The sequence below is a fragment of the Buttiauxella warmboldiae genome (assembly GCF_003818135.1).
GTDB lineage: Bacteria > Pseudomonadota > Gammaproteobacteria > Enterobacterales > Enterobacteriaceae > Buttiauxella > Buttiauxella warmboldiae.
This window is the reverse complement of record NZ_RPOH01000030.1, coordinates 1-115,343: the sequence shown is the minus strand read 5'-3', so window position 1 is coordinate 115,343 and position 115,343 is coordinate 1. Positions and strand designations below refer to the sequence as shown.

The 115,343-nt window shown below is 53.7% G+C and carries 104 protein-coding genes, 2 tRNA genes, 1 other RNA gene and 4 pseudogenes (1 of these 111 running past the window's edge); 45 read left to right on the top strand and 66 right to left on the bottom strand.

From position 1 onward, the window contains the following. The 3 genes in view from EHN07_RS09090 to EHN07_RS09080 are tightly spaced (each overlapping or abutting the next) and all read left to right on the top strand, a layout consistent with a single transcriptional unit that may run on beyond the window. On the top strand, nucleotides 1-1,075 hold the 3' portion of the coding sequence (locus tag EHN07_RS09090; RefSeq protein WP_124023849.1) for a vWA domain-containing protein. The gene continues 449 nt to the left of window position 1, outside the view; the window shows 1,075 of its 1,524 coding nt (coding positions 450-1,524); the start codon falls outside the window, past its left edge; the stop codon is at nucleotides 1,073-1,075. Beyond that, the gene (locus EHN07_RS09085) at nucleotides 1,072-2,091 is read left to right on the top strand and encodes a BatD family protein (protein ID WP_124023848.1); all 1,020 of its coding nucleotides are present in this window, start codon (nucleotides 1,072-1,074) and stop codon (nucleotides 2,089-2,091) included. The genes EHN07_RS09090 and EHN07_RS09085 overlap by 4 nt, the downstream gene beginning before the upstream one ends. Further along, on the top strand, nucleotides 2,088-3,098 hold the full coding sequence (locus EHN07_RS09080; RefSeq protein ID WP_124023847.1) for an HAD family hydrolase: 1,011 nt from the start codon (nucleotides 2,088-2,090) through the stop codon (nucleotides 3,096-3,098). The genes EHN07_RS09085 and EHN07_RS09080 overlap by 4 nt, the downstream gene beginning before the upstream one ends. 74 nt (nucleotides 3,099-3,172) lie before the next feature. Here the strand turns inward: EHN07_RS09080 and cspE are convergent, their stop codons facing one another. The 4 genes from cspE to EHN07_RS09060 all read right to left on the bottom strand — a co-directional run bounded on the left by cspE (nucleotide 3,173) and on the right by EHN07_RS09060 (nucleotide 7,823). Continuing rightward, the gene (cspE, locus tag EHN07_RS09075; protein WP_034461105.1) at nucleotides 3,173-3,385 is read right to left on the bottom strand and encodes a transcription antiterminator/RNA stability regulator CspE; all 213 of its coding nucleotides are present in this window, start codon (nucleotides 3,383-3,385) and stop codon (nucleotides 3,173-3,175) included. A 295-nt stretch (nucleotides 3,386-3,680) separates the two neighbouring features. Continuing rightward, complete coding sequence (locus EHN07_RS09070; protein WP_124023846.1) at nucleotides 3,681-4,517, bottom strand: shikimate dehydrogenase family protein; 837 nt, start codon at nucleotides 4,515-4,517, stop codon at nucleotides 3,681-3,683. 52 nt (nucleotides 4,518-4,569) lie between these two features. Then, on the bottom strand, nucleotides 4,570-5,886 hold the full coding sequence (locus tag EHN07_RS09065; RefSeq protein WP_124023845.1) for an MFS transporter: 1,317 nt from the start codon (nucleotides 5,884-5,886) through the stop codon (nucleotides 4,570-4,572). Between the two features lie 71 nt (nucleotides 5,887-5,957). Further along, nucleotides 5,958-7,823, bottom strand: coding sequence for a bifunctional sugar phosphate isomerase/epimerase/4-hydroxyphenylpyruvate dioxygenase family protein (locus EHN07_RS09060; RefSeq protein WP_124023844.1), 1,866 nt, complete (start codon nucleotides 7,821-7,823; stop codon nucleotides 5,958-5,960). 321 nt (nucleotides 7,824-8,144) lie between these two features. Between EHN07_RS09060 and yghU the strand changes: the two genes are divergently transcribed. Further along, nucleotides 8,145-9,011 carry a glutathione-dependent disulfide-bond oxidoreductase gene (yghU, locus tag EHN07_RS09055; RefSeq protein ID WP_124023843.1) on the top strand — a complete coding sequence of 289 codons (867 nt, stop codon included), beginning with the start codon at nucleotides 8,145-8,147 and terminating at the stop codon, nucleotides 9,009-9,011. 94 nt (nucleotides 9,012-9,105) lie between these two features. Here yghU and yghX read toward each other — a convergent pair whose 3' ends face one another. Next, entirely contained in the window at nucleotides 9,106-9,993 is an 888-nt protein-coding gene (yghX, locus tag EHN07_RS09050) for a YghX family hydrolase (RefSeq protein ID WP_124023842.1), read from the bottom strand. A 64-nt stretch (nucleotides 9,994-10,057) separates the two neighbouring features. Further along, nucleotides 10,058-10,945 carry a DMT family transporter gene (locus EHN07_RS09045; RefSeq protein WP_124023877.1) on the bottom strand — a complete coding sequence of 296 codons (888 nt, stop codon included), beginning with the start codon at nucleotides 10,943-10,945 and terminating at the stop codon, nucleotides 10,058-10,060. Between the two features lie 450 nt (nucleotides 10,946-11,395). On the opposite strand from EHN07_RS09045, the gene EHN07_RS09040 reads away from it, so the two are divergent. Further along, nucleotides 11,396-12,118 carry an RNA polymerase sigma factor FliA gene (locus EHN07_RS09040; RefSeq protein WP_124023841.1) on the top strand — a complete coding sequence of 241 codons (723 nt, stop codon included), beginning with the start codon at nucleotides 11,396-11,398 and terminating at the stop codon, nucleotides 12,116-12,118. 426 nt (nucleotides 12,119-12,544) lie between these two features. Here EHN07_RS09040 and actP read toward each other — a convergent pair whose 3' ends face one another. From actP to EHN07_RS09010, 6 genes are all read right to left on the bottom strand, one after another. After that, nucleotides 12,545-14,203, bottom strand: a complete 1,659-nt coding sequence (actP, locus tag EHN07_RS09035) for a cation/acetate symporter ActP (protein ID WP_124023840.1) — start codon at nucleotides 14,201-14,203, stop codon at nucleotides 12,545-12,547. Then, nucleotides 14,200-14,517 (bottom strand): DUF485 domain-containing protein, encoded by a 318-nt coding sequence (locus EHN07_RS09030; RefSeq protein WP_124023839.1) that lies wholly within the window; start codon nucleotides 14,515-14,517, stop codon nucleotides 14,200-14,202. Before EHN07_RS09030 ends, actP begins: the two co-directional genes overlap by 4 nt. Nucleotides 14,518-14,586: 69 nt before the next feature. After that, nucleotides 14,587-16,542, bottom strand: a complete 1,956-nt coding sequence (gene acs / locus EHN07_RS09025) for an acetate--CoA ligase (protein ID WP_124023838.1) — start codon at nucleotides 16,540-16,542, stop codon at nucleotides 14,587-14,589. Between the two features lie 206 nt (nucleotides 16,543-16,748). Then, nucleotides 16,749-18,896 (bottom strand): formate dehydrogenase subunit alpha, encoded by a 2,148-nt coding sequence (gene fdhF, locus EHN07_RS09020; RefSeq protein ID WP_124023837.1) that lies wholly within the window; start codon nucleotides 18,894-18,896, stop codon nucleotides 16,749-16,751. A gap of 378 nt (nucleotides 18,897-19,274) precedes the next feature. After that, an RNA gene (gene rnpB / locus EHN07_RS09015) (RNase P RNA component class A) lies at nucleotides 19,275-19,651 on the bottom strand. Between the two features lie 210 nt (nucleotides 19,652-19,861). Further along, nucleotides 19,862-20,791, bottom strand: a complete 930-nt coding sequence (locus EHN07_RS09010) for a LysR family transcriptional regulator (RefSeq protein WP_124023836.1) — start codon at nucleotides 20,789-20,791, stop codon at nucleotides 19,862-19,864. A 121-nt stretch (nucleotides 20,792-20,912) separates the two neighbouring features. On the opposite strand from EHN07_RS09010, the gene EHN07_RS09005 reads away from it, so the two are divergent. Further along, nucleotides 20,913-22,307, top strand: coding sequence for an MFS transporter (locus EHN07_RS09005; protein WP_124023835.1), 1,395 nt, complete (start codon nucleotides 20,913-20,915; stop codon nucleotides 22,305-22,307). Between the two features lie 50 nt (nucleotides 22,308-22,357). Here the strand turns inward: EHN07_RS09005 and EHN07_RS09000 are convergent, their stop codons facing one another. Then, on the bottom strand, nucleotides 22,358-23,170 hold the full coding sequence (locus EHN07_RS09000) for a DeoR family transcriptional regulator (RefSeq protein ID WP_124023834.1): 813 nt from the start codon (nucleotides 23,168-23,170) through the stop codon (nucleotides 22,358-22,360). Between the two features lie 251 nt (nucleotides 23,171-23,421). Here EHN07_RS09000 and kbaZ point away from each other — a divergent pair, with 251 nt between their 5' ends. From kbaZ to EHN07_RS08955, 9 genes are all read left to right on the top strand, one after another. Then, nucleotides 23,422-24,714 carry a tagatose-bisphosphate aldolase subunit KbaZ gene (kbaZ, locus tag EHN07_RS08995; protein WP_124023833.1) on the top strand — a complete coding sequence of 431 codons (1,293 nt, stop codon included), beginning with the start codon at nucleotides 23,422-23,424 and terminating at the stop codon, nucleotides 24,712-24,714. A gap of 26 nt (nucleotides 24,715-24,740) precedes the next feature. After that, nucleotides 24,741-25,214, top strand: coding sequence for a PTS N-acetylgalactosamine transporter subunit IIB (gene agaV / locus EHN07_RS08990; RefSeq protein ID WP_124023832.1), 474 nt, complete (start codon nucleotides 24,741-24,743; stop codon nucleotides 25,212-25,214). A 10-nt stretch (nucleotides 25,215-25,224) separates the two neighbouring features. Further along, nucleotides 25,225-26,007 carry a PTS N-acetylgalactosamine transporter subunit IIC gene (gene agaW / locus EHN07_RS08985; protein WP_124023831.1) on the top strand — a complete coding sequence of 261 codons (783 nt, stop codon included), beginning with the start codon at nucleotides 25,225-25,227 and terminating at the stop codon, nucleotides 26,005-26,007. Continuing rightward, the gene (gene agaE, locus EHN07_RS08980) at nucleotides 25,997-26,866 is read left to right on the top strand and encodes a PTS N-acetylgalactosamine transporter subunit IID (RefSeq protein WP_124023830.1); all 870 of its coding nucleotides are present in this window, start codon (nucleotides 25,997-25,999) and stop codon (nucleotides 26,864-26,866) included. Before agaW ends, agaE begins: the two co-directional genes overlap by 11 nt. 15 nt (nucleotides 26,867-26,881) lie before the next feature. After that, on the top strand, nucleotides 26,882-27,316 hold the full coding sequence (gene agaF / locus EHN07_RS08975; RefSeq protein ID WP_124023829.1) for a PTS galactosamine/N-acetylgalactosamine transporter subunit IIA: 435 nt from the start codon (nucleotides 26,882-26,884) through the stop codon (nucleotides 27,314-27,316). After that, entirely contained in the window at nucleotides 27,313-28,446 is a 1,134-nt protein-coding gene (gene nagA, locus EHN07_RS08970) for an N-acetylglucosamine-6-phosphate deacetylase (RefSeq protein ID WP_124023828.1), read from the top strand. The genes agaF and nagA overlap by 4 nt, the downstream gene beginning before the upstream one ends. A gap of 303 nt (nucleotides 28,447-28,749) precedes the next feature. After that, entirely contained in the window at nucleotides 28,750-29,904 is a 1,155-nt protein-coding gene (locus EHN07_RS08965; protein WP_124023827.1) for an SIS domain-containing protein, read from the top strand. 12 nt (nucleotides 29,905-29,916) lie between these two features. Continuing rightward, nucleotides 29,917-30,795 (top strand): tagatose-bisphosphate aldolase subunit KbaY, encoded by an 879-nt coding sequence (kbaY, locus tag EHN07_RS08960; RefSeq protein ID WP_124023826.1) that lies wholly within the window; start codon nucleotides 29,917-29,919, stop codon nucleotides 30,793-30,795. 75 nt (nucleotides 30,796-30,870) lie between these two features. Continuing rightward, complete coding sequence (locus tag EHN07_RS08955) at nucleotides 30,871-32,769, top strand: alpha-galactosidase (protein ID WP_124023825.1); 1,899 nt, start codon at nucleotides 30,871-30,873, stop codon at nucleotides 32,767-32,769. Nucleotides 32,770-32,868: 99 nt separating this feature from the next. Here EHN07_RS08955 and rsmI read toward each other — a convergent pair whose 3' ends face one another. Next, nucleotides 32,869-33,735 carry a 16S rRNA (cytidine(1402)-2'-O)-methyltransferase gene (gene rsmI / locus EHN07_RS08950; protein ID WP_124023824.1) on the bottom strand — a complete coding sequence of 289 codons (867 nt, stop codon included), beginning with the start codon at nucleotides 33,733-33,735 and terminating at the stop codon, nucleotides 32,869-32,871. A gap of 62 nt (nucleotides 33,736-33,797) precedes the next feature. On the opposite strand from rsmI, the gene EHN07_RS08945 reads away from it, so the two are divergent. The 4 genes from EHN07_RS08945 to dolP are packed head-to-tail and all read left to right on the top strand — an operon-like array spanning nucleotide 33,798 to nucleotide 37,421. Then, entirely contained in the window at nucleotides 33,798-35,873 is a 2,076-nt protein-coding gene (locus EHN07_RS08945; RefSeq protein ID WP_124023823.1) for a penicillin-binding protein activator, read from the top strand. Further along, nucleotides 35,840-36,226, top strand: coding sequence for a YraN family protein (locus EHN07_RS08940; RefSeq protein ID WP_425267175.1), 387 nt, complete (start codon nucleotides 35,840-35,842; stop codon nucleotides 36,224-36,226). The genes EHN07_RS08945 and EHN07_RS08940 overlap by 34 nt, the downstream gene beginning before the upstream one ends. Nucleotides 36,227-36,245: 19 nt before the next feature. After that, on the top strand, nucleotides 36,246-36,836 hold the full coding sequence (gene diaA / locus EHN07_RS08935; RefSeq protein ID WP_124023821.1) for a DnaA initiator-associating protein DiaA: 591 nt from the start codon (nucleotides 36,246-36,248) through the stop codon (nucleotides 36,834-36,836). Nucleotides 36,837-36,845: 9 nt separating this feature from the next. Next, complete coding sequence (gene dolP, locus EHN07_RS08930) at nucleotides 36,846-37,421, top strand: division/outer membrane stress-associated lipid-binding lipoprotein (RefSeq protein ID WP_124023820.1); 576 nt, start codon at nucleotides 36,846-36,848, stop codon at nucleotides 37,419-37,421. Nucleotides 37,422-37,501: 80 nt separating this feature from the next. On the opposite strand, the gene EHN07_RS08925 is transcribed toward dolP, so the two are convergent. The 12 genes from EHN07_RS08925 to EHN07_RS08870 form a co-directional block, all read right to left on the bottom strand. After that, entirely contained in the window at nucleotides 37,502-39,412 is a 1,911-nt protein-coding gene (locus tag EHN07_RS08925; RefSeq protein ID WP_124023819.1) for a BglG family transcription antiterminator, read from the bottom strand. A gap of 249 nt (nucleotides 39,413-39,661) precedes the next feature. Beyond that, complete coding sequence (gene dagF, locus EHN07_RS08920) at nucleotides 39,662-40,402, bottom strand: 2-dehydro-3-deoxy-phosphogluconate aldolase (protein WP_124023818.1); 741 nt, start codon at nucleotides 40,400-40,402, stop codon at nucleotides 39,662-39,664. Beyond that, nucleotides 40,399-41,517: a DgaE family pyridoxal phosphate-dependent ammonia lyase gene (locus tag EHN07_RS08915; protein WP_124023817.1), complete on the bottom strand. Its 1,119-nt coding sequence runs from the start codon at nucleotides 41,515-41,517 to the stop codon at nucleotides 40,399-40,401. The genes dagF and EHN07_RS08915 overlap by 4 nt, the downstream gene beginning before the upstream one ends. Next, the gene (locus tag EHN07_RS08910; RefSeq protein ID WP_124023816.1) at nucleotides 41,501-42,634 is read right to left on the bottom strand and encodes an amidohydrolase/deacetylase family metallohydrolase; all 1,134 of its coding nucleotides are present in this window, start codon (nucleotides 42,632-42,634) and stop codon (nucleotides 41,501-41,503) included. Before EHN07_RS08910 ends, EHN07_RS08915 begins: the two co-directional genes overlap by 17 nt. Before the next feature lie 47 nt (nucleotides 42,635-42,681). Next, nucleotides 42,682-43,323, bottom strand: coding sequence for a DUF4310 family protein (locus tag EHN07_RS08905; protein WP_124023815.1), 642 nt, complete (start codon nucleotides 43,321-43,323; stop codon nucleotides 42,682-42,684). Nucleotides 43,324-43,334: 11 nt separating this feature from the next. Next, a complete protein-coding gene (locus EHN07_RS08900) occupies nucleotides 43,335-44,111 on the bottom strand; it encodes a DUF4311 domain-containing protein (protein ID WP_124023814.1) in 777 nt (258 codons plus the stop codon). Nucleotides 44,112-44,134: 23 nt separating this feature from the next. Further along, entirely contained in the window at nucleotides 44,135-44,431 is a 297-nt protein-coding gene (locus EHN07_RS08895) for a DUF4312 family protein (protein ID WP_124023876.1), read from the bottom strand. A 2-nt stretch (nucleotides 44,432-44,433) separates the two neighbouring features. After that, nucleotides 44,434-44,796: an SFCGS family glycine-rich protein gene (locus tag EHN07_RS08890; RefSeq protein WP_124023813.1), complete on the bottom strand. Its 363-nt coding sequence runs from the start codon at nucleotides 44,794-44,796 to the stop codon at nucleotides 44,434-44,436. A gap of 17 nt (nucleotides 44,797-44,813) precedes the next feature. Next, nucleotides 44,814-45,101, bottom strand: coding sequence for a glycine dehydrogenase (locus tag EHN07_RS08885; RefSeq protein WP_425267174.1), 288 nt, complete (start codon nucleotides 45,099-45,101; stop codon nucleotides 44,814-44,816). Nucleotides 45,102-45,526: 425 nt separating this feature from the next. Next, the gene (locus EHN07_RS08880; protein ID WP_124023812.1) at nucleotides 45,527-46,834 is read right to left on the bottom strand and encodes a TRAP transporter large permease; all 1,308 of its coding nucleotides are present in this window, start codon (nucleotides 46,832-46,834) and stop codon (nucleotides 45,527-45,529) included. 12 nt (nucleotides 46,835-46,846) lie between these two features. Beyond that, nucleotides 46,847-47,389: a TRAP transporter small permease gene (locus tag EHN07_RS08875; protein ID WP_124023811.1), complete on the bottom strand. Its 543-nt coding sequence runs from the start codon at nucleotides 47,387-47,389 to the stop codon at nucleotides 46,847-46,849. Between the two features lie 47 nt (nucleotides 47,390-47,436). Further along, entirely contained in the window at nucleotides 47,437-48,441 is a 1,005-nt protein-coding gene (locus EHN07_RS08870) for a TRAP transporter substrate-binding protein (RefSeq protein WP_208646984.1), read from the bottom strand. 293 nt (nucleotides 48,442-48,734) lie between these two features. Here EHN07_RS08870 and EHN07_RS08865 point away from each other — a divergent pair, with 293 nt between their 5' ends. Beyond that, nucleotides 48,735-49,673 (top strand): LysR family transcriptional regulator, encoded by a 939-nt coding sequence (locus EHN07_RS08865; RefSeq protein WP_124023809.1) that lies wholly within the window; start codon nucleotides 48,735-48,737, stop codon nucleotides 49,671-49,673. Here the strand turns inward: EHN07_RS08865 and mdcH are convergent. The 8 genes from mdcH to mdcA all read right to left on the bottom strand — a co-directional run bounded on the left by mdcH (nucleotide 49,657) and on the right by mdcA (nucleotide 56,750). Beyond that, nucleotides 49,657-50,565 (bottom strand): malonate decarboxylase subunit epsilon, encoded by a 909-nt coding sequence (gene mdcH / locus EHN07_RS08860; protein ID WP_124023808.1) that lies wholly within the window; start codon nucleotides 50,563-50,565, stop codon nucleotides 49,657-49,659. The two genes, EHN07_RS08865 and mdcH, sit on opposite strands and share 17 nt — an antisense overlap. A 2-nt stretch (nucleotides 50,566-50,567) precedes the next feature. Beyond that, nucleotides 50,568-51,185, bottom strand: coding sequence for a malonate decarboxylase holo-ACP synthase (locus EHN07_RS08855; protein ID WP_124023807.1), 618 nt, complete (start codon nucleotides 51,183-51,185; stop codon nucleotides 50,568-50,570). Further along, nucleotides 51,186-52,145 carry an AEC family transporter gene (locus EHN07_RS08850; RefSeq protein ID WP_124023806.1) on the bottom strand — a complete coding sequence of 320 codons (960 nt, stop codon included), beginning with the start codon at nucleotides 52,143-52,145 and terminating at the stop codon, nucleotides 51,186-51,188. Nucleotides 52,146-52,278: 133 nt separating this feature from the next. Then, nucleotides 52,279-53,079 carry a biotin-independent malonate decarboxylase subunit gamma gene (gene mdcE / locus EHN07_RS08845; protein WP_124023805.1) on the bottom strand — a complete coding sequence of 267 codons (801 nt, stop codon included), beginning with the start codon at nucleotides 53,077-53,079 and terminating at the stop codon, nucleotides 52,279-52,281. Then, complete coding sequence (locus tag EHN07_RS08840; protein ID WP_124023804.1) at nucleotides 53,076-53,909, bottom strand: biotin-independent malonate decarboxylase subunit beta; 834 nt, start codon at nucleotides 53,907-53,909, stop codon at nucleotides 53,076-53,078. Before EHN07_RS08840 ends, mdcE begins: the two co-directional genes overlap by 4 nt. After that, nucleotides 53,902-54,201 carry a malonate decarboxylase acyl carrier protein gene (gene mdcC, locus EHN07_RS08835; protein WP_124023803.1) on the bottom strand — a complete coding sequence of 100 codons (300 nt, stop codon included), beginning with the start codon at nucleotides 54,199-54,201 and terminating at the stop codon, nucleotides 53,902-53,904. Before mdcC ends, EHN07_RS08840 begins: the two co-directional genes overlap by 8 nt. A 9-nt stretch (nucleotides 54,202-54,210) precedes the next feature. Beyond that, complete coding sequence (locus EHN07_RS08830) at nucleotides 54,211-55,095, bottom strand: triphosphoribosyl-dephospho-CoA synthase (RefSeq protein WP_124023802.1); 885 nt, start codon at nucleotides 55,093-55,095, stop codon at nucleotides 54,211-54,213. Next, complete coding sequence (gene mdcA / locus EHN07_RS08825; RefSeq protein ID WP_124023801.1) at nucleotides 55,095-56,750, bottom strand: malonate decarboxylase subunit alpha; 1,656 nt, start codon at nucleotides 56,748-56,750, stop codon at nucleotides 55,095-55,097. Before mdcA ends, EHN07_RS08830 begins: the two co-directional genes overlap by 1 nt. A 293-nt stretch (nucleotides 56,751-57,043) precedes the next feature. Between mdcA and EHN07_RS08820 the strand changes: the two are divergent. The 3 pseudogenes from EHN07_RS08820 to EHN07_RS08810 form a co-directional block, all read left to right on the top strand. After that, nucleotides 57,044-57,323, top strand: a pseudogene (locus EHN07_RS08820) (type II toxin-antitoxin system ParD family antitoxin). Then, nucleotides 57,323-57,624: pseudogene (locus EHN07_RS08815) on the top strand (type II toxin-antitoxin system RelE/ParE family toxin). Before EHN07_RS08820 ends, EHN07_RS08815 begins: the two co-directional pseudogenes overlap by 1 nt. Nucleotides 57,625-57,823: 199 nt before the next feature. Beyond that, nucleotides 57,824-57,948: pseudogene (locus tag EHN07_RS08810) on the top strand (IS1 family transposase); the annotation flags it as partial. Between the two features lie 109 nt (nucleotides 57,949-58,057). On the opposite strand, the gene cybC reads toward EHN07_RS08810, so the two are convergent. After that, complete coding sequence (cybC, locus tag EHN07_RS08805; RefSeq protein WP_124023799.1) at nucleotides 58,058-58,444, bottom strand: cytochrome b562; 387 nt, start codon at nucleotides 58,442-58,444, stop codon at nucleotides 58,058-58,060. Nucleotides 58,445-58,503: 59 nt separating this feature from the next. Further along, on the bottom strand, nucleotides 58,504-59,856 hold the full coding sequence (gene pmbA / locus EHN07_RS08800; protein ID WP_124023798.1) for a metalloprotease PmbA: 1,353 nt from the start codon (nucleotides 59,854-59,856) through the stop codon (nucleotides 58,504-58,506). Nucleotides 59,857-59,955: 99 nt separating this feature from the next. On the opposite strand from pmbA, the gene yjgA reads away from it, so the two are divergent. Then, nucleotides 59,956-60,507 carry a ribosome biogenesis factor YjgA gene (yjgA, locus tag EHN07_RS08795; protein WP_124023797.1) on the top strand — a complete coding sequence of 184 codons (552 nt, stop codon included), beginning with the start codon at nucleotides 59,956-59,958 and terminating at the stop codon, nucleotides 60,505-60,507. Between the two features lie 87 nt (nucleotides 60,508-60,594). Here the strand turns inward: yjgA and mpl are convergent, their stop codons facing one another. Further along, complete coding sequence (gene mpl / locus EHN07_RS08790; protein ID WP_124023796.1) at nucleotides 60,595-61,962, bottom strand: UDP-N-acetylmuramate:L-alanyl-gamma-D-glutamyl-meso-diaminopimelate ligase; 1,368 nt, start codon at nucleotides 61,960-61,962, stop codon at nucleotides 60,595-60,597. A gap of 175 nt (nucleotides 61,963-62,137) precedes the next feature. On the opposite strand from mpl, the gene fbp reads away from it, so the two are divergent. After that, complete coding sequence (gene fbp, locus EHN07_RS08785) at nucleotides 62,138-63,136, top strand: class 1 fructose-bisphosphatase (protein ID WP_124023795.1); 999 nt, start codon at nucleotides 62,138-62,140, stop codon at nucleotides 63,134-63,136. 69 nt (nucleotides 63,137-63,205) lie between these two features. Here the strand turns inward: fbp and EHN07_RS08780 are convergent, their stop codons facing one another. Then, nucleotides 63,206-64,096, bottom strand: coding sequence for a LysR family transcriptional regulator (locus EHN07_RS08780; RefSeq protein ID WP_124023794.1), 891 nt, complete (start codon nucleotides 64,094-64,096; stop codon nucleotides 63,206-63,208). A 106-nt stretch (nucleotides 64,097-64,202) separates the two neighbouring features. On the opposite strand from EHN07_RS08780, the gene EHN07_RS08775 reads away from it, so the two are divergent. Together EHN07_RS08775 and EHN07_RS08770 are read left to right on the top strand one after the other, a co-directional pair. Further along, nucleotides 64,203-64,904 carry a pirin family protein gene (locus EHN07_RS08775; protein ID WP_124023793.1) on the top strand — a complete coding sequence of 234 codons (702 nt, stop codon included), beginning with the start codon at nucleotides 64,203-64,205 and terminating at the stop codon, nucleotides 64,902-64,904. A gap of 33 nt (nucleotides 64,905-64,937) precedes the next feature. Further along, on the top strand, nucleotides 64,938-65,117 hold the full coding sequence (locus EHN07_RS08770) for a hypothetical protein (protein WP_244202380.1): 180 nt from the start codon (nucleotides 64,938-64,940) through the stop codon (nucleotides 65,115-65,117). Nucleotides 65,118-65,247: 130 nt separating this feature from the next. On the opposite strand, the gene frdD is transcribed toward EHN07_RS08770, so the two are convergent. The 4 genes from frdD to frdA are packed head-to-tail and all read right to left on the bottom strand — an operon-like array spanning nucleotide 65,248 to nucleotide 68,547. Further along, on the bottom strand, nucleotides 65,248-65,607 hold the full coding sequence (frdD, locus tag EHN07_RS08765; protein ID WP_124023791.1) for a fumarate reductase subunit FrdD: 360 nt from the start codon (nucleotides 65,605-65,607) through the stop codon (nucleotides 65,248-65,250). Nucleotides 65,608-65,617: 10 nt separating this feature from the next. Beyond that, nucleotides 65,618-66,013, bottom strand: a complete 396-nt coding sequence (gene frdC, locus EHN07_RS08760) for a fumarate reductase subunit FrdC (RefSeq protein ID WP_124023790.1) — start codon at nucleotides 66,011-66,013, stop codon at nucleotides 65,618-65,620. Between the two features lie 10 nt (nucleotides 66,014-66,023). Further along, on the bottom strand, nucleotides 66,024-66,761 hold the full coding sequence (locus EHN07_RS08755) for a succinate dehydrogenase/fumarate reductase iron-sulfur subunit (protein WP_124023789.1): 738 nt from the start codon (nucleotides 66,759-66,761) through the stop codon (nucleotides 66,024-66,026). Next, nucleotides 66,754-68,547 carry a fumarate reductase (quinol) flavoprotein subunit gene (frdA, locus tag EHN07_RS08750; protein WP_124023788.1) on the bottom strand — a complete coding sequence of 598 codons (1,794 nt, stop codon included), beginning with the start codon at nucleotides 68,545-68,547 and terminating at the stop codon, nucleotides 66,754-66,756. Before frdA ends, EHN07_RS08755 begins: the two co-directional genes overlap by 8 nt. A 329-nt stretch (nucleotides 68,548-68,876) precedes the next feature. On the opposite strand from frdA, the gene epmA reads away from it, so the two are divergent. Next, nucleotides 68,877-69,854 (top strand): elongation factor P--(R)-beta-lysine ligase, encoded by a 978-nt coding sequence (gene epmA, locus EHN07_RS08745; RefSeq protein ID WP_124023874.1) that lies wholly within the window; start codon nucleotides 68,877-68,879, stop codon nucleotides 69,852-69,854. 252 nt (nucleotides 69,855-70,106) lie between these two features. Then, nucleotides 70,107-70,460, top strand: a complete 354-nt coding sequence (locus EHN07_RS08740) for an MmcQ/YjbR family DNA-binding protein (RefSeq protein ID WP_124023787.1) — start codon at nucleotides 70,107-70,109, stop codon at nucleotides 70,458-70,460. Here the strand turns inward: EHN07_RS08740 and uvrA are convergent. Further along, nucleotides 70,461-73,285 (bottom strand): annotated as a pseudogene (uvrA, locus tag EHN07_RS08735) (excinuclease ABC subunit UvrA). Nucleotides 73,286-73,514: 229 nt separating this feature from the next. Here uvrA and ssb1 point away from each other — a divergent pair. The 9 genes from ssb1 to EHN07_RS08690 all read left to right on the top strand — a co-directional run bounded on the left by ssb1 (nucleotide 73,515) and on the right by EHN07_RS08690 (nucleotide 83,768). Next, nucleotides 73,515-74,051, top strand: coding sequence for a single-stranded DNA-binding protein SSB1 (gene ssb1, locus EHN07_RS08730; RefSeq protein ID WP_124023786.1), 537 nt, complete (start codon nucleotides 73,515-73,517; stop codon nucleotides 74,049-74,051). Between the two features lie 389 nt (nucleotides 74,052-74,440). Then, nucleotides 74,441-76,036: an FGGY-family carbohydrate kinase gene (locus EHN07_RS08725; RefSeq protein ID WP_167467300.1), complete on the top strand. Its 1,596-nt coding sequence runs from the start codon at nucleotides 74,441-74,443 to the stop codon at nucleotides 76,034-76,036. 21 nt (nucleotides 76,037-76,057) lie between these two features. Continuing rightward, nucleotides 76,058-77,704 carry a signal transduction protein gene (locus EHN07_RS08720; RefSeq protein ID WP_124023784.1) on the top strand — a complete coding sequence of 549 codons (1,647 nt, stop codon included), beginning with the start codon at nucleotides 76,058-76,060 and terminating at the stop codon, nucleotides 77,702-77,704. A gap of 12 nt (nucleotides 77,705-77,716) precedes the next feature. Continuing rightward, nucleotides 77,717-78,643, top strand: a complete 927-nt coding sequence (locus tag EHN07_RS08715) for a dihydrodipicolinate synthase family protein (RefSeq protein ID WP_124023783.1) — start codon at nucleotides 77,717-77,719, stop codon at nucleotides 78,641-78,643. Between the two features lie 11 nt (nucleotides 78,644-78,654). Next, entirely contained in the window at nucleotides 78,655-79,704 is a 1,050-nt protein-coding gene (locus EHN07_RS08710) for a sialidase family protein (protein WP_124023782.1), read from the top strand. A gap of 16 nt (nucleotides 79,705-79,720) precedes the next feature. Continuing rightward, entirely contained in the window at nucleotides 79,721-80,692 is a 972-nt protein-coding gene (locus EHN07_RS08705; protein WP_124023781.1) for a tripartite tricarboxylate transporter substrate binding protein, read from the top strand. Nucleotides 80,693-80,750: 58 nt separating this feature from the next. Next, nucleotides 80,751-81,218: a tripartite tricarboxylate transporter TctB family protein gene (locus tag EHN07_RS08700; RefSeq protein ID WP_124023780.1), complete on the top strand. Its 468-nt coding sequence runs from the start codon at nucleotides 80,751-80,753 to the stop codon at nucleotides 81,216-81,218. A 9-nt stretch (nucleotides 81,219-81,227) separates the two neighbouring features. Beyond that, nucleotides 81,228-82,736, top strand: a complete 1,509-nt coding sequence (locus EHN07_RS08695) for a tripartite tricarboxylate transporter permease (protein ID WP_124023779.1) — start codon at nucleotides 81,228-81,230, stop codon at nucleotides 82,734-82,736. A 12-nt stretch (nucleotides 82,737-82,748) separates the two neighbouring features. After that, entirely contained in the window at nucleotides 82,749-83,768 is a 1,020-nt protein-coding gene (locus EHN07_RS08690; RefSeq protein ID WP_124023778.1) for a LacI family DNA-binding transcriptional regulator, read from the top strand. 68 nt (nucleotides 83,769-83,836) lie between these two features. Here the strand turns inward: EHN07_RS08690 and EHN07_RS08685 are convergent, their stop codons facing one another. Then, nucleotides 83,837-84,118, bottom strand: a complete 282-nt coding sequence (locus tag EHN07_RS08685) for a YjcB family protein (protein ID WP_124023777.1) — start codon at nucleotides 84,116-84,118, stop codon at nucleotides 83,837-83,839. A 380-nt stretch (nucleotides 84,119-84,498) separates the two neighbouring features. Further along, complete coding sequence (mdh, locus tag EHN07_RS08680; protein WP_124023776.1) at nucleotides 84,499-85,437, bottom strand: malate dehydrogenase; 939 nt, start codon at nucleotides 85,435-85,437, stop codon at nucleotides 84,499-84,501. A gap of 502 nt (nucleotides 85,438-85,939) precedes the next feature. On the opposite strand from mdh, the gene argR reads away from it, so the two are divergent. After that, nucleotides 85,940-86,410 (top strand): transcriptional regulator ArgR, encoded by a 471-nt coding sequence (gene argR / locus EHN07_RS08675; protein WP_124023775.1) that lies wholly within the window; start codon nucleotides 85,940-85,942, stop codon nucleotides 86,408-86,410. A gap of 53 nt (nucleotides 86,411-86,463) precedes the next feature. On the opposite strand, the gene yjfP is transcribed toward argR, so the two are convergent. After that, nucleotides 86,464-87,189, bottom strand: coding sequence for an esterase (gene yjfP / locus EHN07_RS08670; protein WP_124023774.1), 726 nt, complete (start codon nucleotides 87,187-87,189; stop codon nucleotides 86,464-86,466). Nucleotides 87,190-87,383: 194 nt separating this feature from the next. Here yjfP and bsmA point away from each other — a divergent pair, with 194 nt between their 5' ends. Beyond that, nucleotides 87,384-87,713: a biofilm peroxide resistance protein BsmA gene (bsmA, locus tag EHN07_RS08665; RefSeq protein WP_124023773.1), complete on the top strand. Its 330-nt coding sequence runs from the start codon at nucleotides 87,384-87,386 to the stop codon at nucleotides 87,711-87,713. A gap of 154 nt (nucleotides 87,714-87,867) precedes the next feature. After that, nucleotides 87,868-88,143, top strand: a complete 276-nt coding sequence (locus EHN07_RS08660; RefSeq protein ID WP_124023772.1) for a YdgH/BhsA/McbA family protein — start codon at nucleotides 87,868-87,870, stop codon at nucleotides 88,141-88,143. Between the two features lie 50 nt (nucleotides 88,144-88,193). On the opposite strand, the gene EHN07_RS08655 is transcribed toward EHN07_RS08660, so the two are convergent. The 15 genes from EHN07_RS08655 to nnr all read right to left on the bottom strand — a co-directional run bounded on the left by EHN07_RS08655 (nucleotide 88,194) and on the right by nnr (nucleotide 105,777). After that, nucleotides 88,194-89,828 carry an isovaleryl-CoA dehydrogenase gene (locus tag EHN07_RS08655; RefSeq protein WP_124023771.1) on the bottom strand — a complete coding sequence of 545 codons (1,635 nt, stop codon included), beginning with the start codon at nucleotides 89,826-89,828 and terminating at the stop codon, nucleotides 88,194-88,196. Nucleotides 89,829-89,931: 103 nt separating this feature from the next. Beyond that, nucleotides 89,932-90,663 carry a 23S rRNA (guanosine(2251)-2'-O)-methyltransferase RlmB gene (gene rlmB / locus EHN07_RS08650; RefSeq protein ID WP_124023770.1) on the bottom strand — a complete coding sequence of 244 codons (732 nt, stop codon included), beginning with the start codon at nucleotides 90,661-90,663 and terminating at the stop codon, nucleotides 89,932-89,934. A gap of 100 nt (nucleotides 90,664-90,763) precedes the next feature. Then, nucleotides 90,764-93,232, bottom strand: coding sequence for a ribonuclease R (rnr, locus tag EHN07_RS08645; protein WP_124023769.1), 2,469 nt, complete (start codon nucleotides 93,230-93,232; stop codon nucleotides 90,764-90,766). A 39-nt stretch (nucleotides 93,233-93,271) separates the two neighbouring features. Then, nucleotides 93,272-93,697, bottom strand: coding sequence for a nitric oxide-sensing transcriptional repressor NsrR (gene nsrR / locus EHN07_RS08640; RefSeq protein ID WP_124023768.1), 426 nt, complete (start codon nucleotides 93,695-93,697; stop codon nucleotides 93,272-93,274). Nucleotides 93,698-93,858: 161 nt separating this feature from the next. Then, entirely contained in the window at nucleotides 93,859-95,157 is a 1,299-nt protein-coding gene (locus EHN07_RS08635; protein ID WP_124023767.1) for an adenylosuccinate synthase, read from the bottom strand. A gap of 102 nt (nucleotides 95,158-95,259) precedes the next feature. Continuing rightward, a complete protein-coding gene (locus EHN07_RS08630) occupies nucleotides 95,260-95,457 on the bottom strand; it encodes a DUF2065 domain-containing protein (RefSeq protein ID WP_124023766.1) in 198 nt (65 codons plus the stop codon). 65 nt (nucleotides 95,458-95,522) lie between these two features. Beyond that, nucleotides 95,523-96,527: a protease modulator HflC gene (hflC, locus tag EHN07_RS08625; protein ID WP_034492790.1), complete on the bottom strand. Its 1,005-nt coding sequence runs from the start codon at nucleotides 96,525-96,527 to the stop codon at nucleotides 95,523-95,525. A 2-nt stretch (nucleotides 96,528-96,529) separates the two neighbouring features. Then, complete coding sequence (gene hflK, locus EHN07_RS08620; RefSeq protein ID WP_124023765.1) at nucleotides 96,530-97,786, bottom strand: FtsH protease activity modulator HflK; 1,257 nt, start codon at nucleotides 97,784-97,786, stop codon at nucleotides 96,530-96,532. Between the two features lie 73 nt (nucleotides 97,787-97,859). After that, a complete protein-coding gene (gene hflX, locus EHN07_RS08615) occupies nucleotides 97,860-99,140 on the bottom strand; it encodes a ribosome rescue GTPase HflX (RefSeq protein WP_124023764.1) in 1,281 nt (426 codons plus the stop codon). Nucleotides 99,141-99,216: 76 nt separating this feature from the next. Beyond that, the gene (gene hfq / locus EHN07_RS08610) at nucleotides 99,217-99,525 is read right to left on the bottom strand and encodes an RNA chaperone Hfq (protein WP_034461169.1); all 309 of its coding nucleotides are present in this window, start codon (nucleotides 99,523-99,525) and stop codon (nucleotides 99,217-99,219) included. 102 nt (nucleotides 99,526-99,627) lie between these two features. Beyond that, nucleotides 99,628-100,575 carry a tRNA (adenosine(37)-N6)-dimethylallyltransferase MiaA gene (gene miaA, locus EHN07_RS08605; RefSeq protein WP_124023763.1) on the bottom strand — a complete coding sequence of 316 codons (948 nt, stop codon included), beginning with the start codon at nucleotides 100,573-100,575 and terminating at the stop codon, nucleotides 99,628-99,630. After that, the gene (gene mutL / locus EHN07_RS08600; protein ID WP_124023762.1) at nucleotides 100,568-102,451 is read right to left on the bottom strand and encodes a DNA mismatch repair endonuclease MutL; all 1,884 of its coding nucleotides are present in this window, start codon (nucleotides 102,449-102,451) and stop codon (nucleotides 100,568-100,570) included. The genes miaA and mutL overlap by 8 nt, the downstream gene beginning before the upstream one ends. 9 nt (nucleotides 102,452-102,460) lie before the next feature. Continuing rightward, on the bottom strand, nucleotides 102,461-103,783 hold the full coding sequence (amiB, locus tag EHN07_RS08595) for an N-acetylmuramoyl-L-alanine amidase AmiB (RefSeq protein WP_124023761.1): 1,323 nt from the start codon (nucleotides 103,781-103,783) through the stop codon (nucleotides 102,461-102,463). A gap of 13 nt (nucleotides 103,784-103,796) precedes the next feature. Further along, nucleotides 103,797-104,258, bottom strand: a complete 462-nt coding sequence (gene tsaE, locus EHN07_RS08590) for a tRNA (adenosine(37)-N6)-threonylcarbamoyltransferase complex ATPase subunit type 1 TsaE (RefSeq protein WP_124023760.1) — start codon at nucleotides 104,256-104,258, stop codon at nucleotides 103,797-103,799. Beyond that, nucleotides 104,251-105,777, bottom strand: a complete 1,527-nt coding sequence (gene nnr, locus EHN07_RS08585; RefSeq protein WP_124023759.1) for a bifunctional ADP-dependent NAD(P)H-hydrate dehydratase/NAD(P)H-hydrate epimerase — start codon at nucleotides 105,775-105,777, stop codon at nucleotides 104,251-104,253. The genes tsaE and nnr overlap by 8 nt, the downstream gene beginning before the upstream one ends. Between nnr and queG the strand changes: the two genes are divergently transcribed. Beyond that, a complete protein-coding gene (queG, locus tag EHN07_RS08580; RefSeq protein WP_124023758.1) occupies nucleotides 105,776-106,915 on the top strand; it encodes a tRNA epoxyqueuosine(34) reductase QueG in 1,140 nt (379 codons plus the stop codon). The two genes, nnr and queG, sit on opposite strands and share 2 nt — an antisense overlap. Before the next feature lie 271 nt (nucleotides 106,916-107,186). On the opposite strand, the gene EHN07_RS08575 is transcribed toward queG, so the two are convergent. The 3 genes from EHN07_RS08575 to orn all read right to left on the bottom strand — a co-directional run bounded on the left by EHN07_RS08575 (nucleotide 107,187) and on the right by orn (nucleotide 108,092). Next, nucleotides 107,187-107,262 (bottom strand) — tRNA-Gly (locus tag EHN07_RS08575). Nucleotides 107,263-107,296: 34 nt separating this feature from the next. Then, nucleotides 107,297-107,372, bottom strand: a tRNA-Gly gene (locus tag EHN07_RS08570). A gap of 174 nt (nucleotides 107,373-107,546) precedes the next feature. After that, the gene (gene orn, locus EHN07_RS08565; protein ID WP_124023757.1) at nucleotides 107,547-108,092 is read right to left on the bottom strand and encodes an oligoribonuclease; all 546 of its coding nucleotides are present in this window, start codon (nucleotides 108,090-108,092) and stop codon (nucleotides 107,547-107,549) included. 113 nt (nucleotides 108,093-108,205) lie between these two features. On the opposite strand from orn, the gene rsgA reads away from it, so the two are divergent. The 3 genes from rsgA to mscM all read left to right on the top strand — a co-directional run bounded on the left by rsgA (nucleotide 108,206) and on the right by mscM (nucleotide 113,703). Beyond that, nucleotides 108,206-109,261: a small ribosomal subunit biogenesis GTPase RsgA gene (rsgA, locus tag EHN07_RS08560; protein ID WP_124023756.1), complete on the top strand. Its 1,056-nt coding sequence runs from the start codon at nucleotides 108,206-108,208 to the stop codon at nucleotides 109,259-109,261. 78 nt (nucleotides 109,262-109,339) lie between these two features. Next, entirely contained in the window at nucleotides 109,340-110,305 is a 966-nt protein-coding gene (gene asd, locus EHN07_RS08555) for an archaetidylserine decarboxylase (RefSeq protein WP_124023755.1), read from the top strand. 59 nt (nucleotides 110,306-110,364) lie between these two features. Next, nucleotides 110,365-113,703, top strand: a complete 3,339-nt coding sequence (gene mscM / locus EHN07_RS08550; protein ID WP_124023754.1) for a miniconductance mechanosensitive channel MscM — start codon at nucleotides 110,365-110,367, stop codon at nucleotides 113,701-113,703. An 81-nt stretch (nucleotides 113,704-113,784) separates the two neighbouring features. Here the strand turns inward: mscM and EHN07_RS08545 are convergent, their stop codons facing one another. Next, on the bottom strand, nucleotides 113,785-114,168 hold the full coding sequence (locus tag EHN07_RS08545) for a DUF805 domain-containing protein (protein ID WP_124023753.1): 384 nt from the start codon (nucleotides 114,166-114,168) through the stop codon (nucleotides 113,785-113,787). Nucleotides 114,169-114,269: 101 nt separating this feature from the next. Beyond that, a complete protein-coding gene (locus EHN07_RS08540; protein WP_124023752.1) occupies nucleotides 114,270-115,265 on the bottom strand; it encodes a glutathione S-transferase family protein in 996 nt (331 codons plus the stop codon). Between the last annotated feature and the right edge of the window lie 78 nt (nucleotides 115,266-115,343).

Below are 115,343 nucleotides of genomic sequence, written 5' to 3'. Positions count from 1 at the left end.
TTTAGCTGCGCAGAGTCCGAATTTACTGCCGGAAGGCGAGGGGGCGGGACTGAAGCAAGCTATCGCCCTGGCGTTGAAAAATATGCCGGAAACGCCGAATATGCCGCGTAATATCTTACTGGTCGCCGATAGCATTTCCCCGCAGGACGCGGCCTGGCTTACCCAGCTGCAGGTTCCCATCCAGATTTGGGTACCCGGCACCGCCCGCGGTGGTGAATTACCGCAAAACTACGCCCAGCGCGGCATTGATACCCGCCTTAACGTCGAGCGCTTTAGCAAAATTCGTGATGGCGGTATTCCGGTCACCCTGGTCACCGGTGACGACAGCGATGTAGACGTTATCACCAGCCACATTCAGCAGTCGGTTAACGCGCAAAACAACGCGCGCGGCGATTTACACTGGAAAAACAGCGGCTACCTGCTGGTGATTCCAATGCTTTTATTATTGCTGCTCGGGCGGCGCCAGCTGATTTGCTGGCTGATGGTGCTGGTGCCGCTGCTGTATATGCCACAAAGCCAGGCCGCATGGCAGGATGCCTGGATTAGCCCCGATATGCAGGGACAGATCGCTTTTAAACATGGCGACTACAAAAAAGCGGCTGAACGTTTCCAGGACCCTCTGTGGCAAGGCATCGCCTACTACCGCGCCGAAGATTTTGCCGCCGCCGCTTTCGCATTTCGCCAGGCACCGCAAACCGCTGAATCGCTGTTATGGACGGGCAACAGTTACGCTCAACAAAAGCAGTGGCAGCAGGCCATAAACAGCTATGACCGTGCTTTAAGCCTGCGCCCGGACTGGGATATGGCGCAGAAAAACCGCGCGGCTATCGCAAAAATTATAATGGAATTGCGCCAGAAAGAGCGCGACCGCCAGGCGGCTCAGGGCAAAGAACAGGATTATAAACCGGACGAAATTAAACACGATTTAAAGAAAGATCAGGGCGTCAATCAAAAGGATATCCAGCCCGTTGCCAGCAGCAGCCCACAGGTTAATCAGTGGTTTGAAAACCTTGAGGTTTCCCCTTCCGGTCTGCTGGAAAATCTCTACCGCGCCAACACGGAGGAGACGCCATGAGAGCCTTGCTGATTGTGCTTTTGCTGGCCGTTCTGCCTGCCCGGGCTGCAATGGACATCACCCGTGAACTTGAAGCGCCCGAGCATGTGGCGCCTGGCCAACCGGTGCGCGTTGCCATCACCTTCTGGACCGATAGCTGGTTTAACCCACCGCCTGAATGGCCTGATTTTAAAATTGAAAACGGCTCGTTACTCACCACGCCGCTGCCCAACCAGCTGTTGAGCCGTCAGAAAAATGGCATTAGCTGGAGCGGGATCCGCCTGCAGCGTCAGGTTACGGCCTGGGATCGGGGGCTGCTGCGCATGCCGGCGCTGGACATTACGCTAAGCTCGCCAAACCAGCCGCCGGTCACGGTACAGCTGCCAGAGCTGAAAAAAGAGATCGTCTGGCCAAAGGGTGTGGAACAGCCAGACCGTTTCTTGCCAGCCAGCAGCTTAACCCTGAGCCAGAAAATCACCCAATATCATGCCGGTAAAGAGAACAAACAGCTGCACGCTGGCGATGCTGTAGAACGCACCGTTACCGTCAAAGCCAACGGGATTGTCGCGGCGCAAATTCCACAAATACTGTTCGCCATTCCGGGCACCGACACGCAGCGTCTCCTGCCGGTAAACACGCTGCTGAAATCAGGGCGTGGCGAAATAGAAGGTGCGCAGCGCGAAGAAACGCTGCGTTATCTGCCGTCGCAGGCGGGCACGATTATCCTGCCGCCCGTCAAATTACGCTGGTGGGATACCGTTAATCTGCAATGGAAAATAGCGGAGTTACCCGGCTCAACCCTGCCGGTCGCCAAAGCGCCTGCGGCGGGTAGCGAGTCGGCACTGCGCGGCACCAGCGGGCAAGACAAATGGCAAACCGCACTGCTGGCTGGCTTTCTGGCCCTTGTTGCGCTGATCATCTGGTTTATGCGGCGCCTGCTGTGGCGCAGCTGGCAATATCTGCACCACCGCTGGCAACGCTTCTGGAGCCCTGTTCAACTACCCGACCTGACTCCCACTAAAAGGGGTGAACGATGAAACACAAATTTCTACTCAGCGCCTTGCTGCTCGGCACTATTGGCGCGGCGCAGGCCGCCGACCCGCTATCAGCCTGGAACGATACCTCCGCGAAACGGGCTATCGAGCAGTGGGTGCAAAATGCCACCAATCAAGACCGCTCAACCTATATTCCACCTGAGAAACGCTACGTGGTGTTTGATAACGACGGCACCCTGTGGCCGGAAGCCCCGTTAACCTTCCAGCTTCAGTTTGCGGTTGATGAAGTAAAACGCCTCGCGCCAGAGCACCCGGAATGGAAAAATGACCCCATTGTGAGCGCGGTGCTGAATAACGATTTAAAAACCGTTGCTGCTGCGGGTGAAAAAGGGCTGATGCAGCTTTTAGAGCTGACGCACAGCAACATCACCACCGACGAATTTAACCAGCGCGTCAGCAGCTGGGTGGAGAGCCACCGCGATAACCGCTTTAGCTGCCGTTATGATCAAATGGGTTACCAGCCAATGCGCCAGCTGCTCGACTATCTGCGTAAGAACGGTTTTAAAACGTGGATTGTTTCCGGCGGCGGCATCGATTTTATGCGCGTGGTGGCGGAAAAAATGTATGGCATCCCGCCTGAGCAGGTTATCGGCTCCTTCTCATTGAGCGAGTTTGCGCTAACCGATAACGGCACGCAGCTGCGTAAAACCATGAAAGGGGCTTTCTACGACGATGCGGCCGCCAAGCCCGTTGCCATTCACCTGTTTATGGGCCAGCGCCCGGTGGCGGCGTTTGGTAACAGCGATGGCGATTTAGCGATGATGCAGTACACCGCAGCCAATCCGGACTATAAAACCTTCGGTTTGCTGGTTCACCATACCGATGCCGGGCGTGAATATGCTTACGATAGCCATCCACCTGCCAGCGGTAAACTGGTCGAAGGGCTAAGTATGGCGCAGGAGAAAGGCTGGACGGTGGTGGATATGAAGCAGGACTGGAGAACGGTGTTTGACCCGAAATCCTGTGTTCCGGAATCGCCAAAACAGTAAATCTATAAACCGCAGAAACGAAAAACCCGCCGAAGCGGGTTTTTAAATTCTTTAGAGCTTAGTTAACGCTAACCTTACAGGCTAGTTACGTTACCAGCTGCTGGGCCTTTAGCGCCGTTCTCGATGGTGAAGGAAACTTTCTGGCCTTCATCAAGAGATTTGTAACCGTCGTTCTGGATTGCAGAGAAGTGAACGAACAGATCTTTAGAACCGTCGTCTGGAGTGATGAAGCCGAAGCCTTTATCAGCGTTGAACCATTTTACCAGACCAGTCATTTTGTTAGACATGTGTATTACCTTTTGAATTAAGTGTGCCTTACGGCGATTTGGTATGCTTTACAGATTTTATGAAGCGGTAGAGGAGCACACGACAAAGGGTATCCAGGGATGACTCTTGAAGGACTGCTTTACTAAGTTGCTTTAAAGGTCTGTACGTCAAACCGATGGACGTATTAACTCATGCTTAGGCGATGAATGACAAGGATTATTTTAGCCGTCCACAGCTCCAAAGGTAGATTACGTCTCATTTACCGCTTCGTTTACAGGGCGTTTATCACTGGTAAAAACACCCATTAACCATTTGTTAATAATCGACTTTTGACAGTTTTCGCAACGCTTCCGGCGTCACTTCAGGCAGGCCAAAAAATTCCATATAAGCCGGGATCATCTCAAACAACATATCTGTACCAGGTTGTATCTGACAGTCTCTTTTGATTGCCGCCTGCAAAAATGGCGTGATTTCGCTCTTCATCACCACCTCTCCGACGAAGGTGCCCGGCGTTATCGCATTTACATCCACGGGCAGCTCATCGCCAGGATTCATGCCCAACGGCGTTGCGTTAACCACAATGGAAAACTCTTTGGGGTTGCGCAACCCCGTCTGCACGTTAAGCGTCGGATAGTGGCTACGCAGCCGTCTGGCTAACGCTTCGCTGCTCGCCGCCCGGCTATCATACAGCGCCAGCGTATCGACACCCGCCGCGGCCAGTGACGCAGCAATAGCGCAACCAACGCCACCGCTGCCGACGACTAACGCACGCGCACCGCGTAGCGGAATACCTTTGCGCAACACGCCGCGCACAAAACCATCGCCATCGAACATATCGCCTCGCAGCGTGCCGTCCGGCTCAAGGCGAATAGCGTTACAGGCTCCGGCAATTTGCGCCGTGGGGCTGAGGCTTTGCACCAGGTCGCAAGTCAAAACTTTATGCGGCATCGTCACTAACGCGCCAATAATATTGGTCATACGAAATAAAGAAGGGATCAGTTGCGCATAGTCTTCCGCTTTCACCCCCATTGGTACCACTTTGATATCAATACCCTGATTTTCAAACCACGGGTTGTAGATCAACGGCGCTTTAAAGGTGGTGGTCGGGTAGCCCAGATGAGCGATTAAACGGGTATTACCACTAATTTCCATTGCTTCTACCTCTGTCACGGCGCCGTCCGGCGACGCCGTAATGGATCGTTAATTAATCAGTCAGTTCAATACGTTTGATATCGCCAAGGATGAAAACATAGGCCAATACGCCCAGCAGGGCCGCACCGCCGATATAGACCAGCGCATAGAAGAAGTTGCCGGTCGCCGCCACGATAAAACCCACGATCAGCGGCGTGATAATCGAGGCCAGATTCGAGCAGAAGTTAAATAAACCACCGGTCAGACCCGCCAGGTTTTTCGGGGCCATATCGGAAATCAGCGTCCAGCCCAGCCCCACCATTCCCTGCCCGAAGAACGCAACCGACAGCACCGTAATCACCAGCGCATCCGTCGGCATCCAGTTGGCCAAAATAATCAGGCTTGCCATCAGCAGCCCGGTAATAATCGGCAATTTACGGGCCACGTTGACCGAACCGGTGCGCTTGAGGATTTGGTCAGAGACCCAGCCGCCAAACATCACGCCAACGGCGGCTGCAAGGAACGGCAGAATGGCAAAAAAGCCTACTTTCAGCCACGGCATATGTCGTTCGGTCGCAAGATAGGTTGGGAACCAGGTCAGAAAGAAGACCAGCGTGGTATTACCGGCAAACTGGCCGATGCCCGCGCCGAGGATTTGGCGGCATTTCACCAGCTTGACGACATTCGCCCAGCTAAAGTTCATTTTCGGCTCAGGCTCGGCCGCTTCCATATCGTGGCCGATATATTCAAGCTCAAGCTGGTTAGCGGTCTTAGACTCGTGCGGTTCGTGGTAAAAACGCCACCACACCAGCACAAACAGAATACCCACGACGCCGACGGTGATAAACAGCGTACGCCAGCCGAAGGTTTCCATAATAAAGAACAGCAGCGGGGCAAACGCGGCAAGGCCGATGTACTCCCCAACGGTGTATACCGCCGTGGCGCGCGCACGCTCGTGCTGTGGGAACCACTTGCCGACCACACGGCTATTGACCGGGAAACAGGGCGCTTCACTGATCCCTAATCCTAAACGGCATAGCAGCAGGGTTTTCAACCCCATCGCCAGGCCGTGGAACAGGGTAAAAGCCGACCAGAAGAACAGCGCCAGCGCGTAAGTGACTTTGTTACCGAAGCGGTCAAGAAAAATGCCGCCGGGGATTTGCATCGCCGCATAGGTCCAGGCAAATGCCGAAAACACCACGCCCATGGTTGCCGCACCGATACCAAGATCGGCACTCAGCTGCGGGGCGGCAATTCCTAATACCGTGCGGTCGAGGTAGTTAATCATCGTGCCGATAGCCAGAAGGGTCAGAATAACCAGTCGGGTACGGGAACGTTTTTCAACACCAGTTTTTGGGGCGGCGATGTCGCCCTGGCCATAACTCGCCATTGTTGATTCCTCTGTGTAGGTTGCAGGTGCTTTAATTGAACCTTAAGGTTCATTTATTGTTGTCAATAGAACTACCGTGTTTGCATGGCTGCCAGACGAACCGCGGCATTGGTTGCGCCATACTGTTGATAATCTCCCCGCCGCTCGACCAGCTCAAAGAAGAAACGGTCGGCCCGGAAAGGAGGCGTATAGGCGTGCAGGAACTCCTGTTGATGCGCATCGCGCTCATAAAGAATATTCAGTCGCTCAAGCCCCGTTAGCAGTGCGTTATTTGCTCCGAAACGTGCCAGCAAATCCCCATAATAATTCGCTGGTATAGGCAGCAACTTCAACCCCTTAGATTGCAGGGTTTCCACAGTCGCCGGTAAATCATCACAGGCAAATGCGGCATGTTGCAGGCCGGTGCCCTGATAACTCGCCACCGAGCGGGCGATTTGCGTATCCAGGCTGTGCGACATATTCAGCGGCAGGCGAATGGAGTGACACGGGCTGTGCATCACCTGGCTTCGGACCAGGCCATACGGATCCGGCACGCTCAGCTCGTTATCCAGCTCAAAGCCGAATACCGCACGGAAAAACATAATCCAGTTATCACGGCTGCCTTCCACCAGCCCTAACGCCAGATGATCGATACCGCGCAGCGTGCCCTGGCTGGCCGTTTCTGCAAGGTCGAAATCGGTGTGATAAATATCGCTTTCCCCCTGAAGCGGTGCTTCTATCAGATAGATCAGGCTACCGTCTGGCGCACACACAGCCGCCAGCGCACGCTCATCCGGCCCATGTTTTTCATGCCAGATGGGATAGCCGTAATCCTGTGCCCGTTGCAGAACGTTCGCCGCCCCTTTCACGCGCCACGCCATCGCACACAGCGAAACGCCGTGGCGACGATGAAACTCATCGGCCCAGCTGTGCGGCTGGTGGTTGATGATCACGTTCACTCCACCGTTGCGCCAGAGCGTGACCTCTTTCGAACGGTGTTCTCCCGCCCGTGCAAAACCCAGCGGCCGTAGCGCCTCGCCCAGCGCCACGGCGTCTTTGGCATCGGTGGCAAACTCTAAAAACTCGATGCCCTGATAGCTGGCCTGGGTTGCGCTATGGAATAACGGCGCATCGATTTGCGGATTAGCCGCTCTGGTCTGCTCCTCCAGCCACAGCAGCGAGCGATAGCCGTCTTTGGCCGTTGGCGCGTTAGGAGTCGCACGGAAGCTGTCGTTAAAAATCTCCAGCGACCACGGGCCACGATACCCCTTCTCGGTCAGCAGGCGGGTGAATTCGACCACGGGCAGCTCGCCCTGCCCCGGGAAGCAGCGGAAATGGCGGCTCCACTCCAGCACATCCATTTTCATCAGCGGCGCATCGGCCAGCTGCAGGAAGGTGATTTTATCCACCGGAATATCGTCAAGGTTAATCAGCTGGTCGCCCAGCGAAAGGACATGGAAACTGTCCAGCACCAGCCCCAGCGCCGGACTGTTAACCTGCTTAACGCGTTCCCACGCCTGACGATAACGATTCACATGGGTGCCCCATGCCAGCGCTTCATAGCCGACGGTGATAGCATTACGCTGCGCCAGCTCGGCCAGATGGGCAAGATCGCTGACCTGCAAATCGATATTTGCCGAACAGTCAGGGGCCACGTTGCTGCACAGCAGCATGGTGTTGCATCCAAGTTCGTGCATCAGGGCAAACTTGCGTCGCGCACGTTCCAGGTTGCTGGCAAACTGCGGGCGCGACGCCCCTTCAAAATCGCGGAACGGCTGGAATAAGGTAATGGTCAGCCCCAGGTCTGCCGCCATTTTCCGCACATCGGCAGGCGTTCCCGGGTAGTAAAGCAGATCGTTTTCGAAGATCTCCACGCCGTCAAAACCAGCAGCCGAGATTGCGGCCAGTTTTTCAGGCAACGTGCCAGAGATAGATACGGTTGCAATTGAACGCTGCATGAAGGCTCCTGGTCTGTCGGGATAAGTCGGTTAATGTTGTATCATTTGGTTCATATTGCAAATTTACAGTTAACCAGTTGTTAACCCCGATCACACGCCGGGAAGTTAAAAAAAATAGCGGGCGATTACCGAACAAAACAAAGTGGGGTAACCCGGGCAGCTGACAAAGCTTATGCTTTTCGCTAAACGCCCCAGGAAAATCAATTTATTGATTTTTGCCGATCGTCACAAAGTGTGAAAACATCACGCTTTTTCCTGCTTTGTCAGCAATATTGGTTACACTTTTCACTTACTCCCTTGCAACCCACAGGCAAACGCACTATGTCAGAGAATAACTACCAGCCACCTGAAGTCTGGACGTGGAAAAAAGACGAAGGCGGCACCTTTGCTAATATCAACCGCCCGGTTGCCGGTGCGACTCACGAGCGCTCGCTGCCCATTGGCCAACATCCGTTGCAGCTCTATTCTCTCGGCACGCCGAACGGGCAGAAGGTCACGATTCTGCTTGAAGAGCTGTTAGCGTTAGGCGTAAGCGAGGCGGAATACGACGCACATCTGATTCGTATCGGCGAAGGAGATCAGTTCTCCAGCGGTTTTGTGGCGGTGAACCCGAACTCAAAGATCCCGGCGCTAATGGACCATTCGGCCACACCACCGATTCGCGTTTTCGAATCTGGTGCGATCCTGCTTTATCTGGCGGAGAAATTTGGCCATTTCCTGCCGGTAGAGCGTGCAGCGCGCACAGAAACGCTGAACTGGCTGTTCTGGCTGCAAGGTTCAGCCCCCTACCTTGGCGGCGGTTTTGGCCATTTCTATCATTACGCGCCGATGAAAATGGAGTACGCGATTAACCGCTTTACCATGGAAGCCAAACGCCAGCTGGACGTGCTCGACAGGCAGCTGGCGACGCATCGCTTTATTGCCGGTGATGAATATACGATTGCGGATATCGCCATTTGGCCATGGTATGGCGCGCTGGCAAAAGGTGGACTGTATGATGCGGCGGAATTTCTTGATGTGGCGTCATATAAAAACTTTGCCCGCTGGGCTGATGAAATCGCCAACCGTCCGGCGGTAAAACGCGGACGCATAGTGAACCGCACCTTCGGCGAACCCTCACAGCAACTGCACGAACGCCACGACGCGTCGGATTTTGAGCTGAGAACCGAAGATAAGTTAGCGAAATAATACGCGGCCGGGTTCGCCCGGCCCCTTCTGGTAACTTAGACAAAGGGCACATGACCCAGGCAATAAGCCATGTGCTGTTCCGGATGGGCAGGCGCTAAACCAGATATTTGCGGAACCAGTCAATAGTGCGCGTCCACGCAAGTTCCGCAGCCGCTTTGTCATAGCGCGGTGTCGAATCGTTGTGGAATCCATGATTCACGCCGGGGTAGATATAGCCTTCGTAGACCTTATTATTCGCTTTCAGCGCCGCTTCATAGGCGGGCCAGCCTTCGTTGATGCGCGCATCCAGTTCGCCGTAATGCAGCAGTAGCGGCGCTTTGATACGTGGCACATCCGCAGCTGCAGGCTGGCGGCCATAGAAAGGCACGGCGGCGGCCAATTCCGGGTAAGCGACCGCAGCGGCATTCGCCACTCCCCCGCCATAACAGAAGCCGGTAATGCCCACTTTCCCGCTGACCGCTGCGTGGTGCATCAAAAATTCAATCGCCGCGAAAAAGTCATTCATCAGTTTGGTGGGGTCAACCCGGGCTTGCAGCTCCCGGCCTTTTTCGTCATTGCCGGGATAGCCGCCAACCGAACTTAGTCCGTCCGGGGCCAGCGCAATAAACCCCGCTTTGGCCACGCGCCGCGCCACATCTTCGATATACGGATTTAGCCCACGGTTTTCATGCGCGACCACCACGCCCGGCACCTTACCTGCCGCTTTTGCAGGGCGCACCATATAGCCCCTTACCTGGCCGTGGCCTTGTGGACTAGAGTATTCAATATATTGCGCCACAATTTCCGGGTCGGTAAATTCCACTTGCGTGGCGTAAGCGTAATCTGGCGTCAGCAGCGTTCCGAGAGCCACCGCGGAAAGCCCGCCGACGACAAACTTCCCCGCCAGATCGAGGAACTCACGCTTGCTGATTTTGCCATGGACATAGAAATCGAAGTATTCGAGCAGTTCAGCAGGGAAATCTTTTGCGGTAAGTCTGGTCATTTGCAGGCCCTTTATCGAGAAAAGATGGATAAATAATGGCCTGCATTTGACGATCTTGCCTGCTCTAATTTAAGCGGGACTTGACGACGTTCACCCGCCAGATGCCGAAGCACACCAGTACCAGCGCCAGCGCATAGCGCCACTCGAGAATGCTCTCCTGCAGGAAGATGGCCGATAATACCGCGCCTGAAACCGGGATCAGGAAGTTAAACGGCGCAATCATCCCCACGCGATTGTGCTTGAGCAGCAGGCTCCATAGCGCAAATGCCACCGACGACAACAGCGCCAGATAGCCAAGGATCGCCACCGACTCCCAGCCATGAAACGCAAGCCTGCCGCCGCAGGCATAGCCGCCCGCCGTCAGCACCACGCCGCCGATAGCCAGCTGCCAGCCGGTCATGATCGTGGCGTCCATGGTTTGCGAAATACGTTTGCCGTACAGCGATGCGGCAGAAAGAATCAACGCCGCCAGCACCACGAAACCATCGCCCATCAGGCTAAAGCTAAAGTCCATCAGCTGGCTGTTGAAGTTCACCACCATCACGCCGGCAAAACCGAGCACGCAGCCCACCACTTTGTTGATGCTGAGTTTGTCGTTTTGATAGATAAAATGCGCCAGCAGCACGCTAAAGAAGGTGCCGGTAGCATTCATGATCGAGCCTTTTACGCCCGTGGTATACGCGAGGCCAATATAGAAGAAGATGTATTGCACAGCGGTCTGGGTGATGCCCAACACGGCGAGCTGGGAATACTGTCGGCCGGATAAACGCGCAATGGATTTGCCCTGTAAAGCGGCGAACGCCAGCAACAGCAGGCCAGCAATAACAAAACGGTAACCGGCAAAGACAATTTTGCCTGCCAAATCGTCTGGCGCTATCTGGAAAATTTCGTAGCCGTTTTTAATTGCCGGGTAAGCGCTACCCCATAACAAGCAACAAAAAGCGGCCCCCATCCATGCGAACTTCTTATTCGTAAACAGCGAAACGTTATTGCTCACGCCTCTTCCCTTACCCAAAATAAACTATCGTTTCAGAATCAGCCATTATCCTTTAATCAAGAAAAATAGCGAGGGCACCCGTCACGGCAATGTGCCCGGCCGAATGCGAGAAGTTCAGCGCCTTCCGGCTGCCATCACCCGACGGTTAGCCTCCAGAAGCACTTCGTCTCCACGCCATGGCCTGTAGGCAATGCTCGCTATGTAAGAGCAAACATGTTGCATTATTGATGTTAAAGGAAGAACTCTGTAACCAGATTGATAGCAATATCCTACAAGTTAGTTCTGAATGCTCCATCTTAACTTTAAGTAACGGATTGCTTAATTTTCCGTGGTCTTATCAGACTATTTGATTCAGCAATACTGCTGAATAATTGTTATCTTTTTTATACACCGGATAATGAAATCGTGAATGGTATTTACTCCCATACTGGCGTCGTGCAAAAAGATGAATTGTGGTTGAAATATCGTTTTTTAGTTCGTCGTGAAGCTCTTCGTTTGCAGGTCAGATTACCGCCTTGTGTAGAACTGGACGATCTGATTCAGGCTGGTGCGCTTGGTATGCTCACCGCTATTGACCAATTTGATCCTAAAAAAGGGATTAGCATCAGCACCTACATCACGCAACGTATTCGCTGGGCGATGATTGATGAATTACGCGAACGCGACTGGGTTCCCCGTAGGGTTCGCACAAAAGCACGAGAAATTTCCACTGCAATTCAAAAGGTTGAGCAGGAAACAGGGAGAGCTGCATCTGAAGCAGATGTTGCTGCCAGCATGGGTATTGCCCTGGCTGAGTATCAACAGATGCTGCTGGACACGAATACCAGCCAATTTTCTTCCCTGGAAGAGTTGCAGGAGGAGTTTTTTGCCGACCTTGAAAAGCCTGATCTACAAAATGAGATGCTAAACCCCTTTCATGAGCTGATGAAGGGAAAATTAGTTAAACAAATAAGCAAAGAAATCAAAGCACTACCTGAGAGAGAACAGCTTTTGCTAAATTTATACTACCAACAAGAACTCAATATGAAGGAAGTGGGTATCCTGTTAAACATCACCGAAACTCGCGTAAGCCAGCTGCATAGTCAGGCGATTAAACGCTTGCGCGCAAGATTAGGTGCCGATAAATAATGAGTCGAGGTATCGCCTGGCAGATACGGTTGTTTTTTGTCTAAAAAAAGCAATCAACAACGTTCATTTTGGCAGATATATTTAGGCACGATAAAAGCGCACTAAAAATTATAAGCATGATGCACCAGACGCTTAGAATAGTAATTTTTCATACTACGCTCATAATTTTAAACTGGCAGACATGCAGGCGATTAAAAAGCTATTCATTATAAAAATCTTTCTTTTAAACGACACGACTGTTAATGATGCCGTACAGTCAGCCCATCAATAAATTTGCTGGTTGCAGGTAGCAAAAAAACCGGCTCAAAAAATAATCTTTTACTGATGTTTCACACGGTGTCCTGATGTGGTGATCTACTTAAATAATCAGCAAAGGTAAAAAAATATGCTCCCCGACTCACACGAGCCGGGGAGCGACAGGACTCGTTAGTGTGCACGCCCTTGTTCAATACCAATCCCGGTTTGGGAACGAATGAACTGAGCGCGGAATTTCTCACGTTCCAGATTTCCTTCCGGGCTATTATCGGTTGCAGAGAACACCCAGATACCGACAAACGCTACCAGAATCGAGAACAGCGCCGGGTATTCGTACGGGAAGATAGCCGAGGCATGGCCCAGAACCTGCACCCAAACCGTAGGCCCCAGGATCATCAGAATGACCGCCGTCAGCAGGCCGAGCCAGCCGCCGATCATCGCGCCGCGCGTGGTCAGTTTTGACCAGTACATCGACAGCAGAATAATCGGGAAGTTACAGCTCGCAGCAATCGAGAACGCCAGGCCCACCATAAAGGCGATGTTCTGCTTCTCGAACAAAATCCCCAACAGGATTGCCACCACGCCCAGCACCAGAACGGTGATTTTCGAGACTTTCAGCTCATCACGCTCGGAAGCGCCTTTACGGAAAACGTTGGCATAAAGGTCGTGTGAAACCGCAGACGCACCGGCCAGCGTTAGGCCTGCAACCACCGCAAGAATGGTGGCGAAGGCAACCGCCGAGATAAAGCCTAAGAACAGGCTGCCACCCACCGCATCTGCCAGGTGAACCGCCGCCATATTATTGCCGCCAATCAACGCGCCCGCCGCATCTTTGAAGGCAGGATTTGCCCCCACCAGCATGATGGCGCCAAAGCCGATGATAAAGGTCAGGATGTAGAAATAGCCCATAAACCCGGTGGCAAACAGCACGCTTTTACGCGCTTCACGGGCATCGCTTACGGTGAAGAAACGCATCAGGATATGCGGCAAACCGGCCGTACCAAACATCAGACCTAGCCCCAGCGACAGCGCGGATATCGGGTCTTTTACCAGCCCTCCGGGGCTCATAATCGCCACCCCTTTCGGGTGTACCGCAATCGCTTCGGCGAACAGATTATTGAAGCTAAAGCCGACGTGTTTCATCACCATAAAGGCCATGAAACTTGCGCCAAACAGCAGCAGCACCGCTTTGATTATCTGCACCCAGGTGGTGGCCAGCATGCCGCCGAACAACACGTACATCACCATCAACACGCCGACCAGCACCACCGCAACGTGATAGTTCAGGCCGAACAGCAGCTCGATAAGTTTACCAGCACCCACCATCTGCGCAATCAGGTAAAGCGCGACGACCACCAGAGAACCACAGGCAGACAGAATACGGATGGGGCCCTGTTTTAAACGATAGGAAGCGACGTCGGCAAAAGTATATTTACCGAGGTTGCGCAAGCGTTCAGCAATCAGGAACAGGATTATCGGCCAGCCGACCAGAAAGCCCAGGGAGTAAATCAGGCCGTCATAACCGGAGGTGAACACCAGCGCCGAAATGCCAAGGAAAGAGGCGGCGGACATATAGTCACCCGCGATCGCCAGGCCGTTCTGGAAACCGGTAATATTGCCGCCGGCGGTGTAATAATCGCTACGGGTACGGGTGCGCTTCGAGGCCCAGTAAGTGATACCCAGGGTAAAGGCGACGAACACGATAAACATAATAATCGCCTGCCAGTTGGTCGGCTGGCGCTGAACGGCCCCGGTAATCGCATCCGCAGCAAAAGCTGACGCAGGCAGGGCAATGAGCGGTGCGGCGATAACGCCGAGAAAACGTTTCATGATACCTTCACCTCGCGCACGACTGCATTATTCAGACGGTCAAATTCGCCGTTTGCCCGCCAGACATAGACCCCTGTCAGGAAGAAGGAAATCAGAATCACCCCCACGCCAATGGGGATCCCGCGCGTGACGGTCGTACCTGCATGTAAAGGCGTGCCCAACCAGCCGGGCGCAAAGGCAATCAGCAAAATAAAGCTGACGTAAATCACCAGCATGATAATGGACAAAATGGTGGCAAACCGTTGCCGCTTCTCGACTAGCTCCCTGAAATGCGCACTGCCTTCTATCCGCTGATAAATGGTTGCATCATTCATCACACAGTCTCCAGAGGTAAGGGGTTTTTATTGTTTTGGCTCCTTCCCCGGGGAGAAGGAGCAGAGCGGTTAAGGCATGGTAATAGATTGTTTTTCTTCCAGGAGTTTCTCAACAACGCCCGGGTCGGCAAGCGTTGAAGTATCACCAAGGTTGCTGGTATCACCGGCGGCAATTTTGCGCAGAATACGGCGCATAATTTTGCCGGAACGGGTTTTCGGCAGGGAATCTGTCCAGTGCAGAATATCCGGCGTGGCAAGCGGGCCAATCTCTTTACGTACCCAGTTGCGCACTTCGGTATACAGCTCAGGCGTCGGCTCTTCACCGTGGTTTAGCGTCACATAAGCATAGATAGCCTGGCCCTTAATATTATGGGGAATGCCAACCACTGCGGCTTCGGCAACTTTCGGGTGCGACACCAGCGCCGACTCGATTTCAGCGGTACCTAAACGGTGGCCGGACACGTTCAGCACGTCATCGACACGGCCGGTTATCCAGTAGTAACCGTCTTCGTCACGGCGAGCGCCGTCACCGCTGAAGTACATATTTTTAAAGGTGGAAAAATAGGTCTGCTCGAAACGCTCATGGTCGCCAAACAAGGTGCGCGCCTGGCCTGGCCATGAATCGGTGATCACCAGGTTACCTTCGGTCGCCCCCAGCTGCGGGTTGCCCTCGTTATCCACCAGCGCCGGTTGTACGCCAAAGAAGGGACGGGTGGCGGAACCTGCTTTCAACTCGGTAGCTCCTGGCAACGGGGTGATCATAAAACCGCCGGTTTCGGTCTGCCACCAGGTGTCAACTACCGGGCATTTCTCGTTGCCGATTTTCTTCCAGTACCATTCCCACGCTTCCGGGTTGATAGGCTCCCCCACCGAACCGAGAATGCGCAGCGAAGAACGGTCCGTATCCTCAATCGCTTTGTCGCCTTCTGCCATGAGCGCGCGGATAGCGGTTGGCGCGGTGTAGAGAATATTAACTTTATGTTTATCAACTACCTGTGCCATGCGGTTGGGGGCTGGCCAGTTTGGTACGCCCTCAAACATTAAAGTGATAGCGCCGCACGCCAGCGGGCCATAAAGCAGGTAGCTGTGACCTGTCACCCAACCCACATCAGCGGTGCACCAGTAAACGTCGCCGGGATGATAGTCGAAGACATATTTGAAGGTGGTTGCCGCGTAGACCAGATAGCCGCCGGTGGTGTGCAGCACGCCTTTCGGTTTGCCGGTCGAGCCGGAGGTGTAGAGGATAAACAGCGGATCTTCAGCATTCACTTCTACCGGCTGGTGATGCGCGCTGGCTTTCTCAACCAGCTCGCTCCACCACAGGTCGCGGCCTTCATGCCATTCAATATTGCCGCCGGTACGTTTGAGCACAATCACATGCTCAACAGTTTTGACGCCTGGGTTTTTCAGCGCGTCATCAACGTTTTTCTTCAGCGGAATAGAGCGCCCGGCGCGAATGCCTTCATCGGCGGTAATCACCAGCTTAGAGCTGGAGTCGATGATGCGCCCGGCAACGGCTTCCGGTGAGAAGCCACCGAATATCACGGAATGCACCGCGCCGATTCGGGCGCAGGCCAGCATCGCAACGGCAGCTTCCGGTACCATCGGCATATAAATCGCCACCACATCGCCTTTCTTGATGCCCAGTTCCGCCAGAGTATTGGCGAAACGGCACACTTCACGATGCAGCTCGCGGTAAGTAATGGTTTTGCTCTGAGTAGCGTCGTCGCCTTCCCAGATGATGGCGGTTTGATCGCCCCTTTCTTTCAGGTGTCTGTCCAGGCAGTTGGCGGCGAGGTTTAGCGTGCCGTCTTCATACCATTTGATTGAGACGTTTCCGGGGGCAAAAGAGCTGTTTTTCACCTTCTGGTAGGGTTTGATCCAATCGAGGATCTTACCCTGTTCACCCCAGAATGCGTCGGGATCGTGTACCGAGTGCTGGTACATTGACTGGTACTGCTCCGGAGTTATCAGGCAATGGTCCGCAATATTTGCGGGAATGGCATGTTTATGTATTTGGCTCATGGCTTTTTTTCTCCCTGTGGGATGTTAATAATATGTCACGCAAAGGTTAATTACAGGGGTACGGCGGGCTTTGTTTATTTTTTGGGCGACAGATCACGCATTAATTAAATTGTTGAAAAGGTAATCAATACATCTTGAGAGGAGAGAGGCAAAAGCCAAAAAAAGAGCTGCCGATTGGCAGCTCTCAGGCTTCTTTTTCGCGAGGATTAACCCGCGGCGCTTTCGCGCAAGCTGGCTTTTAGCTTGTTATATTCGTCAATCACATATTGCTCGGCAGCTTTCTGATCGGCAATCGCCTCAACGCGTACGGCGCAGTACTTATACTCAGGCGTTTTAGTAATCGGGCTGAGGTTTTCCGTTACCAGCTCGTTACAGGCGCCAATCCACCACTGGTAGGTCATATAAACGGCGCCCTTGTTTGGACGCTCGCTCACATTCGCACGCGTGATGACTCGGCCTTTGCGTGAATTCACCCAAATCAGCGCTTCATCTTCGATACCTAAACGTGCAGCATCTTCCGCATGAATTTGCGCATAGCCAGGCTCATCAGCCAGGGCGGCCAGTGCCGCACAGTTACCGGTCATTGAACGGCAAGAGTAGTGGCCCACTTCACGCACCGTGGAAAGCACCATCGGGTACTCTGCGGTAACTTTGTCGATTGGCGGCGCCCAGTCGCAGGTAAAGAATTCACCCAGGCCGTTGGCACGGTCAAACTTACCGTTGTACAGGAACGAAGTGCCCTGGTCGCTTTCGGCAACATCGCGGCAAGGCCACTGGATATAACCCAGCTCGCCCATTTTCTCGTATGTTGCGCCGTAGAAATCCGGGCACAGACCGCGCAACTCATCCCAGATTTCCTGGGTGTTGTTGTAGTGCATCGGATAACCCATGCGGGTGGCAATTTCACTGATAATCTGCCAGTCCGTTTTCAGATCCCACTTCGGTTCTACCGCTTTAAAGAAGCGCTGGAAACCACGGTCGGCTGCGGTGTAAACGCCTTCATGTTCACCCCAGGAGGTGGCGGGCAAAATCACATCGGCGGCAGCCGCGGTTTTGGTCATGAAGATGTCTTGCACAATCACCAGCTCGAGCTCTTCAAACGCTTTACGTACGGCGGAAAGTTCCGCATCAGTTTGCAGCGGATCTTCACCCATGATGTACGCAGCGTGTACTTCGCCGTGTGCAACACGGTGTGGCAGCTCGCTGATGCGATAGCCGATATGAGCCGGAAGCGACGGAACCCCCCAGGCTTTAGCAAACTTCTCGCGGCTGGCTTCATCTTTAACGTACTGATAGCCCGGATAAGTATCCGGCAGTGCGCCCATATCACAGGCACCCTGAACATTGTTCTGACCGCGAACCGGGTTAACACCAACGTTCGGTTTACCCAGGTTGCCCGTCATCAGCGCCAGGCTTGTCAACGAGCGAACGGTTTCCACGCCCTGATAGAACTGGGTCACGCCCATGCCCCACAGAATCGTGGCGGTTTTCGCCTTCGCATACATACGTGCTGCGCTGCGAATTTCTGCTGCGCTAACGCCGGTGATTTCTTCAACGGATTCAGGCGGGTAGCCCGCCACAATTTTGCGATACTCGTCAAAACCTTCGGTACGTTCAGCCACGAATGCCTGGTCATACAGATTTTCTTCGATAATCACATGTCCGATGGCGTTCAGCAGGGCGATGTTAGAACCATTTTTTAACTGCAAATGCATATCGGCGATGCGCGCGGTTTCAATTTTACGCGGATCGACAACGATGATTTGCGCCCCTTTTTGCTTCGCGCGGATCACGCGGTTAGCCACGATAGGGTGTGAATCTGCCGGGTTATACCCGAACACAAACACTAAATCGGTATCCTCAATCTCGACGATTGAGTTGCTCATAGCGCCGTTACCGACCGATTGGTGCAGACCTGCAACCGATGGGCCGTGTCAAACGCGTGCGCAGCAATCGACATTATTGGTACCAATAACGGCGCGCGCAAATTTCTGCATAATGTAGTTAGTTTCGTTGCCCGTACCACGGGAAGAACCGGTGGTCATGATGGCATCGTTACCGTACTTCGCTTTGATTTCACTCAGGCGAGTGCTGACATAATCCAGCGCCTCATCCCAGGAAACGTTTTCGAGTTTGCCGCTTTTCTGGCGACGAATCATCGGTGATTTAAGACGCGGGGTGAGGATTTTCGTATCGTTAATAAAATCCCAACCGTAATACCCCTTCAGGCAAAGCTCGCCCTGGTTAGTTTTACCCTGAGCCGCTTCCGCCTTGACGACTTTGCCGTTATCGACCACGAGATTGATTTTGCAACCCGAGGCACAATAGGGACAAACCGTGACGACTTTTTTCATCAGTGTTGCTCCAGTCAATGCTGCTAAATGTGTGTGACACTCAAACAGCCGATCACATCTCCCCGTTCTAATGCATGATCTATGCCATATAAAAAGAACGGGAATAACCGGCATCTTACGGCGGTAAAAGCAGCAAAACTCTGACGAAAAACAGGTCATCGTCAAAAGTGACGTGTCGAGAGCTATCGACTTGCGACACTGCTTGAATTTTCAGCATCAACATGGGTGTTTTATGCGCGAGGGCGTTCTGTTGAATGGTTGAAGCTGACCGATAAGCCGCTTTCTTTCCATGAAGAGTGTCGTGGACAGTCATTCATCTGTCTTCTGCGCATAGCAAAACGCCCGCTCGGTTTTCACCGTGCGGGCGCTGTGTTGAATGGTTGAAGCTGACCGATAAGCCGGGTTCTGTCGTGGACAGTCATTCATCTAGGCCAGCAATCGCTCACTGGCTCAAGCAGCCTACCCGGGTTCAGTACGGGCCGTACCTTATGAACCCCTATTTGGCCTTGCTCCGGGTGGAGTTTACCGTGCCGCGAACTGTTACCAGCCGCGCGGTGCGCTCTTACCGCACCCTTTCACCCTTACCTGATCCCGCATGCGGGCCATCGGCGGTTTGCTCTCTGTTGCACTGGTCGTGGGTTACCCCCCCAGGCGTTACCTGGCACCCTGCCCTATGGAGCCCGGACTTTCCTCCCCTCCGCCTGTCTCCTTCCGAAGAAGGACGACGACGAAGCGGCGACTGTCTGGTCAGCTTCGGCGCGAAGTATAGAAGGTTTAGCTGCCGCTGTCACGTTTACTAACGTGTCGTATTTATGCCGATGAGCACTGTTGCCGCAATATTGCGCGCAGCAAGGTAAATATTATCAAAGGCATTTTTCAGTGCTTCTGCGAGCGTATGCAATATGGCGGCAGCGATGCGTTCTCGAACGTGGCCGAAGTACGCGATGCTATCCGCCCTATAACCGCTATCCCGGCACCTTTTCCCGACACACACTCAACACCAGCTGCCGCAACCATCGGTGCGCCGGGTCGGCTTCCGAACGCGGATGCCACATCAACGAAATGGTGATGTCTTTAGTTTTCACCGGCAGATCAAAAACATAAAGCCTTGCTTCCCCTGAATTGCCATTTAACCCCGGTTGATTTAGCAGGAATGTCGCTGGCACCAACGCCACGAGTTCAGACGCCTGTGCCACCGCTAACGCCGCAGGAAATCCCGGTACCAAAGCCGCAATCTTGCGTGCTAAATTCAACTCTGCCAGCAGCGCGTCTACCGGGCCGGTGCCACGGCCATGCCGTGAAACCACCACGTGTCCGAACGCGGCATACATTGCTGGCGTGATTTCACTTTCCAACTCAAGCGGATGGCCTTTTCTTACTACGCCGACAAACTTATCTCGATACAGCGCCGTTAAGCGTATTTCCGGCCCCATATCCCCGAGCACGCCGACTTCAAGGTCAATTAGCCCCTCGCGCAAATACTTCGCCGTTTTCTCCGGCTTAGACATAAACCGCAGCTGCACCAAAGGGGCGACGCTCGCCACTGCGGTAATGAGTGCCGCGCCGAAGATCTCGATAAACCCCGCATTGGTGCGCAGGGTAAAGCTTCTTTCCAGCGTGGCAAGATTGAGGAGATTGGTCGATGGACGCAGTATCGCACGAGCTTCAAAGGCTGCATTTTGTGTGCGCTCGCGAATCTCTTCCGCATAAGGCGTCAGGGCCATGTTACGCCCGGCCCGTACCAGTAGCGGGTCGCCAGTGGTATCGCGCAGGCGGCTTAACGTGCGGCTCATTGCTGACGCGCTCAACCCTAAACGACGCGCAGCGCCCGCCACACTTCCTTCGGCAAGAAGCACATCCAGCGCGATAAGTAAGTTCAGGTCAGGTTCATTCATATTTTAGATAATAACCAGGATAAGGCGTTTGATGCAGCTTATTAATGCAAATGCTGCGTCTTCCGCCATGTCTTCCACGCGGCTATATTTCTGGTAACCACAACCATTGAGAATGTTAATTATGGCGCTTTTTTCCCACCGGCCAGGCGATGAAGGTTTACCCGGCTTTGAGCGTGGTTTAGCGATGGCCGCCGTCATGACCATGGCGGCGATGGCGGTGTTCGACGGCTCGATGATCAATATCGCGCTGCCACAAATCGCCCGTTCCCTTAACGCATCAGAAGCCGCTACCGTTTGGGTGGCAAACGGTTATCTGCTCTGCGCGGCAATGACGCTGGCAATTTTTGCCGCACTTTCCAGCCGCCTTGGTTTTCGCAAAGTTTTCACCTTCGGCCTGAGCGTATTCACCTTCGCCTCCGTGGGCTGCGCGCTCTCGACATCGCTGGAGATGCTCGTTGCCATGCGCGTATTACAGGGCATTGGCGGTGCCGCCACATTAAGTATTGGCCCGGCAATTTTGCGCTCGGTGTTTCCTAACCGCCTGCTTGGCCGTGTTCTTGGGTTGAACGCCTTGCTGATTGGCGCCAGCACCGCCATCGCGCCAATCCTCGGCGGCACCCTACTTGCGACATTAAGCTGGCAGTGGCTGTTTGCGATCAACATTCCGCTGGGCATTGTCGCGATGCTGCTCGCCCTGCGCGTGGTGCCCAATAATCCCGCTTTAAAGCGTGAACCGTTTGATTACGCAGGCGCGTTGTTATCGGCCATTGCGTTAGGCGCACTAGTGATGGCGGCCGATGCTTTCACGCACGCAGGAAACAATGACCTGAAAATAGCGATAGCTTTCGGCGGCACCGCCATTATCAGCAGCCTGGCGTTTATCTGGGTTCAGCGCCGCGTCACGAAACCGCTGCTCCCGCTCAACATTTTTGCCTCTTCGCGCTTTTCACTGGCAGCGCTCACTTCTCTGGCCTCGTTTGTCAGCCAGGGCATCACCTTTATCGCCTTGCCGTTCCTGTTCCAGAGCGTTTACGGCTACAGCGCGCTAATTTCGGCGCTGCTTTTCACGCCATGGCCCATCGGCATTATTTTGGCCGCGCCACACGCCGGGCGCTTAGCCGACCGCTACTCGCCCGCGATAATCTCAACGGTAGGTTTGTGTATTTTTGCGGCGGGTCTCGCATTGCTGGCGATGCTGCCGGAACACGCTCAGGCGTGGGATATCTGCTTGCGCAGCCTGATATGCGGCATTGGTTTTGGCTGCTTCCAGAGCCCGAATAACCGGGAAATGCTGTCTAACGCCTCGAGGGAAAACAGCGGATACGCCTCGGGCGTGCTGGCGATTATGCGCACCTTCGGCCAGTGCCTGGGTGCAGCATTTGTCGGGGTATTTATGTCGATTTACGCGCAAAGCAGCGCGGTGCATATCAGCCTGTGGCTGGCCGTTATCGCAACGACTTTAGCCATCATCCTTAGCGTTAGCCGGCTGCGGGGATATAAGCTGTCACAGGCGTAGATAATAACCCTATGGTGGATGAGTGCAAAAACCATCCACCGCTTTTACTCTCAACCTTCATCAACCAAAACCACTTCAATCCCGCCTTTGCGCAGCCCGGTCAGGCTTGCAGCGGGGATCCCTGCATCGGTGATAACCATATGAATTCTTTGGGTATCAATAATTTTATGCAGGCTGGAACGGTTGAACTTCGTGGAGTCCGTCACGACGATAATGCGTTCAGCCACTTCACACATGCGACGGTTAAGCCTGGCTTCGTCTTCGTTGTGCGTACTGACACCGCGTTCCAAATCAATAGCATCCACCCCAAGAAACAGCATATCGAAGTGATAGTTTTGCAGGGATTGATCGGCCCGATCGCCATAGAATGAGAGCGACTGGCGGCGCAAATGCCCGCCGGTCATGAGCAGTTCCACACCTTCCGCCTCGAGTAGTGCATTCGCCACGTTCATGCCGTTGGTCATGGCAATCACTTCTTTATGGTTACGCATATGGCGCGCAATTTCATAAGTGGTGGTCCCTGAGTCGAGAATCACCCGGTGGCCCGGCTTGATCAGTTCAGCCGCCACGCGCGCAATACTGCGCTTGAGCGAAGTATTCAGGGAGCTTTTATCCTCAACCGTCGGTTCAACCACCGGAGTACCTGAATCGCAAACTAAGGCACCACCATACGCACGCACGGCCACACCCTGCTTCTCCAGAAACGCCAGATCGTTACGGATAGTGACCGTCGACACGCTAAATAATGACGACAGATCGTTCACCTGCACGCTGCCTTGTTGACGAAGACGCTGAATGATCTGCTCACGCCTTTCACTGGTTCCTGTTACACGTTTATCCGTTGCTGCGCCGGTATTATTCATAGATAACCCTTTCATAAAACCTTTCGTTTCATTTCACTTCGCCTATTAACACCTTTCTTTTCACGGAAAGCAAGTCTTTACACTTTGAGCCAAATCCGCAGCTTTCGGCTTAAAAAGGCTTTCATTGCGTTTCTTTTGCGAAACAGATCTCAATTCCATAAACTTTCGTTTTGTTTTTATCACACCGTAATCCACTATCAAATGAAACAAATCGAAAGAAAAAAGCCTGATTAACCCATACGGAGAGGAAAGTGAAACAGTTAACCGCGTTGGTGGCCAACCATAAGCAGGATTCACGATGTGGCATTTTTGCCGTCTGTTCCGCTCACCCATTGGTTCTTGAAGCGGCAATGCGCCATGCCAGAGAAGCCCGTTCCCCCCTGTTAATAGAAGCGACATCCAACCAGGTTGACCAGCACGGCGGTTATACCGGTATGACGCCACAAGATTTCCGTACCTTTGTCGAGCAGCTGGCAGACCAGCACCGCTTGCCGCGCCAGCATCTGATTCTGGGGGGCGATCATCTTGGCCCGAACCGCTGGCAGGCATTGCCCGCAGATGAAGCTATGCGCAACGCCGATGAGTTAATTCGCTGCTATGTCGCCGCAGGTTTCAAAAAGATCCACCTCGATTGCAGCATGTCTTGCGCGGACGATCCTGTCCCGTTAACCGATGTCATCGTCGCCATGCGTGCTGCAAGACTGGCGAAGATTGCCGAGCAAACCTGCGTAGAAAAGTTTGGCGCTTCAGATTTGGTTTACGTTATCGGCACTGAAGTGCCGGTGCCGGGCGGCGCCCATGAAACGCTGGCGCAGCTGGCGGTGACCACGCCGCAGGCAGCGAAAGCGACGCTTGAAGCCCATCGGCACGCTTTTGAGCTGCAAGGACTGAGCGACCTATGGCCACGCATTATCGGGCTGGTGGTACAGCCGGGGGTTGAATTTGATCACACCCAGGTCATTGATTATCAGCCCGAGAAATCACTTTCCCTCAGCCAGATGATCGAAGCGTTCGACACCCTGGTGTTTGAAGCGCACTCCACCGATTACCAGACGCCAGAAGCCCTGCGGCAGCTGGTTGAGCATCATTTTGCCATTCTGAAAGTCGGCCCGGCCCTCACTTTTGCCCTGCGCGAAGCGCTGTTTTCGCTGGCGGCTATCGAGCACGAATTGCGCCCGGCCCATCAATGTTCGGGCCTGCGGGAAGTCCTTGAAAGCGTGATGCTCGAGCAGCCTGAATACTGGAAACAGCACTATCACGGTAACACCCACGATCGCCGTCTGGCGCGCGGGTACAGCTTCTCTGACCGCGTCCGCTATTACTGGCCGGATCAAGAGATCGATCAAGCCTATTCCAGACTTGTGACCAGTCTGGCTGCAGGATCTCTTCCTTTGCCGCTGATCAGCCAGTATCTGCCGCTGCAGTACGCTAAGGTCCGTGCAGGAAAAATCGCGGCGACGCCGCATGAACTCATCATCGACCATATTCAGGACGTTTTGCGCCAGTACCATGCCGCTTGCCACGGCGCTTCTGCATCCCATTAACACAATGATAATAAGAGGAAAAAAGCATGCCAAACATTGTATTAAGCCGCATTGATGAGCGACTGATTCACGGCCAGGTCGGCGTGCAGTGGGTCGGTTTTTCCGGGGCAAACCTGGTGCTGGTGGCCAACGATCGGGTGGCTGAAGATCCGGTACAGCAAAATTTAATGGAGATGGTTCTGGCCGAAGGGATCGCGGTGCGTTTCTGGCCGCTGCAAAAAGTTATCGACAATATTCACCGCGCAGCCGACCGCCAGAAAATCCTGCTGGTTTGTAAAAACCCAAGTGATTTCCTGACGTTAGTAAAAGGCGGCGTGCCTGTAACGCGGATTAACGTCGGCAACATGCACTACGCAGAAGGCAAAAAACAGATCGCGAAAACCGTCTCTGTCGATGAGCAGGACATTGCCGCTTTTCAGGGTCTGCAACAGGCCGGAGTGGAGTGTTTTGTTCAGGGCGTGCCAACGGAATCCGCGCAGGATCTCTATAAACTCCTCTGAGGGAATATCTATGGAAATTAGCTTATTACAGGCGTTAGCCTTGGGTATTCTGGCCTTTATTGCTGGCCTGGATATGTTCAACGGCCTGACGCACATGCACCGCCCGGTGGTTCTGGGGCCGCTGGTAGGCCTGATTCTTGGCGATCTGCATACCGGTATTTTGTGCGGCGGTACGCTGGAGCTGGTCTGGATGGGGCTGGCACCGCTTGCCGGTGCGCAGCCGCCAAACGTTATTATCGGCACCATCGTCGGCACCACCTTTGCTATCACGACCGGGGTGAAACCTGAAGTTGCCGTCGGTATCGCCGTCCCCTTCGCCGTGGCGGTACAAATGGGGATTACCTTTTTGTTCTCCGTCATGTCAGGCGTCATGGCACGCTGCGATCGCATGGCGGCTAACGCCGATACCGCGGGCATTGAACGGGTGAACTACCTGGCGCTGCTGGCGCTCGGTATCTTCTATTTCCTGTGCGCCTTCCTGCCGATCTATTTCGGTGCGGAACATGCGAAAACCGCCATTGACGTGCTGCCTGCCCGTCTGATTGACGGACTCGGTGTGGCGGGCGGCATCATGCCAGCTATCGGTTTTGCCGTACTGCTGAAGATCATGATGAAGAACGCCTACATCCCCTATTTCATTCTTGGCTTTGTGGCTGCCGCCTGGCTGAAGCTGCCGGTGTTGGCCATTGCCGCCGCCGCGCTGGCGATGGCATTGATCGACTTCTTACGTAAAGACCCGGCGCCACAGCAACCTACACACGTGAAGCAAGAGGAATTTGAAGATGGGATCTAACGAACAGACTCTGCCAGGCGTCGCGGACAGCGCCGCGGTCGAAAAAAATGACAATGTCTATGAAGACCAGCGTATTGGCGCGGAACTGACGAAGCAGGATATCAACCGGGTAGCATGGCGCTCCATGCTGTTACAGGCATCATTTAACTATGAACGTATGCAGGCGTCAGGCTGGCTGTATGGCTTGCTGCCCGCGCTGAAAAAAATCCACACCAACAAAAACGACCTGGCTCGCGCCATGAAAGGCCACATGGGGTTCTTCAATACGCACCCCTTCCTCGTGACCTTTGTCATCGGCATTATCCTGGCGATGGAGCGTTCAAAACAGGATGTGAACAGTATCCAGAGCACAAAAATTGCCGTGGGTGCGCCGCTGGGAGGAATTGGCGATGCCATGTTCTGGCTGACCTTGCTGCCAATTTGCGGCGGCATCGGGGCGAGCCTTGCCTTACAGGGTTCGATCCTTGGTGCCGTGATCTTTATCGTGCTGTTTAACGTGGTACACCTTGGCCTGCGCTTTGGGCTTGCTCACTACGCTTACCGCATGGGGGTGGCGGCCATCCCGTTAATTAAAGCCAACACTCGTAAAGTCGGCCATGCCGCATCGATTGTTGGGATGACGGTGATTGGCGCGCTGGTGGCTACCTACGTTCGCCTTGCCACCACGCTTGAAATTACGGCCGGTGATGCGGTGGTAAAACTGCAAACCGACGTTATCGACAAACTGATGCCGGCTTTCTTACCGCTGGTTTATACCTTGTGCATGTATGCGCTGGTGCGCCGCGGCTGGAGTCCTCTGCGTCTGATCGGAATCACGGTCGTGCTGGGGGTGGTCGGGAAATTTGCCCATTTCCTGTAATCGAGAGAAAACAATATGTTAAGCATTATTCTTAGCGGTCACGGTGGCTTTGCCAGCGGGCTGGAAAAAGCGATGAAGCAGATTCTGGGCGAACAAGAGCAGTTTATCGCCATTGATTTTCCTGAAACCTCCTCAACGGCATTACTCACGGCTCAGTTTGAAGAAGCCATTGGCGCATTAGATGAGAGCGAAGGGCTGGTGTTTTTAACCGATTTACTCGGCGGTACCCCCTTCCGCGTGGCCTCCACCCTGGCGCTGGAGAAAGAGGACCGCGAAGTGATCACCGGCATCAACCTGCAATTGCTGCTGGAAATGGTGCTGGAGCGCGATGGGCTAAGCAGTAAAGAGTTCCGCCTTCAGGCTCTGGAATGCGGCCATCGTGGTTTAACCAGCCTGGTGGATGAAATGGGACGCTACCGCGAAGCTGAGGCGGTTGAGGAAGGAATATGACCACCCTGCTACGCGCCAGGCGCCTCCTTACCGAGCAGGGCTGGCGAGACGACCACCAGCTACGCATCGATAACGGCACTATTGTCGCCATTGAGCCTATCCCTGTAGGAATAACGGCGCGCGATGCAGAGCTGCTGTGCCCGGCTTACATTGATATTCATGTTCACGGCGGCGATGGGGTTGATGTCATGGATGACGACCCCACGGCTCTCGACCGGCTGGCAATGCACAAAGCGCGGGAAGGGGTGGGAGCCTGGTTACCCACTACCGTCACCGCCCCGCTTGCCGATATTGAACGAGCGTTGCGGCGTATTGCGCAACGCTATTTTCACGGCGGGCCAGGTGCCAGCGTGCTAGGTAGCTACCTCGAAGGGCCATATTTCACGCCACTTAACAAAGGTGCTCATCCACCCGAGTTATTTCGCGAGCTGGATAGCGCAGAGCTGGATCGGCTGATAGCCGTGTCGCAAAACACGTTGCGCGTGGTGGCGTTAGCGGCGGAAAAACCCGCGACGCTGGACACTATCAGGCATCTGAAAAGCCGTGATATCCGCGTGATGCTCGGCCATAGCGCCGCCAGTTATGAGGAGACCATGCAGGCATTCGATGCCGGGGCTGATGGCCTGGTGCACTGCTTTAACGGTATGACGGGTTTGCATCACCGCAACCCGGGAATGGTGGGTGCAGGTTTAACCGACAAACGTGCCTGGCTGGAATTGATTGCCGACGGGCACCACGTGCACCCGGCCGTCATGAATATCAGCTGTACCTGCGCCGGGCCGCGCATTGTTCTGATTACCGATGCCATGAGGGCCGCCGGTATGCCTGACGGTAACTATTCAATTTGCGGGCACCCGGTAACCCTGCATCACGGGATCGTGCGCACCGCAAGCGGCGGGCTGGCAGGAAGCGCTCTGACGCTTGATGCGGCCGTACGAAACCTGGTGAATAACGTCGGTGTGGCTGCCGCAGATGCCATTCATATGGCGTCGCTTCATCCGGCTAAAATGCTCGGGTTAGATAAGCAGTTAGGTTCCTTGGCCGTAGGTAAACGCGCCCATATTATTGCGCTTAACCCGCAGCTTTTACTGCACAACGTCTGGTCTGACGGCCAGGCGCTCTCCCTGTAGCGCTTTCATTGTGCTCCGTTTTGGTCTGCCATCTCCCCGCTGGCAGATCTTTCTTTTCCTTTCGATTAAATTTATCCATGCTATTTAAATTCATTAAATATTAATTTAAATCAATATATTAATAATAAACCGTCTTTTCCTGGAACGCATTTTTCGTTTTATTTCTTTTATTACATTGACCTTTCATTTTCTTTTCTATAGATTTTATTCAAGCATAAAGCTGAGCAAATGAAACAAAACGAAAGATTGTCCTTTTCTGCTTTGTGCTACTTCCGATGATCCTGCACTGCTAAGGACTGAGTTATGAGCGAAACCCAATCTGCCTGTCTTTCCGGCACATCCACCTGGACCGAAAAAGAGATCCGCCAACAGCCGGGAAGCTGGCTGCGATCGTTAAACAATATCGATCATCAGCGCAGCCACATCGATACGTTCCTTGCGCCTTTGCTGCAAAACACCTCGTTAAAAATCATCCTGACGGGCGCAGGAACCTCCGCGTTTATTGGCGATATCATTACCCCGTGGCTGTCACGCCACACCGGGAAAAACTTTGTTGCCGTGCCCACCACCGATCTTGTGACGAACCCGCTGGATTACTTAGCCGAACAAACACCTACGCTGCTGGTTTCATTTGCGCGCTCGGGTAACAGCCCGGAAAGCGTTGCGGCAGTGGATTTGGTCAACCAGCTAGTCAAAGAGTGTTACCACCTGATCATCACCTGCAATGAGGCCGGTAGCCTGTATCAGAACGCGGCGACAAGCGGTAATTCGCTGGCGCTGTTAATGCCGCCGGAAACCCACGATCGCGGCTTCGCCATGACCAGCAGTATCACCACCATGATGGCAAGCTGCCTCGCTGTCTTTGCGCCAGATATCATTAACAGCAACACTTTCCAGGATGTTGCCAGACGCTGTGAACAAATCATTGCCTCACAGGGCGAATTCCATGGCAGCGTGTTTGGCGATGGGCCTTTTAAACGCGTGGTTTACCTCGGCAGCGGTGGCCTGCAGGGCGTGGCGCGTGAATCCGCATTAAAAGTGCTGGAGCTAACGGCAGGTAAACTGGCGGCATTTTATGACTCTCCAGCCGGGTTCCGTCACGGCCCAAAATCACTGGTTAACGACCAAACGCTGGTTGTGGTGATGGTTTCAAGCCATCCGTATACCCGCCAGTACGATCTCGATTTACTGGCTGAACTGCGCCGCGACCAGCAAGCCCTGCACGTTGTCGCTATCTGCTCTTCGCCGTGCCCGCAAGTCGAAGCCGGGCCGCATATCTGGTTACCGCCTGCCCGTGATTTTATCGACGTTGAGCAGGCTTTCTGCTTCCTGATGTATGCGCAGATTTTCGCGCTGACCGAATCCATCAAAGCAGGCATTACCCCTGATACGCCTTCTGCCAGCGGCACGGTCAACCGTGTTGTAAAAGGTGTCATTATTCATCCGTGGAAAGGCTGAGAGGAGAATAAGATGAGCATTATTTCCACTAAGTACCTGCTTCAGGATGCGCAGGCCCGTGGCTATGCCGTCCCGGCGTTTAATATTCACAACGCCGAAACTATCCAGGCGATTCTGGAAGTCTGCCAGGAGATGCAGTCGCCGGTTATTCTCGCAGGCACGCCGGGCACCTTTAAGCACATCGCTTTTGAAGAGATTTACGCACTCTGTGAAGCCTATTCCGAAAGCTACGCTATGCCTCTGGCCTTGCACCTTGACCACCATGAGTCACTTGCCGATATCAGTCGTAAAGTGAATGCCGGGGTTCGTAGCGCCATGATTGACGGTAGCCACTTCCCCCTTGCTGAGAACGTGCGTCTGGTGAAATCGGTGGTCGATTTTTGCCACCGCCATGATTGCAGCGTGGAAGCCGAATTAGGCCGTCTGGGCGGAGTGGAAGACGATATGGACGTGGACGAAGAGAGCGCCTTCCTCACCGATCCACAAGAAGCCCGCCGCTTTGTAGAACTCACCGGCATCGACAGTCTGGCGGTTGCCATCGGCACCGCGCACGGGCTTTACACTAAGCGCCCAAAAATTGATTTTGACCGCCTGGCTGAAATCCGTGCCGCCGTGGATATCCCACTGGTGCTGCACGGCGCAAGTGATGTCCCTGACGAGTATGTCAGACGCGCCATTGAGCTGGGGGTGTGCAAAGTCAATGTCGCCACCGAGTTAAAAATCGCTTTCGCCGCCGCGGTGAAAAAGTGGTTTAGCGATAACCCCGAAGGCAACGATCCCCGTTATTACATGCGCGTGGGAATGGATGCAATGAAAGAAGTCGTACGCAGCAAGGTCACCGTCTGCGGTTCTGCCCATAAATTAATTCCTGCAACCGAAACCACGCTTTAAATTTTTCCGCTCAGGGTGTTACCCATAAATATGGATAACACCCTGCATTTGAAAATACCCTGACAGGAAACGCAGATGAATAGAATCATTAAAAGCTCGTTATTACTTTTGCTGGTTAGCAATAGCGCGTTCGCTACCGAATATCTGCTCACAAACAACAATATCGCCATCTCATTTGACGGCACTCATTCTGCAGTCGTGATTAAGGATAAACTTTCAGCGAGCAAGCTGGCGCCTAAAGAGTTGTTCTTTCTGACTCTTCCAAATGAAAAGGTCATCCACGCAACCGACTTTAAAGTAAAAAACATCAGCCAAAAAGATAATTCAATCCATATCGATTATGACCATAAAGATTTTTCCGTCACCGTAGTGTTGAATGTTCTGAAAGAAAAGTATGCAAGTATCGACTATACAATTAAAGCGAAAGGCAAGGCGCAGGAGGTTGCAAAAATAACGTTCTTCCCAACGAAAGGGCAATCACAAGCACCTTATGTTAATGGAGCCATTAATAGCTCGCCCATTATCGCTGATAGCTTTTTTATCCTGCCGGAAAAGCCCATCGTTAATACTTATGCCTATGAAACTACAACCAATCTGAATGTTGGGTTAAAAACACCGATTAAAACGGATGCCCCGGTTACCTATACCACCTACTTCGGCACCTTTGAGGCAACAAACCAGCTGCGCCGTAGCTTCAATGAATTTATCAATGCTATGCGCCCGCGTCCGTATCAGCCATATCTTCATTACAACAGCTGGATGGATATCGGCTTCTTTACCACCTATAGCGAAAAAGATGTCCTTAATCGGATGGATGCTTACGCTGATGAACTGATTAAAAAGCGCGGTGTGAAGCTGGATGGTTTTTTACTGGATGATGGCTGGGACGATCGCACAGGAAAATGGCTATTTGGCCCGGCGTTCAGTAACGGGTTTGGCGTTGTGAAAAATAAAGCCGACAGTTTCCATACTTCCGTTGGTTTATGGTTATCTCCGTGGGGAGGCTATAACAAACCACGCGATATTCGCGTCTCCCATGCCAAAGAGAATGGATTTGAAACTGTTGACGGGAAGTTTGCCCTCTCTGGCCCCAACTATTTCCGTAACTTTAATGAACAAATTATTAAATTAATCAGCAATGAGCATATTACTTCGTTCAAACTTGATGGTATGGGCAATGCCAATAACTGGATTAAAGGTAGCCAGTTTGCGTCCGATTTTGATGCCTCAATTGAGCTGATTAAAAACATGCGTACGGCAAATAAAGACCTGTTTATTAATCTGACAACCGGCACCGACGCCAGCCCGTCCTGGTTGTTCTATGCCGACTCTATCTGGCGTCAGGGCGACGATATTAACGTGTATGGCAAAGGTTCACCGGTACAACAATGGATGACCTATCGTGACGCTGAGACATATCGTTCGATTGTACGTAAAGGTCCACTTTTTCCGATAAATTCGCTGATGTATCACGGAATTGTCAGTGCTGAGAATGCCTATTTTGGACTAGAGAAAATTCAGACGGACAGCGATTTCGCCGATCAGGTCTGGAGCTACTTTGCTACCGGCACTCAGCTACAAGAGCTGTATATCACGCCATCCATGCTCAACGGTGCCAAATGGGACACGCTGGCCAATGCTGCGAAATGGTCACGAGCGAACAGTAGCGTGCTGGTCGATACCCACTGGATTGGTGGCGATCCAACAGCGCTCGACGTTTATGGCTGGGCATCGTGGAACAAAAATAAAGCCATCTTTGGTTTACGTAATCCGTCAGATAAAGAACAAAACTACTATCTGGATTTGACGAAGAGCTTTGAAATCCCTGACGGTGAAGCGACACAATTCACACTAAAGCCAATCTATGGCGCAAATATCACGCTGCCTGGCGACTACAGCAAACCGGTTATAGTTACGCTGAAACCGCTGCAAACGCTGGTGATAGAGGCAACACCCGCTACAGACGCGAAATAAAACTCACAGTGTTAAATTTAAAAGTCCCCCCGCAGTTGAGACTGCGGGGGGTTCATTCATCCGGATTAATCAAAAGCACAATACGCATCCCGGAATAACTTATTTCTCGCTATTTTCCAGAGCATATTTATACAGCGCATTCTTCTTCACGCCGTGGATTTCAGCAGCTAGCGCAGCGGCTTTTTTCAGTGGCAGTTCAGTTTGCAGCAGTGCCAAAGTGCGCAGCGCATCGGCTGGCAACGCATCATCGGCAGGCGCTTTAAAGCCTTCAACAATCAGCACCATCTCGCCTTTACGACGGTTTTCGTCTTCTTTGACCCACGCCGCCAGCTCACCAATCGGCGCACCGTGAATGGATTCCCAGGTTTTTGTTAGCTCGCGCGCCAGCACGACATAACGCGATTCGCCCAGCACAGCGCATATATCATCTAAACTATCGAGCAGACGATGGGTAGACTCGTAAAAGATGAGCGTGCGCGGTTCTTGCTCTATCGCTTTAAGCGCGTCGCGACGGCCTTTGGATTTTGCCGGCAGAAAACCTTCGTAGCAAAAACGGTCGGAAGGTAAACCCGCCGCGCTTAATGCAGCTATCGCCGCACACGGCCCTGGCAACGGCACCACGCGGATACCCGCTTCACGGCAGGTTCGTACCAAATGGTAGCCGGGATCGTTAATCAGTGGCGTTCCTGCATCAGAAACTAACGCGATGCTTTGCCCTTGCTGCAGTTTAGCCAGCAGGGTTTCTGATTTTTGCTGTTCGTTATGATCGTGCAGTGCGAACATGCGCGCATTAATCGCAAAATGTTGCAGCAGCAAACCGGTATGGCGAGTATCTTCGGCGGCAATCAGGTCAACGCTTTGCAACACGGATAACGCCCGCTGTGTGATATCGCCGAGGTTACCGATGGGTGTCGGAACGATGTAGAGCGTGCTGGCAGAAATAGCCGCCGTTTCGAGTTGTTTCATTGTTTCATCCGTATTGCCGATTTAATATTGAACACTGAGATAAAAATTACACTGGATACAGAATGGTACCGTCTAAAATTATTCGTTCTAAAGCCGGGCGCTGTCTGCCGGTTGTACTGGCCGCGCTAATATTCGCTGGCTGTACCACGACAAAAGCACCAGATCAGGCAACCGCGCATATGCAGGGCGAAGCCACAGCGGATTCCGCCTATTATCTGCAACAGATGCAGCAAAGCGGTGATGATAGCAAGACCACCTGGCAATTACTCGCCATTCATGCGCTGGTGAAAGAAGGCAAAACTCAGCAGGCCGTTGATCTCTACAATCAGCTGCCAAAAGAGATGAGTGATGAACAGCGCCGTGAACAACAGCTGCTGGTGCCGGAAATCAGAGTCGCGCAGAAAGATTACGCCGCCGCTAACGCCGCGCTGGCAAAAATCAATCTGGCTGAGCTGAACAAAAATCAGCAGGCGCGCTATTACCAGGCGGTTATCGATACCAACCAGAATCGTCCGTCGCTTGAGTTGCTGCGCACTTATATTGCCCAGGAGCCTATGCTGAGCGGCCCTGCACATCAGAAAAATATCGACGGCACCTGGCAGGCACTGTCGCAGATGACGCCGGAACAGATGAATGCGCTGGTGATTAATGCAGACGAAAATACGCTGCAAGGCTGGCTGGATCTGCAACGCGTATGGAACGATAACCGCAACGACCCGGAAATGCTGAAAGCCGGGATTAAAGACTGGCAAACGCGCTACCCGCAAAATCCGGGGGCCAAAACGTTGCCCACTCAGCTAAGCAATATGCAGAATTATAAACCGGCTTCGACTGAGAAAATCGCCCTGCTGTTGCCGCTAAGCGGGCAGGCTGCGGTATTTGGTCGTACCATTCAGCAAGGTTTTGAAGCGGCGAAAAACATGGGTTCAGCGCCGGTAGCGCAATCTAATGCGGCAGCACCAGCGCCGGATGCTAACGCACAATCTGTTGCTACCCCCCAGGCGGCGTTACCGCAGCCAACCGATCCTGATATGGTCGCAAGTCCTGCGGCGGCATCCGTTGATGACTTAACTCAGCAGCCAGCAGAAACGGCGGGGGTTCCACAAGCGGCAGCGCCTCAGGCACAGCCGGCTCCAGCGCCAGCCGCTGCGGCTAATCCGTCTGCGGAAATTAAAGTTTACGACACCACCACGCAACCGCTCGCTCAGTTGCTGGCACAAGCCCAGCAGGATGGCGCCACTTTAGTCGTCGGCCCACTGCTTAAAAACAATGTCGATCGGCTGGCAACGACCACCTCGCCGCTGAATATTCTGGCGCTCAACCAGCCAGAAAAAGTGCAGAACCGCGCCAATATCTGCTACTTCGCCCTATCACCAGAAGACGAGGCGCGTGATGCCGCAGAGCATATCTGGCAGCAGGGGCACCGTGCACCGCTGCTGCTGGTGCCGCGCAGCGCGCTGGGTGACCGAGTGACCAAAGCCTTTGCCGATGAGTGGCTGAAGCTTGGCGGCGGTACGGTGCTGCAGCAGAAGTTCGGCTCCACGGCCGAGCTGAGGCAGGGTATAAACAGCGGTTCAGGTATCGCGTTAAGCGGCACGCCCGTGAACGCAGCGCCTGCGCAAGCAGAAAGCGTGACGATTGGCGGGCTGACTATTCCGGCTCCGCCAACAGATGCGCAAATTACCGGCTCCGTATCCGGTGGCGTAGATGCCGCTTATATTGTGGCGACATCCGATGAAGTGGCGCTTATCAAGCCAATGATTACTATGCGTACCGGCAGCCGTAGTCCGGCGCAGCTGTACGCCAGCTCACGCAGCTCACAGGGGATAAACGGCCCGGATTTCCGTCTGGAAATGGAAGGGTTGCAGTTCAGCGAGATTCCGATGCTGGCGGGCAACAACCCGTCGTTGATGCAGCAGGCGCTGAGCAGCGTGCATAACGATTACTCGCTGGCTCGTCTGTATGCAATGGGCGTCGATGCCTGGTCACTGGCAAACCACTTCTCGCAAATGCGCCAGGTGCCTGGTTACCAGGTGAATGGCAATACCGGTACGCTTTCTGCCAGTCAGGATTGCGTTATCAACAGGAAATTAAATTGGCTGCAATTCAGTCAGGGTCAAATCGTTCCCGCCTCCTGAGTCGTCAACAGGCGGGCGCGCACTATGAATCAGAAGCGCGCCGCTTTCTTGAACGCAAAGGGCTGCGTTTTATCGCCGCCAACGTCCACTCTCGCGGCGGCGAAATCGACCTCATCATGCAGCACGGCGGCGTTATCGTTTTTATCGAAGTACGATATCGCCGCTCCAGTCTCTTCGGTGACGCGGCCACAAGCGTGACGCGTCGCAAGCAACATAAGCTCTTGCAAGCGGCTTCATATTGGCTAGCCCGCACATCGGGAAGTTTTGATACTGTGGATTGCCGTTTCGATGTGTTAGCCTTCACCGGCAATGAAATAGAGTGGTTAACCAACGCGTTCACCGCAGATGTTTAAAGTAACCAGGTAAACTAACGTGCTCGAAAGAATCAAAGTCTGCTTCACGGAAAGTATTCAAACCCAGATTGCCGCAGCGGAAGCTCTGCCAGATGCTATCTCCCGTGGCGCAATGACGCTGGTTCAGTCGCTGCTCAACGGCAATAAAATCCTTTGCTGCGGTAACGGCACCTCAGCGGCCAACGCCCAGCATTTTGCCGCCAGCATGATCAACCGCTTTGAAACTGAGCGCCCAAGTTTACCTGCCATTGCACTTAACGCTGATAACGTGGTCTTAACCGCGATCGCCAACGATCGTTTACACGAAGAAGTGTATGCCAAACAAGTACGTGCGCTTGGCCAAACCGGTGATGTTTTGCTCGCTATTTCGACCCGTGGCAACAGCCGTGATATTGTCAAAGCGGTAGAAGCCGCGGTGACGCGCGATATGACTATCGTGGCATTGACTGGCTATGATGGCGGGGAACTGGCCGGGCTACTGGGGCCGCAGGATGTAGAAATTCGCATCCCTTCTCACCGCAGCGCACGCATTCAGGAAATGCATATGCTGACGGTAAACTGCTTATGCGATCTGATTGATAATACGTTATTCCCTCACCAGGACGATTAAGGAGCACAGATGAAGGCATATAAGCCACTTGCAGTCCTTATTACCGCGTTGCTGCTACAAGGTTGTGTTGCGGCGGCGGTCGTGGGTACCGCAGCAGTTGCCACTAAAACGGCAACGGATCCACGCTCAGTGGGTACGCAGGTTGATGATAGTACGCTGGAGTTGCGCATCAATAGCGCACTGAACAAAGACGCACAGCTCAAGAAAGAGGCGCGTATTAACGTCAGCGCCTATCAGGGCAAAGTGCTGCTGGTGGGCCAGTCGCCTGATAGCGAACTTGCATCCCGTGCCAAACAAATTGCATTGGGCGTTGAGGGCACCACCGAGGTGTACAACGAAATCCGTAATATGGCACCAATTGGCCTGGGTACGGCATCAAATGACACCTGGATAACGACCAAAGTACGTTCGCAGTTGTTGACAAGCGATCGGGTGAAATCGACGAATGTGAAAGTCACGACCGAAAATGGCGAAGTGTTCCTGTTAGGTTTACTGACTGACAGAGAAGCCAAAGCCGCGGCAGATATTGCCAGCCGGGTCAGTGGCGTGAAGCATGTGACCACCGCGTTTACTCTTCTGAAGTAACCGCGCGGATGACGCTGCTTATCCGCCCGTTAATGTCTGTAGGGTCGATAAGCGAAGCGTCATCCACCATAACGTTCCCCTTAAAACCGACTCAAACAATCCATTGCCACCGCTTTAAATTCATCAAAATTACGGCTATCCCGTAAACGCGGCATCGCCCTTTCGCGCAGAAAAGTGACAAACAGATCGTAAATCGCCATCGCCTCTTCGTACTCACTTTTGCCGATCGCCAGCAGGAAGATAACGTACGCCGTTTCATCACCCCAACTGATGCCCTGGGGCGCCAGCACGGTATACACCACGGTTTTATTCGCCATCAGCCCTAACGAGTGAGGTAGCGCAATCCCCTCCCCTAGCACGGTGCTGACAATGGCCTCACGTTCCACCACCGACGGATAGAAATCAGCCCCGACATAACCTTCCTGCTCAAGCTGCTGACACAAAGCGCTGAATAACGCCTGCTGGGTGATGGGCTTATCAATTATGCGGAAGTGGTTGGCATCAAAAAATTTTTCCAGCATGTACGGACGCGTACGATCCACCAGCACCAGCTTGCCGAGCTGTTCGAATTGATACTCGGTCGGGAATGGAGCCACCACCACGGTGGGTTTGGCTTTATCCGTCAATCGCACCGTGGAAATAACAAAATCTTCTTCAATATTTTCAAGCTGTTCATAGTCACGTAGCGAGATGATACGCGTGACTTCAATCTGTGGATATTTACGCAGCAGCATCGCCTGAATCATGCGTACCGTGGAATTACCGGTATCACAAACCAGCAGCACGCGCGGATGGCGCTGATAACCAATGTTGTAGTGCCGTTCAAGTCCGACGCCAATATGCAGCACCAGAAAACCAATTTCATTTTCGCTGATAACATAAGGCGTGTACTTTCCCCAGCTCGACACCGCCGCCAGCGTCATGTCATAGGCCATCGGGTAGTGCTGTTTGATATTGCTAAGTAGCGGGTTGGGAATGTTTATCTGGTAGCGCACACGGGTGATCATCGTTTTGATATGCGTAAGTAAATCCGCGTACAACTGCTTATCCGTCAACAAGTTGTAGTTATAGTTACTATTGATAAAGCCAAGGATGTAGTTCACCAGCGCTTCGTCGTCATCGGCACTAATCGCACTGGCTGCCACCTCTTGCACCTGACGCGAGGCAATATGAACCTGCAACCACTGCTCTTCCGCCTCAGTAAGCGGTTTACCAGCCAGCGTCTGTAGCAGCAGCGTAATTTGCCGCGCGGCTTCACATACCGCTTCATCAACATCGCCAGCGCTAAATTCCGGCAACGGATAACCTTCGCTAATCCTCCGCACCGCAACAGAGCAATATAAACGGATAAACTGTTCACCCTCATCAGTCAGACGAATGCGGCAACGGACAAAACAGTTATGCAGTTCTGCCGCCAGTTGTTCCGGCACGCCGGCGTTAAGTACTTCTTCTGTCAGCTGCGGGTTTTCACCTTCTTCCTGCATCAGTTTCCAGAGCAGATCGGTCAGACAGGCGCGAACCGACATCTCACTGCCGAATAATTTCATGCCGTGACGCGGGCGCGTTTCAATTGTCAGGTGGTAGTGCGCCAGCCAGTCGCGCACCTCTGCCATGTCGCTTTGCAAAGTGGCCCGGCTGACAAACCACTCTTCAGCCAGATCTTCGAGTTTTAAAGAGAATGCCGAAGTCAGAAAACACACCATCAAATAGTGTACGCGTTCCGGGGGAGTACGCGGTATGCGTAGCTGGTGTGAGGGTTGCTCCAGAAGAGACTGGTAACGTACAGAATCGACAATATTAAGTTGATAACCCGTACCACGATTAAGTACAAATTGTGCGCCATGCCCGATCATCAACACATTTAAAGCCGTGATGTCGGTACGTACCGTTCGGGTAGAAACAGATAAACGCCGCGCCAGTTCATCCTGGGGCAGCGCCTCGTTTTGCAACATGTCAAAAAGCTGGGCCAGACGTTGGTTTGGAAATCTCACTGCCGTTTCCTTTGATTAAACGGGCGCGCAGGCGTCCATTACAACAACTCTTTATCTTTAGCAGATACCAGAATCTTTTGCGGCTGATTCCCTGTGAACAGTAAGTGAAGCGATAACCAGATAACCTGCAGCAGGTACTGAACCTCCTGATTGTTATTAAAATTAGTCGACCCCAGCCTGCCCTCTCTCCCTGCTGATGGTTCACCCAGCTTTCTCCTTTTCAGGAAGAGAGCCGGGATGAGCGTAGTTTTACCCGACCAGGTTCTTCGTTATTTCCAGCAAAGTGCGCACATCTTGCGGACGCGTATTGCCGCTCGCTTTATCAATGATCGAGCTGTAAATATGCGGAATAACTTTACTCACTCCCGCATCCAGCGCGATCTTCAGGATCTCTTCGTAATTCTCAAGGTCGATACCCCCGGTTGGCTCCAGCCAGAAATCATGCTGCGCACAGGCTTTGGCTACCGCCTGATACTCCTCACGGCATTGCAGACCGCCCATCGGGAAGTATTTGATTGAGCTACCGCCCATATCTTTCAGCAGATTAATGGCTGTTTCGACAGGTACGACTCCATCTGGCGCGCCGGAACTCAACGGGCCGGTGGAAATTTTCACCATGCCGACCGTGCCAGTTGGGGAAACCAGGCCGTTAACCACACTTTCATTTTGCCCAAGCAGCGCACGGCTGGTTCCCACGCCGGTAAATACCTGGTTTACATGCTGCGGCTGTACCTGGCGGGAGATTTCACTGACCATTGCCGACTGGTTCGGGTCGCCTGCGCCCAGCCCAACAGAAAGCGCATTGTCGATCAACGACGCATATTCGCGCATATCAGCGACAGCACTGGCAACATCCGGGTAGTTTCTGGAAAGCACTCCGACCAGCACATGCCCTTCGGCAGCGTCATAAATGGCTTTCGCATTCTCTTTCGAACCAGCCAGCACGTTCAGGCAAACACGGTCACGATAAAAATTCGGGGTCAATTTCATGCCTGTTTCTCCTTGCTGACCAATGCCTTAATGCTGTGATAAATAATCTCTAGCTGCTGCGGGCTGACGCTGCGCACGTCGGCTTCGATAATCCCTTCGTTGGCTTTGTAGCCACGGAAGAAAATCGCATATTCGCCCTGTTTCAGCGCGCTCACCAACTCGACGGTGCTGACGCCAATCGCCGCTTCATCGAACTTAATTTCAGTGCGCGCGATATCGCGTCCGGCTGCATCCCACACCACGCGGGCGCTGATGCCCTCGAGCGTGTTGAGGTTAGCGATAAACGGTGTCATTTTTTCCACCATCTGCGCACCGCTCTCTTTTTCCGCACTCAGATAATGTTCGATGGCACAGGTCAGGCCAAGAATGCCTTCTTTACCGACTTTCATGGCGCGTCCAATGCCGCCGGTTTGCAGTTTCACCCACTCGATATACTGCGCTTTGCCGATCACCAGACCGCTGGTTGGCCCTTCAATCGCTTTTGCGCCGCTGTAAATCACCAGATCCGCACCGGCGCGGTAGTAACACTGCAAATCTTCTTCGGCCGCAGCATCAACAATTAATGGCAGGTTATGCTTGCGGGCCACGACCGCCGCCTGCTCAACGCTAAGCATGCTTTTCTGCACGCAGTGGTGAGATTTGATATACAGAATGGCCGCCGTGCGCGGGGAAATCGCCGCAGCCAGTTGATCGGCAGAACATTCGTTGGCGTAACCGGCTTCAATCACTTTGCCGCCGCCGAGATACACCATGCTGCCCACCGGCGCGCCGAAGTTCACGTTGTGGCCTTTTGGCAACACGATTTCGTTATTCTCAAGCGGGGTGTTATGCAGGTTTTCAATTAGCCACGCGTTGTCTTTCACCAGCACCGCCGCCACCGATTGCGCAATACCGGCAGAAGCGCAGGACACTACCGTCGCCGCTTCCACATCCAGCAGTTTTGCGATGTATTCCCCGGTTTTGTTCACCAGCTCTTTCATTTCAAAATAGTGATTCATGCCGTTCATTACGGCGTCCACTACTTCCGGACGCGGGGTAGAAACACCGAGTGCGGTCATACGGCCTGATGCATTAATGACTTGTTTTAAATTGTATTTTTCATAAATCGAAGGCATGTTCTTCTTTCCCTTTTTCGGTCAAAAACCACTTCCCGGCGCGGACTGCAGCAAGTGCCACCAGCTGTTGTTCACCCTGGAGTGTCTGATTTTCGGAGTCGGTAAATACCGTCAGCCGGCGGCGTTTGGCGAAAATCGTCAGGTCGCCATCAAGCCCAACTGACAAACGTCCTTTGTTTGCCAGGCGCAGGCCATCGGCGGCATGTATGGTCACACAATCAATCACCTGCGGCAGAGACATACCGAGAGAGAGGAATTTAGACATCACCACGCCGAGGCTGTGTACCGGGCCGTTAATGCGGTTGCGGCAATAAATATCGGAGCTGATAGTGTGCGGCAGAATCCCTTTACCGATGGCGATTTTCGCCACTTCAAAGCTGAAGCTGGCAGTACCGTGGCCGACATCAAGGCGCACACCACGTTGTATGGCGCTGACAATGGAGGCGCGGAGCTCACCCGCTGGGGTCAGAATGCGGTTCGGTTTGCCGTTGTAACAGTGGGTAATGATATCGCCACTGCTCAGTAAATCGGCGATTTCATCAAGGTCTGGCGGGTTATTGCCAATGTGCACCATCAGCGGCAGGTCACCGTTTTCACGCTGGATTGCTTTGGCATAGGCCAACGGTTTGATGCCATTGGCCCCCACTACGCTGCTGCTCATACGTGCTTTAATACCGACGATAAAATCTGGGTAGCGCTTGACCGCATCACGCGCCGCAACTTTGTCGATATTCGCCATATCTGACAGTTCATTTTGCGTAATCAACCCCACTCTGGAGATATTGAGCAACGCATAAACATCGGTCTGCGCACTGCGAGTCAACGCGTAAAACTCGTCAATATCATCCGCACCGGTGCTTCCGGCATCCACCACCGTCGTCACGCCCGTATGAATACCGATACTGTCGGGTTCATCGTGATAAATCGGGGATTTTGGGTAGCAGTGAACGTGGGAATCAATCCAACCAGCGCTGACGTAATACTCACCGTTAAGCTGGCGTTGTGCGCGGGTTTCGCCCGTTACTTCGCCCAGTGCCGCAATTTTGCCGTCCTTGAGCGCGATGTCGATAACGGTATCGTCCACCAGGCGGGCGTTGCGCAGGATTAAGTCGTACATGGTTTTCTCCTGACTGGCGGATGGAATGCTCCATCCGCCCAAAAGAGCTACAAAGCAATCGGGAAGAATGCTCCAAAGATCATCGCACCAAGAATGGCACCACCGGTAATCGGTTTGCTCCACAGGTAAAACAGCAGTGAACCAATCAGCGAGCCGATACCAATTGGAATCGATGCGGTCATCGCGCTCAGGATGATCAAGGGGCCAAGGAAGCGGCCAGAAGCGTTACCCGCCCCCATCATCACATCAGCGCCGTAGGTTGAATCGCTCTGGTTGATAGTGAACTTACGCGCAAGAATGATCACGTAGCCAATCGCCAGGCCAATCATTAATCCCGTCACCAGAGAAGCGGTGAAGTTTGCCACCGGGAAGATTATGCCTGCGCCAAGCAACAATGCAGGAACGCCCAGCCCGACACCGGTTTGAATCGCGCCACCGATATCCAGAATCCCGACCAACGAGCCTTCGATGATGCGGGCAAACAGGAAACTGGCGCCAAATGCCGCAACCGCACCATATACCCCGGTATCCATCCCGGCACGTAGCATGGAGACAAACGCTACTTCGTTGAAAGCCCCGATGCCGTACAGGTAATACATGTGTGTTCCGGCGAACACGCCGGAAGAAAGCAGGCCAACAAAAATCGGGAAAGACCAGTCGGCGTACCAGAAACCTTTATTCTCTTCCATCACAGGCTTCCTTATTTTCCACTCAGCGAGTTATGAATCAGATCTAACCAGTTCGGCACGGTCAGATGGAAAGATTCGATCATCTTGATATCGAAGCCACGGAAAAAGCCACTCAGGACAAACAGCGCAATAATCGCGACCATCATGACTTTGGTGACGTGGTTCCAGCCGCTCTCTTCCACACCTTTACCAATCAGGATACCGAGCACCAGGCCTGGTACGGCATTGCCCATAATCAGTTGTGCACAGCCACCGAAAATCGTCGCCCAGAATCCCGATTTCTTACCAGCATCAATTGCCGCCAGCCAGAAAATAACTGGCATCACGGTGTTAACCAGCAGGTTAGCCGCAGGAACCAGAACTTTTACGGCAGTCACCTGCAATGCTGCGGGAACGGCGGAAGCCGTGGTGTTCAGGAAGGCCACCACAATCATGCCGATGATGCCGCAGGCGATGGCCATCTTTTTCGGGTCATGCAAGGTGTCGGCAACGTTACGGTTTTTCACCATCAAGGCAGCCGCCCCCCAGTTTGGGATAATGCGATGGTCAACGTCCTGGGTGAACGCACCTGCTGCAACAGAGGAAGCCCAGGCGTTGAAGAAGAAACCTAATCCAAATGAGAAGTGTGAAGCCGGATCGCCTTCGCAGGAGTTAAGTTCACCGAGAGTACGGAAAGCGCCCATCCCCTGAGTCGTCGGCGCATGAAACATACGAGCAGCCCCGGCACCAACTCCAACACCCACCAGACCGCCGATGATTAGCGATTTTATTAATATAATTAAGAACATATGTCTGTCCTTGCTGTGTGATTTTATTGGGGAATGAAATCGACTTTGTTCATGTTGATTGCCGTAACATTGACTGCAACATCCAGCTCGACGCTGAACATTTGTTTTTCACGCTTCAGGAAGAAGAACAAAAACGCCTCTTTCTTGACCTGCACCCACGCCTGAACAACCTGCACATCCTGTGGTTCAATGCGCAGTAAAATGTGGGGAGACGATTTCAGCACCGAACTCTGAACATGGTTCAGGGCGTCAGCAAAGGCTTTAGCTTTGGTATCGCCTCGTCCCTTCACTCTCACTGTTTCGGAAAAGTGTTCTTTCATATTCACTTGCCGTACTTCCTGGCCCAGGCCTGCACCAGGCGTTCGCCCAGTTCTTCTTTATCCATAAAACCGAAACCCAGCACATTATTGCCTTCGTTGATTGCCGTCACTCCTTCATCCACTGAACGCATACCGTACTTCGCTTTGTAGCCATGTTTAGTCTGTGCAGTGATTGCACCAGCACCGCCGCTGCCGCAGAAGGAGATACCGAAGGCGGCATTTTCTGCTTTCATGACGTCGCCCAGTTTCATATCCGCAGCAACACCAGGAATCACCACGGCACGGCCACCTGCTTTTTCAACTCCTGCGGCCACTTTCTGGCCTTTACCCAGACGATCGCCAATCACTACGGTAATTTGCTCCATGTGCTTCTCCTTATTGCTCAAAGATTGTCTTTCGCCACTTCGAAATGCACTGACAGCAACCAGGCTTCTTCAACCGGTAAATTGCCAAACTGTTCCACCACTTCTTTCGCCATCGCCAGCGAGTCAGCAGAGATCTCCTCAAACAAACTCTCTTCAACGTCTGGCAACGATTCACCTGTCAGCGATCGATGGGCCATAGCACGAACATGGGATCTCAGCATTTTTTCCTGCACCGCATTCGGCGTGATGCTTCTGTTCTTCAGCAGCGTATTGATAAACGCCAACACTTGTTCCGTGAATTGCATTTCCCCGGTATTCCCGGCTTCATTACCCATTACCGATCCGTCATTCACACTACGTACCTCTCTGCTGTCAGGTTTTTAATGTATCGGGCAGGGTTAAAGGTTTGTAGCGAGTTGTTTTCCACTTTGAAGTGGAAATCGCAGCTTCAATAGTGATTTGCGCCACAAAAAAGGGCGGAATCGTAATGATTGGCTGGTTTAGTGTGATTACAGTCACGCATTAGCAATGCTTAAGTGAGAGTTCTCAGTGAGAGTTTTTGAGCAACTTTGTGAGCCAGGGGATGTTTTGGGGGAAATACTGGAAAGGCTTATGGGTGGATCAGGCAAGACTGGTGTCGCTTCACTTACCCGACCGACGAAATACCCGCCACAAAACTATCTGTAACGGGTCGGTCGGATTAGCGTAGCGATATCCGAATGGAGAGGGCTTACTTTACCAGCCCCATGCTCTGTGGCAGCGCCATGGTGACAGCCGGTAAATAGGTCACCATCATCAGCACAATTGCAATTACCGCAAAGAATGGCAGCAATGGTTTGATGACGCGCTCGATCTTAATATCCCCGACTTTACAGCCGGTAAACAGTATTGGCCCAACCGGCGGCGTAATGGTGCCGAGTGACAGGTTAAATACCATCATGATACCGAAGTGCACCGGATCCATACCGAATTGCATACAGATTGGCAGGAAAATTGGGGTGAAGATTAATACCGCAGGCGTGGGGTCCATAAAGGTACCCACCAGCAGCAGCACCAGGTTCATAATCAGCAAAATAATGATAAAGCTGTCGGTTGCTGAAAGTAACCCAGAGGCAATCAACGCAGGGATTTTAGTGAAAGCCATGACCCACGACATAATAGAAGACGCCGCCAGCATGAAAATCACAATCGCCGTCATTTTCGCGGTAGCGAGGAATATCTTCGGCAAATCTTCCAGTTTAATATTGCGATAAATAATGCCGAGCACCAGCGAATAAACCACGGCAATCGCCGATGCTTCAGTAGCGGTAAATATGCCGCCAAGAATGCCGCCGATAACCACGACAATCATCATCAGGCTTGGCACCGCATCAAACAGGATACGCAGCGTCTGGCCTTTATTGGCCGAACGGTCAGCCACATAGCCGCGACGTTTGGCAATGAAACCAGCAACCAGCATCACGCCCAGCCCCCACAGAATGCCCGGTACGTAACCGGCCATAAACAGCGCGGAGATAGAGACGCTACCCGCAACGGTTGCGTAGACAATCAGTGAATTGCTTGGAGGGATCAGCATTCCCGTTGGCGCAGAAGCGATATTTACCGCGGCGCTAAACGCCGGATCGTAATTTTCCTTCTTCTGAATCGGGGACATAATGCCGCCGACAGCCGCCGCAGACGCCACACCAGAACCGCTGATGGAGCCAAACAGCATATTGGCAACCACGTTGGTCTGCGCCAGCGGGCCCGGCAAAAAATTACTGATCATTTTTGCGCAGTTAATTAAACGAATGGCTATCCCGCCATTGTTCATTAAATTCCCCGCCAGAATAAAGAACGGGATGGCTAATAATGCAAAGGAGTCCAGGCCAACAAAAACACGCTGGGCAGAGGTTAAGATCGCCCCGTCGAAAGGTAAAATAAGTAACATCGCAGCAAAGGATGAAATCCCGATGCTGATACTGATTGGCGCACCTGTCAGCAGTAAAATAAACACCCCGCTAAACATGACCAGCGCTACAATAATTGCTATATCCATATCGACACCTAATCAATCTTGTTTCGAAGAGAACTTTCTGAACAGCCCATATTGGTTATACAGGCAATAGAACAGCGTCATTGCACCACTGAGTGGAATCGCAATGTAGATAATGCCGATGGGAATTTGTAGCGCGGAATCGAGCTGCGCCATCTGGCGGCTCATCCCAATATAACCACCGATGGTCAGCACCAGTAAGGCAAATACCGAGGTGGCAAGCTCGCCCACAATTTCCAGGGAGATACGCAACTTACGCGGCATTTTGTCACGCATAAAGGTAATCGCCATATGCTCGCGCAGGCCAAAAACATAGGCCCCGCCAATCAATACCAGCCAGATAAACAGATAACGCGCCAACACTTCGCTGACGGCGCTTGGGCTATTAAACAGATAACGAGAAGCCACCTGCCAGGTCACCAGCAGCGTCATTAATCCCACAAGCAAAATACACAGCCAGGAAGCCACCTTATCAACGGCCTGCTTCACTCGGGTAATATGCGAATAAATATCAGATTTGGATACGGCGGCGGAGGGGGCGGTTTGGGTCACTTTCATTATTTTCTCCACAGGGGACCCGCAGGTCCCCTGGCTACTAAGCCGTATTACTCGGCCAACTCACGAATTGTTTCGTACAGCGCTTTTTGTTCCGGCGTGGTTAACATGGCGGACTGCAGCGGCTTACAGCGTTCCTGGAATGGTTTGATATCCACTTCAGTGAAGGTCGCGCCATTGTCTTTGGCGGTTTGACGTGCGCCGTCAAGCGCCTTGTCCCACAGTTCAAACTGGGTCTGAGTGCTCTCTTTAGCCAGTTTACGGAACAGCTCGCGATCGCCTTCATCCATTTTGGCGAGGAAGTTTTCATTCGCCACTAACAGGTCGGCAACCATCACATGACGGGTGGCAGAGAAATACGGCGCCACTTCGTACTGCTTGAGGTCAGCGTAAGTAATTTCGTTATTTTCGGCACCGTCCAGTACCCCCTGCTGAATGGCAGAATAGACCTCACCCTGCCCCATAGGTACGCCGGTCCCGCCCATGCAGCTCAACATTTTGATCATGGTGTCGGACTGCATCACGCGGATCTTTTTACCCTGCATATTCGCCGGGCTAGTGACCGCAGCGCCTTTGGTGTACACGCTGCGTGCGCCAGCGGTATAGGCGGTGATCACTTCAAAACCGGTGCCTTTGGTGGAGGCAAACAGGCTATCAAGCGCGCCGGAAGTAAACACTTTGCGCTGATGCTCAGGGTTGTCGTAGACATACGGCATCGCCAGGACCGAGAAGTTTTTATTAAAGTTCTCGACCAGTGGGTTAGCCACCACGGCCATTTGAATCGCGCCAGACTGAACCAGTTCAAGCGAGGCCCGCTGGTCGCCCAACAGCTCATTCGGGTGGATTTCTAATTTGTAACGACCGTTAGTCGCGGACTCCAGCTTATCGCTGAAAGAGACTAACGCTTTGTATTGTGGGTTGTTTTCAGATTGGTTAAACGCGGTTTTCAGCGTTACGGTGCCCGTTGGAGCAGCGTCATCGCCACATCCGCTCAATAAAATTGTCGCCGCAACGGCTGTAGCAATCAGCGAAATTTTTGGCAAAACAGGTTTCAAATGCAGCATCCTTAAAGTCCCTTATCCATGAGTTCTGAGTGGTACTCTTTACGTTTCGGAAGCATTTACGCATCGAACAAATCAAAAATGAAACAATATTTCATGTAAATCGAAGTTTTGATTCATTTTGCAATTTAGATCTCAGAATCGCACTGAAAAAGGGGCTTAAAACTGACTTTTCTTTACGGTTTAGCGAAAAACTGACCGGCCTTAAACCGTTTCAGCTGGTGAAGATGGAGCCGTTTTAAGGTACTTTATGGGAAACTTACCGGGTGGGCAGAACCAAATAATCGATGAAAATAGATGCAGAGATCACTTTCCGTAAACTTGAAATCTTTCTGTCGTTTATGGAGAAAGGAAACATCGCCCGCACCGCCGAAGCGCTGGGGATCAGCGGCGTCAGCGTCCACCGGGCGCTGCATACGCTTGAAGAAGGCGTTCGCTGCCCGCTATTTATTCATAAAGGGCGTAATCTGGTGCCGCTGCCGGCGGCCTTAACGCTGCTTGAACACAGCAAAGAAGCTGTCGCCTTAATGGCGCGAGGCCTCGAAGAAACCCGCCAGGCCGCGGGGGTTGGGCAAGGCCGGCTGCGGATTGGCACCCTCTATTCGTTGACGCTTGAAACCGTACCGCGCCTGATTATGGGGATGAAACTGCGCCGCCCGGAGCTGGAAATGGATCTCACCATGGGCTCCAACCAGATGCTGCTAAATATGCTCGAAGATGGCGTGCTGGACGCCATTCTGATCTCTATTTCAGAAAGCGAAATAGATCGCAGCCGCTTCGAAGTGCTGCCTTTGTTCCAGGATGATATTTTTCTCGCCGCTTCCGGCTCCTTCCCGCTTGATACCAGCAAGTTAGCCGATCTTCGTGATTACCATAACCAGAAGTTTGTTTCGTTAGCGGAAGGATTTGCGACCTATAACGGGTTCCAGGAAGCATTTCATATCGCCGGGTTTGAACCGGAAATTGTCACCCGGGTGAATGATATTTTCTCGATGCTGAGCCTGGTGCAGGCGGGTGTGGGATTGTCGTTAATGCCGGGACGCATGAAAAAAGTGTATGAAAACTCAGTGCAAATGCTGAAACTTGCCGAGCCGTATCAAATGCAGCAATCCATCGCGATTGTCTTTGCCCGCAACCGCGAACTCGACCCCAACCTTTTGGCTCTGGCCGCCGAAGGGCGTATGTACGCCCGTTCGTTTATTGATAAGCCTAACGCGCCGCTTTAACGCGCTCGGCCAGGCGTTGAATCAGCGCTACGCTGTTATTTTCCGCGCAAACCATTTCGCCTTCGCGGAACGCCTGGCGCGTGAGTCCTGTCAGGACGCTACCCGGCGGCATCTCGATTGCCAGGCGCACCTCGCGTTCATTGGCGGCAACCATCGCATCACGCCAGCGCACGGTACGCGACATATTCAGCGCTAAATCTTCGGCAATGTTCTCAGGTTGCCAGGCCACGCGAGCGGTGCTGCCGCTGAGATAAGTACAGCGCGGGCGAGCCAGCGTCACATCGGCAAACGCCTGTTGCAGTTTTCGCGCCGGTTCGGCCAGTAGTGCACAGTGCGATGGCACGCTAACCGCCAGCTGTTTGGCTTTCTGCGCCCCGCTTGCCAGCGCACGCCGGGCGACTTGCGCCATGTCCTCATCCCTTCCGGCAATCACAATTTGCTGCTCGGCATTAATATTGGCGATATAGGTTCCGCTGCCTTCCACCAGGCTCTCGACCTGATTGAGCTGCAGTCCGGTAATCGCGGTTAAGCCGTAACCTTGCGGATACGCCTGCTCCATTAAATCACCGCGCAATGTCACCAGGCGCAGCGCATCTTCAAAGCTTAGCGCCCCCGCCACAACCGCCGCAGGAAATGCGCCGATGGATAACCCGCACACCATGTCGGGTACGACCCCATTACGCTCAAGCTCCTGCGCACAGGCCACTCCGGCAATCAGCAGGCACAGCTGAACGGCACGGGTATGCTTCAATGCTTCTTCGGTATCCAGATCGTCGGCTTCAGCGCCTAACACCGCGCGAACACGCGCCATAACATCGCTATCTTGCGGTAACGTCCGCAGCATACCTGCACGCTGCGTTCCCTGTCCGGGGAAAGTGAAGAGAATTTTCATGCTTATCCCTTTAATGCCCACGGGTCAGTAACGATTTGTGGCCCGCCGTTAGTTTTCAGCAACACGCGCCCGTCGCGTAACCATTCTGCCAGGGCAAAAGCCCCCTGTGGCGTTTCAATTTGCGTATCGGCGCGGCATAACAACTGGCTGGTAACCTGCTGCCATGCAAGCAACGCGTCGCGTTCAACGCGCGCCGGGCAACGAATCAGTAAATCGAGATCGCTTTCGGCATGCAGAACCGGCACTTCCGTCGCCAGCGCGTAACCCACGCTGCCGGTAATGCCCCAGACCCAGGGCCAATCTCGTAGTGCAAGTTGAACCGCGCCCTGAACAGGCGGCAGCGAAATAAACGGGGATTTAACTAACAGATCGCGGGAAGCCAGAAATTCCGGGGAAACGATGCGTTTCACTTTTACAACGTTTACCCATCCGGCCGCCCGCTGGTCGCGGCGCATTCCACGAACGCCTACCGGAATGCGCGCATCACGACTCACATCACGCCGCACCACCACGGGCAGCCGGGGCCGCCACTGGCTTGCTACCCACTCTTCACTCACCTCTTCAAGCGCATCGCTATCCGTTAGCCAGAGTAAGTCGTGTGGGCGCGGTGTGTTCATGATTTACATTCCTGAAGTCAGAGAGATAAACAGCGGTAACGACAGGATAGAGAGCACGGAGCTCAGCAGCAAGACGGCTTCAGCATCCGGCGACTGTACGCCGAAACGGTTACCGAACACCACGCCGAAGAAGCCCGCAGACAGCGCAATCATCAGGATCGCCGTGATCGCAACCGGCCCGCTCAGACCCAGCGCCAGTACGATACCCCAGGCAATAAACGGCTGGATCAGCAGCTTGGTGATGGTCGCCACGCACACTACGGTGTTAATTTTTAGCTTACGAGCAGAGAGGATCACACCGGTCAGGAACAGCGCCGCAGCGGTCGCAGACATGCCCAGCGGTTTGATTGACGCCAGCAGCAGGTCAGGCATACGAATGCCGACCGCTGACAAAATCACCCCCAGCAGCGGGCCCCAGACGATAGGTTTTTTCAGCGAACGCCACATCAGAACCGGCAGCATGGCGAGGGTAGAACCGACAGATTCGCCAGCCGCACGCGCTTTTTCACGCTCCAGAATCATCAGGCAGAACGGCGTCATCAACACCGAACCACAGGCGATGGAAACCGCAACGGAGAGTGAAGTGGCCGAACCTTCCCCCAGAACGCTGCCCAGAATTGGCAGGCCAAGCGCCGCATAGTTGGGTAACGCAACGGTCAATGTCAGTACCGCCGCATCCTGCGGAGATTTTTTGAATACTTTGGTCGCCAGGAAATAAATCGCAGCGTAGGTAATCCACATTGCCAGAACCAGCACCACGCTCATCGGTGACTGTTTGACGATACCTGCCCACGGCGTCTGAACCGTGGCGCTAAACAGCGCGGCTGGCAGGGCGAAATCCATTACAAAGATATTGAGCAGGGAAACATTTTTGTTATCGACCATCTTCGCTTTACCGGCAAAAAAGCCGAGCAGCATGATGACAAAAATGGGCGCAAGCGCATGAACAATTACGTAAGTCATAACTTCACCTGTAGTTAAAAAAAGAATTCCAGCACCGGTGCGATGGTGAGTATTTTCAGACGATGTATTTTTACCGGGCGCTCTAAAGGCGCCCAGGGTGATCGTCTGGCAGGTCTGTCTTTTTAAACCGTCTTTACCAGGCTGCGCGCATACGTTCACGCACCAGGGCTGAGCTACGACGGTTTTCCGCATGCAGGCGGTTTTTCAGCGTGTTATCGCTGCGAGCTTCGCGCACCGCGGTAGCCAGGGCTGCATTCACCTTGTCCATATCGGCACTTTGTGGCGCTTCCGGGCTGGCAATATCTAACAGCGCAGATAACAGGCCGAGGGTTTCATAGTTGCTGATGTCATAGGCCATCGGCGGGATGGTGGCGGCCAGTTTTTCCAGCGCTTCCACGGTACGCAGCGTGATACGTGCTGCGGACTCTTTACCCATCGCGTGAATCATCACGCCGGAATCGTTGAAAGCAATCAGGCGGTTTGCCTGGTAGCCGTGCGCCAGAAACGCACCGGACATCGCTTTGCCAACAATCAGGCCCACCACCGGGTGGCCTGCCAGACGCGCATTGGCATAAGCTGCTGCCGCACCGGCCAGCGCCTGGTGGATACCAAACGCTTCTTCGCGGCGGCCATAAGCCTGGCTCGGCACGTCGATAACGGCCACGATGGCGCGTTTTTCTGCCGCATCAGCATCTTCGGCGATGGTTTCGCTAACCACTTTCGCCAGCGTCCAGCCTTCGAGCAGACCGACTTCACCGCCTTTAGCGCGTGGATAGTGGTTATTTTCATCCGGTACGACGGCAATAAAACGCGCGGCTTTGCCATCAACGTTGCCGTCAGCAACCTGAACGGAAGCACACAGGCCAGCCATACGCGGTGCGCTGGCGGTCAGTTTGTCCAACCAAATGGCGGCGCGATTCAGTTTCTGGCTCATGCGCGTTTCTCCCCAAAAAGCTGTTTAATCTGTTCGGCATCAGCCTGTTTTTTAGTGTCGAAATTGCTTAGGCGTTCGAGATACCAGGCATAGTTATCGGTGCGATGTTGCGCCGGAACGCCTTGCGCGATTGCCGCGTTAACTGCATCTTTAACCGCGTTAACACCATCGCCCACCAGCGTTTCCACCAGGCCGCTTTCATAGCGAACTTCGCCGCCGGTCATGCTCCAGATAAACGGACGGTTACGTGAATCGTATTCGTCGATACCCGCTTCCTGTTCGATAACCTGCGGCCCGTTCAGGCCAAGACGCGCTTCGCGAGTCACAATTAAATGGCTGCACAGTGCCGCGGCGATAGACATGCCGCCAAAACAACCCACGGTGCCCGCTACCACGCCGATAACCGGCGTATAGCGGCGCAAATCAACGATGGCTGCGTGAATATCGGCAATCGCTGCCAGGCCGAGGTTGGCTTCCTGTAAGCGCACGCCGCCGGTTTCGAGGCATAAAACGGCCTGAGTCGGAATGCCGTTGCGGTTATCTTCGGCTGCCAGCTCAAGCGCTGCGGCCATTTTCGCGCCGGAAACTTCGCCCATGCTGCCGCCCTGGAAAGCGCCTTCGATAGCAATCACCACCGCCGGGCCGCCGTTAATGGTGCCTTTGGCAACCACCATACCGTCATCGGACTGCACCACAATGCCCTGTGCTTCCAGCCACGGGGAAACGATGCCTGCAAAAGGATCGAGCAATTCGCGGAAGCTGCCGTCATCCAGCAGCAGACGAGCACGCTCACGCGCTTTGAGTTCGATAAAGCTGCTGTCGTTACGCATGAGCCACCTCTTCAAAAACCTGTTCGATGCGGATACGGGCCACGCCTGGCGTCGCACCGAAATCGTGGATTTGCATCTGCCCGGCAGGCAGGCTGCTCAGCGCACCAAGGCGCTCAAACAGGGCTTTCCAGCGCTGTTCGCTGTTATCCACGGATGTGGTGATGGCGATAGTCAGGACGTCGCCCTGAGTCGCGGTAAACAAAACTTCCATATCGCCGGAGCCAACTACACCCGCCAGCGCTTTGCCGCTAACGGTGTGAGTTGCCGGAAATGACAACGTAATGTGTTCCATAACACCCTCTTAAAAGTGTGAATGTTGCGGTAATGGGGTAATCGTCGCGTTATCGCAGGCGATGCGGTCAAGCAGCAGCGTGGCTGCCAGTAAATCTGCGGCACCGCCAGGCGATGCGTTAAACGCCAGCATTTGCGCATCAAGCCAGGCCAAAGCAGCACGCCCTTCAACGGTGGCGGTGCCGCCTGCGACCAGCACGCTACGCGCGCCGTGTTGCATCGCTTCCAGGCCTTCAAGCCCGGCACGCGACAGCACGCAGGTATCGCTAAGCGATGTCATAATGGCCATCAGCGCATCAAGGCGTGCCTGTTGTTCAGCGGCGCCTTGTGCACGGCTGCGGCGCAGCTGCGGCAGGGCCAGACGCATGATGTGCGGAAAGCCAAGCTGCGCTTCTTCACGCGCGCCGGGCACGCTATAACGGCGAGTGGCGAGTAACCCCTTACTGAAAACTTTTGGTGCGGCACTGTCCGGCAGGCAGGCAAGTTTTGCAGCACTCGCTGCAATCTCAGCGCTGCTGCCTTCACAGCCGTGCATTGCCGCCGCGGCAACCAGCAAACCGAGCGCCCAGATAGCGCCCCGGTGAGTATTAACTCCGCCTGTAGCCGCCATCATCTGAGCTTCGCCTGCACGGCCTAAACGGCCAACCAGCTGGCGCAGCGCGATATCGGCCGGACGCTGCCAGCTTTGTAATGCCAACGCATGAAACGTCGGGGAAAGGCTGTGCGCCGAGCGCTCCATCAGATCCAGAGTCAGATCCTGATGGGCGCCGTTTCCCCGGCTGTCCACAAGACCGGGTTTCGGGCTTAATCGTACTTCGGCAATCAGGCTTTGGGTGGCAACCCGTGCAAGCCATTGCGCGCTGCCTTCTGCCCCGATTTGTGGCTGTAGTTTCATTACCAGCTCCGGAATTTCGCAGGTGGGTTATACAGGCCGCCGGACCACTCGACTAAATCCGCCACGCTGCTGGCTGCCAGCAGGGAACGGGTCGCGTCGGTGCGGCGAATGCCCATGTCTTCCGGGAAGACCACTTTTCCGCTCTGGCGCAGCTGTGCGACGCGCTTAGCGTCAACGCCCAGGCCGATATCGGTAATACCCGCAACGGATGCCACCATCGCCCGGCGTTCCTCAAGGCTTTCAGCACGATACAGATAAGCGATGCCTTCTTCCGTCAGCACGTGAGTCACGTCGTCGCCGTAGATCATTACCGGAGCCAGCGGCATCGCCGAGGCTTTTGCTACCTCAACGGCATCGAGTTTTTCAACGAAGGTTGGCTTAACGCCTGCCTGGAAGGTTTCAACCATCTGCACCACAAGCTTACGACCACGTTGCATCAGGTCTGGCTGAGCCTGCATCGCAAGCCAGGCGGCGGTGGCGTGGCGACGACCGTGCGGGTCATGGCCCATATTTGGCGCGCCGCCGAAGCCGGACAGACGACCGCGTGTCACGGTTGAGGAGTTAGCGTAACCATCAACCTGCAAGGTGGAACCGATAAACATATCTACCGCGTACTGGCCTGCCAGCTGGCAGAACGCACGGTTGGAACGCATTGAGCCATCAGCGCCGGTAAAGAACACATCCGGACGGGCGCGAACGTACTCTTCCATCCCCAGCTCGCCGCCGAAGCAGTGCACGGTTTCAACCCAGCCGCTTTCGATAGCGGGGATCAACGTCGGGTGCGGGTTCAGCGTCCAGTGTTTACAGATTTTGCCCTTCAGGCCGAGCCGTTCACCGTAAGTGGGCAGCAGCAGCTCGATGGCGGCCGTGTTAAAACCGATGCCGTGGTTAAGCGATTGCACGTTGTGCTCAGCGTAGATGCCTTTAATCGCCATCATCGCCATCAGAATGTGTTCTTGCTTAATCAGACGCGGGTCGCGGGTAAACAGCGGTTCGATAAAGAACGGTTTGTCCGCAACCACCACGTAGTCAATCCACGAACCCGGAATATCCACGCGCGGCAGGTCGCACTCATCGTCAACCAGTTCGTTAACCTGGGCGATAACAATACCGTCGTGGAAAGCAGCGGCTTCCACCAGCGCCGGGGTATCTTCGGTGCTGGCACCGGTATACAGGTTGCCTTTGCGGTCGGCTTTGAAACCGGCAATCAGCGCCACGTTCGGCGCGAGATCCACATACAGGCGGGAATAGAGTTCGATGTAGGTATGGATCGCACCAATCTCTAACTGACCATCTTCAAGCAGCTGAGAAATGCGCAGGCTCTGGGTGCCAGAGAAGGAGAAATCGAGCTTGCGTGCGATACCTTTTTCAAAAATATCAAGGTGTTCACTGCGCCCGACGCTCGGCATGATCATATGCAGGTCGTGAACTTTGGCAGGGCTGACTTCGGCCAACATGCGGGAGAGAAAATCCGCCTGTTTTTGGTTATTGCCTTCAAGCACCACGCGATCGCCAGGGGCGATCAGTTTTTCCAGCATATCGACAAGGCTTTCGGTGGGAAGAACCTTGCCCTGCACGTTGGTGGAAGCCATACGACGCTGTTTCTCGGTGCGGCGTGTGTTCCAGACTCGTGTCGGGGTTTGCCAGGACTTCATATTTAACCTCCTGATTCAGCCAATCATTTTTGATTTGCTTTAGATTGGTTAAATTGTGCGCCTGACTGGTTCGACCATCAATTAAGCTCGGGGAGCAATCGTTAGCCTTAGAGTAACAATACGGATAGCGTTGTATGACACAGACGGCTGGCAGGAAAACCACAGAATGTATTCAGATGCCGGAGAGTAAGGCGGTATTGACGGAAACCCATCCAGCGGAGTGTGTGAAAAGTGAACATGACAGTGATGATGAGTATGATTAAATCCTACTTGGCGGAAGAAAGGGGTTACCAATGAGAACAACACAGCAGATGAGCATCACGCTGCCAAATGAAATGGCGGCGCAGGTGAAAGCTCGTGTTGCCAGCGGCGAATACGCCTCGGAAAGTGAAGTTATCCGGGAAGGACTTCGGGCGCTGATGGCACGGGATAATGCAGTGGAAAAATGGCTGAATGAGCAGGTAGTTCCCGCATGGGAAGCCCTGCAACGTGGCGAAACCGAAAGCCTCAGTGGTAACTGATATCAGGAGTAGGCTAAAAGCCGAGCACAGGAAGGCTACCGGAGAGGAATAATGGATTACAGAGTGGTGTTCGCCCCAGAGGCAGAAGAACAACTTACAGATATATAGCGAAAGCAGCCACACCGGATACAGCGCTCAAATATACAGAAAATGTTGTCAGCTACTGTGAATCACTGGAGCAGTTCCCACATAGAGGAAACCGACGGGATGATATCCTGCCGGGACTCAGAGTAACGAACTACCGTAAAAGAACCGTTATCGCCTTCATCGTAGATGAAGAGATGGTAACTGTGGCTGGTATATGGCATGGAGGACAAGACTATGAGAATGATCTGTCTCCCTATGAGCTGTAGTGAAGCACAGATACTAGCTGACAGCCTGCAAAGCTAGCTCAATCCCTCTGAGTGCGGGACGTTCGGTGGACGGCAGAGCGCGCGGGGTAAATGGTCGCCCGGCCAGCTCTCGGCATCGGCGTTCTCTGGAGGTCAGTTGCTGGCGAACGTCCATTAAATATAATGCGGGAGATTATCCGCACCCGTCCCGGCGAGCCACCAAGGCAACCTGACCCTGCACACCCGTATTAAGCGGCTGGCGCGTAAAACGATTTGCTTCTCGCGCTCAGCGAGATCCACGAAAAAGTTATCGGTGCCTTGATCGAAAAATTCATGTTCTACTAATTGGAAACATTACCGTTTTTTATTGATAGCCTATGCTCGTTTTGCGAAACATATAGGGTTTATCATCAGTTTGCATCAGGCTCTGAAAACAGAGCCTGATTGAGTCACTCTAGCGGTATTTTTTATGGTAGGCGTTACGCGTCGTCTTAAACTCTTCGGCCGCCGCCTGGGCTTCCTTCACTTTACCTTCGTTGGCGAGTTTTAACGCGCCGTCAATCTGGCCAATCAGCAGATCAAAACCGTGGCGATAATCTTTCATCTCTGGGCTATCTGAAGCTTTATTTTCAAGTTTTGGCGGGGTGTTTTTTTGCGCATCGACTGCCGCGGCGCGCATGTTGTTAAGCGAGGTTTTTAACTCAGCCGCGTCAGCGGTTTTTAGCACAACTTTGTAGTTTTCGGCGATGGTATCCATATCTTCGCCCACATCTTTAGCCATGACTGTGCCAGTAAATAGCACGGACGATACTGCCAATATTGCTATCAGTTGCTTTCGCATGTACTCACCTTTTTTATTGTATTAAAAGGGTGCGGCAGGTCGCACCCGTTACCCTTAATTTACTGACCGGCGATCTTCATCTCCGGTAGCAGTACTGAACCACACTGAATATTGCTGCGTTTTTCAATATCGCTACCCACCGTGACCATTTCACGCCACATATCTTTAAGATTTCCGGCAATCGTGATTTCGCTCACCGGATATTGAATTTCGCCGTTCTCGACCCAGAAACCGGACGCACCGCGAGAATAGTCCCCGGTAATGCCGCTTACACCCTGGCCCATCAGCTCCGTCACCACCAGACCGGTGCCCATTTCTTTCAGCATGCCGGCGAAATCCAGCCCGCGTCCTTCAATACGCCAGTTATGAATGCCGCCCGCATGCCCCGTACTTTGCAGACCCAGTTTACGAGCGGAGTAGTTGGTGAGCAACCACTGTTGCAGGATGCCATCTTTGATAATGTCACGGCGCTGCGTGCGCACGCCTTCGCTGTCAAAGGGGGTGGAAGCCAGTCCTTTGAGCAGATGCGGGTGCTCTTCAATAGTCAGCCATTGCGGCAATATTTGCTTGCCAAGAGAATCCAGCAGGAAGGTCGATTTACGGTAAACCGAACCGCCAGCAATCGCGCCGACCAGGTGCCCGAACAGGCCCGTTGCCACTTCAGCCGCAAAAATAACCGGCGCTTTCATCGTCGACAGTTTACGCGGCGACAGGCGTGCAACCGTGCGACGAGCACACTCGGCACCCACCGATTCCGGGCTATCCAGATCGTCCATGGCACGGCCGATGGTGTAGGCATAATCGCGTTCCATCTCACCATCAACTTCCGCAATCACGCAGCTGGAGAGGGAATGGCGCGTAGAACAGTAGCTTTGCAGCATCCCGTTACTGTTACCGAACACTTTGATCCCATAGTGGCTATTGAAGCTGCCGCCTTCGGTATTGTTGATGCGTTTATCAACGTTCAACGAGGCGTTTTCAGCGCGAGCCGCCAGCTCAATGGCGCGGTCGGCATCCATTTCTGTCGGGTGGAAGAGATCCAAATCGGGTGCTTCAAAAGCCAGCAGCTCTTTATCTGCCAGGCCCGCATACGGATCCGGAGAGGTGTAACGGGCGATATCCAGCGCCGCCTGCACGGTGCGCGCTACGGCGTCCGGGCTCAGATCGGTGGTGGAGGCGCTACCTTTACGGTTTTGATGATAAACGGTGATGCCAAGCGCACCATCGCTGTTAAATTCGACGTTTTCCACCTCACCGTATCGTGTGCTGACGCTAATACCCGTGGTTTTACTGACGGCAACTTCTGCGCCGTCGGAGCGAGCGGAAGCCAGTTCCAGCGCCTGAGATACCGCTTGTTCCAGAATCTGACGTTGTTGTGCTACTTGCGTGTTTACTTTCATCGCGACTGCCATAATGTAAGGTGAGTGAATTAAGTCTAACCCAGAACAGAACAATTTCGCAGTGCACAGGCTTTACTGGTAGAATTAGCCACTTTTTTTAAGGAGCCTAATATGACTAAGCAGCCCGATGACTGGCTCGACGACGTACCAGATAACGAAAATGAAGACGAAGATGATGAGATTATCTGGGTCAGTAAAAGCGAAATTAAGCGTGATGCCGAGGAATTAAAACGCCTGGGTATGGAGCTGATGGACCTGGGTAAGAACGCGCTCGACAAAATCCCTCTGGATGAAGATTTACGTGCCGCGATTGATCTTGCACAGAAAATCAAAAAAGAAGGCCGTCGCCGCCAGGTTCAGTTGATTGGCAAAATGATGCGTTCGCGCGATATGGACCCGATCCGTGTGGCGCTGGACAAGCTGAAAAACCGTCACAACCAGCAGGTTGCGCTGTTCCATAAACTGGAAGCTTTGCGTGACCGCCTGGTTGAAGAAGGTGATGATGCGATGACCGAAGTGTTAAAACTTTACCCGGAAGCTGACCGCCAGCAACTGCGCGTGCTGATACGCAACGCACAAAAAGAGAAGGCAACGAATAAGCCGCCAAAATCTTACCGCCAGATTTTCTCCTATCTGCGCGAGCTGGCCGAAAGCCAGGGTTAACAATCCCCGTCATCCCGGCCTTCTCCCGTAGGGAGAAGGAGAAAACCGGGCTATCCCCTCTTCCTCAGGAAGAGGGTTGTTTTCGCATTACTGCTCCGCTTTCTTCGCTAACCCATCCAGCAATTTCTGATGAATCCCCCCGAAACCACCGTTGCTCATCACCAGAATATGGTCGCCAGGCTGGGCGGTTTTCACCACCATATCCACCAGCGTGTCGACATCCGCGCTCCAGTGCGCAGGCTGAATACAGGCTTCTGCAACTTCTACCACCTGCCACGGAATATGCGGCGGTTGCAGCAGGAACACTTCGTCTGCGCGGCCTAAAGATGGCGCAAGATCGTCTTTGCTCAGACCCATTTTCATGGTGTTAGAACGCGGTTCAAGCACGGCAAGAATACGCGCCGTGCCGCCCACCTTGCCACGCAGGGCGGCAAGCGTTGCCAGAATCGCCGTGGGATGGTGAGCGAAATCATCGTATACCGTCACGCCGTTTTCTTCGCCGCGCAGCTCAAGGCGGCGGCGGGCATTGACAAAACTGTCCAGGGCTTTGGCCGCGTCAGCTGGCGTCACACCCACATGACGCGCAGCGGCAATCGCCATCAGCCCGTTATGCATATTGTGCTCGCCAACCAGTTGCCAGTGCACTTCGCCGACGCATTCGCCATCCAGATACACTTCCCAGTTGGAGGCATCCGGGTTCAGTTTTTTCGCCTGCCAGTGGCCTTGTTCGCCCACCAGCTCTTGCTCGCTCCAGCAGCCCATCGCCAGCGTCTGCTTAATATTGGTGTCGCTTTCAGGCCAGATGATTTTCCCCTGCCCCGGCACGATACGCACCAGATGGTGGAACTGCTTCTGGATAGCTTTCAGATCGTCAAAAATATCCGCATGGTCGAACTCAAGGTTATTGAGGATCAGCGTGCGCGGGCAGTAATGCACAAATTTGGAACGCTTATCGAAAAAGGCGCAGTCATATTCATCCGCTTCGATCACGAAAAATGGGCTGTCGCCCAGACGCGCAGAAACCTCGAAATTACCCGGTACGCCGCCGATCGCGAAGCCTGGCTTATAGCCGCAGGCTTCCAGAATCCACGTCACCATCCCAGCAGTGGTGGTTTTGCCATGCGTTCCGGCCACCGCCAGCACCCAACGGTCGCGCAGCACAAAATCATGCAGCCACTGCGGGCCGGACATGTAAGGAATGCTTTTTTCCAGCACCGCTTCGACGCAGGGGTTCCCACGCGTCATCGCGTTACCGATGATCACCAGGTCCGGCAGTGGATCGAGCTGATCCGGATCGTAACCCTGAATCAATTCAATACCCTGCTCTTCTAACAGAGTGCTCATTGGTGGGTACACATTGGCGTCAGAGCCAGTCACCTCATGGCCGAGTGAGCGAGCCAGCATCGCGAGGCCGCCCATAAACGTGCCGCAAATACCCAAAATATGAATGCGCATAAAAACCATCCTTTCATTATCTGGCGCACATTCTAACCGTATGTGGGGTGCTGGCAAATCGCATTTAAGTTAATTCCGTATTTTGCTGTCGCGATTCACCTGTACGCTAGTATTTGATTTTTTGTTAGGATTGTTGCAATCGTTTTATTTAACTGACTAATGCAGGGAAAGTGTTATGAAAACGTTAGGTGAATTTATTGTCGAAAAGCAGCACGAGTTCTCGCACGCAACCGGGGAACTGACTGCCTTACTGTCGGCGATAAAGCTCGGCGCAAAGATCATCCACCGTGATATCAATAAAGCGGGTCTGGTGGATATTTTAGGTGCCAGCGGAGCGGAAAACGTGCAGGGCGAAGTGCAGCAAAAGCTCGACCTGTTCGCGAATGAAAAATTGAAAGCCGCGCTGAAAGCCCGAGGGATTGTGGCCGGTGTGGCTTCCGAAGAAGAAGATGAGATTGTTGTGTTCGAAGGCGCAGAGCATGCCAAATACGTGGTATTGATGGACCCGCTTGATGGCTCATCCAATATCGACGTCAACGTCTCCGTGGGGACGATTTTCTCTATCTATCGCCGTATAACGCCCGTGGGCACCCCTGTTACCGAAGCGGATTTCCTGCAGCCTGGCAACCGTCAGGTAGCCGCCGGTTATGTGGTTTACGGCTCCTCAACCATGCTGGTTTATACCACCGGCTGTGGCGTTCACGCCTTCACCTACGACCCTTCTCTCGGCGTGTTCTGCCTGTGCCAGGAGCGTATGCGCTTCCCGGAAGCCGGCAGCACTTACTCCATCAACGAAGGGAACTATATTCGCTTCCCGACCGGCGTGAAAAAATACATTAAATTCTGCCAGGAAGAAGATGCCAACACCCAGCGCCCTTACACTTCGCGCTATATTGGCTCTCTGGTGGCCGATTTCCATCGCAACCTGTTGAAAGGCGGGATTTACCTTTACCCAAGCACCGCCAGCCACCCGCAGGGGAAACTGCGTTTGCTGTATGAAGGCAACCCGATGGCATTCCTCGCCGAGCAAGCGGGCGGCAAGGCCAGCGACGGTAAAGAACGTATTCTGGATATCATCCCAGAAACCCTGCACCAGCGCCGTCCGTTCTTCGTCGGCAACCAGCACATGGTTGATGACGTTGAACGCTTTATCCGTGAGTTCCCGGACGCATAAGTGGTTTAATCCCAGCGCTCACCCCGGCTCTTTGCTGGGGTGAGTGGATTCTGACGGCCATCCTGAGCTTTACTTCAATAATTTTGGAATTTCACGCAGGCACCAGGCTTTCGCCTCGCCCATGCTATCGCGCCGCCATGCCATAATAATATCGATCTCATTGGTGTATTCAGGGCTCACAACGCGCAGCCGCCCTTCGGCAATATCCTGTTCGACCATGGGATAAGGCATTGTTGCCACACCTAGCCCCGCCAACAGCGCCTGGCGCTTATCTTCCATGCTGCTCACGGTAAGGCGCGGCTGTTTATCCAGTAATTGTACCGTCAGCACCGGGCGTTCCCGGGCGGTATCCGCTACGGCAATACCGCGATATTTAACGCGTGTGACTTCAGAAAGCGGCTCCGGTTCATGGTGAATCGGATGGTCTGGCGCGGCAACATACACGCTTAGCACTTTATACAGCTTGCGCGAGTTAATCTCTGACGAGGAACGGAAGTGCATATCTGGCGCAATCACAATATCCGCCCGCCCCTGTTCCAGGCGCTCCCAGGAGCCTGCCAGCACTTCGGTGATAATCGACAGCTGCGTGTCCGCTTTCTCAGCAAGTTTTTCGACTAATGGGTACAGCTTCACGCTGGGAACCAGCGCCTCAGCCACGATAGTCAGATGGGTTTCCCAGCCTCGCGCCAGCGCTTCCGCATCCGTAGTCAGTTTTTCAGCGGCTTCGAGCAACACTCGCCCGCGCTCAAGCAGCATACGCCCCACGTTGGTAAATTTTGTACGATGCCCTGAACGATCAAACAACACCACATCCAGCTCTTCTTCAAGCTTCTGCATGGTGTAACTCAAGGCCGAGGGGACGCGACCCAGCTCATCGGCCGCCGCCGCAAAGCTGCCTCGTCGATCGATTGCATCCATGACCCGCAATGCTTCCAGCGTCAACGCTCTCTCTTTAGCCATCTGGTTCTCATTCAGGAAATTTGAACATACCCAGCAGATTAACTGGCTAACAATGCAGCGTCCAGAGCTTTACCATGGATTCAGAGTAAAAAGAGGCCCATAGATTATGATTACGCCAAGAACGGCCAGACAATGCGGAAAGGCAGATTACGGATGGCTGCAGGCGCGCTATACGTTCTCCTTCGGTCACTATTTCGACCCTGAATTGCTGGGCTATGCTGCGCTGCGCGTACTCAATCAGGAAGTGTTAGCGCCGGGCGCGTCATTCCAGCCACGTACCTACCCAAAGGTCGATATTCTCAATGTGATTCTGGAAGGCGAAGCGGAGTACCGCGACAGTGAAGGCCATCACATACAGGCGCAAGCGGGTGAAGCGCTGCTGCTGTCCACCCAACCGGGGCTTAGTTACAGCGAACATAACCTCAGCAAAGAGAACGCGCTGACGCGCATACAGCTGTGGCTGGACGCCTGCCCGGAACGTGAAAACCCGCCGCTGCAAAAAATCACGCTGGCCGCCCTGCCGCAGCAGCTACTGGCCTCGCCCGACGGCAGTAAAGAGAGCCTGCAGCTGCGCCAGCAGGTGTGGATCCATCAGATTAAACTGGAGGAAGGACAGCAGTTGAGCCTCCCGTTACACGGACCCCGCGCGTATTTACAATCTATTCACGGCACGGTTCATGCCCTTACCTCGGCTAAGGAAAAAGAAGCGCTCACCTGTGGCGATGGCGCATTTATCCGTGATGAAGCTAACATTACGCTGCTTGCTGATACCCCACTACGTGCGTTACTGATAGATTTACCGCTCTGAATAGTGTCGGTAATGGGTAAACGGGGGTCATTAGTGCGTACCAAATCAACAGTGAAGCGGAACAAGAAAAAAGTGTTACAACCGGCTGTTGCGGCTACTGTTATAGCAAGCGTTGAGAACCCTGAACTGAGCTATGACGAGATGTTGAGCGAGCTGGAAGCGATTGTCAGCGCAGCGGATATCCGGCTGGCCACAGAAGAAGACGCGCTCTAATCCCCCCAATAAGCAGAAAGCACCGACGATATTCTCGTGCAGTGCTTTCTGTTCCAGATAAATGTCCGTTCAGCGCCAGGGCAGCAGTTGCTTAACTAAACCGCCTGATGCACCGCCCCAGGCAGCATTATCAGAGCGTAATCACGCCGATAAAGGTTACCACCGTCAGAATCGCAGCCAGACCGTAGAACACCCACTTGCCGGAAGGCACATGGATTTTCAGATCGTGCATCGCATGGTGGATACGGTGCAGCCCGCACCATAACGGCAGTACTATCATCAGGAAGATGAACAGGCGGCCAATCAGACTTTGTGAAAACGCCAGCACGCGCTCATAGCCTAACGCATCCCCCGGGAACAGGCCCAGCGGCAGCATAAGGCCCACCAGCAGCACAATAACCGGCGCGATGATGGCGCCCCACATGCCGCCTGCGCCAAACAGCCCCCAGAATACCGGCTCGTCAGAGCGTTTTGGATTTGGATTAATCATGACCGCCCCCTTACCAGAACAGTGCAATAAACAGAATGACGACCGTGGCGACAACCGTCACCGCCCACAGCCCTTTAATGACCGGCTCTGGCCCCATTTTTTCATCTTTAATGATGATATTGGCGGCCTTCGGCGCCAGCTCAAACCAGGTTTTGCTATGCAGCAAAGCGGCGGCCAGAGTGATTAAATTGAGGATAATCACCATCGGATTTTGCAGGAACGAGACAAATCCCGCCCAGCTTTCCGGCCCGCTTTTTAGCGAAAACAGGCCGCAGAGCAACAGAATGCTGAACCAGACCGTTGGCAGCGAAGTCCCTTCGCGAATCATATAAAAACGGTAGAAACCCAGCTTTTTCCACCAGGTTGGCGTCATCGTCCGCACATATGGCTTACGTTTGGTAGTCATTTTGCACTCCTTAGCGTGGTTTCAGGGTGGCTATCAAAAAGTCTTTCGAACTTTCGACTTTACCCTGCTGGATGGCCGCGGCCGGATCGACGTGTTTCGGGCACACTTCGGAGCAGAAGCCCACAAAGGTGCAGCTCCAGACGCCATTCTGACCGTTTAACTGCGCCATACGCTCTTTCTTGCCGTGGTCGCGGTTATCCAGGTTGTAGCGATGAGCAAGCGTAATGGCTGCCGGGCCAATAAACTCAGGGTTTAAACCAAACTGCGGGCAGGCGGAATAACACAGGCCACAGTTAATACAGCCCGAGAACTGATGGTATTTCGCCATCTGCGCCGGAGTCTGGTTATTTGGCCCCTGCTCTGGCGTGCGTGGGTTGCCAATAATGTACGGCTTAATCGCTTCCAGGCTTTCGATAAAGTGCGTCATATCGACCACCAAATCGCGCTCGATGGGGAAGTTGGCCAGCGCTTCAACTTTCATGCCCTGCGTATATTCCCGCAGGAAGGTTTTACAGGCCAGTTTCGGCACGCGGTTGACCATCATGCCGCAGGAGCCGCAGATAGCCATACGGCACGACCAGCGATAGCTCAGGTCCGGCGCCAGGTTGTCTTTGATGTAACCCAGCGCATCCAGCAGCGAGGTTTGTTCATCGTAAGGCACTTCGTAGATTGCGCTGTGCGGCTCGTTATCCGTTTCAGGGTTATAGCGCACAATTTCAATCTTCAGGGTCTTCATCACTTCAGCCATTCGACGTCTCCTTCTTCTTGTCGGCCGCTTCTGATTCCGCACCGTAGACGCGTTTAGCCGGTGGCAAAGTCGTGATTTTCACATCGCTGTATTCCAGACGCGTGGTTCCATTTTCGTCACGAAAAGCGAGGGTATGTTTCAGGAAGTTCACGTCATCACGCTCGGTGCAACCTTCGTCCAGACGCTGGTGCGCGCCGCGTGATTCTTTACGTGCCATCGCTGAGTGCGCCATACATTCGGCAACGTTCAGGCCGTGACCCAACTCGATGGTGTAGAGCAAATCGGTGTTAAACACGCTGGAGGTGTCCGTAATGCGCACGCGCTTAAAGCGCTCCTGCAGTTCGGCCAGCTTATCAATGGTTTTCTGCATCAGTTCCGGCGTGCGATAAATCCCGCAGCCTTCCTCCATCGACAGCCCCATTTCGTCGCGAATCTTCGACCAGTTCTCAGAGCCTTCCTGATTCACCAGTTTCTTCAGGCGGTTTTTCACGTCGGCGGCTTGGGCATTCAGCGCAGCATCGTTGGCTGGCTGCGCTTCGTTAGCGCGCCTCATGGCACTTTCACCGGCCAGACGGCCAAACACCACCAGCTCTGCCAGCGAGTTGGAGCCTAAACGGTTCGCGCCATGCAGACCTACGGAAGAGCATTCCCCTACGGCAAACAGCCCTTTGAGGCGGCTTTCGCAGTTGCCATCGGTTTCGATACCGCCCATGGTGTAGTGCGCGGTAGGACGCACCGGAATCGGCTCTTTCACCGGGTCAACGCCAACGTAGGCTTTGGACAGTTCACAGATGAACGGCAGACGTTCGAGCAGTTTTTTCTCGCCCAGGTGACGCAGATCGAGATAGACCACATCGCCACGCGGCGTTGGAACGGTGCGGCCCGCGCGCCATTCGTGCCAGAAGGCCTGGGAAACTTTGTCACGCGGACCCAGCTCCATATATTTGTTGCGCGGCTCGCCCAGCGGAGTTTCAGGCCCCATGCCGTAATCTTGCAGGTAGCGATAGCCATCTTTGTTGACCAGAATACCGCCTTCACCGCGGCAGCCTTCCGTCATCAGAATGCCGGAACCCGGCAGGCCGGTTGGGTGATATTGCACGAACTCCATATCGCGTAGCGGAACGCCATGGCTCAGGGCCATGCCCATACCATCGCCGGTCACGATGCCGCCGTTGGTGTTATAGCGATACACACGGCCTGCGCCGCCGGTTGCCATCACCACCGCGTTAGCGCGGATCTGCACCAACGTACCTTCCATCATATTCATGGCGACCAGGCCACGGGCAGCGCCGTCATCAACCAGAATATCGAGCACGAAATGCTCGTCAAAGCGCTGAATTTGCGGGAACTGAAGGGAAGTCTGGAACAGAGTGTGAAGCATATGGAAGCCGGTTTTATCCGCGGCAAACCAGGTGCGTTCAATCTTCATCCCGCCAAAGCGGCGAACGTTGACTGAACCATCCGGGCGACGGCTCCACGGGCAGCCCCATTGTTCAAGCTGCGTCATTTCCGTTGGGCAATGATGCACGAAGTAGTCGACGACATCCTGCTCACACAGCCAGTCGCCACCCGCAACGGTGTCATTGAAATGGTACTCATAGCTGTCGTGATCCTGCGTAACGGCGGCAGATCCCCCTTCGGCGGCTACGGTGTGGCTACGCATCGGATAGACTTTAGAAATCAGCGCTATTTTGGCTTGTGGATTGGCCTGGGCCGCGGCGATGGCCGCGCGCAGGCCCGCTCCGCCAGCGCCTATTATGGCGAGATCGGCTTGAAAAGTTTGCACGACATTCCTCCAGATTTTTTGTTATTTCGTATAGCTAATTTAATCAAAGGTAGTTCACCGATTCGGTGACAGCTATAGCGAAAGGGTTATCCCTGCTCCTTTGTAGGTAGCAGATTATAGCCGCAGGCTTTTTAAGGAAATTTGACGTGTTCGATTTTTTTGCTGTTCAGTGCAGCAATTAATTAATGCTGATTAAGATTTACATCACGCAATTCAGCTTATTAGCGCCAAACGCTCTGGACAGCGGAGAAAATTTTCGGCGCAAAATTTGTCTCGCCTGGGCGTTGCGGGTAGACTTCTTCGCCTTGTATCAATATGGAGACTTTACCATGAGCGAAACGGCAACCTGGCAGCCGAGCGCATCCATCCCCAACCTGTTGAAACGCGCCGCTATCATGACGGTTATTCGGCGTTTTTTTGCCGACCGCGGCGTGCTGGAGGTGGAAACACCGTGCATGAGCCAGGCGACGGTAACGGACATTAATCTGTTCCCGTTTGCAACCCGTTTTGTTGGCCCAGGCCACGCTCAGGGCGTCGATCTCTACCTGATGACCAGCCCGGAATATCATATGAAACGCCTGCTGGCGGCGGGCATTGGCCCGGTATTCCAGCTGTGCCGCAGTTTCCGTAATGAAGAAATGGGTCGCCATCACAATCCAGAATTCACCATGCTGGAGTGGTATCGCCCGCATTACGATATGTATCGTCTGATGAATGAAGTGGATGACTTGCTGCAGCAGGTGCTGGAAACCGACGCCGCTGAAACGCTCTCCTATCAGCAGGCTTTCCAGCGCCACCTGGAAATTGACCCGCTTTCTGCGGACAAAGCCCAGCTGCGCGAAGCGGCAAAAAAGCTCGATTTAAGCAACGTTGCCGATGGAGAAGAGGATCGCGATATCCTGCTGCAGCTGCTGTTCAGCGTCGGTGTCGAGCCGCACATTGGTAAAGAAAAGCCGACGTTTGTTTACCACTTCCCCGCAAGCCAGGCGGCGCTGGCGCAAATCAGCACTGAAGACCATCGCGTAGCAGAACGCTTCGAGGTTTACTTCCGCGGCATTGAGCTGGCGAACGGTTTCCACGAATTAACCGATGCGCGTGAACAGCAACAGCGTTTCGAGCAGGATAACCGTAAACGTGCGGCTCGCGGCTTGCCGCAGCAGCCCATCGACGTGAATTTGCTCGAAGCGCTAAAGGCAGGATTGCCGGACTGTTCCGGCGTGGCGTTAGGGGTGGATCGCCTGATCATGCTGGCACTGAAAGCCGAAAGTTTGTCCGAGGTGCTGGCATTCCCGGTAGACCGGGCTTAAACCGCTTAATCAGCCCCTGAGCTGAGCGCCTGACTCACTCCGGCAATCGGTCATTGGGTGAAGAAGCGATGGTTCATTCTGAGTATCGGTAGCCCTTCCAGCCCAAAGACGGCGGTGCGCGCGCGTATCGCCGTTTTTTTCATCAAAACGCCCCCCGGAAGTTTACCTTTTGGTCAGTTGCTCGCACACTTAGTGGTGCCAGCGTACTGGTATGCCAATGGTTTTCACTGGAATCTCGCAGGGGGAATAGAAATGACCAATTCGGAGCTATTGCAGTACTGCATGAACAAACCGGGAGCGCAGCAAACGGTGCACAGCGACTGGAAGGCCACACAAATCAAAGTCGCGGATGTGCTGTACGCCATGGTGCATGACGTGGAACAGCGGCCAGCGGTTTCGCTGAAGGCGAGCCCCGAGCTGGCGGATTTACTCCGCGCGCAGCATCAGGATGTTTTCCCAAGCGCGCATCTTAATAAAGCGCACTGGAGCACGGTCTATCTGGATGGCGCGATCCCTGACTCACAGATTTACTATCTGGTTGATGCTTCTTATCAGCAGGCGCTATCGCTGCTGCCCCAGCAAACAAGGCAGCAGCTCTCTGACTGACTACTTCAGTAAAGGTTTGAGGAAACGCGCGGTATGCGACGCTTCACATTCCGCGACCGTTTCTGGCGTGCCTGAAACCAGGATTTCACCGCCGCCGCTGCCGCCTTCCGGGCCGAGGTCAACAATCCAGTCCGCGGTTTTAATCACGTCCAGATTGTGCTCGATTACCACGATGGTATTGCCCTGGTCGCGCAGCTGATGCAGCACTTCCAGTAGCTGCTGGATATCCGCAAAATGCAGGCCGGTTGTCGGCTCATCGAGGATATACAGCGTCTGGCCGGTCCCGCGTTTGGACAGCTCACGCGCCAGCTTCACACGCTGTGCTTCACCGCCAGAAAGCGTCGTCGCCGACTGACCGAGGCGAATGTAGGAGAGGCCGACGTCGATCAGCGTTTGCAGCTTACGCGCCAGTGCAGGAACGGCATCGAAGAACTCACGAGCGTCTTCAATGGTCATATCCAGCACTTCGTGGATGCTCTTGCCTTTGTACTTAATTTCCAGCGTTTCGCGGTTATAACGCTTGCCGCGGCACTGGTCGCACGGTACGTAAATATCCGGCAGGAAGTGCATCTCTACTTTGATGACGCCGTCGCCCTGGCAGGCTTCACAACGCCCACCACGCACGTTAAAGCTGAAACGCCCAGGCGTATAACCACGCGCACGGGATTCCGGCACGCCGGCAAACAGCTCGCGCACCGGCGTAAACACGCCGGTATAGGTTGCCGGGTTTGAGCGTGGCGTACGGCCAATCGGGCTCTGGTCAATATCAATGACCTTGTCGAAATGCTCCAGCCCGTGAACGTCGCGATATGGCGCAGGTTCGGCAATCGTTGCGCCGTTAAGCTGACGCTGGGCGATAGGGAATAAAGTGTCGTTAATCAGCGTTGATTTTCCGGAGCCGGAAACCCCGGTCACGCAGGTAAACAGGCCGACCGGCAGCGTCAATGTGACGTCTTTCAGGTTGTTACCTTTGGCGCCAACCAGCTGCAGCACTTTTGCTGCATCGGCCGGTACACGCTGCTGCGGCACGGCAATTTCACGTTTGCCGCTCAGGAACTGCCCGGTCAGAGACTCTGGCACATCCATAATGTCCTGCATCGAGCCTTCAGCAACAACCTGGCCGCCGTGCACGCCCGCCCCCGGACCGATATCAATAATATGATCTGCGGCACGAATCGCATCTTCGTCGTGCTCCACCACAATCACGGTATTGCCGAGATCGCGCAGGTGGATCAGCGTTTCCAGTAAACGTTCGTTATCGCGCTGGTGCAGGCCAATTGACGGCTCATCAAGCACATACATCACGCCCACCAGACCCGCCCCGATCTGGCTTGCCAGACGGATACGCTGCGCTTCGCCGCCGGAGAGCGTCTCGGCGGAACGGGAAAGCGAGAGGTAATTCAGACCCACATTGACGAGAAATTTCAGGCGATCGCCGATCTCCTTCAGCACTTTCTCAGCGATTTGCGCCCGCTGGCCGCTGAGTTTCATGTTCTGGAAGAACTCCAGCGCATGGCCGATGCTCATATCAGAGATGGTCGGCAACGGCGTGTTTTCAACGAACACGTGGCGCGCTTCGCGGCGCAGGCGCGTCCCTTCACAGCTTGAGCACGAACGGTTGCTGATAAATTTCGCCAGCTCTTCGCGCACCGCAGAAGATTCGGTTTCTTTATAGCGACGCTCCATATTATGCAGCACGCCTTCGAACGGATGGCGGCGCACCGAAGTATCACCACGGTCATTGATATATTTGAATTCAATACTTTCTTTACCCGAACCGTTCAGCACCACGTTTTTCACGCTGGCGCTCAGCTCGTTCCACGGCGTTTCGATATCAAACTTATAGTGCTCGGCAAGGGAGCGCATCATCGTGAAGTAATAGAAATTACGGCGATCCCAGCCGCGGATCGCGCCGCCGGCAAGGGAAAGCTCACCGTTTTGCACCACTCGTTCAGGATCAAAATATTGCTGCACGCCAAGGCCGTCACAGGTTGGGCAGGCGCGGCCGGGTTGTTGAACGAGAACAGGCGCGGCTCCAGCTCGCGCATGCTGTAACCGCAAATTGGGCAGGCGAAGTTTGCCGAGAACAGCAGCTCTTCTGCTTTTTCGTCATCCATATCGGCGACAACCGCAGAGCCACCGGATAAATCCAGCGCGGTTTCAAAGGATTCCGCCAGGCGCTGGGCGATATCTTCGCGCACTTTAAAACGGTCAACCACCACTTCAATAGTGTGTTTTTTCTGTAATTCTAGCTTTGGCGGATCGGAAAGATCGCAGACTTCACCGTCGATCCTGGCGCGGATATACCCCTGGCTTGCAAGGTTTTCCAGCGTTTTCGCGTGCTCGCCTTTTCTGTCTTTAATAATCGGCGCCAGCAGCATCAGGCGCTTGCCTTCCGGCTGCGCTAAAACGTTATCGACCATCTGGCTGACGGTTTGCGCCGCCAGCGGCACGTTGTGATCCGGGCAGCGCGGCTCGCCCACGCGGGCATACAGCAGACGCAGGTAATCATGAATTTCTGTAATAGTGCCAACGGTTGAACGCGGGTTGTGCGAGGTGGATTTCTGTTCGATAGAAATCGCCGGCGACAAGCCTTCAATATGGTCGACATCCGGTTTTTCCATCAATGACAGGAACTGACGCGCATAGGCGGAGAGGGACTCAACGTAACGACGCTGCCCCTCGGCGTATAAGGTGTCGAAAGCCAGTGAGGATTTGCCAGAACCCGAAAGCCCAGTCACGACAATCAGCTTGTCGCGTGGAATATCGAGGTTAATATTTTTGAGATTGTGGGTGCGGGCGCCCCGAACTTCGATCTTATCCATTCACCTTTCCCGGTTTAAACGCTTTTTGCCAGGCCGCACTGGAGGCTGCCGACGGTCACAAACGGCTAATTATGACACAATAAAACCTGAATGGATATCCAGTGTTTTAATGCAATTAATGTATCGCTCATTGCCACGCTGGAATCCATCCCGCAGCTATAAAGATTAAGGGTGGCGTGGTAGAATCGAGGGTTTACACTATTTAATAAACGTTTCAGGAGACACGATCATGGCCAGCAGAGGCGTAAACAAGGTGATTCTCGTCGGGAATCTGGGTCAGGACCCGGAAGTACGCTACATGCCAAATGGCGGCGCAGTTGCCAACATTACTCTGGCCACGTCAGAGTCCTGGCGCGATAAGCAAACCGGCGAAACGAAAGAAAAAACCGAATGGCACCGTGTAGTGCTGTTCGGCAAACTGGCGGAAGTCGCGGGCGAATACCTGCGTAAAGGCTCCCAGGTTTATATCGAAGGCGCATTGCAGACGCGTAAATGGACTGACCAGGCTGGCGTTGAGAAATACACCACTGAAGTGGTGGTTAACGTGGGCGGCACCATGCAGATGCTTGGCGGCCGTGCAGCGGGCGGCGCACCTGCCGGTGGCGGTAACGCAGGCCAGCAGCAAGGTAGTTGGGGCCAGCCTCAGCAACCGCAGCAGGGTGGCAATCAGTTCAGCGGCGGCGCGCAGTCTCGCCCGCAGCAGAGCGCACCTGCACCATCTAACAATGAACCACCGATGGACTTCGACGACGATATTCCGTTCTGATATTAAATCAGCAACGTGGAAATCTTACAAACCTCGCAAATGCGGGGTTTTTCTTTTTTAAACAATAAGATAAAGAGTTTACTGACAGAGCAAGAAGGCACAGCGTAGTATTCCACGCTATTTCGTTGCGGTACCCAGGCCGAAGGGCCAGCAAAACAGCCGATTCAAGCTAGCCCGATGTTTTTTTAAGCGGTTATGATGCGTTCAAAAATAGATTAAAAATCACTCTTTATTAAACAATTTGAAAACAACAAGTTAACTTTAAATTTTCATTTGAAGCCCCATCCGGCTTGTCGTATCGATCACAAATTAAACCACCAGAAGTTGTGTTTAGCGGTTCACTTAACCAATATGCTTTCTCGACGCAGTAGCCGATGAGAGCACAAAAAATGAGTAAATTATTTGTTGGCGTTGATGTGGGTTCCGCGAGTGTCAGAGCAGGTATTTTCACCATGGAAGGCACCCGCCTGGCATTTTCTGTTCGTCCTATCCAGCAGTTTCACTACCAGCCTAATCGAGTAGAGCAATCCTCCAGCGATATCTGGCAGCAGGTGTGCACCACGGTGCGCGAGGCGATCAGCCTTGCCGGGGTGCGACCACAGCAAGTGGCCGCCATTGGATTCGACGCAACCTGTTCATTGGTGGCAGTGGGCGATCGTGGGCAACCGGTAGCGGTGGGTGAAGAAGGCGACCCCGACCACGATATCGTGATGTGGATGGATCACCGCGCGGGCGTTGAAACTCAACGTATCAACGCCACGCATGATTCCGCGCTGCAATACGTCGGCGGGCAGGTCAGCATTGAGATGGAATTGCCGAAAATCCTGTGGCTGAAAAACCATTTCCCCGAGCGCTATAGCGCCGCCTGGCGTTTCTTTGACTTAGCCGATTACCTGGTGTGGCGCGCCACGGGCGTTGATGCGGCGGGAGTTTGTACGCTGACCTGCAAGTGGAACTACCTGGCGCACGAAGAACGGTTCAGCCAGAGTCTGCTTGAGTCGGTCGAATTAACGGATTTAGTGAATAAAATCCCAGCGAATATTATTCAGGTTGGGCAGCCTGTCGGCACCTTACGCACCGATGTGGCCGCACAGCTGGGCTTAACGCCTGATGTCGTGGTCGCCAGCGGTTTGATTGACGCCCACGCGGGCGGGCTTGCGTTAGTCGCGGCGGCTCCCGAAGCCAATCTGGCGATAATTAGCGGTACCTCGAATTGCCATATGATTGTCAGCAAAGAGGCAAAATCAGTGCCGGGGGTTTGGGGGCCATACTTCGCGGCAATGTACCCAGGCTGGTGGCTGAACGAAGGCGGGCAAAGTGCCGCCGGGGCGCTGGTGGACTGGACTGTCATGCAAAGTGACGCCTGGCCTGCGCTAAGAAACGAAGCCGACGCGCTGGGCTGTAGCGTCTACCAAATCCTTAACCAGTGGGTAAGCGAACTCGAAGCCTGCGAAAAATATCCGACCCGCCAGCTCCATGTTCTGGCTGACCACCACGGCAACCGCTCGCCGCGCTCTGACGCCAACGCCCGTGGCATGGTCGCCGGGCTCACGCTTGAGAAAGGCCAGCCTGCGCTTGCACGTTTATACCTCGCGACGCTGCAAGCCATCGCCTACGGCACGCGCCACATCATCGACACCATGGAACAAAACGGCCAGCGCATTGAGTCGATAACGCTGTGCGGCGGCGCGAGCAAAAACCCGCTCTGGCTGCGTGAATACGCCAACGTCACCGGGCGCGCCATTCATCTGGTTGCAGAAGAAGACGCCGTCACGCTTGGGGCGGCGCTCAATGGCGCGGTTGCCTGCAAGGCGTTCAGCAGTTTTTCAGCGGCGGCTGGCGCGATGGTAAGGCGCGATAAAACCATTGAACCCGACGCCGCACACCGCGCATTCCACGACGCGAAATATCAGGTGTATCTGCAAATGTACCAGCACCAGCAGCGCTATCAGGCTGCCATGCAGCAAACCCTCGTGGCCCTTTAATGACAGACAAGGAATAAGAACGTGATTACGCAAACTCTACCTTCTGTGGCGCAAAACATCACTGCGGGCAACAATGAAATCCTGATGGTCACCAATGCTGATTTACGCGAATCAGCCAACCTTGCCTGCTGGCCGGTGCAGCAAAAATACGAAGCGAAATTACAGGATGCCTTGAGTTCACTGGGTTACACCATGAAACGCGCTCATCCCGTTGATGAAGAGCGTGGGCACGGGTTTATCAGCAGCCAGCGCCAGGGCAGCTCGCTGTTCGCGCAAATCGATGAAAACGCGCCGCTCATCGTGCTGCTGACGGCCTGGCAATATTCCCACCATATTGCGCCATCGCTGATGCATCACAAAGGCCCGGTTTTGCTACTGGCAAACTTTGATGGCACCTGGCCGGGACTGGTGGGCATGCTGTGCCTGGCAGGATCGCTAACCAGCCTCGGGAAACCGTACTCGCGTTTATGGTCGGAAAATTTTGATGACGACCTGTTCGTTAACGGTCTGCAAACCTGGCTGCGTTACGGCTCGTTGCAGCACTCCACCGGCTATTTGCACGACGTTGCGCCGACCCACCCGGTAATGGCAACTCCGGCCGGAGCGATGGGGCGCAATGCCGGTGAATTTATCCTGAAAAATAAGGAGATCCTCGGCCTGTTCGACACCTTCTGCATGGGGATGATTAACGGCGTCTTCCCGCAGCAGGCGATGGTCAATATCGGCATGCCGATTGAATCGCTGTCGCAGTCTGCGCTACTGGTAGAAATGGCAAAAGTGCCCGACGAGCTGCGTGAAGAATGCCTGGCCTGGTATCAGGAACGCGGCATGAAATTCCAGTTTGGTGAAAATGACCGTGAAGAATTGACCCGCGAACAGGTCAAAGAACAGTGCGCGATGATGATTGCCATGGTGCGTTTCGTACAGCGTTTTGGGCTTTCTGCGGTAGGCGTGCAATATCAACAGGGCCTGAAAGACAGCTGCGCGGCATCTGATTTTGCCGAAGGCGCAATTGGCTCAACCGAGCGTTTCCCTATCCCCGACGAGCAGGGAAATATCATCTGTGAAGGCCAGCCGATTCCGTGCATCAACGAAGTGGATATGGGCACCGCCATCCCGCAAACCATGCTGTGGCGCTTGCTGACGTCGTTCTCTCTGCCTGCCGAAACCACGCTGCACGATATTCGCTGGGGAAGTATTTATCAGGGAACCTTCTACTGGGATCTGGAAATTTCTGGCGCCGTTCCGTTTGAACACCTGAAAGGGGGAATCGCCGGGGCAACGGGCTATCGCCAGCCTGCGATGTACTTCCCTTATGGCGGCTCGACTATCAGCGGGCAAGGTAAAGCCGGGCGCTTTATCTGGGCGCGCGCGCACTACGAAGGGACTGACGTCATCATGCACATCGGCACCGGCCACGCGGTGGAATTACCCGCCGACGAGTTTGAACGCCGCCGCCGTGCCACCTGCTACGAATGGCCGCTGCTGAACGCCGTGCTGGATGGCGTGGGGAGAGATGACTTAATGGCAGGCCATCAGAGTAACCACCTGACGGTGGCTTATGTGGCAGAAAATGAACTGCAAACGGTTTTGCAGGCCTTCGTTGCTCAGTCGCTGACCCAGGGTATTCGGGTACAGGTTGCCGGTGACGCAATTCGGTTGTTGTAAGAGGAGGCGTTGATGAACGAACAAAAATACCGCGGTATCTGGCCGGTGATGTTAACGCCGTTTACCGAGCAAAAAGAGATCGACTGGGCATCGCTCGAGCGCTTAATTGAGTGGTATCTCTCGGCTGGCGTACACGGCTTATTTGCCGATTGCCAGTCGAGTGAAATGTTCTTTTTAAGCGACGAAGAATCTCTCGAACTGGTGAAATTTGTCGTGAAGTGCGTGCGAGGACGCGTGCCGGTAGTCGCTTCTGGCCATACCGCTAATGCTTTTAATCACCAGCGCGAACAATTGGTTAGCATGTCGGATAGCGGCGTGGATGCGGTGATCCTTATCAGTAACCGTCTGGCTCTGGCGGGAGAAAGCGACGCCCTGGCGCTGGAAAATTTACAGCGCTTAACTGCCGAGGTACCAAAGCATGTCGATCTCGGTATTTATGAATGTCCGTTCCCGTATAAGCGTTTACTGAGTGAGGAAACCGTGGCGTGGTGCGCGCAAAGCGGCCGCTACACCTTTATCAAAGACACCTGTTGCAGCCTGCCAATTATCAAGCGCCGCCTGGCGTTAACCCAGGGCAGCCGCCTGCATCTGGCGAATGCCAACAGCCAGACGCTGCTTGCCTCATTGCGGGCCGGTTGCCAGGCCTACAGCGGCGTGATGGCGAACTTCCATCCTGAGCTGTACGTCTGGCTGTACGAAAACTTCCAGACGCAGCCGGAAAAAGCCCAACGCCTGGCAGACTACCTTTCTACCGCGGCGCTGGCAGAAAACCTTGATTACCCGGTTTGCGCGAAATCGTTCCAGCAGCAAATAGGTAATTTCTCGACCCTCACCTGTCGGGTGCGCAGCAGCCAGGGCTATGGGGAAACCTTCTTCCCGCAGGCGATTGATAGCATGGTACAGCTGGGGCGCGATCTTCAGAAAACCCTGGCGATATAAGGAGAAAACCAATGCCGTTTATCCAGCAAAGCCGCCGGTTTTTACTACCCGAAACGCCAACGGATTTTGCCCAATGCCATGCCTCTACGCTGGTGGTCTTGCCGGAGCACAATTCGGTGCTGGTGGCTTTTTTCGCCGGAACGAAAGAAGGCAGCGGCGATACCGCTATCTGGCTTGCGCGCTCGCAGCATAATGAATGGCACCCGGCGCAGCGCATTATGGCGGAGCCGGGCGTTGCGCACTGGAATCCGGTGCTGCATTACCAGCAGGGCACGGTATGGCTGTTTTATAAGGTTGGTCCAGATGTGCACACCTGGACTACACGCGTAGCCGTATCACAGGATGGCGGCCAGAGCTGGAGCGAGCCTCGTTCACTTATCAACGGTGATACACAGCCACGCGGGCCGGTGAAAAATAAAATTCTGGTGATGAGTAACGGCGAGTGGTTAGCGCCTGGTTCAACGGAAAATGATCAGCACTGGGATGCATTTGTCGATGTTTCTGCGGACTGCGGGCAGTCCTGGCACAAGGTCGACATTCCTTTTGTGCACCAGTTGCCAGAGCAGACAGCGGACGAAAACACCTGGCAGGGGCTGCAAGACAATGCGCTGTGGGAATGCGATTTAAAGCAAGTGTTCGCCTGGGATGGTGTGATTCAGCCCACGCTATGGGAATCACACCCCGGGAAGATCCATGCATTGCTACGCAGCACGCGTGGAAAAGTCTATCGTACTGATTCTGTTGATTATGGCCGCAGCTGGTGCGCTGCATACGCCACTTCCCTGCCCAATAACAACAGCGGAATTGATGCGGTGAAACTGAGCTGTGGAACGCTGGTGCTGGCATGCAATCCCATCGCCGGAAACTGGGGGCGCCGCTATCCGATTGCTTTACTGGAATCGCAGGATAACGGCGCAACCTGGTCACAGCCCTGGGCTTTGGAACACAGCAAAGGTGAATTTTCCTATCCAGCCATTATTGCCGAGGGGGCGGTTTTACATCTGACCTGGACCTTTAACCGAACAAACATCGTTTACCAGACCATTACACACAACAATTAAAACAGCGGAGTACCCTATGAAGAACAACCTGTTATGTGCCTTGTTAATGCTGCTGCCGTTTGCTGCGGTTCATGCCGAACCAACCCTGACGTACCCGAAAAAGAATATTGATGTGGTTATCCCGAAAAACCCGGGAGGCGGCACCGATACCTCCGCGCGCACCGTGATTGAATTCGCCCGAGACAGAATGCCGTCTGGCACCATGCTGGTGCCGGTCAACAAACCTGCGGGTAACGGAATAACGGGCCTGCTGGAGGTCGCAAAAGCGCGTCCTGACGGTTATAAACTGGTGATGACCACCGTTGAGCTGGCGATGTTCCCGCACCAGGGGAAATCACCGGTGACCTATAAAGATTTCACCCCCATCGTCACTACCATCGCTGACCCCGTTGCGGTAGTGGTAAATGCCAAATCGCCATACAACACGCTGCAAGAATTTATTGATGCCGCAAAAGCGAACCCGGGGAAAATTAAAGTGGGTAACTCCGGCATGGGCGCAATTTATGATCTGGCGACCATCAACATCGAAAAAATTACCGGCACCAAATTCAACCGTATTCCTTATAACGAAGGGACGGGCCCTTCCATTGCCGCATTAGTCGGTGAGCACATTGATGCGGTGTTAACCACGCCGGGTTCAGTTAAATCTCAGGCCGATGCCGGTATTTTAAAAGTGCTCGGCGTGATGGATGAGCAACGCTTCCCGCTGTTCCCGGATGTCCCGACATTTAAGGAAGCGCTGAATCTGGATGTGAACGTCAAAATGCGCGCCTGGGCGGTGCTGGCGACAACCGCAAAAGTGGACGACAGCATCAAGAAGCAGCTGGTTGATACCTTCACCGCCGTCGTGAAAACCCCGGCATATCAAGAAGCACTGAAGAAACAAGGCATTATGCCGGTTGTGATTACCGGTGACGACGCCTATGAAATGATGAAAGACGACCACGAGCTGTACGGCAAACTGATCGCCGAAACCAAGAAAAAATAATCGATAAAAATATGGCCCATCTCCTGTCGGTGGCTACCGGCAGGAGGGAGATTCGACAATGCGAACGCAGAATTTTTTTGTTGGGATGTTCTCTCTGATATTGGGGATCGCGATTATCTTCTTCTCGCGCAATATGCCGATGTTTGATGAAAACGGAATATTGGGTGAGCGTTTCTGGCCTTACGCCCTGGCCTGGTTATTTATCGGCTTAGGTATTATCCAGTGGTTAAGCATCTATTTTCAGCGTAGCGCTGCAAACCGCGAGAAAGCCGATCTTAGCTCTTATCCGGTGCGTAAAGCCTACGGTGTCGCAGCCTTGATGGTGATATACGCGGTGGCGCTTTGTTATGCCGGGTTTATTGTTTCATCGCTAATTTTGATTCCCGCGATTATGTGGGTAATGGGTGAACGGCGTCCGCTATTTTTAGCCATCACTACCGCGCTGATTGTGCTGTGTATTTATATTTCATTTGAAGTTGTCTTTAATTCACCGCTGCCGGAATCGATATTTTCCGAGTCATTTTAAGAGGCTAAGATGAACGAAATCCTTGATGCCCTGATGATAGTTTTTAGCCTGCAAACCACCGGCATGATTTTGCTTGGCGTTCTGGCGGGCATCATCATTGGCGCGCTTCCCGGCTTAACGGTGAATATGGGTATCGCCCTGCTGCTGCCGCTAACCTACTCCTTCCAGGGCATGACCGGCATTCTGATGCTGCTGGGCGTTTATTGCGGGGCAGTATATGGCGGTTCCATTACGGCGATATTAATCAGCACGCCGGGCACGCCCGCTTCGGCGGCAACGGTGCTTGATGGTTATCCGATGGCAAAACGTGGCGAGGCTGGACGCGCGCTGGGGCTATCTACATTGGCATCAATGTTTGGCGGCGTGTTCAGCACTATTGCCCTGGTATTAATTGCACCGCTGCTGGCTAAAGTAGCCACCGGCTTTTCTTCCGCAGAGTATTTTGCTCTCGCTATTTTCGGCATCAGTATTATTACCAGCGTTTCGTCGCATTCGGTGATTAAAGGCTTAATCGGCGGCGCGCTGGGCTTATTTATTGCCACCATTGGTCTGGATCCCATGACCAGCGGTATGCGTTTTACCTTTGATTCTATTTACCTGATGGGCGGGATTTCATTTATTCCGGTGCTGGTGGGTTTGTTTGCCTTCTCTCAGGGTTTATTAAGCCTCGAAGAAGATCACCGCGAACGGCTGGCGGGAATGGTGCGCCAGACCAAAAGTAAAATTGACCGCATTTTGCCCACCTGGTCTGATATTAAACGCGTGATGCCAACCTATATTCGCTCGTCGGTGATCGGTACCGGTATCGGCGCAATTCCTGGGACTGGTGGCGATATCGCCTCGTTTATTGCTTACAACGAAGCCAAGCGCTGGTCAAAACACCCGGAAGAATTTGGGCACGGCTCACCGGAAGGCGTTTCAGCGCCGGAAGCGGGGGCAAACTCCGTGGCCGGTGGCGCCATGGTGCCACTGATGACCCTCGGTATTCCAGGCGATGGCGCGACGGCAATTATCATGGGCGCGTTCATGGTGCAGGGACTGGCGCTCGGGCCGCAGTTATTTACCGAACATCCAGTTGAAGTGAATTCGATTTTCATCGGCTTGTTCGCCGCCAATATCTTTATGGGCATTATGGGCTTTATGGGGATGCGCTTATTTGCCAAAGTGATGAGCGTGCCGCGCCGCGTGCTGGTGCCGATTATCTTTGTGCTGTGCTCGGTTGGGGCCTATTCCGTCAACCACGATATGACCGATGTGTTTGTTATGATGGGCGCAGGGCTTGCGGCGTACGTCCTGATTAAGCTGGATTTTTCGATGTCGCCGATTGTTATTGGTATTATTCTGGGGCCGATGGCAGAGTCGAATTTCCGCCGCACGCTGGTTATCTCCGAAGGAGACCCGATGATCTTCCTCACGCGTCCGGTCTGCGCAGCGTTTTTAGCTATCGCAATACTGACGCTGCTGTTACCGATTTTTGGCCCGCGTTTAAAAGCCTTATGGCGTAAACAACCCAGCTAAGGAAGAGTCAGATTGGCAAAGACAATTGAGCAAATCGCCATGGATCTTGGCGTCTCTATCACCACGGTGCGAGCTGTGCTAAATGGCAATGCGCAAAAATATCGCATCAGCGAAAAAACCCAGCAAAGAATCAATAGTTACGTTAAAAAACATAGCTATACCATCAATCTTGCTGCGCGAAGTTTAAAGCTTAATAAAACGGACACCTTTGGCCTGGTGATCCCGCGCCTGTCTAACCCCTTCTTTTCAGCCCTGGCCGAGTTACTGGAAGCGCGCTGCCGCGAGCTGGGCTACCAGCTAATGATCAGCTGCACCAATAACGATACGGCGTATGAAAAGCTGTTGGTGAAATCGCTGGAAAATCGCAACGTTGACGGTATTTTCGTCGTTTCAAGCAATGCCGCAAGCCAGGCGCACTACCTGAAAAACTGCCTGAAGCCGCTGGTTTTTCTGGACCGGGATTTTGGCGTCGAGGGGGCGTGTTGCGTAGTGACGGATAACGTGGATAGCGGGTTTCGGCTGACGGATGCGATGCTAAAACATATTCACGCGCCGATTCAGTTTTTTGTCGGCGACCCGGATTCACCGTCCATTATCGATCGCCTGGCGGGCTATCGCGCGGCCATGAAACAGCACGGCATCAGGATCATGCCTGAACACATCAGCAGCGCCGGGCATAACCAGCTGAGCGACGGTGAAAAAATGATGGCGGATTACATCGATACCCATCAGCGCTGGCCCCAGCATTTTATTGCCTCTTCGCTGCCGATTTTGCAGGGGGCTTTAGGCGTGCTGCGTGAGCGGTACGGCTATATTCCCCATGAAATCAATCTCGGCACTTTCGATGACAATATTATGCTGAGCTTCCTTGCCAACAATATCTGGTCAATGCGGCAAAATGAGCACAGCCTTGCCCAGGAAGCCTGCCAGTTGATGCTGGAAAAAATTGCCCGCCATGATGTCCCGCCGGGTAGCAGGGCAAAAGCGCAACTGATATTCAGAAAAAGCACGGTGAATATTCGCGGCCAATAACGCTGGCGGATAAAAACAAAAAAGGCCTCGTTTTACACGCAGGCCCTTTGATACTTAACTGTTACTCATCATGGAACGACCACCGGCCAGTCCGGGGGCGTATGGCTTAAAATCTCAATCATAATGTCTTTAAACGATGCCCAGATAACCGGGAAATCTGCCAGTTCTAATCCCAATAATCCGGTCGCAAACCACAACGCAGACGCAATCCCCACCATACTGCTGACGATGGCAAAAAACGTGTAGTCGGATTTGCGAAACTGGATATTCAGCGTGCTGGCTAAAAACATCAACACCGCACTGACTAAAGGCCAGCGCAGCAGTAACACGCTGGTAGTAATTGCCGCCATGAAAACTATTCCTTAATCACATAACTCATTACGCTCAACGGTTATGCGCGACGCAAGGCGCAACAATGACAACCCGGAACCGTCAGGGGAATGAGTAGCTACAGAAAATGTAAGAAGAATCCCGCACCACAGGATTTGTGAACTATATCACACTTGTTCTTTTAATCACCAGTTTCATGGCGCGTTTTGTGAGCTGTTTTTTTTGACGTACTCGGCAATGTGGTCAACATCGACTGGAAGAGGCGTTGTTTCTGAGGAGAGCGTTCGGTCTCTGTATTGACCTCGCTCTGTTCGCGCAAAGTCCCGGCCTTTCGACCAGGACTTTGTCAGCAATCTGACCGCAATGGGCATTCCGGTCTTTTATCTGTTAAGCGTACTGTTTATTTGTTAACAAACTCTTCGCCAAGGGTAATATCTTTCTTCAGGGTATCCAGCATCCCTTCCAGCGCCTGGTGCTCAAAAGCGCTCAGCGTGCCGTAGGATTTATGCTCGGCGATACCGTTTTTGCCCAGCAGCAGCGGCTGAGAGAAGAAACGAGCGTGCTCGCCATTCCCTTCAACGTAGGCGCATTCCACCACATTACTTTCGCCTTGCAGCGCACGTACCAGAGAGAGACCAAAGCGTGCAGCGGCCTGACCCATTGACAGGGTTGCCGATCCGCCACCCGCCTTCGCCTCAACCACTTCAGTACCCGCATTCTGGATACGTTTGGTTAAATCAGCCACTTCCTGCTCGCTGAAGCTAACGCCCGGGATCTGCGACAGTAATGGCAGAATAGTCACGCCAGAGTGGCCGCCAATCACAGGAACTTCGATATCCGTCGGCTGTTTGCCTTTCAGCTCGGCAACAAAGGTGTTGGAGCGGATAATATCCAGCGTGGTCACGCCAAACAGTTTGTTCTTGTCGTAGACACCTGCTTTTTTCAGCACTTCCGCAGCAATAGCAACGGTGGTATTCACCGGGTTGGTGATAATACCGATACAGGCTTTCGGGCAAGTTTTGGCAATCTGTTGAACCAGATTTTTCACGATCCCCGCATTGACGTTAAACAGGTCAGAACGATCCATACCTGGTTTACGGGCGACACCGGCAGAGATCAGCACCACATCAGCCCCCACCAGCGCTGGGGTTGCATCTTCACCGCAGAAACCTTTAATTTTCACATCAGTAGGGATATGGCTCAGATCGACGGCAACACCTGGGGTGACCGGTGCAATATCATACAGAGAGAGTTCTGAGCCTGAAGGCAGCTGGGTCTTGAGTAGAAGGGCAAGCGCCTGGCCGATTCCGCCCGCTGCGCCGAGGACTGCAACTTTCATCCTAAACTCCTTATTATGGTTAGCAAATAGGTGCCGTAACTCCATGCGGTGGCGACCATAATCCAGAGAAGGGGTAATTACAATATTCCCGCTTAAGGTTTGAGAAGCGACGCAATCCTTAAACGTTACAGCTGCAGTTACTCGCCGGGTGGAAAAGACGCCTGTGCGTCCGGTCGCAACCTGATGTTGTCACATCAACAGGCGGTTACATTACCCCTCCCTACACAGCAAAACAACATCATTTTTATAACATTTGGTTTACTTATCAACTTATTTTCTAGTCGTGACGAAGGCATGTTTCTTGATAACAAAATTTGATAAAATTCGCCTCTTTCATAACATTATTTCAGGCTTATCCCCTGTAAATGCTGCCTGATGGCATTCGAGTCGCGGCGAGGAAGTGCCCAACGCCCTGCAGCTTGATTGTTACCGGCATATTGCATAAAAATTCATTTAAATGCATAGTAATGTTATTCTCCGTTGAGCTGAATATGGGTGACCTATGCGTGTTTCCTCCAAACAAGAAGAATTAGTCAAAGCGTTCAAAGCATTATTAAAAGAAGAGAAATTCAGTTCGCAGGGCGAAATCGTCCATGCCCTGCAAAACGATGGCTTCGAAAATATCAATCAGTCGAAAGTCTCTCGTATGCTGACAAAATTTGGCGCGGTGCGTACGCGCAATGCCAAAATGGAGATGGTGTACTGTTTGCCCGCAGAGCTTGGTGTACCGACGACCTCCAGCCCGCTCAAGAATCTGGTGCTGGATATTGATTACAATGATGCCGTAGTGGTGATTCATACCAGCCCGGGGGCCGCACAGTTAATTGCTCGTCTACTGGACTCTTTAGGTAAGGCTGAAGGGATCCTCGGCACCATCGCCGGAGATGACACTATCTTTACCACTCCGGCGCAAGACTTCACGGTGAAAGAGCTGTACGAAGCGATTCTGGTGCTATTCGAACAGGAACTGTAACTATTGAGCGCGAATTCCCGCTGCTCCCGTAGTGGGAATCACCGATGATTAACCTATAAGTGCTGGCTAAAGAAACTGCAGGTTGCAGCCAGCGCCGCAGGAGTAATGCGGTGTTTTACCCCCGCTTCCCGTAAACAGATCAGCTGCTTATCCAGTCCCTTTTCAACCAGGGCTTTTTCCAGACGCCAGGTTTCTTGCGCCGCAACCACATCATCATCCTCGCCGTGCCATAGCAACAGCGGACGGTTAGCCAGATTTTCCAACCGGGAGCTGATGTCATAGTCCGCAAGCGCATTCAGGGAGGCCATTTCTTCCGCCCGTGGTGGAAACAGCGTCTGGCCGAGCGAGATAAAATATCCCGACCCCATCAGACACGCCGCGCAGCTTACCTGCGAATAACGCGCCATTATTCCCAGAGCCGTCATGCCGCCCATTGAAGCACCGCCAACGGCAACGCGCTGTTCATCAACCGGGTAGCGCTCAGACAAGGCCTGGTGGAGTGGCGAAAACTCATCGATATTGCTTTTGAGAATCGACCAGAATTGATACAGGCGCGCGTTATCATCACCATTGAAGCGAGCGCCATGACGATCCGCATCGGGCATGATGACACGCATTCCGGCCTGGGCAAGAGCGACCGCAAAGTAGCTGTAAACCAGCTTTGAGGATGTAAATCCATGATAGAAAAAGACAACAGGCAGCTTTTCCTGTTGTTTGCCAGCAGGCACCGCATGCAGAACTTCAATGCCCGCCAGCTGTTCGGTATACATTTCAATCATCAGATTCGCCCGCTATCAGTGTGATAAATCATTTGTATGCCAGCGCTTGCGGGATGGCAAGCCCTTGATCAACGCTAATGAAGCTTCACGATGAGATCTGCCTGGCGATTTTCATTCGAAAGTCGCTGAAAAGCGCGGGGTAGCTAACAGAATGGGAACATTCCCTCTTCGCAAATAACAACCGTGACTACACTATGGCTATTAAGAGACGAGAAATGATTATGCGACTGCTATTCGCTTTGTTACTTGCCACAACGCTTAGTGCCTGCAGCGTGTTACAAGGTACACCGCAACCTGCACCGCCAGTAACCGACTCCCCTCAGGAAATTCAGCGTTACCAGACGCAGGGTTTAACCAAAACGGGGACAGTCACCGCTCTGGAACGCGGCTCTCCCATGGATACCGAGAGAGCCTTAAAAGAGAAGGCGGTTGCTGCAAAAGCCGATTATTACGTCATCGTGTTAAACGATGAAACGGTGGTGCCAGGCCAGTGGTATGCCCAGGCCATTTTGTACCGCAGGTAATCCGGCACCGTGCTTAATTTATGCATATTTACATAGCTTTGCGTCAACTGATCGTTTGTTATGCACAATGAACTTCAGCCAACGAACAGGCCTGAAGCTCGCCTACGCGAAGGAAGGCCCTGCTGATGCAGGGTAAGTACTAAAGGAGCTAACTATGAAACGATCGCTTGCCTTAACCTCATTGCTGCTGTCGGTGGGGCTAATCACAACCTCGGCGCAATCGGCGGAAGATGTTGCCGCAGATTGTGTCACAGGGTTGAATGAAATCGGCATGATTTCTGTCAACGGCATTGCCGGCAGCGTGCAGGATGTGGAAAAAGTCATTGCCCTGAAAGCTGACGAACAGGGCGCATCCTATTACCGCATCGTCAAAATGCAGGAAAACCAGCAGGCTGAAGGCTGGCGCGTACAGGCGATTATCTATGCATAATTAAGCCAGCGGCCATTGAATACCCTTGCGTGGCGCTGGCTGGTTCATAGCTACCCTGTGCGCCCTGTAGCCCGCAGCAGCACATCCATTAATACCTGATTGGGTAAAGTGCTTTCTCCTCGTGAATCCAGCATCATGCGGCACCAGGCTTCGCCTGAGGGGGGAGAGAGATACGGTAAAACCTGTGCCCCTGTCGCCAGTAACGCCAGCATGCGAGTCAGCTCCCTGCCCCACTCCTCTTGCGGCTTATGCAGCCGTTGTTGTAATTGCCGCCAGCTGCGGTCGAAATGGCGGTTTTGCCCTTTCACCTCATCAAACTCCGCATGCAGCATTTCCATCACGCCAGGCTGTTTTGCCAGCACGCGCAGCACATCAAGGCTCATAATATTGCCAGCCCCTTCCCAGATACTGTTGACCGGCATCTCACGATAGATACGCGGCAGCTCACTCTCTTCGCAGTAGCCGATGCCGCCAAGCACTTCCATCGCCTCGGCAACAAACGGGATGCCCGCTTTACAGACGTTAAATTTGGCAGCCGGTGTAAACAGGCGGCTGTAAGCTAATTCATGCGCATTGCCGGGTGATTCCCAGGCGCGAGCCAGACGGAACAGAAACGCCGTTTGCCCTTCAAGCTGTAAAGCCATACGCCCAAGCACCTGGCGCATAATCGGCAGATCGATAAGCGTTTTACCGAAGGCCTGGCGCTGATGAGCGTGATACAGCGCAACGGACAGCGCACGGCGCATCAGGCCATGGCTGCCAAGGGCGCAGTCAAAGCGGGTAAAACCGCCCATTTTCATAATCGAACGCACGCCCTCGCCCTCTTCACCTATCAGCCAGGCGATAGCATCGCAAAACTCCACTTCGCAGCTGGCGTTAGAACGGTTGCCGAGCTTATCTTTCAGGCGCTCAAAACGAACCTGGTTACGTTGCCCATCGGGTAAAAACCTCGGCAGAAAGAAGCAGGAAAGCCCGCCTTTTGCCTGTGCCAGCACTAAATGGGCGTCGCTTTGTGGCACCGAGAAGAACCATTTGTGGCCCACTAAGCGATACATCTCACCGGCACCGCGTTGATCAACAGGTTCAGCGCGTGTGGTGTTGCTCAGCACATCCGAGCCGCCTTGCTTCTCGGTCATGCCCATGCCAATCAGCAGGCCGCGTTTTTGCGCACCGGGTGAAAGATGGGCATCATAACGGTCGCTCAGTAGCGGTTTAAGCCACGGCTGAAACTCCTTCGGCAGATGCTTTTGCAGCAGCGGGAACGCGCCAAATGTCATGGTTATCGGGCATAGCGTGCCGGCTTCCACCTGCGCATGCTGAACAAATCGCGCGGCGCGAGCCACAAACGAGCCCTGGCGCGCATCTTCCTGCCACGGCAAATTGTGTACCCGGTTGGCGCACAGTCCCTGCATCAGCAGATGCCATGCCGGGTAACAACGCACATCATCGAGCCGTTCACCGCTGGAGTCATAGCGCAGTAATTCAGGGGGATTCGCGTTTGCCAGCCGCCCAAGCTCCAGCGATTCAGCCGAGCCAAGCTGCTGGCCAATACTCGCCAGAAGTTCGGCATCCCAGCCTGCGCCTTCACGGGCTACAGCCTCAGTTAATGAGATATCGGACAGGAAAAGGTTACTGTTATTGAGGGGTATTGGTTGGTTAAAAACGGTGTGAGTTTGCCAGCGCATCGTGTTCCCTCCCATTTATGGCAATGCCATTAGTATGGACGGTGACGGCAGTTATGCATCGAGGGGGATCACAAAGCGGGGTGCGAACGCACCCCAACAGAGATTAGCTGCGTTGACGCACAGCTTCGAACAGGCAAATACCGGTCGCAACGGAGACGTTCAGGGAAGAAACGGTTCCCGCCATTGGGATGCTAATCAGCTCATCGCAATGTTCACGCGTCAGGCGACGCATGCCTTCACCTTCCGCGCCCATCACCAGCGCCATTGGGCCGGTCATTTTACTCTGGAATAAAGTGTGGTCAGCTTCGCCCGCCGTACCGACGATCCAGACGTTCGCTTCCTGCAATAAACGCATAGTACGTGCCAGGTTGGTTACACTGATCAGCGGAACGTGCTCTGCGGCACCACAGGCCACTTTTTTGGCAGTAGCGTTCAGCTGGGCGGAGCGGTCTTTAGGCACGATAACCGCATGTACGCCAGCGGCATCGGCGCTACGCAGGCAGGCACCGAGGTTGTGGGGGTCGGTGACGCCATCCAGGATCAGCAGGAACGGCGTCTCATGACTTTCAAGCAGCTCTGGAAGATCGTTTTCCTGATACTGGCGGCCGGGCTTTACGCGAGCAATAATGCCCTGATGCACCGCGCCTTCAGATTTTTCATCCAGCCATTGGCGGTTTGCCATTTGAACCGGCACCCCCTGAGCTTCCAGCGCATGAATTAAAGGCATCAGACGTTTGTCTTCGCGGCCTTTAAGAATAAAGACTTCCCGAAAACGCTGAGGCGCGTTATCAAGCAGCGCCTGGACGGCATGAATGCCGTAAATCATTTCACTCATTACTGTTACTCATTTCAGGTGCTGATGCACCAGTGTTAATTTGCTCGTAAAGGTCGGATGTCGCTTATGCTAATCCGACCGACGAAAAGCAGTTGCAGAGTTAACTCGGCTGCTTTTTCGCAGCGCGCTTGGCTTTTGTAGCGGCGGCTATTTTACGAGTTTTGTCCGACTGCGTTTTTGGTTTCTTCGCTTTCGGCTCGGCTTTGGTGTCGGCGCTTTTCTCGGCTTTCGCTTTCTTCGGCCTGGCTGGCCCTTTCTCTTTACGGAAAGTGCTGTCTGGCTCAAAGTTGGTGCGTTTACCGCCCTGGCGACGTTTTGGCCCGCTGCCGTTTGTTCCTTTTTTCGCCCGGTCTTTTTCAGTTTTACCGGCACCGCGAGGCGCACGAGTACTGGAGATCAAAGCAAAATCAATTTTACGCTCGTCCATGTGGACGGCTTCAACGCGCACTTCGACACGGTCACCCAAACGATAGGTTTGCCCGCCAGATTCGCCAATCAGACGCTGGCCGACCTGGTCGAAACGGTAGTAATCGTTATCAAGAGTAGAAACGTGCACCAGGCCGTCGATAAACAGATCGGTGAGGCGAACAAAGAAGCCGAAACCGGTAACGCTGGCGATGATGCCAGTAAAGGTATTACCGACCTGATCCTGCATAAAGTCGCATTTCAGCCAGTCGGCAACATCGCGTGTTGCTTCATCAGCGCGGCGTTCAGCCATAGAACAATGCTGGCCCAGCTGCAGCATCTCTTCCATGTCGTAGTGCCAGCCGCCCGATTCGGTGCTGTTGCCTTTGTGACCCTGCTCTTTTGCCAGCAAATATTTAATTGCACGGTGTAACAGCAAATCCGGGTAACGACGAATCGGCGAGGTAAAGTGCGCATAGGATTGCAGCGCAAGGCCAAAGTGACCCCGGTTTTCCGGATCGTAAACCGCCTGTTTCATGGAGCGCAGCAGCATGGTTTGCAGCATTTCATGATCCGGACGATCGGCAATTGAGTTCAGCAGATCCGCGTAGTCACGCGGTTCTGGCTTCAGTCCACCCGGCAGCTCCAGACCCAGCTCGGCCAGCACGGAACGGAATGAGGTAATGGCCTCGTTGGTTGGGCGGTCGTGATCGCGGAACAGCGACGGTTCGTTATGCTTTTCAACAAAGCGTGCTGCCGCGATGTTCGCAAGGATCATGCACTCTTCGATGAGTTTATGTGCATCATTACGCACGGTCTGTTCGACGCGCTCAATGCGGCGCTCGGCGTTAAAGATGAACTTCGCTTCTTCGCTTTCAAACGAGATACCGCCGCGCTGGGCACGGGAAACATCCAGCACTTTATACAGGTTATGCAGCTCTTCGATGTGCTTAACCAGCGGCGCATACTGCTCGCGCAGGTCCTGGTCGCCCTGCAACATATGCCACACTTTGGTGTAGGTCAGACGCGCATGGGAGCTCATCACCGCTTCATAGAATTTCGAGCCGGTCAGGCGGCCCGTCGAGGAGATGGTCATTTCGCAGACCATACACAGACGGTCAACCTGCGGGTTGAGCGAGCACAAACCGTTGGAGAGCACTTCCGGCAGCATCGGGATAACCTGCGACGGGAAGTACACGGAGGTGCCGCGGTTGCGCGCTTCGTTATCCAGCGCGGTTGGTGGACGCACGTAATAGCTTACGTCGGCAATCGCAACCCACAAACGCCAGCCGCCGCCGCGTTTTTTCTCACAGAATACGGCGTCATCGAAGTCACGCGCATCTTCACCATCAATGGTGACGAGCGGCAGCGAGCGCAGATCCACGCGGCCCACTTTGGCCTCTTCCGGCACCTGTTCTTTCAGTGAAGCCACCTGAGCTTCGACTTCTGGCGGCCAGACGTAAGGAATTTCATGGGTGCGCAGCGCCATATCAACGGCCATACCGGTGCCCATATTTTCGCCGAGTACCTCGACGATTTTGCCCACCGCTTTGGTACGGCGAGTAGGACGCTGGGTGAGTTCAACCACGACTACAAAGCCCATGCGTGCGCCCATCACGCCTTCCGGCGGGATAAGAATATCGAAGCTTAAACGGCTGTCATCAGGCACCACGAAGCTAATGCCCGCATCGGTAAAATAGCGGCCCACGATTTGCCCGGTTCTTGGCTCCAGCACGCGCACAATACGCGCTTCGCGGCGGCCTTTGCGGTCCGCGCCCAGCGGTTGCGCCAGCACGATATCGCCGTGCATACACATTTTCATCTGTTCAGATGAAAGGTAGAGATCGTCTTTACGCCCCTCTACGCGCAGGAAGCCGAAACCATCGCGGTGGCCGATAACTTTACCTTTTAGCAGATCAAGACGTTCTGGCAGGGCATAACACTGGCGGCGGGTAAAGACCAGCTGCCCATCGCGTTCCATGGCTCGCAGACGGCGACGCAGCGCTTCAAGCTGTTCTTCACCGGTAATATTCAGTTCTTCTGCCAGTTCGTCACGATTGGCGGGTTTTTCACGTTTGGTCAGATGAGCGAGTATAAACTCCCGGCTTGGGATCGGGTTTTCGTATTTTTCGGCTTCTCGTTCCTGAAAAGGATCTTTTGACATTGCGGTTCCTCCGTTGTCACTGGCTGGGGGAAAGGTGATTTATTCCACCAGCAATAATTTGTAGAGCGGTTGGTTTTGGTCCACCAAATCGGCCAGCGTGTGCTTATCCAGCTCGGTGAGAAAGCTTTGCACCGCCTGGGCCAGCGCCTGTTTCAGGCGACATGCGGGGGTAATATGACAAAACTCACTGCTACAGTTCACCAAAGAAAGCGGTTCCAGCTCGCGCACCACATCGCCGACACGGATAGATACCGCCGGCTTGCCGAGACGAATGCCGCCATTTTTGCCGCGCACTGCCGTCACGAAGCCTGCGCGACTGAGTTGATTGATGATTTTCACCATATGATTACGTGACACGCCATACACTTCCGTGACTTCAGAAATGCTGGTCATCTTGCCCGCTGGCAACGACGCCATATAAATCAAAGCACGTAAACCGTAATCAGTAAAACTCGTTAACTGCACATCAACCTCTAGGGTGGGAGGGGAAACGCTTCTTGCCAATGCGACAATATATTGATGATAAACCAGCCATATGGTTGCCAGCTAATTTATTTAACGGGGAAGAGTGATAAAACGGCAGGATAAAACAGCTGAGGTGCGCTAAGCCGCACCCCAGCACATCATTATGCGTCGAACGGATCGCGCAGAATCATGGTTTCAGAACGGTCTGGACCAGTAGAAATGATATCTACAGGTACGTCAGTCAGCTCTTCAATGCGTTTGATATAGTCCAGCGCCGCTTGCGGCAAGCCACTACGCTCTTTCACGCCAAAGGTGGTTTCTGACCAGCCCGGCATGGTTTCGTAGATTGGCTCGATGCCTTCCCAGTCGTCGGCAGCCATTGGCGTGGTAGTCACTTCACGGCCATCTGGCAGACGGTAGCCGACGCAGAGTTTAACTTCTTTCAGGCCGTCCAGAACGTCCAGCTTGGTCAGGCAGAAACCTGACAGGGAGTTGATCTGCACTGCGCGACGCACGGCAACGATGTCCAGCCAGCCGGTACGACGACGACGACCGGTAGTTGCACCGAACTCGTTACCCTGTTTGCACAGGAACTCGCCGACATCATCAAACAGTTCAGTTGGGAACGGACCTGCACCCACACGAGTAGAATACGCTTTGATAATGCCCAGAACGTAATCAACATAACGTGGACCAATGCCGGAACCTGTTGCCACGCCACCCGCGGTGGTGTTGGAAGAGGTCACGTACGGATAGGTACCGTGATCGATGTCCAGCAGCGTGCCTTGAGCACCTTCGAACATGATGAAGTCGCCGCGTTTACGTGCGCCGTCCAGCAGGTCGGAGACGTCAACGACCATGCTGGTCAGAATGTCAGCAACGGCCATGACATCGTCCAGAACTTTCTGGTAATCAACCGCTTCAACTTTGTAGAAGTTAACCAGCTGGAAGTTATGGTATTCCAGAACTTCTTTCAGTTTGTCGGCAAAGGTGGCTTTGTCGAACAGGTCGCCAACGCGCAGGCCACGACGAGCCACTTTGTCTTCATACGCAGGGCCGATGCCGCGACCGGTAGTACCGATAGCTTTGGCACCGCGCGCTTTCTCACGTGCCACATCAAGTGCGACGTGATAGTCAAGAATCAGCGGGCAAGCTTCAGATAACAGCAGGCGCTCACGTACCGGAATGCCACGGTCTTCCAGCTCTTTCATCTCTTTCATCAGTGCCGCAGGAGACAGCACAACGCCATTACCGATGATGCTGGTTACGTTATCGCGCAGAATACCTGATGGAATAAGATGGAGAACGGTTTTTTCACCGTTGATTACGAGAGTATGGCCTGCGTTGTGACCGCCCTGGTAGCGCACAACATATTTAGCCCGTTCAGTCAGAAGATCAACGATCTTTCCTTTACCTTCGTCACCCCATTGGGTGCCCAGTACGACGACGTTGTTACCCATTTTTCAAAATCACCGTTTGCTTAAAAAAGGATTCTACCATCGGTTTCTCCGATGATCAGCCCTTTTAGTCGACAAAATGGTAATCGCCTACTGCAAAGCGGCTTAACCGCCGCTTCGACTCAACATATAGTAGATAACTACCCCTGCAACCACTAGTCCGCCGCCAAAACGGCGCAGCGTATTGTCCGGAAGCTGCGTTAAAGCGACAATCATGCGGCGCCACATACGCGGATAAAGCATCGGTCCGAGCCCTTCGAGCACCAATACCAGCGCTAATGCCAGCCAGATAGTCGAATTCATATTTCCCTCTAGCACCAATAAAAAAGAGCCGGTCAGACCGGCCCTTAATAAGTTTTCCGCGAAGATTAACGTGTGCTGTTAGCAGGCGTTTTCATATAGCGGAAGAAATCGCTATCCGGGCTTAGCACCATCACGTCCTGACCGTTGCTGAAGCTGGCTTCATAAGCACGCAGGCTACGGATGAACGCATAGAAGTCAGGGTCCTGGCTGAATGCGTCAGCAAACAGTTTGGCCGCTTCCGCATCACCTTCACCACGGCTAATACGGCCCTGACGCTCGGCTTCTGCCAGAGTACGAGTGACTTCGTAGTCGGCGGTAGCACGCAGCTTCTCAGCCTCTTCCTGCCCCTGTGAACGGTGACGACGAGCAACAGCTTCACGCTCGGCACGCATACGGTTATAGATGGCTTCAGAAACCTCAGCAGGCAGGTTGATCTGCTTGATACGCACATCCACCACTTCGATACCCAACGCCGCCATACTATTCGGGTTAACCACCGGCACTTTGCCTTTGGTTTCCGCAGTGACACGCGCCGCAGCAGAGGCAATGGCATCATCCGCAGCAGGTGTCGCCACTTCATCGTCAGTACCCGCGGTACCTGAGTTCAGCGCATCACGCACATCCAGAGTCAGACGGCCACGAGAATCGGTCACGATGTCTTTCACATCAAGACGACCAATTTCAGAACGCAGACGGTCGCTGAATTTACGTTTTAACAGCACTTCTGCCTGAGAAACGTCACCACCGCCGGTTGCCAGGTAGTAGCGGCTGAAATCACTGATACGCCATTTGATGTAGGAATCAACGATCAGGTCTTTCTTCTCTTTGGTCACAAAGCGATCGGCCTGGTTATCCATGGTCTGAATACGCGCATCAAGGGTTTTAACCGACTCGATAAACGGTACTTTGAAATGCAGACCTGGTTCGTAGACCACCGGCTTGTTTTCATCATCACGCAACACTTTACCGAAGCGTAAGGTAATCCCGCGCTCGCCTTCCTGTACCACGAAGACCGAGGTAAAGAGCACAACCAGCACGATGATAATTAAAGCAATGACTGACTTACGCATCGTTATTCACTCCCTACGCGCTGGTTATCAGTGCGCTGCGCGTTCACGCGGCGCTGATCCATGATATCGCCCCGGCTTGACGAGGACTGTGTGCTGGCGCTGCCCGAGCTTGATGCCGGTGGCAGACGCAACAGGTTGTTCGCACCACTGGTATCACTCTTCGCCGCAGGCTGTGAGCCGCCTTTAAGCATCTGGTCCAGAGGCAGAACCATCAGGTTGCCCCCTTTGTCGTTCACCAGAACTTTACGGGTGTGGCTAAGCACTTTTTCCATGGTTTCGATATACAGGCGCTCACGGGTAATTTCCGGTGCAGCTTTGTATTCCGGCAGCAGTCTGGCAAAGCGAGCAACCTCACCCTGTGCTTCTAACACGGTCTGTGTTTTATAAGCGCGGGCTTCTTCGAGAATACGCTGCGCCTGACCGTTAGCACGTGGCTGTACTTCGTTGGTATAGGCTTCCGCTTCGCGGATATATTGCTGTTCGTTTTCACGCGCGGAAATCGCATCATCAAACGCCGCTTTCACCTCTTCCGGCGGACGAGCAGCCTGGAAGTTGACGTCAAGCAAGGTGATACCCATGTTGTACGGGCGAATGGTCTCTTCGAGTTCGCGCTGGGTATCGTTACGAATAATGGTACGACCCTCGGTGAGGATCTTATCCATGGTGTATTTACCAATCACACCACGCAGTGCGCTGTCGGTTGCCTGACGCAGGCTGTCGTCAGCGCTGGTTACGCTAAACAGATAACGGCGCGGATCGGTGACGCGATACTGCACGTTCATTTCGACGCGAACCACGTTCTCGTCGGAAGTCAGCATCACACCTGACGCCGCCAATTCACGTACCGCTTCAACGTTTACCGCTCTGACGCTATCGATAAATGTCGGTTTCCAGTTCAGGCCCGGCTCAACCAAATGGCTGAATTGACCAAAACGTGTGACCACACCACGCTCAGCTTCTTTAATGGTATAGAACCCGGTTGCGGCCCAAATAACCACCGCCACGGCGGCAACAATGCCCACCATACGACCACCGATATGCGGACGCGGAAGCTGTGAGGAACCGCCACCGGAACCGCTACCACCGCTTTTACCGCCGCCCAGGCCACCGAGTTTCTTACTTAACTTGCGGAAGATATCATCCAGATCAGGTGGCCCCTGATCCCGCCCTCCTTTGTTACCCCCAGAGTCGCCGCCTGGTTTGCTGCTTCCCCACGGGTCGCGGTCCTGTCCGTTATTACCGGGCTGATTCCACGCCATGTTTATGCTCCATATTTGTTGTGCGGTGATATCCCCCGAAGGGGAAAAAGTCTTCAGGACATTCCTTGACTTGCTAGACAATGTAGTCAGCAAGTGCCGGTTCTTGTTTACAGAGGCGACGCCAGTCAACAACAGGCATACGAATTTGTAAGCCAACGCTGCCGTCCTCCTCCATCCACTCTTTTTCTATTGCCTGAAGCTGATAAAACCGGCTCCGCAGTCGCCCTGCCTGGGGGGGTAAGCACAACGTATGCTGTGCAATTTCACCAGATAAACGCTCTGTCAAAGCCTGGAAAAGGAGTGGAATACCGTCACCGGTCCGGGCAGAAAGCCAGACCCGAATCGGCATATTTTCATCATCTCTGTCGATACGCGGAACGAAATCATCCAGCATATCTATCTTATTCATCACCAGGAGCGTTGGAATTTCATTAGCCTCAATCTCTTCGAGAACGGTATCAACCGCGGCAATGTTTTCCTGAATCCTGAGGTCGCTTGCATCAACGACATGTAGCAACAGTGTCGCCTGACGCGTTTCCTGCAGGGTTGCTTTAAACGCCGCCACTAAATCATGCGGCAAGTGACGAATAAAACCTACTGTGTCAGCCAGGATCGTTTCACCCACATCTGCAACGTTAATCCGCCGCAGGGTTGGGTCTAAGGTGGCAAACAGCTGATCGGCGGCATAAACGCCAGCCGCTGTTATCTGATTAAACAGGGTGGATTTACCGGCGTTGGTGTAGCCCACCAGAGAAACGGTTGGGATATCAGCCTTGGCTCGCGATCTTCGCCCTTGCTCACGCTGTTTTTCGACTCGTTCTAAGCGACCAAGGATCTGCATAATCCGGTTGCGCAGCAAGCGGCGGTCGGTTTCGAGCTGAGTTTCCCCAGGGCCTCGTGAACCTATCCCCCCTCCCTGACGCTCAAGGTGGGTCCAGCCGCGCACAAGGCGAGTTGCCATGTGACGTAACTGCGCCAGTTCAACCTGCAACTTACCTTCATGGGTACGCGCACGCTGGGCAAAAATATCTAAAATCAGGCCGGTTCTGTCGACGACACGACATTCACACAGCGCTTCGAGGTTACGCTCCTGGGCTGGAGACAACGCGTGATCAAATAAAACGACCGATGCGCCAGTAGCTTTTACTGCATCGGCAATTTCAATTGCCTTACCTTCACCAACAAAATACTTTGGGTGCGGAGCTTTACGGCTACCGGTAACCACCTGTAACGCTTCGACGCCGGCTGAAGAGACCAGGGAGACAAACTCCTCCAGATCCTCCATGTCTTTGTCTTGCGAAAAATAGATGTGTACCAGCACCGCATGCTCACCGGCATCATAACGGTCAAACAAGCGTATAACCTCTCAAAAAGACCAGCGGGGAACCCAGCATCCCTGGTTCCCCGGCCTGGAAAAACAACCTTATGCCTTATTCAGCGTCTTCGTTGTCTTGTTGTGGCGCAGAACCTTGCGCGCTTCCACCGTGGTGGTAGCTGCCAGAACCGCTCGTACCGGTGTTATTGCTGTGATGAGATACCGGACGTGACGGAACAACAGTTGAAATCGCGTGCTTATAGACCATCTGGCTAACCGTGTTTTTCAACAGGATTACAAACTGATCGAAAGACTCAATCTGACCTTGCAGCTTAATACCATTTACCAAATAAATAGAAACTGGAACACGTTCGCGACGCAGTGCGTTCAAGAACGGATCTTGTAATGATTGCCCCTTAGCCATTCTATCTTTTCCTTATATGCTTGTTGTTTGTAACTCAAGAACCCTGAGGCTCTGAAAAACTGCGTAAAATATTGCGCACCATAACGATTCAATTGTACACATTCATTGGTGCTTCGCACTAACAACCTGTAGTACATCGTTATAAGATTGAGACGGATTCTCACTGTCTAACCAGTGAACGCCTTCCCAACCCCGTAACCAGGTCATCTGGCGCTTCGCCAATTGTCTCGTTGCGCAAATACCACGATAAACCATTTCATCATGTGAAATTTCTCCCGCCAGATAAGACCACATCTGCCGGTATCCCACACAACGAATGGAAGGCATCTCCGTATGCAAATCACCACGGGCAAAAAGAGCCCGTACTTCAGCTTCAAATCCAGAAGCTAACATCTGATGAAAACGCTGCTCAATTCGTTGATGGAGCAGTTCACGGCTCGCCGGGGCGATGGCGAACTGATGCACCCGGTAAGGCAGAGCTTCTCCTGACGTTTGTGTCAGTGCCGTTAAAGTTTTACCCGAAATGAAAAAAACTTCCAGTGCGCGGGAAAGCCTTTGTGGATCATTTGGATGAATACGTGCCGCAGAGACAGGATCAACCTGTGCTAACTGACGGTGCAACGCATCCCACCCCTGCTCTGCTGCCTGTTTTTCTATCCGCGCCCGAACCTGCGGGTCAGCGGAGGGCAACGGTGATAACCCTTCTAACAATGCCTTGAAGTAGAGCATTGTTCCCCCGACCAGCAAGGGAATGCGCCCGGCGGCGGTAATTTCAGCCATTTCAGCCAGGGCATCACGCCGGAAATCCGCGGCAGAATAGGCTTGTGCCGGGTCAAGAATATCAAGTAACCGATGCGGAGCCTGGGCTTGTTCTTTGGCCGTTGGCTTCGCGCTACCAATATCCATCCCTTGATAGATAAGGGCCGAATCGACGCTTATCAACTCTACCGGCAACGTTTTACGCAAATTAATGGCGAGCGCTGTCTTACCAGAGGCCGTCGGCCCCATCAAAAAAATTGCCTGCGGTAGGCTTTGCTTAACTTCAGTCATGTTTCAGGGCGTTCATCGCCATATCTAAATCAACAGGTTGTAACAAACCGCCAGGTGGTGATGTCACCAGCTGCGGACAGAGGCGCTCCACATCAGCCAGCAGGGCAATAGCCTGCGCCTGACCCCATTGTTGATGATTGCTCTCCATTTGACGAGCAAACCATTGGGCAATTTGCGTTGCATTGACCTCAGTCTGTTGCGCCAGGTATCCTGGCAGTTCGTGAATCAAGATTTGTAAATTTTGTTTACGTAAAGGTAAAGGTACCGTGCGAATGGTTATCTGACGCGACTCAACGGCAAACTCGATGCCCATTTCCAGCAAAAGCGGCTGATTTTTTACCAGCACGTCCTGCTCTTCTTTGGTGACTTTCAAACGAATGGGGATCAGCAGCGGCTGGGCACGCGCGCCTTCCGCGCCCGGCACTAACTGCGCCATTTTCAACCAGCGTTCAGCCACGCTTAATGAAAGCAGCATGATGTTGCCCTCACGCTCCAGCAACGCGATATCCGGCGCGATAACCGTCAGCACCCGGCCAAAACTTTGTGCGTGAGCGTCTAACGCCACGTAATGTTCAGGTTCCGCAGCACGATTTTTTGGCGCAGCCGGGGCTGGGGTATTGAGCAATTCGCGATATACCGCCCCTTCTTTTTTCTGAAAACCCGGTGCAGCGTGCGGCCATAAAGGCGCACTATTTTTACCCGCGCTTCCTGCGCTATGCCCACCAGAAACCGGGGTCGCGCTACGAGAAGAAGGTTCGTGAGAAGGACCAGCAGCTGGTGTGGCAAACTGGTTTCGCCCGGATGCAACACGGTTTTCCGGCTGCCAGCGCGCTGGCGCGTCTTCCGCCGTTTCTTCCAGCGGCAAGCGATTTTCACTTTGCTGCTGCAGCACGCTCAACACGCCCTGGTAGATAAAATCATGCACCAGCCGCGACTGATGAAAGCGCACCTCATGTTTGGCGGGGTGCACGTTCACATCCACCTGATGGGGATCGATTTCCAGATACAGCACAAATGCGGGTTGTTGATCGGCACCGAGCTTATCTTCACAGGCCTGGCGAATAGCGTGATTTATCAGACGGTCACGCATCATACGGCCATTCACATAGCAATATTGAATCTCAGCCAGGGCAGAAGTCGTCGCCGTGGGCTCTGCCACCCAGCCGCGTAATGCCAGGTCACCATGCTGCCATTCAATCGCCAGCGCCTGCTCGAGGAACGGCGTGCCACAAATTGAACCAAGGCGACGTTCACGAGGGGCGCCCTCAGCGACCGCACGATACTGGCGAATCACTTTGCCGTTATGCGTGAGGTTTATCGACACATCGAAGCGCGCCAGCGCGATACGTCTGACGATTTCATCAATGTGGTTGAATTCCGTTTTTTCGGTGCGCATGAACTTGCGGCGTGCGGGAGTGTTGTAGAACAGATCCAACACCTCAAGCGTGGTGCCCACAGGGTGCGCTGCGGGTTTGACCGTCACATCCTGATCGCGTCCTTCGGCATACGCCTGCCACGCTTCGCTTTGCTCAGCCGTGCGCGAGGTTAGCGTCAGACGCGCCACCGAGCTAATACTGGCTAGCGCTTCGCCACGAAAACCGAGGCTGATTATCGCCTCAAGATCATCAAGCGTGGCAATTTTACTGGTGGCATGACGAGCCAGCGCCAGCGCCAGCTCGTCCTTTTTAATCCCGCAGCCGTTATCGCGAATACGAATAAGCTTGGCACCACCGCGTTCAATATCGATATCAATACGCGTGGCGCCCGCATCGAGACTGTTCTCAACCAGCTCCTTCACCACCGATGCGGGGCGCTCTACCACTTCGCCAGCAGCAATCTGGTTGGCAAGCTGCGGCGGCAGAACCTGAATCGGCATGAAATCTCCTTATTGCGTAATGGCTATCTGATTAAGGCCCGCGCGCTGGGAACGCGCGGTCTGGTCTGGCTCTGGCGCTGATTGTAACGGATGCGCCTGGAAATAGTCTCTCAACCCTTGATAAATGGCCTGAGCAATTTTTTGCTGATAATCATCGCTATCCAGCAGGCGCTCTTCTGAGTTGTTACTGATAAAGCCGGTTTCCACCAGCACCGAAGGAATATCCGGCGAACGCAGAACGCCAAGGCTTGCATGTTCAGGGCGACGTTTGTGCAACGAACCGACGCGCTGCATCTGCGCCAGCACTTTTGTTGCCACATCATACCCGACGCGCTGGGAATGACCGAACTGCAGATCCAGCACCGCCTGGCTTAAATAGGGGTCCGCCTGGCTATTGGCCAGCACATCGCCCGCGCCGCCCAGCAGCTCGGATTGTTTTTCGTGCTGCTCAAGCCAGCCCGCCATTTCACTGTTAGCGCGGCGATTGGAGAGCACCCAAACGGAGGCCCCCGTAGCATCGCGATTAGGCGCAGCATCTGCGTGAACCGACACCAGAATATTCGCGTTCTGTTTGCGTGCGACCTCTGAGCGCCCCATCACCGAAATAAAATAGTCGCCATCGCGCGTCAGCACGCCTTTAAACATTGGATCGTCATTCAGTAACGAGCGAAGTTTACGGGCTATCGAAATGGTGACGTTTTTCTCTTTTGTACCGCCAGGGCCAATCGCCCCCGGGTCCTGCCCGCCGTGTCCGGCATCAATCGCCACAACCACGGTATCGGATTGCGTCGTGGTGCGCTGAGTTCGGGCGGGATACAGCGCTGTATTGGAGCTGATTGCGCCAGTAACCTTTTGCGAATTAAAGGGATTTTTTGCAGGCTCTGTTGAACGGGTAACGGGCGGCGCTTCAACGCGTTTAGCCACAACCGGAGGCGGCGGCGGTGCGTCGGCGTTAATCGTAAAGATGACCGTGTAATTAGAGCCATTTTGCTGTTTTACCGCGCGCGTTTTGCCAGGCTCGGTAAGATCGACCACCAGACGTAGAGAACCGCTCTCTTTTGGCTGCCCGGAGCGAATGCTTTTCACCAGGTTGTTGCCGCTAAAAAGCAGCGGCAGGCCTCGAATCACACCGGTTTGTTTGATATCCAGAACAACGCTTTTCTTCTCATCCTGAGAAAAAGCATATTCAGGATCGCCCATAAAACTAAAGGCGATCCGCGCCTGTGAATCACCGTTCGATACCTGAATATCCGCTAAACTCGCGGCGCTGGCCTGCGCCATCAGCAACAGTAAAGCTATCGCCATCAACCCACTTTTTATGCGCAAGATCATCCCGCCATCCTTGTTATTTGGCAAACCGCGCCAGTAACGACTCACCAGATGAGGAAACTGCCTTCAGGCACGCTTCGCGCCCTTCGGCCTGGTAACTTAGGTGAATTTCGACATCCGGTTCCGGAAGCACACCCTGACCTTTTTGCGGCCACTCCACCAGACTGATTGCGTCATCGGTGAAATAGTCACGGATTCCCATAAACTCGAGCTCTTCTGGATCGGCAAGGCGATAGAGATCAAAGTGATACACCATCAAATCACCGAGCGTATAGGGTTCTACCAACGTATAAGTGGGGCTTTTTACGTTCCCTTTATGACCCAGCGCTTGCACAAAACCACGGCTAAAGGTTGTTTTCCCCGCGCCAAGATCACCATACAGATGAATAACGGTGGCACCGGAACAGGCTTTTGCCAGACCTGCGCCCAGAGCTAAGGTCGCGGCTTCATCAGGTAATGCGATAACTCGATTAATCATTTTCTTTGCTATTCAAATCCGGGTTAACAAAAGGGGACAACGTCGATAATAAGTCGCTTGCTAACATGCCACGCGTGCCGAAGCGATGGGCTAACACATCCGCAGCGGCGCCATGAGCAACACAGCCTGCACAGGCTGCATCATAGGGGGTTAGCTTCTGTGCCAGCAATGCGCCAACGATCCCCGAAAGCACATCCCCCATACCGCCACTGCCCATGCCGGCATTACCGACATCCACAATGGCACACTGGCCGCTTTGGCTGGCAACAATCGTCCCGGCACCTTTTAAGACCGCCACGCCACCATAGCGTTTTACCAGGCAGCTTGCGGCAAGTAAGCGGTCACTCTCAATTTGTGATACGGCGCAATTTAACAGCCGGGCCGCTTCCCCCGGGTGCGGCGTCATAACGCGATTCTGACGTTTATCGGGATTGATTGCCAGAAGGTTGAGCGCGTCGGCATCCCACAGCATAGGTTTACGGCTGTTTTCGACTTTTTGTAAGGCTTTTTTACCCCACTCTTGCTGCCCTAATCCTGGGCCAATTACTATCACATCAGCCCACTCCAGGGATTCATCCAGTGAATGAGGCGTCAGTTCCTGAACCATTAGCTCAGGGCGGGCGGTAACAAGGGGGGCAATATTTTCTGAGCGCGTCAGCACTCTGACCAACCCAGCCCCCGCGCGCAGAGCAGCCTCCCCGGCCATACGAATCGCGCCCGCCGTGCCGTGGTCACCGCCAATAACTACCAGCCGCCCGTTATCGCCTTTGTGCGATGTTGGTCGTCGCGCAGGCAACCAGCCGGATAGCTGCGCGCTATCCACGCGGGTGACAGGCGCCGTCTGTCCTGTTAACCAGGCCTCCAGCCCCAGAGCGTGAAAATGCAGTGTGCCAACCACATCACGCGCTTTCCCGGTCAGTAAGCCCGGCTTGAGGGCAATAAACGTCATGGTATGCGTAGCCTTAATCACCGCGCCTGGCGTCGCGCCTGTTTCTGCGAGCAAACCTGAAGGCGTGTCGAGGGCAATAACCGGAAGCGCATACTGATTACACTTCTCAATAATCTCAGCCGTGGAATCTCGCGGTGCGCTGTTAAGCCCGGTTCCCAGTATCCCATCAATCACCAGATCGATATCCTCAGGCCAGAGATGGTGCGGCGCATGGATAACGCCTGCGGCATCCAGCCACGCATCACGCGCACAGGCGGCCTCTTCCGGCAGCGGTTTATCGCTTTCCAGCGCCAATAAGGTCACGCGAATGCCCGCCGCCTGCGCAAGGCGTGCCACTACGTAGCCATCGCCACCGTTGTTGCCATGCCCGCAAGCAACCAGCCAGTGCTGGCTTTGCGGGTAGAGTTCACGGGCGAGATGAAATGCCGCAGCGCCCGCCCGCTGCATCAGCTCATACAAGGTCACACCCAAATAATCCGCCGCCTGCTTTTCGGCGGTGCGCAGCCAGTCTGCTGACCAGACTGAGTGTGGTATACTTTTGGCGGTTATTTTCAGGCTCAGGTCCGTCATGTCACAGCCCCTCGATCTCAATCAATTAGCGCAAAATATCAAACAGTGGGGCCGCGAGCTCGGCTTTCAGCAGGTTGGTATCACCGATACCGATCTCTGTGCCAGCGAGCCCGCGCTCCAGCTGTGGCTGGATAAACAATACCACGGCGAGATGGACTGGATGGCGCGTCATGGCATGATGCGCGCCCGACCACACGAACTGCTGCCCGGAACCCTGCGCGTCATTAGCGTGCGGATGAACTATCTGCCGGCGAATGCGGCCTTTGCCACCACGCTCAAAGATCCCAAAATCGGCTACATCAGCCGCTACGCCCTTGGACGTGATTACCATAAACTGCTGCGTAACCGGCTCAAAAAGCTGGGTGAAATGATCCAGTCCCACTGTTCCACGCTGAATTTTAGACCTTTTGTCGATTCGGCGCCGATACTTGAGCGCCCGCTGGCGGAAAAAGCCGGTCTGGGGTGGACAGGTAAGCACTCACTTATCCTCAATCAGGAAGCGGGATCGTTCTTTTTCCTCGGGGAATTACTGGTCGATATTCCGCTTCCGGTTGATAAACCTGTCGAGGAAAAATGCGGACGCTGCGTGGCCTGTATGACGATTTGCCCAACTGGCGCGATAGTTGAACCCTACACCGTTGACGCAAGGCGTTGTATTTCCTACCTCACCATTGAGCTTGAAGGCGCGATCCCTGAGGCATTCAGGCCGCTAATCGGCAACCGCATTTACGGCTGCGACGACTGCCAGCTGATTTGCCCATGGAACCGTTTCTCACAGCTGACTGCCGAAGACGACTTTAGCCCACGTCGCGCATTACATGCGCCGCCGCTGGTTGAACTGTTTGCCTGGAGCGAAGAATATTTTCTGCGCGCAACCGAAGGCTCGGCGATTCGCCGCATTGGCCATCTGCGCTGGCTGCGAAATATTGCGGTGGCGCTGGGAAATGCCCCCTGGGATGAAGCGATTCTGAACGCGTTGCAACAGAGAAAAGGTGAGCACCCACTTCTTGATGAGCATATTGAATGGGCGATTGCGCAACAATTAACCAGGCGAAACGCCCAGGCAACGGAAGTTCAACCTGCGCAAAAACAGCGTCTGGTCAGAGTGATTGAAAAAGGGTTGAAACGTGATGCCTGACATGTCCACAGGATGTGAATAAAAATCTGAACGCGTTGTCCTGGCAGTGAAAAAAATTGTGCAAGCGATCGGGTTAACATTTCACAATATTTAAAACATGATATAAATCAATGGATTAAAATAATCACGTAATAATTAAGCAATAATTAGCGATCTAAGGGAAAAAACGGAAGCTGTGGATAAGTCTGTTTACAAGCGTTTGTGAGGGGCGGAAAAAACCACCGCCGACGCGACTTAGCGTTGTGGATAATTTGTACTGAAGATTAGAATCTGGAGCGGGAAACGAGACTCGAACTCGCGACCCCGACCTTGGCAAGGTCGTGCTCTACCAACTGAGCTATTCCCGCTTGGGTGGTGCTGGCTAAAAGCCAAATCAAATTTTGGAGCGGGAAACGAGACTCGAACTCGCGACCCCGACCTTGGCAAGGTCGTGCTCTACCAACTGAGCTATTCCCGCTCTGTGTAACGCTGCAAATTCTGCATCGGTACGGGAGGCGCATTATACGAGAAATCGTTTTAGTCGCAAGCCCCTCAAAAGGTTTTTTTCACAAAATCGGTTCGAATGGCGATTTAAACGGCAAAATGATTACTTTCCCAGCAAAGGAGGAGTTTAACTCCTCCCGAACGCCTGTCAAAGCTTAATAAAATGCTCGCGGTAGAAGGCAAGCTCTGCCACGGACTCACGAATATCGTCCATCGCCTGGTGGGTGCCCTGCTTTTTGAAATCAGCCAGAATTTCCGGTTTCCAGCGGCGTGCCAGCTCTTTGAGCGTGCTGACATCCAGATAGCGATAGTGGAAGTACTCTTCCAGCTCTGGCATGTACTTAAACAGGAAGCGGCGATCCTGGCCGATGCTGTTGCCGCAAATTGGCGAGCAATTGGCTGGCACCCACTGTTTCAGGAACTCAAGCGTCGCCAGTTCAGCCGCGCGGTCATCGAGTTGACTCGCTTTCACACGCTCCACCAGACCGCTACCGGTATGGGTACGCACATTCCAGTCGTCCATTAACGCCAGCTGTTCGTCAGACTGATGAACGGCAATCGTTGGCCCTTCGGCGAGGATATTCAAATTGGCATCGGTAACCAGAGTGGCGATTTCAATTATGCGATCCCGCTCGGGGTCCAGGCCGGTCATTTCTAAATCAATCCAAATCAGATTGTTTTCATTCCCACTCATGCTATTTTCCACCCTTCTTGTGCGTAGCCCACCTTTAGCGGTGGGTTAATTCGTATAAAATAGTGTGTATCATAGAGGTTTTGCCCACCACGGGCGACCAGGAGCCAGTAAGATTGAGCAAAAATAAACTCTCCAAAGGACAGCAGCGCCGGGTTTCAGCAAACCACCAGCGTCGGCTTAAACAGACTGTGGAGAAAGCCGATCCTGACGACTCTCAGTTTGGTGAGCCGCGCGAAGGCCGCGTAATTAGCCGTTTCGGCCAGCATGCCGATGTTGAAGCACCCGGCGGTGAAATTCACCGCTGCAATATCCGCCGTACCATTCGTTCGCTGGTAACAGGCGACAACGTGGTCTGGCGCCCCGCTAAAGAAGCGGCGGCAGGCGTCACGATTAAAGGCATTGTGGATGCAGTACACGAGCGCACCACCGTTCTGACACGCCCTGATTTCTATGACGGCGTAAAACCCATTGCCGCCAATATCGACCAGATCATCGTGGTTTCCGCCATTTTGCCCGAGCTGTCGCTAAACATTATCGACCGCTACCTCGTCGCCTGCGAAACCCTTGATGTAGAACCGTTGCTGGTATTGAACAAAACCGACCTGCTCGACGAAGCAGGTCTGGCGTTCGTCAACGAACAAATGGATATCTATCGCAAAATTGGGTATCGCGTGTTATTCGTCTCCAGCCATAAAGTTGAAGGGCTCAAAGAGCTTGAAGCCGCGCTGATTGGTCGCGTCAGTATCTTTGCCGGGCAGTCAGGGGTGGGTAAATCAAGCCTGCTGAACAACCTGCTCGGCTTTAAAGAAGTCCAGATTCTGGTCAATGACGTTTCGGACAACTCAGGGCTTGGTCAGCACACCACCACCGCCTCACGTCTGTATCACTTCCCGGGCGGCGGCGATGTTATCGACTCTCCAGGGGTGCGCGAATTTGGTCTGTGGCACTTAGAGCCGGATCAAGTCACTAATGGTTTTACTGAATTCCATGACTATTTAGGCCGTTGTAAATACCGTGACTGCAGCCACACCAACGATCCCGGTTGCGCGCTGCGTGAAGCCGTGGAGCGTGGGGAAATAGCCGAATCGCGTTTTGAAAACTACCATCGCATACTGGAAAGTATGTCCGAGGTAAAATCGCGTAAAACCTTTTCCGATACCGATCGCTGACAATTAAGCTGGGCATCGCTAAAATCGCGCTCCTTTTGTGTATGCCCGCAAAAACAGGTACTTAGCCAGGAGGCTATTTTGTTAGACAACATTAAACTTTCACTCCAGTACATCCTGCCTAAAATATGGCTGACCCGCCTGGCAGGCTGGGGCGCAAGCAAACGAGCTGGCTGGTTAACCAAACTGGTTATCGATCTGTTCGTCAAATACTACAAAGTCGACATGAAGGAAGCACAAAAGCCGGATACCGCCAGCTATCGCACCTTCAACGAATTCTTTGTCCGCCCACTGCGTGACGATGTGCGCCCGGTGAATACCGACCCGACCGTGCTGGTGATGCCGGCAGACGGCGTGGTGAGCCAGCTAGGCCCGATTGAAGAAGACAAAATCCTGCAGGCAAAAGGCCATAATTACAGCCTGGAAGCCCTGCTTGCCGGTAACTACTTAATGGCCGATCTGTTCCGTAACGGCAGCTTCGTGACTACTTACCTGTCGCCGCGTGATTACCACCGTGTTCACATGCCGTGTAACGGTATTTTGCGTGAAATGATTTACGTACCGGGCGATTTGTTCTCGGTAAATCATTTAACCGCGCAAAACGTCCCGAACCTGTTTGCCCGTAACGAACGCGTTATCTGCCTGTTCGATACCGAGTTTGGCCCAATGGCGCAAATTCTGGTGGGTGCCACCATTGTTGGCAGCATCGAAACCGTCTGGGCGGGGACCATCACGCCGCCGCGTGAAGGCGTGATCAAACGCTGGACCTGGCCTGCCGGTGAAAGCGAAGGTTCTATCGCGCTGTTAAAAGGCCAGGAGATGGGGCGCTTTAAACTGGGTTCAACGGTGATTAACCTGTTTGCGCCGGGTAAAGTGAAGCTGGCAGAACAGCTGCAAAGCCTGTCCGTGACGAAAATTGGTGAGCCGCTGGCGATTTCGACCGAAGTCATGGGTGATGGGGTAGTACCGGCCAGTGACATTCCGCAGGCAGAAGTTGCCGCTGAACTGGAAGCCAGCCCGCTGGTAGAAAACAAACCTGACGTCTAACTCTTTATCCCTGGCCCGCGCCTTACCGCGTGGGCCAGTTTAATAAACGATAGGTACTTATGCGCCCGATACTCACATTTCTGATGGTCTGGTGCCTGAGCTCTGGCGCCTTTGCCGCAACGGCTCCCGACGCCAAACAAATCTCCCAGGAACTGGAACAGGCTAAGTCCGCCAAAGATCAGCCCGGCCAGGCTGAAACGGTGGAAACCCTCCAGGCCGCGCTTAATGCGCTCCAGGAACGTAAAGCGTCCCAGGAACGTGCCGCACAATATCAGCAGGTTATTGATAACTTCCCCAGGCTTTCGGAAACGCTACGCCGCCAGATAAACAACCTGCGTGAAGAGCCGCAAAAAGTCCCGGAAGGCATGTCGACCGAGGCGTTAAACCAGGAAATCCTGCAGATCAGCAGCCAGCTGCTGGATAAAAGCCGCCTGGCGCAGCAGGAACAAGAACGCACCCGAGAAATCACCGATTCACTCAGCCAACTGCCGCAGCAACAAACCGACGCCCGCCGCCAGCTAAACGAAGTTGAGCGCAGAAAAGGGACGCTATCCGCCACCGGCACGCCGTTAAGTCAGGCGCAGAATCTCTCTTTGCAGGCCGAATCATCACGCCTGAAAGCCTTAGTTGATGAACTGGAGCTGGCGCAGCTCTCCGCCAGCAACCGCCAGGAACTTTCACGCCTGCGGGCTGAACTGGCGCAAAAGCAAAGCACGCAGCTGGATGCTTACCTGCAGGCATTGCGTAACCAGCTGAACACCCAGCGCCAGCGCGAAGCAGAACAGGCGCTGGAAAGCACCGAACTACTGGCCGAAAACAGCGCCAATTTACCGCCGGATATTGTTGCCCAGCTCAAAAACAACCGTCAGCTTTCTCAGGCGCTGAACCAACAGGCTCAGCGCATGGATTTAGTCGCCTCACAGCAACGCCAGGCGAGCAGCCAGATATTACAAGTGCGCCAGGCGCTCAACACGCTGCGTGAACAGTCACAATGGCTTGGGGTCTCTAACGTGTTGGGCGAAGCATTACGCGCACAGGTCGCACGCCTGCCGGAAATGCCCAAGCCGCAGCAGCTTGATACCGAACTCGGTCAGCTGCGCGTGCAGCGGCTGCATTACGAGGATCTGCTAAGCAAACAGCAACAATTGCGCCAGACTCGTCAGCTTGATGGCCAACCGCTCACCGCCGAGCAAAATCGCATTCTGGAAGCGCAGCTGCGCACCCAACGCGAGCTGCTCAATTCCCTGCTGCAAGGGGGCGATAACCTGATTCTCGAGCTTACCAAGCTGAAAGTGGCAAACAGCCAGCTGGAAGACGCCCTCAAAGAGGTGAACGAAGCCACGCACCGTTACCTGTTCTGGACATCCGACGTCAGCCCGATAGGCTTCAGTTGGCCGGTTGAAATCGTGCAGGATTTGCGGCGTCTGGTCTCAATGGACACCTTCAGCCAGCTCGGCAGCGCCACTATTATGATGCTGACCAGCAAAGAGACGCTGCTGCCGCTATTTGGCGCCTTGATTCTGGTCGGCTTCAGTATCAGCTCGCGCCGCCACTTTACCGCGTTCCTGGAACGATCCAGCGCCAAAGTCGGGAAAGTCACGCAGGATCATTTCAGCTTAACGCTGCGCACCGTGTTCTGGTCGATTCTGGTGGCATTGCCTCTACCAGTGCTGTGGGCAACGCTCGGTTTCGGGCTGCAGGCCGCCTGGCCCTACCCGCTTGCCGTTGCCATTGGCGATGGCGTCACCGCTACGGTTCCTCTGCTGTGGGCGGTAATGATTTGCGCGACTTTCGCCCGTCCGAACGGTTTGTTTATCGTGCATTTTGGCTGGCCACCGCAGCGTGTTGCCCGGGCCATGCGTTACTATCTGATGAGCATTGGCCTGATCGTGCCGCTAATTATGGCATTGATAATGTTTGATAATCTCAGCGACCGCGAGTTCTCCGGCTCCCTTGGGCGGCTGTGCTTTATTTTGATTTGCGGGGCGATGGCACTGGTCACGTTAAGCCTGAAACGTGCAGGCATTCCGCTGTATCTGGATAAACAGGGTAACAGCGAAAACATCGCCAACACGATTTTATGGAACCTGCTGCTGGCGGCTCCGCTGCTGGCTATACTGGCCGCTGTCGTCGGCTATCTGGCCACGGCGCAAGCGCTGCTGGCAAGGCTTGAAACCTCCGTCGCCATCTGGTTCCTGCTGCTGGTGGTTTACCATATCTTCCGCCGCTGGATGCTGATTCAGCGCCGCCGCCTGGCGTTCGATCGCGCCAAACACCGCCGTGCGGAAATCCTCGCCCAGCGCGCGCGCGGGGAAGAAGAAGCGGTCCACGGTCATAGCACCGAAGGCTCAGCGGAAATTATCGAAGAGCCAGAAATCGATCTGGATACTATCAGCGTGCAGTCACTGCGTCTGGTGCGCTCGATTCTGATGCTGATTGCGCTGCTGTCGGTGATTGTGCTGTGGTCAGAGATCCACTCCGCATTTGGCTTCCTTGAAAACATTACGCTGTGGGATGTGACCTCGACGGTGCAAGGTGTGGAAAGCATCGAGCCGATCACTCTGGGCTCAGTGCTGATCGCCATTCTGGTGCTGATTATCACCCTGCAGCTGGTGCGCAACCTCCCTGCTCTGCTTGAACTGGCGCTGCTCCAGCACCTGGATTTAGCGCCGGGCACCGGTTACGCCATTACCACCGTCACCAAATACCTGCTGTTGCTGGTGGGGACCCTGGTGGGCTTCTCGATGATTGGTATTGAGTGGTCGAAGCTGCAGTGGCTGGTCGCAGCGCTGGGCGTCGGTTTAGGTTTTGGTTTGCAGGAGATTTTCGCCAACTTTATTTCAGGCCTGATCATCCTGTTTGAGAAGCCGATTCGTATTGGCGACACCGTGACCATTCGCGATCTCACAGGCAGCGTCACCAAAATTAACACTCGCGCCACCACCATCAGCGACTGGGATCGCAAAGAGATCATCGTGCCAAACAAGGCGTTTATCACCGAGCAGTTTATCAACTGGTCGCTGTCGGACTCCGTGACGCGTGTGGTGTTAACCGTTCCGGCACCGTCTGACGCCAACAGCGAAGAGGTGACAAAAGTGTTGCTGCAGGCGGCTGAGCGCTGCTCGCTGGTGATTGATAACCCCGCGCCGGAAGCGTTTCTGGTGGATCTACAGGCGGGTATTCAAATCTTTGAGCTGCGAATTTATGCCGCAGAGATGAACCACCGCATGCCGCTGCGCCATGAAATTCACCAGCTGATCCTGCAAGGCTTCCGCGAGCACGGAATCGAGCTGCCGTTCCCGCCTTTCCAGATGCGCCTGGATAGCCTGGGTGGGCAGCGTAGCAGTAAGACGCTGGCATCTTCGGGGAAAGTGGGTAGAACGGCGGGGAGTTTGTAAGAGGGAGGCTGTCACCCTAACCTCCCCCTCAGAGAGAACCGCTTAATCCCCTCTTCGCCAGTAAAGGAAGAGGGGAAATGGTTACTCGCTAACGAACCGCGCATCCAGACGTTTTGGATCGGGACCGTATTCGTTTTCACCTGGCGTACCGTTCTGGCAGCTAAACGCCAGAACGATCAGCCAGCCGACCAGCGGAATCAACAGCAGCAGCAGCCACCAGGCTGAACGGTTGGTATCGTGCAGGCGACGGAACTGTACCGCCCAGTAAGGCAAAAAGATAAACACGCCGTAAATTGTGGTGAGCAGGCCTTCCTCTTTCGCAATACGCAGCCCTAACATCTTATCCAGGACGGTCAACACCCCGGTCAGAACCAGGTTGACCAGGATGAACATCCAGAACTCTTTACGGCGCGCACGCCCGCTAAAGCCCACATAATTTCTTAATACTTTGAAATACCAATCCATTCGTCGCCACCTTGATTAATCATCAATCGCTTGATCTGTAAGCAATCTATTTCAAGAATAGCCGTGAATAAAGGTTACGTAAATCATTGTCCTGCTGAATTTTATCCCCTGTTATGAAACCGTTCTTCCCGTCCGTGAGGCTCATTCAAATTCTGCGCCGGACCAACAGAAACGATCCCGGTTGGGTTAATCGTTTGATGGCTGCGATAATAGTGGTGCCGGATATGGGCGAAATCGACGGTTTCGGCAATGCCCGGTAGCTGATAGATATCGCGCAGGAAGCCAGACAGATTCAGATAATCGCTGATGCGGTGCTGGTCGCATTTAAAATGGGTGACATAGACAGGGTCAAAACGAACCAGCGTCGTCCACAGGCGAATATCGGCTTCGGTCAGCTGGTTACCGGTTAAATATCGGTGTTGTCCAAGGATCTGCTCGACGCGCGCCAGCGCCGTGAAGACTTTGCTGACGGCTTCATCGTAAGCCTGCTGGGAGGTGGCAAAACCTGCTTGATACACGCCGTTGTTAAGGGTGTCGTAAATCCAGCTATTGAGTTCATCAATCTGGCTACGTAATGCCGTTGGATAATAATCCCCGGCGCGAGCGCCTTGTGCATCAAAGGCGCTATTGAGCATGCGGATGATTTCAGCGGATTCGTTACTGACGATAGTCTGGGTTTTCTTGTCCCATAAAACGGGGACGGTAACGCGCCCGCTGTAATCAGGGTCGGCCTGCAGATAGAGCTGATAGAGATATTCATGCTGGTATAAGCCATCGCCGGTTGCCTGCGGGAAATCATCAGCAAAGGTCCAGCCATCCTGCAGCATCAGCGGGTTTACCACCGATACGGAAATGAAAGGCTCAAGGCCTTTTAACGCGCGCACGATCAATGTGCGATGCGCCCAGGGGCAAGCGAGGGAAACATAAAGATGATAGCGATTTTTTTCCGCGGCAAATCCACCTTTACCGGTTGGGCCGGGTTCGCCATCTGCCGTCAGCCAGTTGCGAAACGCCGACTCTGAGCGTTTGAAGCTGCCGCCTGTGGATTTGGTGTCATACCAGACATCGTGCCAGACGCCATCAATAAGCTGTCCCATTTTTCATTCCTCTGCGTAAGCGGTAAAATCGAGTAGGAGGCGGGATTACTCCCGCCGCCCTCTCACACCACCGTACGT

Excerpts from the sequence above, each read along its gene's own strand:
- hflK (WP_124023765.1), bottom strand. The coding sequence starts at position 97,786 with ATGGCGTGGAATCAGCCCGGTAATAACGGACAGGACCGCGACCCGTGG.
- cspE (WP_034461105.1), bottom strand. The coding sequence starts at position 3,385 with ATGTCTAACAAAATGACTGGTCTGGTAAAATGGTTCAACGCTGATAAA.
- EHN07_RS09080 (WP_124023847.1), top strand. The coding sequence starts at position 2,088 with ATGAAACACAAATTTCTACTCAGCGCCTTGCTGCTCGGCACTATTGGC.
- acs (WP_124023838.1), bottom strand. The coding sequence starts at position 16,542 with ATGAGCCAAATACATAAACATGCCATTCCCGCAAATATTGCGGACCAT.
- EHN07_RS08700 (WP_124023780.1), top strand. The coding sequence starts at position 80,751 with ATGCGAACGCAGAATTTTTTTGTTGGGATGTTCTCTCTGATATTGGGG.
- EHN07_RS09010 (WP_124023836.1), bottom strand. The coding sequence starts at position 20,791 with ATGAATGAACCTGACCTGAACTTACTTATCGCGCTGGATGTGCTTCTT.
- fbp (WP_124023795.1), top strand. The coding sequence starts at position 62,138 with ATGAAAACGTTAGGTGAATTTATTGTCGAAAAGCAGCACGAGTTCTCG.
- EHN07_RS08865 (WP_124023809.1), top strand. The coding sequence starts at position 48,735 with ATGAAAATAGATGCAGAGATCACTTTCCGTAAACTTGAAATCTTTCTG.
- kbaY (WP_124023826.1), top strand. The coding sequence starts at position 29,917 with ATGAGCATTATTTCCACTAAGTACCTGCTTCAGGATGCGCAGGCCCGT.
- tsaE (WP_124023760.1), bottom strand. The coding sequence starts at position 104,258 with ATGATTAATCGAGTTATCGCATTACCTGATGAAGCCGCGACCTTAGCT.
- mdh (WP_124023776.1), bottom strand. The coding sequence starts at position 85,437 with ATGAAAGTTGCAGTCCTCGGCGCAGCGGGCGGAATCGGCCAGGCGCTT.
- mdcH (WP_124023808.1), bottom strand. The coding sequence starts at position 50,565 with ATGAAAATTCTCTTCACTTTCCCCGGACAGGGAACGCAGCGTGCAGGT.
- EHN07_RS08630 (WP_124023766.1), bottom strand. The coding sequence starts at position 95,457 with ATGAATTCGACTATCTGGCTGGCATTAGCGCTGGTATTGGTGCTCGAA.
- agaW (WP_124023831.1), top strand. The coding sequence starts at position 25,225 with ATGGAAATTAGCTTATTACAGGCGTTAGCCTTGGGTATTCTGGCCTTT.
- hfq (WP_034461169.1), bottom strand. The coding sequence starts at position 99,525 with ATGGCTAAGGGGCAATCATTACAAGATCCGTTCTTGAACGCACTGCGT.
- mutL (WP_124023762.1), bottom strand. The coding sequence starts at position 102,451 with ATGCCGATTCAGGTTCTGCCGCCGCAGCTTGCCAACCAGATTGCTGCT.
- EHN07_RS08945 (WP_124023823.1), top strand. The coding sequence starts at position 33,798 with ATGGTACCGTCTAAAATTATTCGTTCTAAAGCCGGGCGCTGTCTGCCG.
- EHN07_RS08710 (WP_124023782.1), top strand. The coding sequence starts at position 78,655 with ATGCCGTTTATCCAGCAAAGCCGCCGGTTTTTACTACCCGAAACGCCA.
- EHN07_RS08895 (WP_124023876.1), bottom strand. The coding sequence starts at position 44,431 with ATGAAAGAACACTTTTCCGAAACAGTGAGAGTGAAGGGACGAGGCGAT.
- EHN07_RS08910 (WP_124023816.1), bottom strand. The coding sequence starts at position 42,634 with ATGTACGACTTAATCCTGCGCAACGCCCGCCTGGTGGACGATACCGTT.
- EHN07_RS08780 (WP_124023794.1), bottom strand. The coding sequence starts at position 64,096 with ATGGCTAAAGAGAGAGCGTTGACGCTGGAAGCATTGCGGGTCATGGAT.
- nagA (WP_124023828.1), top strand. The coding sequence starts at position 27,313 with ATGACCACCCTGCTACGCGCCAGGCGCCTCCTTACCGAGCAGGGCTGG.
- EHN07_RS08695 (WP_124023779.1), top strand. The coding sequence starts at position 81,228 with ATGAACGAAATCCTTGATGCCCTGATGATAGTTTTTAGCCTGCAAACC.
- mdcA (WP_124023801.1), bottom strand. The coding sequence starts at position 56,750 with ATGAAGTCCTGGCAAACCCCGACACGAGTCTGGAACACACGCCGCACC.
- nnr (WP_124023759.1), bottom strand. The coding sequence starts at position 105,777 with ATGACGGACCTGAGCCTGAAAATAACCGCCAAAAGTATACCACACTCA.
- argR (WP_124023775.1), top strand. The coding sequence starts at position 85,940 with ATGCGTGTTTCCTCCAAACAAGAAGAATTAGTCAAAGCGTTCAAAGCA.
- EHN07_RS08900 (WP_124023814.1), bottom strand. The coding sequence starts at position 44,111 with ATGTTCTTAATTATATTAATAAAATCGCTAATCATCGGCGGTCTGGTG.
- yghU (WP_124023843.1), top strand. The coding sequence starts at position 8,145 with ATGTCAGAGAATAACTACCAGCCACCTGAAGTCTGGACGTGGAAAAAA.
- EHN07_RS08685 (WP_124023777.1), bottom strand. The coding sequence starts at position 84,118 with ATGGCGGCAATTACTACCAGCGTGTTACTGCTGCGCTGGCCTTTAGTC.
- EHN07_RS09030 (WP_124023839.1), bottom strand. The coding sequence starts at position 14,517 with ATGAATGATGCAACCATTTATCAGCGGATAGAAGGCAGTGCGCATTTC.
- rnr (WP_124023769.1), bottom strand. The coding sequence starts at position 93,232 with ATGTCAAAAGATCCTTTTCAGGAACGAGAAGCCGAAAAATACGAAAAC.
- yghX (WP_124023842.1), bottom strand. The coding sequence starts at position 9,993 with ATGACCAGACTTACCGCAAAAGATTTCCCTGCTGAACTGCTCGAATAC.
- EHN07_RS08875 (WP_124023811.1), bottom strand. The coding sequence starts at position 47,389 with ATGAAAGTGACCCAAACCGCCCCCTCCGCCGCCGTATCCAAATCTGAT.
- EHN07_RS09065 (WP_124023845.1), bottom strand. The coding sequence starts at position 5,886 with ATGGCGAGTTATGGCCAGGGCGACATCGCCGCCCCAAAAACTGGTGTT.
- EHN07_RS08740 (WP_124023787.1), top strand. The coding sequence starts at position 70,107 with ATGACCAATTCGGAGCTATTGCAGTACTGCATGAACAAACCGGGAGCG.
- EHN07_RS08545 (WP_124023753.1), bottom strand. The coding sequence starts at position 114,168 with ATGGATTGGTATTTCAAAGTATTAAGAAATTATGTGGGCTTTAGCGGG.
- queG (WP_124023758.1), top strand. The coding sequence starts at position 105,776 with ATGTCACAGCCCCTCGATCTCAATCAATTAGCGCAAAATATCAAACAG.
- hflC (WP_034492790.1), bottom strand. The coding sequence starts at position 96,527 with ATGCGTAAGTCAGTCATTGCTTTAATTATCATCGTGCTGGTTGTGCTC.
- EHN07_RS08965 (WP_124023827.1), top strand. The coding sequence starts at position 28,750 with ATGAGCGAAACCCAATCTGCCTGTCTTTCCGGCACATCCACCTGGACC.
- yjfP (WP_124023774.1), bottom strand. The coding sequence starts at position 87,189 with ATGATTGAAATGTATACCGAACAGCTGGCGGGCATTGAAGTTCTGCAT.
- mdcC (WP_124023803.1), bottom strand. The coding sequence starts at position 54,201 with ATGGAACACATTACGTTGTCATTTCCGGCAACTCACACCGTTAGCGGC.
- ssb1 (WP_124023786.1), top strand. The coding sequence starts at position 73,515 with ATGGCCAGCAGAGGCGTAAACAAGGTGATTCTCGTCGGGAATCTGGGT.
- EHN07_RS08880 (WP_124023812.1), bottom strand. The coding sequence starts at position 46,834 with ATGGATATAGCAATTATTGTAGCGCTGGTCATGTTTAGCGGGGTGTTT.
- EHN07_RS09085 (WP_124023848.1), top strand. The coding sequence starts at position 1,072 with ATGAGAGCCTTGCTGATTGTGCTTTTGCTGGCCGTTCTGCCTGCCCGG.
- EHN07_RS08775 (WP_124023793.1), top strand. The coding sequence starts at position 64,203 with ATGATTACGCCAAGAACGGCCAGACAATGCGGAAAGGCAGATTACGGA.
- EHN07_RS08905 (WP_124023815.1), bottom strand. The coding sequence starts at position 43,323 with ATGGAAGAGAATAAAGGTTTCTGGTACGCCGACTGGTCTTTCCCGATT.
- epmA (WP_124023874.1), top strand. The coding sequence starts at position 68,877 with ATGAGCGAAACGGCAACCTGGCAGCCGAGCGCATCCATCCCCAACCTG.
- agaV (WP_124023832.1), top strand. The coding sequence starts at position 24,741 with ATGCCAAACATTGTATTAAGCCGCATTGATGAGCGACTGATTCACGGC.
- yjgA (WP_124023797.1), top strand. The coding sequence starts at position 59,956 with ATGACTAAGCAGCCCGATGACTGGCTCGACGACGTACCAGATAACGAA.
- EHN07_RS09070 (WP_124023846.1), bottom strand. The coding sequence starts at position 4,517 with ATGGAAATTAGTGGTAATACCCGTTTAATCGCTCATCTGGGCTACCCG.
- frdD (WP_124023791.1), bottom strand. The coding sequence starts at position 65,607 with ATGATTAATCCAAATCCAAAACGCTCTGACGAGCCGGTATTCTGGGGG.
- actP (WP_124023840.1), bottom strand. The coding sequence starts at position 14,203 with ATGAAACGTTTTCTCGGCGTTATCGCCGCACCGCTCATTGCCCTGCCT.
- miaA (WP_124023763.1), bottom strand. The coding sequence starts at position 100,575 with ATGACTGAAGTTAAGCAAAGCCTACCGCAGGCAATTTTTTTGATGGGG.
- agaF (WP_124023829.1), top strand. The coding sequence starts at position 26,882 with ATGTTAAGCATTATTCTTAGCGGTCACGGTGGCTTTGCCAGCGGGCTG.
- EHN07_RS08660 (WP_124023772.1), top strand. The coding sequence starts at position 87,868 with ATGAAACGATCGCTTGCCTTAACCTCATTGCTGCTGTCGGTGGGGCTA.
- EHN07_RS08655 (WP_124023771.1), bottom strand. The coding sequence starts at position 89,828 with ATGCGCTGGCAAACTCACACCGTTTTTAACCAACCAATACCCCTCAAT.
- rsmI (WP_124023824.1), bottom strand. The coding sequence starts at position 33,735 with ATGAAACAACTCGAAACGGCGGCTATTTCTGCCAGCACGCTCTACATC.
- EHN07_RS08915 (WP_124023817.1), bottom strand. The coding sequence starts at position 41,517 with ATGCCTTCGATTTATGAAAAATACAATTTAAAACAAGTCATTAATGCA.
- EHN07_RS08725 (WP_167467300.1), top strand. The coding sequence starts at position 74,441 with ATGAGTAAATTATTTGTTGGCGTTGATGTGGGTTCCGCGAGTGTCAGA.
- EHN07_RS09005 (WP_124023835.1), top strand. The coding sequence starts at position 20,913 with ATGGCGCTTTTTTCCCACCGGCCAGGCGATGAAGGTTTACCCGGCTTT.
- EHN07_RS08955 (WP_124023825.1), top strand. The coding sequence starts at position 30,871 with ATGAATAGAATCATTAAAAGCTCGTTATTACTTTTGCTGGTTAGCAAT.
- amiB (WP_124023761.1), bottom strand. The coding sequence starts at position 103,783 with ATGATCTTGCGCATAAAAAGTGGGTTGATGGCGATAGCTTTACTGTTG.
- EHN07_RS08755 (WP_124023789.1), bottom strand. The coding sequence starts at position 66,761 with ATGGCTGAAGTGATGAAGACCCTGAAGATTGAAATTGTGCGCTATAAC.
- EHN07_RS08540 (WP_124023752.1), bottom strand. The coding sequence starts at position 115,265 with ATGGGACAGCTTATTGATGGCGTCTGGCACGATGTCTGGTATGACACC.
- dagF (WP_124023818.1), bottom strand. The coding sequence starts at position 40,402 with ATGAAATTGACCCCGAATTTTTATCGTGACCGTGTTTGCCTGAACGTG.
- EHN07_RS08840 (WP_124023804.1), bottom strand. The coding sequence starts at position 53,909 with ATGCGTAACGACAGCAGCTTTATCGAACTCAAAGCGCGTGAGCGTGCT.
- bsmA (WP_124023773.1), top strand. The coding sequence starts at position 87,384 with ATGGCTATTAAGAGACGAGAAATGATTATGCGACTGCTATTCGCTTTG.
- EHN07_RS08715 (WP_124023783.1), top strand. The coding sequence starts at position 77,717 with ATGAACGAACAAAAATACCGCGGTATCTGGCCGGTGATGTTAACGCCG.
- cybC (WP_124023799.1), bottom strand. The coding sequence starts at position 58,444 with ATGCGAAAGCAACTGATAGCAATATTGGCAGTATCGTCCGTGCTATTT.
- mdcE (WP_124023805.1), bottom strand. The coding sequence starts at position 53,079 with ATGAGCCAGAAACTGAATCGCGCCGCCATTTGGTTGGACAAACTGACC.
- pmbA (WP_124023798.1), bottom strand. The coding sequence starts at position 59,856 with ATGGCAGTCGCGATGAAAGTAAACACGCAAGTAGCACAACAACGTCAG.
- EHN07_RS08705 (WP_124023781.1), top strand. The coding sequence starts at position 79,721 with ATGAAGAACAACCTGTTATGTGCCTTGTTAATGCTGCTGCCGTTTGCT.
- EHN07_RS08830 (WP_124023802.1), bottom strand. The coding sequence starts at position 55,095 with ATGAAACTACAGCCACAAATCGGGGCAGAAGGCAGCGCGCAATGGCTT.
- rlmB (WP_124023770.1), bottom strand. The coding sequence starts at position 90,663 with ATGAGTGAAATGATTTACGGCATTCATGCCGTCCAGGCGCTGCTTGAT.
- dolP (WP_124023820.1), top strand. The coding sequence starts at position 36,846 with ATGAAGGCATATAAGCCACTTGCAGTCCTTATTACCGCGTTGCTGCTA.
- mscM (WP_124023754.1), top strand. The coding sequence starts at position 110,365 with ATGCGCCCGATACTCACATTTCTGATGGTCTGGTGCCTGAGCTCTGGC.
- EHN07_RS08635 (WP_124023767.1), bottom strand. The coding sequence starts at position 95,157 with ATGGGTAACAACGTCGTCGTACTGGGCACCCAATGGGGTGACGAAGGT.
- EHN07_RS08890 (WP_124023813.1), bottom strand. The coding sequence starts at position 44,796 with ATGGAGCAAATTACCGTAGTGATTGGCGATCGTCTGGGTAAAGGCCAG.
- EHN07_RS08850 (WP_124023806.1), bottom strand. The coding sequence starts at position 52,145 with ATGACTTACGTAATTGTTCATGCGCTTGCGCCCATTTTTGTCATCATG.
- EHN07_RS09045 (WP_124023877.1), bottom strand. The coding sequence starts at position 10,945 with ATGGGGGCCGCTTTTTGTTGCTTGTTATGGGGTAGCGCTTACCCGGCA.
- EHN07_RS08885 (WP_425267174.1), bottom strand. The coding sequence starts at position 45,101 with ATGCAATTCACGGAACAAGTGTTGGCGTTTATCAATACGCTGCTGAAG.
- agaE (WP_124023830.1), top strand. The coding sequence starts at position 25,997 with ATGGGATCTAACGAACAGACTCTGCCAGGCGTCGCGGACAGCGCCGCG.
- mpl (WP_124023796.1), bottom strand. The coding sequence starts at position 61,962 with ATGCGCATTCATATTTTGGGTATTTGCGGCACGTTTATGGGCGGCCTC.
- EHN07_RS09000 (WP_124023834.1), bottom strand. The coding sequence starts at position 23,170 with ATGAATAATACCGGCGCAGCAACGGATAAACGTGTAACAGGAACCAGT.
- EHN07_RS09060 (WP_124023844.1), bottom strand. The coding sequence starts at position 7,823 with ATGCAGCGTTCAATTGCAACCGTATCTATCTCTGGCACGTTGCCTGAA.
- frdC (WP_124023790.1), bottom strand. The coding sequence starts at position 66,013 with ATGACTACCAAACGTAAGCCATATGTGCGGACGATGACGCCAACCTGG.
- orn (WP_124023757.1), bottom strand. The coding sequence starts at position 108,092 with ATGAGTGGGAATGAAAACAATCTGATTTGGATTGATTTAGAAATGACC.